The following is a 111,027-nucleotide window of genomic DNA, read 5'->3' as shown; positions in this document are numbered from 1 at the left end:
GCGACCGCCAGGCGGCCGCTGGCGATCTCGGCGCGGGCATGGATCTCCCGTACCAGCGCGATACCCTGGCCGGCCTCGGCGGCGCGAACCAGCAGCAGGTCGTCGGCGAAAGCCGGACCTCTCTCGCTGCGCGGGTCGTCCTCCACCCCCATCGCCCGCAGCCACAGGCGCCAGTCATTGCGCTCCGACTCCTGCAACAGCGGGTAGGCCAGGCAATCGATCGCTTCGCGGATCTCAGGGCCTTCCGCCAGCAGGCGCGGGCTGGCCACCGGGATCAGCGGCGGGGCCATCAGCGCCTGCACGTCGAGTCCGGGGTAGTCGCCGAGCCCGTGGCGGATGGCGACGTCGATTCGTTCCCGGCGCAGGTCGGCGAGCAGTGCCGTAGCCTCCACGCGGACTTCCACCTGCGGGTGCGACGCGCTGAATTGACCGAGGCGCGGCACCAGCCATGTGGCGGCGAAGGAGGGCTCGGTGCTGACCGTGAGGGTCTGGCGGGCATTGATCGCCTCCAGCTGGGCAAGGCTCGCGGTGATCTGCTCGAAGGCCTGGCGGAGGCCGGGATAGACCTGCTCGCCCTCCGGCGTCAGGCGCATGCCATGGCTGAAGCGCTGGAACAGGACGACGCCGGTGCGCGCCTGCAGAGCCCTGAGCTGCTGGCTTACCGCGCCGGGAGTGACGCCCATGGCCGCGGCCGCGCGGGTGAGATTGCCATGGCGGGCGGTTTCGACGAAAGCGCGTAGCGCGAGGAGCGGGAGGACGGCACCCATGAATTCAGTTTTTCTATAAACAGGTTGTAGAAAGGATCGTTTTTCATCCGCCGACCTGGGCTTCAGCATGTGTGGCGAAACGAGAGACTTTAGCCTAGCTGCTTTCTTCGGTGTGCGGGAAGCGGCCGAGGCGGTTTCCCCGGTCGGCGCCGCCCCCATCGCCCAGGCGCCGGATAGTCCAGCGCTGCAAGGATACTTGCCATGCCTTCCCTCCAGCTCTACAGCGACAGTTCACCCAACGGATTCAAGATCACCATCGCCCTCGAGGAACTGGGGCTGCCCTACGCACTGCACCACGTTCGCATCGACCATGGCGAGCAACGCCGCCCGGAATTCCTGCGCCTGAATCCACATGGCCGGATACCGGTGCTGGTAGACCGGGCCGCCGGCATCACCCTGTTCGAGTCGGCGGCGATCCTGCAGTACCTGGCGGAGACCAGCGGGCGGTTGCTTCCCGACGCCCCCCGGGAACGCTGGGAGGCCCTGACCTGGCTGACTTTCCATGCTTCCAGCATGGGCCCCATCCTCGGCCAGCGCGTGCATTTCGAGATCTTCGCCGAAGAGCGGTACCCGCCGGCCATCGAACGCTATCGGCGGCTCTCCGAGGAGGTTTTCGCCACCCTCGACCAGCGCCTGGCCGGACGGCCCTGGCTGGCCGGTGAGCAATACTCCATCGCCGATATCGCCACCTTCGGCTGGACCCATACGGCGCGGATCGTCGACTTCGACTTCAGCCATTATCGCCACCTGGACAACTGGCACCGGCGCATGGCCCTGCGGCCTGCGGTGCAGCGCGGGATCCTCCTGCCGGAACCGGCGGTGGGTCCATGAGCGCCCTGCTGCAAGGCGCCTCGGCGCCGGCCTTCGTCGGGCACCCTGGCTATCGGCGCATGTTCGCCGCAGACGCGCTGACCCTGGGCCTGTTCCTGCCGTTGCGTTTCTACCAGGGCGACATGCGGGTGCTGCTGGGCCAGGCGCGGTTGGTCGAAGAAATCGATCGACTGGGATTCGCCGCCGTCTGGGTACGCGACGTACCGCTGTTCGACCCACGCTTCGGCGATGCCGGACAAGTGTTCGACCCGTTCACCTACCTTGGCTATCTGGCCGCGCGGACCCGCCGTATCGCCCTGGCCACCGGCAGCGCGGTGCTTGCCCTGCGCCAACCGGTCGACCTGGCCAAGGCCGCGGCGAGCGTCGACCGGTTGTCCGGCGGACGCCTGGTGCTGGGCCTCGCCTCCGGCGACCGGCCGGTGGAGTTCCCCGCCTACGGGTTGGAGCATGCGCAGCGCGGCGAGCGGTTCGCCCAGGGCCTGGACTACCTGCGCCAACTGCTGCACGGCTGCCGGCACGTCGCCTCGCCGCTCGGTACGCTGGACGACGCCGAACTGTTGCCGCGTCCGCCGGCCGGCGCCATCCCGCTGGTCGTCACCGGCTCCGCGCGGCAGCCGGCGGACTGGCTGGCACGCCAGGCGGATGGCTGGCTGACCTATCCGGAGTCGACTGTCGATGCGTCCGGACCACGTCGCCTGGCCCGGAAGATCCGCGCCTGGAGGATGTCCATCGCGGACGGCGGGTTCCGCCCGCACATGACCAACGAATGGCTGGACCTGGTGGACGACCCGGCGTATCCGCGTACGCCGTTGCACGGCGGCTACGTCCTGCGCACCGGGCGCAACGGCCTGATCGAGCTGCTCGGCGAATGGCGCGCGGCGGGCGTCAACCATGCCGCCCTGGGCATCCAGTTCGCCGCCAGGCCGGCAGCGGAAGTCATCCAGGAACTGGCCGAGGAGGTGCTGCCGTTGTTCCCGTCCCACCCGGGCGTGCAGCCGGCGAGCATGGACTGGTAGCTGACCGATTCGGTCAACCGAGCCTGAGCGCTCGCGTCATTGAGGGCGCCGGCCGGCGCCGCCTACCCTGCGGAACCACTGACCGCAGGGAGTCCCCGTACATGCAACGGCAGATCTTCGAGACCGAACACAACCTGTTCCGCGATGCCTTCCGCGCCTTTCTCGACAAAGAGGTGGTACCGCACCAGGATGCCTGGGAAGAGGCCGGGGTGGTCGACCGCGCTGTCTGGAGGAAGGCGGGGGAGATGGGCTTCCTGCTGCCCTGGGCGGACGAGGAGTACGGTGGCGCCGGGCTCAAGGACTTCCGCTACGAGCAGATCATGTGCGAGGAGCTGGCGCGGATCAACGAGCCGGGCTTCATGATCCCGCTGCACTCGGCGTTGTGCGGGCCGTACATCGCCGAATACGGTAGCGCCGAGCAGAAGGCCCGCCTGTTGCCGGGGATCGTCCGTGGCGAGACCATCCTCGCCGTGGCCATGACCGAGCCGTCCGCCGGCTCCGACCTGGCCGGCATGCGCAGCACCGCGGTGGACAAGGGCGACCACTGGCTGCTCAACGGCTCCAAGGTGTTCATCTCCAACGGCCTGCTGGCCGACCTGGTGATCGTCGCGGCGAAGACCGATCCGGCGAACAAGCACGCCATGGGCCTGTTCCTGGTGGAGCGCGGCATGCAAGGCTTCGAGCGCGGGCGCAACCTGAAGAAGCTCGGCATGAAGAGCCAGGACACCGCCGAGCTGTTCTTCAACAATGTGCGGGTGCCGAAGGAAAACCTGCTGGGCGACGCCAAGGGCGGCTTCTTCTACCTGATGAACATGCTCGCCCAGGAGCGCCTGACCAACGCCTGCGGCGCGGTGGCCGGGGCCGAGGCGGCGTTGCAGGCGACCATCGACTACGTGAAGGAGCGCCAGGCCTTCGGCCGGCCGGTGGCGCACTTCCAGAACACCCGCTTCAAGCTCGCCGAAATGCGTACCCAGATCGACGTGGCGCAGGTCTTCACCGACCGCTGCGTGATGGACCACAACCAGAAGAAGCTGTCCCCCGAGGTCGCCGCCGAAGCCAAGCTGTTCACCACCGAGCTGCTGGGCAAGGTGGTCGACGAAGGCGTGCAACTGCATGGCGGCTGGGGCTACATGTGGGAGTATCCGATCTGCAGGATGTACGCCAACGCCCGCATCCAGCGGATCTTCGCCGGTACCTCGGAGATCATGAAAGAGATCATCAGCCGCGGCATGAAGCTCTGACGCCACGGCCATGTCGCGCCGCGCGGCGGGTGGATAGGCTGCTCGGCAGGCGATCCCGACCAATGCCCGGCGACCCAGAGGAGGGAGCATGAAAGGCCCGTTGTCATCGTTGAAAGTGCTGGATTTCTCGACCCTGTTGCCGGGGCCGTTCGCCTCGCTGCTGCTGGCCGACATGGGGGCGGACGTGCTGCGCGTGGAGTCGCCCGGGCGCATGGACCTGGTGCGGGTGCTGCCGCCGCACGTCGACGGCACCTCGGCCAGCCATGCCTACCTGAACCGCAACAAGCGTTCCATCGGCCTCGACCTGAAGCGGCAGGGCGCGCGCGAGGTGGTGCTGGAGCTGGTACGCGAATACGACATCGTCCTCGAACAGTTCCGTCCGGGGGTGATGGACAAGCTCGGCGTCGGCTACGAGGCGCTGAAGGCGGCGAACCCGCGGCTGATCTACGTGGCCATCACCGGCTACGGCCAGACCGGGCCGTACCGCGAGCGCGCCGGGCATGACATCAACTACCTGGCGCTGGCCGGCGTCGCCAGCTACACCGGGCGCCGCGAGCGTGGCCCGTTGCCGCTGGGGGTGCAACTGGCGGACCTCGCCGGCGGTTCGTTGCATGGCGTGATGGGCCTGCTGGCGGCGGTCATCCACCGGCAGCAGACCGGCGAGGGGCAGTTCGTCGACATCAGCATGACCGACTGCGCCTTCAGCCTGAACGGCATGGCCGGTGCAGGCTATCTCGCGGCCGGGGTCGAGCCGGAGATGGAGGCGCTGGCGCTGAACGGCGGCAGCTTCTACGACTACTACCGCACCCGCGATGGCCGCTGGTTCTCGGTGGGCAGCCTGGAACCGCAGTTCATGCAGCAGTTCTGCGCCGCCATCGGCCGCCCGGAACTGGCCGCCCGCGGCCTGTCGCCGAAGCCGGAAGAGCAGCGGGCGCTGAAGCGCGAGATCGAGATGGAGTTCGAGAAACGCGACTTCGCCGAATGGCAGGCGGTGTTCGCCGCCCTGGATGCCTGCGTGGAGCCGCTGCTGCCGCTCTCCGAGGCGCTGGAACACCCGCAGTTGCAGGCGCGCGGGCTGGTCGCCCGGGTGCCGCTGGCGGACGGCGGCAGCCAGGCGCAGATGGCCTGTCCGATCAAGTTTTCCGCCGGCCTGCCGGCGCCTCGCCACATCGGCGCGGCGCTCGGCGCCGACACCGTGGCGGTGCTCGAAGGCCTGGGCTACTCCGCCGAACGGATCGCCGAGCTGAAGGCGGCCGGGGCCATCGCCTGAATCACTCGCGGAGCACTTCGCCGGTGAACACCAGGGTCGCCTTGCAGCGCCGGCAGTAGTAGCGGCGCCCCTTGGCCACCAGGGTGTGGCGTTGCGGGGAGAACGGGAAGTCGTTGTGCTCCGGGCAATGGCAGCGGTACAGGTAGCGGGTGGTGGCGCGGCGCTTGACCGCGTAGGTGTGGCAGCGGTCCGGCGGCAGGCCGTAGATGCCGCGCATGATCAACTGCCACTCCTCGCCGTGGGGGCGGATGCGCGGGCCGAACAACTGGTGCGCGATCAGGTGCGCGACTTCGTGGGCCACGGTCTGTTCCAGGAAGTGCTCGCGGTTCTCGCGGTACAGCTGGGGATTGAAGCGCAGCAGGTTCTCGTCGAGATGGGCGACCCCGGCTTTCTGGCCGCGCAGGCGGAAGCTGACGGTCGGGCGGGGGAAGCTGCGTTGGAAGAAGTGTTCGGCCTGCCGATAGCAGGCCTCGACGCGGGCGTTGAGGTGTTCGGGCATTCGGGAAGACTCCAGCAGCGGGCGATTATGCCGGAGACAGGAGGGCGGGCGCAGGCGTCGGGACGACCGCTCGTCCGGGGTGCAGGATCAGGCAAGCGCGGCGGCGGGCAAGAAAAAACCGGGCGGCGGTTGCCCGCGGCCCGGTCGTACGATGCGTTCGCTGGACGTCAGCTGGTGTATTCCGGGCCGACCCCGCTGCCCCAGAGGATCACCGACAGGGCGATCATCGCCACCAGCACCACCAGGCCCACCGCCAGCACCGAGCTGGAGAACAGGAAGCCTTCGTCCTTGTGGATGTTCATGAAGGTGGGAATCCCCACGTAGAGCAAGTAGACCGTGTAGCTGATCGCCGCCACCCCGACGATCATTCCCAGCCAGAGGTGCGGATACAGCGCCGCCAGCCCGGCGATGAACAGCGGCGTGGCGTTGTAGGCGGCGAACACGATGCACTGGGTCAGGCTCGGGTTGGCGTCGTAGGTCCGCGCCATCCAGTGGATGAACGCGCCCATCACCGCCACCCCGGCGAGCATCGCCAGGTAGGTGAGGACCGTCATCTGCAACGCGCTGGCCTGGGTCAACTTGACCGGATCGCCGCCGCCGACCACCCAGCCGACCTGGGTCGTGCCGATATAGGCGGAAATCGCCGGAATGGCAGCCAGGATCAGGATGTGGGTCAGGTACATGTGGCTGATGCTTTCTTCTTCGCCACGGATTTCCTGCCATTCCTGATCGGGATGGGTGAAGAGCCCCCATACATGATGGATCATGCCGTTTCCTCCTCGTTCTTATGTGGTCGCCCCCCAGCGAAGCGCCGGGCGCGCATGGACAGCGCCACCCGGTGCTCGGCCGACCTATGCGACCTTATGTCGCAGTATAGGAACGGCCCGAGCCCGCGTCGCTCGCGGGTTTAGAGCAAATCGAAGCTTCACGGCCGGCTGTAATAGCGTTGCAGTATTTCCATCGCCTTGTTGATCGATTGCAGGCGCGCAGTGCTGCCGCCGCGGTCGGGATGGTGCTGGCTGACCAGTTGCCGGTAGCGCAGCTTGATGGCGGGATAGTCGACCGCGCCCTCCAGCTCGAACAGGGCGAGGGCGGCAGCCTTCTCCTCGCTGCCCTGCATGCGCGTCCAGAAACTCTGCAGCAGCCGCTCGACGTCGGCCTCGCTGGTCTCCCCCAGGTGACGCAGGTCGAGGTAGTAGTCGCGCAGCGGATCGCCCTGTTCCAGCGCCTGCGTGCCATCCACGTAAGGATGCAGGCGCAGGCTCAGCGGGCTGATCTCCAGGTGCGCCTCGCGCTCGGCCCAGAGGTGGTCGCGCAGGTGGTAGAGCGCGTTGAACAGGAGGAAATGGGTGCGGAACAGCACCAGCTTGTCGGCCAGTTCGCGATGGGGGATATGCGTCGAATGGCGGGCCTTCAGCAGCTGGATCAACTGGTATTCGGAAAGCCCCTCGGGATGCTCGCGCAGCAGGCAGAGGATCTGCCCGGCGAGGTCGAGGCGGTGGTCGAGGTCGGGAGTCATGGGACAAGACTAGCATCGGGCGTCGGGAGGGGCTGGGGTCGGCGTCGCTTTGTGCGTAAAATAGCCAGCTTTTCTCCTCGAACACCCGGATTCCAGAGCACCATGGGCACCCTTTCGGTCAATCAGAACAAACTGCAGAAGCGCCTGCGCCGCCTGGCCGGCGAGGCCATCACCGACTTCAACATGATCGAGGATGGCGACAAGGTCATGGTCTGCCTGTCCGGCGGCAAGGACAGCTACACCATGCTCGACATCCTGCTCTACCTGCAGAAGGTCGCGCCGATCCGCTTCGAGATCGTCGCGGTGAACATGGACCAGAAGCAGCCCGGTTTTCCCGAGCACGTCCTGCCGGAGTACCTGAAGTCGATCGGCGTGGAGTACCACATCGTCGAGAAGGACACCTACTCGGTGGTCAAGGAGAAGATCCCGGAAGGCAAGACCACCTGCTCGCTGTGCTCGCGCCTGCGCCGTGGCACGCTGTACACCTTCGCCGACGAGATCGGCGCGACCAAGATGGCCCTCGGTCACCATCGCGACGACATCCTCGAGACCTTCTTCCTCAACATGTTCTACGGCGGCACCCTGAAGGCCATGCCGCCGAAGCTGCTGGCCGACGACGGGCGCAACGTGGTGATCCGGCCGCTGGCCTATTGCAGCGAGAAGGACATCGAGGCCTATTCCCAGCTCAAGGAGTTCCCGATCATCCCCTGCAACCTCTGCGGTTCGCAGGAGAACCTGCAGCGCCAGGTGGTCAAGGAAATGCTGTTGGAATGGGAACGCAAATCGCCGGGGCGTACCGAGATCATGTTCCGCGCCCTGCAGAACGTGGTGCCGTCGCAACTGGCCGACCGCAACCTGTTCGACTTCGCCAACCTGCGCATCGACGAGAACGCCACGCCGCGCTTCCTCGACGTGATGAACCTCTGAGCCGCGCCGCGGGTCAGTTCTTCTCTCCGGTCTGCAAGGATTCCCGATGCGCGACTACGCCTGGATGTACGAATACTGCCTGAACCGCTTCGGCTCCAGGGAGGCGCTGGAAGCGCGCCTGCCGCAGCCGAAGAGCGCCGCCGAGCTGCGCGCGGTGGGTGACGACCGCTACCTGTCGCTGATCAGCCTGCGGATCTTCCGCGCCGGCCTCAAGCACAGCCTGGTGGACGCCAAGTGGCCAGCCTTCGAGGAAGTGTTCTTCGGCTTCGATCCGCAGAAGGTCGTGCTCATGAGCGCCGAGCATCTCGAGCGGCTGATGCAGGACGCCCGCCTGATCCGCCACCTGGGCAAGCTCAAGAGCGTGCCGCGCAATGCGCAGATGGTGCTCGACCTGGCCCGCGAGCATGGCAGCTTCGGCAACTTCCTCGCGGATTGGCCGGAAACCGACATCGTCGGCCTGTGGAAGCTGCTGTCCAAGCGCGGCAACCAGCTCGGCGGCTTGTCGGCGCCGCGTTTCCTGCGGATGGCCGGCAAGGACACCTTCATTCCCAGCGACGACATGGTCGCCGCGCTGAAGGCCCAGGAAATCATCGACAAGCCGCCCACCAGCCTCAAGGACCTAGCGGCCGTCCAGGGAGCCTTCAACCAGTGGCGCGAGGAGAGCGGCCGGCCGCTGTGCCAGCTGTCGGTGATGCTGGCACATACGGTCAATCATTGAGCTAGAGGCTCAGCCGACCGCTGCCGATCATCCACAGCGCCGCCAGCGCGAGGACCAGCACCAGCGCCGCGACGCTGCCTTCGGCGCGATTGCCGAACGCCGGCAGGCCGCGCTGGCGACGGGCATGCAGGAAGAAGCCCAGGCCTGGCGCGTAGAGGATCATCGACAGCAGCAGGTATTTCAGCCCGGCGGCGTAGATCAGCCAGACCCCGTAGAGCGTCCCCAACAGCGCCAGCGCCAGCATCGCGCCCGAGTGTGGGCGGCGCGCCACCAGCTTCAGGCAGAAGCCGGCGCAGAGCAGGTAGGGGATCAGCGCCATCGAGGTGGCCAACTGGATCAGCGCGTTGTAGCCCGAGGCGTTGAGGAAGGCCACCAGCAGCAGCGCAGAGATCAGCGTGCTGGTCAGCCACAGTGCCGGCGCCGGGGTTTCCACCGTATTGGTGCGGCCGAACAGTGCCGGCGCGGTGTGCGTTGGGCCACGGCTGGCCAGGTAGAGCATTTCCACCGCGAGCATGGTCCAGGCCAGCAGCGCGCCGCCGACCGAGACGATCAGCCCGACGTTGATCAGCGTGGCGCCCCAGGGGCCCACCGCCGCGGCCATCACCTGGGCCATCGAGGGGTTCTTCATCTGCGCCAGTTCGTGCTGCGGCACCACGCCCAGCGACAGCACCGAGACGCAGACCAGCAACAGCAGGGTGACCACGAAGCCGAGCAGGGTTGCGCGGCTGACATCGGCCGCGTGCCGCGCGTGGCTGGCATAGACCGTGGCGCTCTCGATGCCGAGGAATACCCAGACGGTGTAGAGCATGGTGGTTTCCACCTGGCGGGTGACGCTGCCCAGGGCCGGGCTGCCCCAGAAGTCCAGGTGAAAGGTCTCGATGCGGAAGGCCAGGGCTACGCAGAGGATGAACAGGGCGATCGGCACCACCTTGGCGAGGGTCACGATGGCGTTGGTCATCGCCGCGTTGTGCACGCCGTGGAGGACGAAGGCATGCATCAGCCAGAGCACCGTCAATTCGCCGAGCAGCGCCGGCCAGGTGGTTCCGTCGCCGAAGAAGGCCAGCGCGCCGAACGAGCCGAGGGCGCTGAACAGCACCACCAGGTAGCCGGCGTTGCCGACCCAGGCGGAAATCCAGTAGCCCCAGGCGGCATTGAACCCCAGGTATTCGCCGAAGCCTTCGCGGGCGTAGCCGTAGACGCCGTCGTCCAGTTCGGGGCGGGTGGTCGACAGCCACTGGAATATCCGCGTCAGGGTCAGCATGCCGACGAAGGTGATCGCCCAGGCGATCAGGATCGCGCCGGCGCCTGCGCCTTCGGCCATGTTCTGCGGCAGGCTGAAGATGCCGCTGCCGATGATGCCGCCCACCACCAGCGCGGTCAGCGCCGGCAGCCCCAGTTTTCCCTTGTCCGAATCGGCCATGTGGCACCTCCGAAACTGCATCCGGTATGTCGCGCCCGGCGCAGGCGGAGCCTGCGCCGGGGTGCGACGGCGGGAGGCGGCGGGTCGGTCCGCCGCGGCATGGTTCAGAAGCGCAGCGACATGCAACTGACGCCGCCGTCGATCTTGCGATATTCGGAGGTGTCCACCTCGATCACCCGGTAGCCGAGGCGGGCGATCTTCTCGCGGGTCCGGGGATAGCCGGCGGGCATGATCACCCTTTCGTTGACCCAGATGCAGTTGGCGGCGTAGGACTCCTCTTCGGGGATCTCGATGATGTTGAAGTCCTGGAACTCCGGCTTGCTGACGAACTCGCCGGCGGCCAGCAGGTTGTTGTGTTCCAGGTAGGCGAGCCCGGTCTTCAGGTGCAGGACCTTTTCCAGGCGCACCACCGAGCCGCTGAGGCCATGTTTCTCCAGGATCGCGATCATCTGCCGGGCGCCCTCGGCGTTGGTGCGGGCCGATTCGCCGATGTAGAAGTGGTCGCCGACCATCATGATGTCGCCGGCTTCCACCGTGCCGGGTGCCTCGATGCGCTCGACCTTGCCCGGATAGAAGCGCTGCACGGTTTCCTCGATGATCTCGGTCTCGCCGCGCCGCGATTCGGCGCCGGGGCGGGTGATGATGGCGCAGCGCGAGGTGCAGAGCACCGGGTCCTCGACGAACACCGAGTCGGGGAAGCGTTCGTCCGGCGGCAGCAGGGTGATGTCCACGTCGCAGGTCTGCAAGGCGCGGATGTAGGCGTTGTGCTGCTCCAGGGCCTTGGCGTAGTCCGGCTTGCCGAGGTGGCTGGAGGTCAGGCCGTCGACCAGGCTGCGGGCGGGCGTGCGAGCGATGATGTGCTTGAACATGACGATTTTCCTCGTGTGGGGACGACGAGGTCGTTGCAAGCCACGCGCCAGCCAACGCCCGGGAATTGCCTTGGAAATCCTTGATAAATCGGAGGATTTTCCTGGTTTTCCGAGGGCTTGGTTGATCCACGCCAAGGATGCTCGGTCGCGCTGCGTCGAAGATGGGACAACTGACGAGATTTCGACATCCGGGAAACCGAGGGGGAGAGCATGGCGCTTGTCGAGGAGCCGACGATTTCCACGCGAAGCGGTGAACTGGCCTGGTTGGTGGACTGCCTGGCGCCGATTTTCGACGGCCTGCGGCAACCGGTCACGGTGGTCGACCCCTCCGGTCGCTTCGTCTACTACAACCGTGCCAGCGGCCTGCTCGATGGTCTCGACCCGCAGCGGGCGTTGGGTATGCACCTGTTGCAGAGCGCTCCCTGGCTGGCGGCCGAGCAAAGCACGCTGTTGCGTTGCCTGGCCGAAGGGCGGCCGTCGATCGATACGCTGCAGGCCTACGTGGGGGCCGGCGGCGAGCTGTTGCAGTATCGCCACCGGGCGATCCCGCTGCGCGGGCGCGACGGTTGCCTGCTCGGCGCGATGGAACTCGGCGAAGTCGTCGCCGAGACCGAAGAGGCCGCAGGCCTGGCGGATTGCCCGAACATCCTGAGCGTGGCGCCGAGCCTGCTGCGGCAGGTGCAGCGCCTGGACGTTTTCGCCGCCACCGACCTGCCGCTGCTGATCCATGGCGAGACCGGCACCGGCAAGGAACTGTTCGCCCGTCGCGCCCATGCCCTGAGCCCGCGACGCAGCGGTCCGATGATCAGCCTGAACTGCGCAGCGATTCCCGAGACGCTGCTGGAAAGTACCCTGTTCGGCACCACCCGCGGCGCTTTCACCGGCGCCGAGAACCGCAAGGGCATGTTCGCCCTGGCGCAGGGCGGCAGCTTGTTCCTCGACGAGATCAATTCCATGCCGATGGCCATGCAGAGCAAGCTGCTGCGGGTCCTGCAGGACGGCAGCTACCTGCCTCTGGGCAGCCTGAGCCCGCAGCGGGCCGATGTACGCCTGATCGCGGCGAGCAACCAGCCGCCGCGCCAGGCGATCGCCGAGGGACGCCTGCGCGAGGACCTGTACTACCGTCTGGACGTGGGCAGCCTGTGCATCCCGCCGCTGCGCGAGCGCCCCGGCGATGTGGAACTGCTGGCACGGGCGTTCGTCCGTCGCGATGCGCGCAGCCTCAACCCGCGTGTCACCGCTCTTGGCGAGCGGGCGCTGGCGCAGTTGCTGGCCTGCGACTGGCCGGGCAACGTCCGGCAACTGGAAAACGTGATCCGGCGCAGCCTGTTGCTGCACGGGGAGGGCGGCGCACTGCTGGATGAGGTGGCGTTCGCCGACGACGGCGCCGAGGCCGTGGGCGGCGAGGCCGCGCTCTCGATGAACAGCGCGGCGGTCGGAGGCCTGCGCGAGGCGCTGGCGCAACAGGAGCGCAACCTGATAGAAGACGCCTTGCGCCAGGCGCGCGGCAATCTCTCCCGGGCCGCCGCCCGGTTGCGGATTCCGCGCACGACCCTGCTCGGGCGCATGCGCCGGCTCGGCTTGCCGGCTTCCCTCGATCCGCCAGCCTGACAGGAGCCAACCATGGACAGCCACAGCCCGATCGCCACCGTCGCCCAGGCCCTGCGGCGCGCCGAACGCATCCTGGTCATCACCGGCGCCGGCCTCTCCGCGGACTCCGGTATGCCCACCTATCGCGGCCTCGGCGGTCTCTACAACGGTCGCACGGAAGAGGGCCTGCCGATCGAGGCGGCACTTTCCGGACCGATGCTGCGGCGCGATCCGGCGCTGTGCTGGAAGTACCTCGCGGAACTCGGCAAGGCTTGCCTGGCGGCCCGACCCAACGCCGGCCACGAAGCCATCGCCGAGTTGCAGAAGCACAAGCCGGAATGCTGGGTGCTGACCCAGAACATCGACGGCTTCCATCGCCAGGCCGGCTCGCCGGCCGAGCGGCTGATCGAGATCCATGGCGAACTGGCGCCGCTCTACTGCCAGTCCTGCGGTGCCGAGAGCGGCGGCCTGGAGGAGCATCTGCACGGCCAGTTGCCGCCGCGCTGCGCCGCTTGCGGTGGGGTGCTGCGGCCGCCGTTGGTGCTGTTCGAGGAAATGTTGCCGGAAGAGGCGATCGATACCCTGTACCGCGAATTGCGCAAAGGCTTCGATGCGGTGCTGGTGGTGGGAACCACCGCGAGCTTCCCCTATATCGTCGAACCGGTGCTGCGCACGCGGCAGGCGGGAGGCTTCACCGCGGAGGTGAATCCTGGCGTGACCGACCTCAGCGAGCGGGTCGATGTGAAAATGACAGGACGAGCCTTAGACATCATGCCGCAGGTGGTAAGTCACATTTATCGATAAAAAACTTGCATAGGATTGATCGAGAAGGCAAATTAGCCCGCTAGTAAAACTAATGAGACACGGTCGTGCCCATGCTTAAACGCTTAGCACCCCTCGTGCCCATGAGTTTCGTTCTGCTGCTGGCCGCTTGCGCCAGCCATTCGCCGGAGCCGCAGGTCGCCAAAGAGCCGACCGCAGCCAAGAGCAGCATCGACGTCGAACGCGACGCGATCGCTTGGCAGGATGTTGAGGACGAAGGGGCGGACAATTCATCGGCTGGTACGCCTGCGCTGGCGTCCAGCATCCTCGAGCGCGCTTTCGAACTGATCGGTACGCCGTACCGTTTCGGCGGTACGACGGCGAAAGGCTTCGATTGCAGCGGCTTCGTCGGCTACCTGTTCCGCGAGGAGGCCGGCATCAAGCTGCCGCGCTCCACCCGCGAACTCATCGATATGGACGTACCGCTGGTCTCCAAGGACGAGCTGCAGCCCGGCGACCTGCTGTTCTTCAACAACCGTGGCCGTGGCCGCGTCAGCCACGCCGGCATCTACATCGGCGATGGCCAGTTCATCCATTCCGCCAGCCGTCGCGGCGGCGGGGTGCGGGTGGACAGCCTGGACTCCAGCTACTGGAGCCTGAGCTACATGGAAGCCAAGCGGGTGCTCGAACCCGGCTACAAGGATGCCCTGACGAGCAAGCGCTAAACTTAAAGTTTTACTTTAAGTATTGCGTTTAACTCCTTGTCGTAGCAAAGTGGAAGCATTCCTCACCAGGAAGGCTTCCACTATGCATGCACTGGCCCGATTCTCGATCCTCGCCTTTGCTGCGCTGCTTACCGCCTGCGCCAGCAAAGCGCCGCCCCCCGCGCCCGCCAAACAGGTCGTATTCCGTCCGGCGACGAATTTCTCGCCCGCCGCCGACGATGTGCTGTTCCGTGCCCTCGGCCTGGTCGGCACGCCCTACCGCTGGGGCGGCAACACGCCCGATTCGGGCTTCGATTGCAGCGGCCTGATCAACTTCGTCTACCGCGACATGACCGGCATCAAGCTGCCGCGCTCGACCCGCGAGATGATTTCCATGCGCGCGCCCAGCGTGCCGGTGCAGGCCCTGCAGACCGGCGACCTGGTGTTCTTCGCCACCTCCGGTGGTCGCACCGTGAGCCATGCCGGCATCTACGTCGGCGAGGGTCGCTTCGTGCATGCGCCGCGCACCGGCGGCACGGTGCGCCTGGACAGCCTGCAGAACAGCTACTGGCAACGCGCGTACCTGGACGCCAAGCGCGTGCTGGTCGCGCCGTCGCCGTTGGCGCGGGTGCCCTGAGGCGGGGAGGTCCGGGCCGATGACCACCCGCACCCTCAACCTCGACGACAACCTCTACCGCTACCTGCTGGACGTTTCGCTGCGGGAAACCCCGCTGATGACCCGCCTGCGCGAGGAAACCGCGAAGCTGCCCAACGCACGCTGGCAGATCGCCCCCGAGCAGGGCCAGTTCATCGCCTTGCTGCTGACCCTGATCGGCGCGCGGCGGGCGCTGGAGGTCGGCACCTTCACCGGCTACAGCGCCCTGTGCATGGCTACCGCCCTTGGCGAGCAGGGGCGTCTTACCTGTTGCGACCTGCCCGGCGACTACCACCTGACTGCGCGCCGCTACTGGCGCGAAGCCGCTGTCGAGGAGCGCATCGAGCTACGCCTCGGGCCCGCCCTGGAAACCCTGCGTGCGTTGCTCGACGAAGGCCTGGCCGGGCAGTTCGACCTGGCCTTCATCGACGCCGACAAGGCCAACTACCCCGAATACCTGGAGGCCGCGCTGGCGCTGGTGCGCCAGGGTGGGCTGGTGCTTTTCGACAACGTGCTGTGGAGCGGCCGGGTGCTCGAAGCGCAGCCGAAGAGTGCGGATACCCGCGGCATCCAGCAGCTCAACCTGGCGCTGAAGAACGACGCGCGGGTGGACTACTCGCTGCTGCCGATCGGCGACGGGCTGAGCGTCTGTCGCAAGCGCTGAGCGAGGCTCAGCGCACGCCCCACGGCGGGCTGCCCAGGGCCTGCTGGAGAAACTGGACGAACAGCTTCACTTTCGGCGAGAGGGTTGCCGCTCGCGAATACATGGCGTAGATCAGGTCGTCCAGCGGCCGCTCCTGCGGCAGGGCCTCGACCAGCCGGCCGGCGGCCAGGTCCTCGGCGGCGATGAACAGCGGCAGCATCGCCAGGCCCAGGCCACGCACCGCGGCGTCGCGCATGGTCTGGCCGTTGTTGGTGTTGAAGCGTCCGCGCGGGGTGATCATCCGCGCCGGCTCGCCGGCCACCCGCGGCTCGAAGCTCCATAGCTGCGACGGGGTGTTGTGGCTGTAGCCGATGCAGGGATGGCAGAGGATGTCTTCGATACGTTGCAGCGGGCCGTGCCGTTCCAGGTATTCCGGGCTGCAACACACTACCCGGCGGCTGGTGCCCAGTTGGCGGGCGATCAGCGAGCTGTCCTGCAGGCGGGTGATGCGGATCGCCAGGTCGTAGCCTTCCTTCTCGAAGTCGACGATCCGGTCGTCCAGTTGCAGGACCACTTCCAGGCGCGGGTTGCGCGCCATGAATTCCATCACCAGCGGCCCCAGCCAGAGCGTGCCGAAGCTCATCGGCGCCATCACCCGCAATTCCCCGCACAGGTCGTTCTCGCGCAGGGCCACGCTTTCCGCGGCGTTGTTCAGGTCCTGCAGCGAGGCCTTGGCCGACTTGTAGAAGAAGCCGCCGGCCTCGGTCGGCTCGACGTTGCGCGTCGAGCGGTAGAGCAGGCGCACGCCGAGGTGGCGCTCCAGGTCGCTGACGCGTTTGCTGATCACGGACTTGGACAGGCTCATGCGTTCGGCGGCGGCGCTGATGCTGCCCAGCTCGACCACGTTGAGGAAGGCCTGTATGTCTTCAAGGCGCAGGCTCATGGCGAATCTCGAAACAATCGGGAGGCAGACTGTCGCATGCGGGAGAACTCCTGGTAAGGGGATGCGCGCGTCGCACGTACGGGAAAGACAATGGCAGGGCAAGCGTAGCGCGCCCGGGGAATGGCATTGTTCTCGTATCGAGAACACCGTTTTCGCATTTTACCGGGCGGTAAATCGCTGTCGCTGTCACTACTCTTGATGGGCGGCGTGCGCTCCCGAGACCGCCCATGCTTGCCTCCCAGGAGGCGCTTCGTTTCACACCGCGCGGCGACGGACGCCGCCCGAGACCGGAGAAACACCATGTCCTTCACCTACAAGCGACTCGACAAGAACGATGCGGCGGTGCTGTTCGTCGACCACCAGGCAGGCCTGCTCTCCCTGGTCCGCGATTTCAGCCCGGACGAGTTCAAGAACAACGTCCTGGCATTGGCCGACATCGCCAGGTTCTTCAACCTGCCGACCATCCTCACCACCAGCTTCGAGGATGGCCCCAACGGCCCGCTGGTGCCGGAACTCAAGGAAATGTTTCCGCAGGCCCCGTACATCGCCCGCCCCGGCAACATCAACGCCTGGGACAACGAGGACTTCGTCAAGGCAGTCAAGGCCACCGGCAAGAAGCAACTGATCATCGCCGGCGTGGTGACCGATGTCTGCGTAGCCTTCCCGACCCTCTCGGCACTGGAGGAGGGGTTTGACGTATTCGTCGTCACCGACGCCTCCGGCACCTTCAACCCGGTGGTGCGCGACGCCGCCTGGGCGCGCATGACCGCCGCCGGCGCGCAACTGATGAACTGGTTCAGCGTCGGCTGCGAACTGCACCGCGACTGGCGCAACGACATCGAAGGCTTCGGTGCCATCCTCGGCGGCCACCTGCCGGCGTACGCCAACCTGATCCAGAGCTTCGGCACGAAGAAGTAAGCCGGCTTCGCCGCTGTCCCGGACACAAGGCACTCCGACCATCGGGTGCCTTGTGTCGTTTTCCGTCCAGATGTTTTCATCGGAACGCCGCTTCGCCGGAACCCGAGGTTCCGGCACGCCCCCCATGCACAGGAGAAACCCCATGGCTACCCAGGTCGTCAACGCTTCCCTCGGCACCACCCCTTATCGCGTGACCCTCGGCGACGACAGCCACCAGTGGCTGAGCGACGTGCCGGCCGCCCTCGGCGGCGCCGACAGCGGTCCCTCGCCGCACGAGATCCTGCTCTCGGCGCTGGGCGCCTGCACGGCGATCACCGTGGCGATGTACGCGCAGCGCAAGGAGTGGCCGCTGGAGGGTATCGACGTGCAACTGAACATCGTCGAGGAACGCACCAAGCCGGAGCCCTTCACCCATATCCGCCGCGACATCCGCCTGGCCGGCGATCTCGACGCCGAGCAGCGCCAGCGTCTGCTGGAGATCGCCAATGCCTGCCCGATCCATCGTGTACTCTCCGGAGAGGTCAGCGTCAGCAGCCAGCTACGCGACTGAACCCGCACGCACAACGAGGAGCACGGCATGAGCGACGACATCAAGGTATTGGGCATTTCCGGCAGCCTGCGCAGCGGCTCCTACAACAGCGCGGCGCTGCAGGAGGCGATTGGCCTGGTCCCGCCGGGCATGAGCATCGAGCTGGCGGACATCTCCGGCATCCCGCTGTACAACGAGGACGTCTACGCCCTCGGCTTCCCGCCCGCGGTGGAACGCTTCCGCGAGCAGATCCGCGCGGCGGACGCGCTGCTGTTCGCCACCCCGGAATACAACTATTCGATGGCCGGGGTGCTGAAGAATGCCATCGACTGGGCCTCGCGGCCGCCGGAGCAGCCGTTCTCCGGCAAGCCGGCGGCGATCCTCGGTGCCAGTGCCGGGCGTTTCGGCACCGCGCGGGCGCAGTATCACTTGCGCCAGACGCTGGTGTTCCTCGACGTTCATCCGCTGAACAAGCCGGAAGTGATGATCTCCAGCGCGCAGAACGCCTTCGACGCCCAGGGCCGGCTGCTCGACGACAAGGCGCGCGAGCTGATCCAGCAGCAGTTGCAGGCCCTGCAGCTATGGGTGCGCCGCCTGCGCGGTTGAATGCCTCGTCACCGGAGAGCCTGAACATGAGCAATACCGAAGAGCGTTGCGACCTGTCCTCCTCGCGGGACTGTCCGGAGCGCCGCGAACACCTGCTGCAACGGGTCACCGCGCGTGCCGCGGAAATCGGCGGCGGGATCACCGTCAGTCGGCTGATGCCGTCGCGCCAGCGGCGGATGATCGGTGCCTGGTGCTTCCTCGACCATGCCGGTCCCGCCGAATTCGAACCTGGCGGCGGACTGGCCGTGGGCCCGCACCCGCACATCGGCCTGCAGACCTTTACCTGGATGATCCAGGGCGAGGCGTTGCACCGCGACAGCCTGGGCAACGTCCAGGTGATCCGCCCCGGCCAGGTCAACCTGATGACCGCCGGTCATGGCATCGCCCACACCGAGGAGTCGCTGCCCGACGAGCGCCACGCCCACGCCGCGCAGTTGTGGATCGCGCTGCCCTACGAGCAGCGCGACATCGCCCCGGCCTTCGACCATCATCCCGACCTGCCGCGCTGGCAGGAGCAGGGGGTCACCTTCACCCTGCTGGCCGGTGCGCTGGCCGGGCGACAGGCGCCGTGCCGGCTCTACTCGCCGCTGCTCGGTGCCGACCTGGCCTGCCACGACGCCTCGACCCTGCAACTGACGCTCGACCCGCACTTCGAGTACGGCCTGCTGCCGCTGGAAGGCGGGTTGGAAGTGGGCGGCGAGCATTTCGCGGTGAACGAACTGGCCTACCTGGGCGACGGCCGCGACGGCCTGCAACTGCAACTCGACCCTGGCGCGCGGGTGCTGTTGCTGGGTGGCGCACCGTTCGGTGCGGAGATCTTCATGTGGTGGAACTTCGTCGGCCACAGCAAGGGCGAGATCGCCCGGGCGCAGAAGGCCTGGGAGGAGGGGGATGCCCGCTTCGGCCGGCTCGACGCCCTGGAAGGGCCGCGCTTGAGCGCTCCGCCGATTCCCTGGAAGATCGACGCCGAGTGAGGTCGATGTGCCGCCGGGTGCCCCGGCGGCGTCCTCGAATGCCTGTCGGCGATCGTTGTGGACCTGCGGCCTGGCGATTCGCCGGCAGCGGGAAAACTTTCTGCACCCATCGCCGGTCAGAACTCGCCTATCGCATGCACCGAACAGGAAGTGAGCCACATGCAATTCGAACACCTGGTCCAGGTCAACGACCGGACACTTGTCGACCTGCCGGTCCTCGACCGGCTGCAACTCTGGGAAGGCCTGGTCTGCCGTGCGCGCGAGCCACAGTATTTCGTCGTCGGCCTGGAGCGTTTCGAGATCCTCGTCGATGACGGCGACCGCCTGCACCGGCGCCTGTACCTGCCGGGTCTGGTGGTCGAGGACGAAGTCGTGCTGAAGGCGCCGGACAGTGCCCACTACAGTATCAAGCCGAGCGCCGAGGTGGCCGGCGGCAGCCTCGACATGACCATCGAGGAGCCGGAACCCGGCTCGCTGTTCGTGCGTTTCGCCTACTGCACCCGCTACCTGCAGCCGCTGGGCGACGAACTACCCTACGACGCCTTCGTCAAGCAGGCCTATATCGCCATGGATGTGGAGACCATCGCCACCATCCGCGACCGGTTCGGCGCCAGCGCCGCCAGCGGGAGTTGAGCGTGGAACACGGAAGCAGTTTTCTCCAGTCCGGCGTGGTCTTCCTGATCGCGGCGGTGTTCATGGTGCCGCTGGCCAAGCGTCTGCAACTGGGCGCGGTGCTCGGCTACCTGCTGGCCGGCGTGCTGATCGGTCCCAGCGTGCTGGGCCTGGTGGACAACCCGGAAAGCGTCGCGCAGATCTCCGAGATGGGCGTGGTATTGCTGCTGTTCATCATCGGCCTGGAGCTGTCGCCGCGGCGCCTGTGGGTGATGCGCAAGTCGGTGTTCGGCGTCGGCCTGCTGCAGGTGCTGCTGACCGGCCTGGTGATCGGCACCGTGGCCCTGGTCGGCTTCGACCAGCCGGTGAACAGCGCGGTGGTGCTCGGCCTGGGCCTGGCGCTGTCGTCCACCGCCTTCGGCCTGCAGATCCTCGCCGAGCGCAAGGAACTGACCCAGCCCCATGGCCGCCTGGCCTTCGCCATCCTGCTGTTCCAGGACATCGCGGCGATCCCGCTGATCGCCATGATCCCGCTGCTCAGCGGTGCGCACAGCGACGCCGGCGGCAGCGAACTGACCCAGACCCTCAAGGTGGTCGGCAGCATCGCCGCGGTGGTGGTCGGTGGCCGCTACCTGCTGCGCCCGGTGTTCCGCATCGTCGCCCAGACCAAGCTGCAGGACATGTCCACCGCCACCGCGCTGCTGGTGGTGATGGGCACCGCGCTGCTGATGGAGCTGGCCGGCGTGTCCATGGCCCTCGGTGCCTTCCTCGCCGGCCTGCTGCTGGCCGACTCGGAGTACCGCCACGAACTGGAGGCGCAGATCGAGCCGTTCAAGGGCCTGTTGCTCGGCCTGTTCTTCATCAGCGTGGGGATGAGCGCGGACATCAGCCTGCTGCTCAAGTCGCCGTGGATGGTGCTCGGCCTGACCGTGCTGCTGATCGCCCTGAAGGCGCCGGTGCTGTACTTCGTCGGACGCATTTCCGGCGGCCTCGACAAGGCCTCGGCGCTGCGCCTGGGCGTGGTCCTGGCGGCCGGCGGCGAGTTCGCCTTCGTCGTGTTCAAGATGGCCCGCGACCAGGGCCTGTTCCAGAACGACCTGCACAACCTGCTGGTGCTTTCCATCACCCTGTCGATGGCCCTGACCCCGTTGCTGGTACTCGGCCTCGCGCGCCTGCTGGCGAAGGAGCCGGAGGCGACGAAGCCGCCGCCGGAAATGGAACGCATCGACAACGACGACACCCCGCGCGTGGTGATCGCCGGGGTCGGCCGCATGGGCCAGATCGTCGCTCGCGTGCTGCGCGCCCAGCGCGTGCCGTTCATCGCCCTGGACACCTCGGTGGAGACCATCGAGCTGACCCGTACCCTCGGCGCGATCCCGATCTTCTACGGCGACCCGATGCGCCCGGAGATCCTTCGCGCGGCCCAGGTAGAGAAGGCCGAGTTCTTCGTCATCGCCACCGATGACCCGGAGACCAACATCGAGACGGCCAAGCGCGTGCGCAAGCTGTATCCGCACCTGAAGATCATCGCTCGCGCGCGTAACCGCCAGCACGTCCACCTGTTGCTCGACGCCGGGGTCGAGCCGGTGCGCGAGACCTTCTTCTCCAGCCTGGAGATGAGCCGCATGGTGCTCTGCGGCCTGGGTCTGAGCGAGGAACAGGCGGACGCGCGGATCCGTCGTTTCCGCCGGCACGACGAAGAGGTCCTGGCCTCCCAGCACCTGTTCTACAACGACCGCGACGCGCTGATCAAAAGCGCTCGCGAGGCGCGGGTCGAGCTGGAGACGCTGTTCCAGACCGACCAGTTGGAAGACCGTGGCGCGGTAGCGGCGGAGACCCCGGAGAAACCTTCCCGCGCCTCCTAGCGCCCGACCCATGCCGGTACGCCGGCATGGGTGATTCCCACGCCTGGGTCCATACTTTGCGGATATCGCAGTACGAAGGTTGGGATACCCGCGCGGCATCCCCTCTGTAGGGTGGAGGGCATCAGCCCAGCAGACGGCTGGACGCTTCCGCCGATCGAGGAACCTTATGCCTGTCGAACACCTGGACGTACTCATCGTCGGCGCCGGATTGTCCGGCGTCGGCGCCGCCTACCACCTGATGAAGCATTGCCCCGGCAAGAGCTTCGCCCTGCTCGAAGGGCGCGCGGCGATGGGCGGTACCTGGGACCTGTTCCGCTACCCCGGCATCCGTTCCGACTCGGACATGTTCACCCTCGGCTACAACTTCAAGCCATGGAGCGATCCTAAGGCCATCGCCGACGGTCCGTCGATCCGCCGCTACATCGAGGAGACCGCACGGGAGAACGGCATCGACCGGAAGATCCGCTACCGCCACCGGGTGCTCAGGGCCGACTGGGATTCCGCCAATGCGCGCTGGAACCTCGACGTGCAGCGCGGCGACGAGCCCGAGCCGCTGCGCATGACCGCGCAGTTCCTGCTGATGTGCACCGGCTACTACCGCTACGAGGCCGGCTATACCCCGGAATTCGTCGGTCGCGAGGACTTCGCCGGGCAGGTCGTCCATCCGCAGCTGTGGCCCGAGGACCTCGACTACAGCGGCAAGAAGGTGGTGGTGATCGGTAGCGGCGCGACCGCCGTGACCCTGGTGCCGTCGCTGACCGACAAGGCCGCCCACGTCACCATGTTGCAGCGCTCGCCATCCTACGTGATCACCCTGCCGCAGAAGGACGCGATCTCCAATTTCCTCCGCCGCTTCCTTCCGGAAACCTGGATCTACCGCCAGGCGCGGGCGCGCAACGTGGCCATGCAGATGGTCTTCTTCATGCTCGCCAGGACCTTCCCCGGCCTGGTCCGCAAGGCCCTGCTCAAGCTGGCCAGCCTGCAACTGGGCAAACGCTTCGACATGCGTCACTTCAGCCCGCGCTACAAGCCGTGGGACGAGCGGGTCTGCGCGGTGCCGGACGGCGACCTGTTCAAGGTGCTGCGCAAGGGCAAGGCGTCGGTGGTCACCGAGCACATCGACCGCTTCGTCGAGCGGGGCATTCGCCTGAAGACCGGCGAGGTGCTGGAGGCGGACATCATCGTCACCGCCACCGGCCTCGACCTGGTGATGTTCGGCGGCGCCGAGCTGGCGGTCGACGGCAAGCCGTTCCAGGTCAACCAGAGCATGGGCTATCGCGGCATCATGCTGCGCGACCTGCCGAACCTGGCGGCGGTGGTCGGCTATACCAACGCCAGCTGGACGCTCAAGGCGGACCTCTCCAGCGAATACTTCTGCCGCCTGATCAATCACATGGATGCCACCGGCATGCGCCAGGTGACCGCCCGCGACAGCACCGGCGACGTGCGCGAGGAGCCCTTCCTCAACCTCGACTCCGGCTACATCCAGCGCGCCGCCGAGCGCATGCCCAAGCAGGGCGACCGGATGCCCTGGAAGCTTTACCAGAACTACGTCCTCGACCTGGCGCTGCTGCGCTACGGCAAGGTCGAGGACGGCTACCTGGTGTTCTCCTCGCCGGCGCCGCAGCGGCAAGCCGGCGGCGCGGCGGTGCAGGCCCTGGGCTGAACCCGGTGGGCGTCGCTCAGGCGTTCGCCACGACCTGCCCGTAGGCCTTGCGCCAGGCGTCCAGGCCGCCGGCCAGCGCCCAGGTGCGGGTGAAGCCGGAGGCGTTGAGGCGCTGGGCGAGCATCGCGGCGGAAAGTTCGTGGGGACAGGCGCAATAGATGACGATGCTGGCGTCCCTGAGGTCGCCGGGGAGGTCCTTCAGCGACACGTTCAGCTCCACCGGGATGGCTCCCGGAATGCCGCTCGGCTCGTCTTCGTGATGGGCGCGGACATCGAGGATCACCGGCAATTGCCCCTGTTCGCGAAGGTTTTCCAGTTCCTCCACGCTGATTCGCGGAATCCGCCGGCTGCGCGACAGCAGGCGCTGGCGCTGCCAGAGCTTCCAGGCGATGAAGGCGGCGAAGGCGCCGGCGATCAGCAGCGCGCCGATGGCCGCGTAGTCGCTGAGCAGGGCCAGCAGGTGGTCTACCGCATCGCTGAAGATCACCCCCAGCAGCAGCGCGGAACCGGCCCAGAGTGCCGAGCCGGCGGCGTCGTAGGCGAGGAAGCGGCGCAGGTGGGTGCGGGTCATGCCGGCCAGGGTGGTGGACAACGCACTGGCGCCGGGCAGGAACTTCGACATCAGCAGCGCCCTCGGACCGACCCGCAGGTACATGTTCTGGCTCTGGCGGATGCAACTGTCCTGGGACAGCGAGACCTTGCAGATGCTGCGCAGGAGGAAGCCGCCGTAGCGGCGTCCGGCCAGGTACCAGGCGACGTCCGCCAGCAGGCAGGCGAGCACCACCACCAGCAGGACCACGCCCAGCGGCGCGCCGACGCCCTGCATGGCCAGCGCGCCGGCGACGATCAGCGCCGGGTAGGCGGGAATCGGCAGCCCGGCCTGCTCGCAGAGCACGTTGAGGAACAGCAGGAGCAGCCCGTGGTTCTCCAGCAGGGGTTGCAGTTCACGCATGGCGGAGCCTCTCGAATTCTTCTGCGGGTAGTGTGAGCGCGAAGCGTGAAGCTGGGAAGAACCCAGTCGGCAGGGCCGGAGGCGTTGCGGCGGATAACGCCGCTGCGTCGAGAGAGGCTGGGGCGCAACGAAAGCAGCCCCTCGCCCGTGGGGGCGGGGGGCTGTCGGGTCAGGCCACTTCCACCAGCAGCACTTCGCTGTCTTCCAGGGCGGTGACCTTCAGGGTCGGTTCGTCGCGTACCGCCAGGCCATCGCGGGCCTCGGCGCGCACGCCGTTGACCTCGATGCTGCCGGTGGCCGGCACCAGGTAGGCGCGGCGACCGTTTTCCAGGGCGTACTCGGCGCTCTGGCCGGCCTTCAGGGTCACCGCGGCGACCTCGGCGTCGGCGCGGATGTGCAGCGCTTCGCTGTCCTGCTCGTCGCCGCTGGCGAGAGTGACGAAACGACCGTCGCGCTCGGCCTTCGGGAACGGTTTGGAGCCCCAGCGCGGTTGGTCGCCGCGGCGGTCCGGGATGATCCAGATCTGGAAGATCCGGGTGGTCTCGGCTTCCAGGTTGTACTCCGAATGGACGATGCCGGTACCGGCGCTCATCACCTGCACGTCGCCGGCCTCGGTGCGGCCCTTGTTGCCCAGGCTGTCCTGGTGGGTGATCGCGCCTTCGCGGACATAGGTAATGATCTCCATGTCGCGGTGCGGGTGCGGCGGGAAGCCGCTGCCGGCGGCGATCTCGTCATCGTTCCAGACCCGCAGGCGGCCCCAGTCCTCGCGCTCCGGGTCATAGTAGTCGGCGAAGGAAAAATGATGACGCGCGTTCAGCCAGCCGTGGTTGGCATGGCCCAGACGGTCGAAGGGACGACGTTCGATCATGATCGGATCTCCATTGGGCCCGTCGCCGCTCGTTTGCGCGAGGGGGGCGGGCGGTTGATGGGGTCATCATCCGTCAGATCATTGCGATAAAAAAGCGCGTATTTTTGGCTTTATCTATCTAATTATTAGATTCGATAAGGGCGCGAAGGAAGCGCGGGTCCGCCAGTGCGGCGAGGTGCCCGCCCGGGTATTCCCGCACTCGCGCGTCCAGGCGGTGGGCGAAGGTACGTTGCAGCGGCGGCGGGCTGAGCCGGTCGGCGGCCGCCACAACGTAGGTGACCGGGCAGGCTGGACGAACCTGCCGCGGCGAGTCGATCAGCAATTGCGCGGGTTCGCTGGCGCTGGTCGGCACCTCGGCGCCGAGCAGTTCGAGGAAGCCGGCGCGGTCTTCCAGGCGGACCCGCCCTCCAAGCGGGTCGAGGCGGCATAGCCCGAGGAGATTGTCCTGGCCGCTGTCCTGGTAGCTTTCCAGCGCGCCGCCGCCCTCGCTGACCAGCGCGCTGAACAGGTACAGGTGCGCGGCGCGCTCGCCCAGGCGGGCCGCCAGGCATTGCGCCAGGTAGCCGCCGAAGCTGTGGCCGCAGAGTATCACCCGCTCCTCGCCGGCCAGCGTGGCGGCGGCCTGGTCCAGCCAATGCGCCAGGTCGCATCCGGGCGCGTCGCGCAGATGGTCGCAGCTTCGCCAGCCGGCGCCTTCCACGGACCAGGCGGAGCGGCGCAGGAAAAATCCCGAGACCAGCAGCGCGCCGCTCATCCGCCGGCCCGCTCGGCCTGGCGCAGGCCGACCGCGCCGACCTGCAGCAGCATGATCACCCCGCACAGCGCGGCCAGGCCGAGGTACAGCGCCTGGCTGCCGGCATGGTCGAGCATGATCCCGCCGTACAGCGGTGCCAGCGCGGTGCCGAGGCTGTAGAGATTGGCCGCGCCGAAATAGCTGCCGCGCAAGTCGTCGGGGGTCAGTTGGTCGACCTCCACGCTGAAGGTCGGGAACACGATCAGTTCGCCGAGGCTGAGCACCACCGTGGCCAGCGCCAGGCCGGCGAACAGGGTCACCGGGGTCCAGGCGAAGCCTAGCTGGGCCAGGAGCATGAGCAGCATGCCGAGCATCAGGCGGCCGCCGGTGCCGGTGTTTTCCAGCAGGCGGAGGAGGGGAAACTGGGCGACCACTATGGTCAGCGCGTTGATGGTAACCAGCAGGGCGATGCTGTTGACCACGTCGGGCAGACCGCTGCGGGTGAGGTACTGCACGAGGGTCGAATCGAAGGTGGCGTAGATCAGCGCGGCCAGCATGTTGCACAGCAACAGCAGGGTGAAGGCGCGATGCCGGGCCATGCTCAGGCAGGCTTCGAGGAACCCCGTCGAGGATCGCGGGGCAAGGCTGCGCCGCTTAAGTTCGAGGTGGTGCAGCAGGCGCCAGAGCAGCAGGCCGTAGCAGAAGTAGACCAGCGCGGTGACCAGGAAGGTGCCGGCCTGGGCGGCGACGCCGAGAGTCAGGCCGATCAGCGGGCCGAGGGCGGCGCCGAGGTTGATCAGGAAGTACCGGCAGTAGAGCGCCAGTTCCCGCGAGCGGCGATCCTCGACGCGGTCGCCGATCAGCGCCTTGCAACTGGATTCGAGCAGGGCGCAGCCGATGCTCACCCCGGAGATCGCCAGTCCGTAGGACAGCGGCTGGCCGCTGAAGCCCAGCAACACGAAGGAAAGCCCGCTGAGGCTGGTGCCGAAGAAGATCAGGCGCTTGCGCCCGAAACGGTCCGACAGCCAGCCGGTGTAGATGCCGCTGAGCGCGCCGCAGACGGTCGCCAGCGCCAGCAGCAGGCCGATGGCGCTGGCGGACAGCCGGAACTCGCGCCACAGCAGCAATGCCAGGAACGGCCAGACCATGAAGTAGGCGCCGCGGGTCAGCAGCGTACCGACGAGCATCACGTGGATTTCCGTCGGCAGGGCGCGGAAGCGTTGCACGCTGAAGGTGTTGTCGCTCACGGGCGGGGCTCCTGGGCGAGGGGACGGATGCCGCCGCGCAGGCTGCCGGCGGCTACCTGGTGGAACAGCGGCAGGAAGCTTTCCGGCAGTTCGCGGGTGAACTCGCTGCTCAGCCAGCAGCGCAGCAGGCAGCGGCGCTGCCGCTCGTCGTCGCTGAACTCGGTGCGCGCGTGCAGGGTGGTGTGGTTGTTCACCAGCACCAGCATGCCCTTGCTGAAGTCCAGTTCGGCATAGCCGTCGGCGCGTTCGATCGCCTCGTCCAGGCCGTCGAGCATGCTTCGCACCTGCGGGGCGAGGCTTAGCCCGTGGCGCGTCACCGATTCGTTGAACTTGCGGATATAGCGCAAGACGAAGGTCCGCGGGGTTTCCGTGAGCAGCGGCACCAGCGCGTAGTCGGCGTCGCCTTCGTCGCGCAGGTCGTGGGGGATCGGCTGGCCGAGCAGGGGCAGCCAGGCCGGATTGGCGGCTTCCAGGGTGGCGAGGACGTCGGCCGAGGAACGGATGCGGAAGGCGCCGCCCCGGCGTGCCGGCGACCAGCAGGCGAGCACCGTGAGGTCGGCGCGATCGGAGTGGAAGGCCAGTTCCTGGCTGGTCAGGTGGCCGCGCTGCGGCGCGTCGCGGGCGTCGCGCAGGCCGAGGTCGCGCACTTCCTTGAGGTACTCGCCATTGCGGTTGATCGCCACGGTGCGTCCCAGCCATTGGCAGAATGCGCGGAACACCCGCTGGAATTCGTCCTCGGCGAGTCCGCGCAGCAGCGCGGAATCGTGCAGCAGCACGCCGCTTCCATGCTCCAGTTCGTGATGCAGGCGCTGGCGCAGGAGAGCCTCCGCGCTATCCGCGGGACGCCGCTCCAGCAGGCGCGCGAACAGCGTTTCCAGGCCGGCGGCGAAAGCGGCCGAAGCGCAGAACACCGCGTTGCCCCGCCAGGGCGCGGGGCGACGATGGATGGTTGTCATAGCGAGGCTCCGTATTCCTGCTGCCAGAGCGACAGGGTGGTCAGGGTGAACAACTGGTCGCCGGGCAGCGCCGCGACGCTCGGTGCATCCAGGCCTTCCAGGCCGAGGTCGTGGAGCGCCGGCAGGCGTTCGGCGAGGTGCCGGCGCATTTCCCCGAGGGCCTGCGGCCAACGTTCGAACGGCAGGCGGAAATGCCGTTTCGGCTGCGCCTGCCAGCGTTTCTCGCGCTGCTCCAGGAGCGCCACCAGCGGTGCCTTGGCGGTGTCGCCGACGATCCGCTGGAGGCGCCCGGCGCGCTGCGCCAGGGCGCCATGCAGGTAGGGGGTGCGCGCTTCGATGGTGCGCGACATCAGCAGATGGTCGGCGCGGCGCAGCAGCGGCTCCAGCGAGTAGTGCAGGTCGAACTGGCCGATCGCCGCCTCGAGGCCCTGGCCGAGGGCCTCGTGGGCGAGTTCCTCGATCCGCTCGGCGACCCGTCGGCCCGCCGGTTCCGCCAGCAGCGCGGCCTTGCGCCGGTACTCGCCGAACCAGGCGGCGGCGAAGCGCCGCGGTTCCGGTGCGTCGCGCCGGCGCCAGAGTTCGAGATGGCGCGGGTAGCCCCAGAACAGTTCGTCGGCGCCTTCGCCGAGAAGCACGCAGTGATAGCCCTGCTCGCCGATACCGTCGGCCAGGCGCTGGTACATCAGCAGGCTGGACATCCGTGTCGCCCCGCCGAAGTTGCCGACCGCGCGACGCAGCAGCGGCATGAAGGCTTCCTGGCGCAGCTCGAAGCGTTGCAGCCGAGGGTGTGGCAGCAGGCTTTCCTCGTCGCCTTCCAGGCACAGGTGAAAGCGTTGCAACTGCGGGTCCAGGTAGCTGCCGAGCAGGTTGGAATCGACCCCGCCGCTGACCAGCAGGGCGCAGGGGCGGAAGGTCTGGCGGCAGCGTTCGAGGGTTTCGCCGAGCTGCTCGTCGAGGCTGTCCACCTCGCTGGCCGGGGTGGTGGCCAGCCGCTGGCGCTGGCAGAGGCGCGGACGCTCCTGGGAGAGATCGAAGCGCAACACCTCGCCGGGCAGCAGCAGACGGACCTGCTGGAACAGGGTCTGGCCTTCCAGCGGCACGCCGGCGGCGACCACCTGGGCGATCGCCTCGGCGTCGGCGCGGGCGCCGCCGAGCAGGTGCAGCAGCGCCCGCGGCTCGGAGGCGAAGGCCAGCAGGCCGCGCTCGGGCTGGTAGCTGTAGTACAGCGGCTTGATGCCGAACTCGTCGCGCAGCAGGGTCAATTGCCGGGTCTGCGGGTCCCAGCTGGCGAGGGCGTACATGCCGTCCGGCAGTACCCCGCGCTGCAAGCCGTCGAGCAGCAGGCGGATCTCGCCATGGATTTCGCAGCCGGCCTGGTAGACCTCGCCGTTGTAGGCGACCCGCCGCTGGCCCTCCTGCGGCGGCAGCGGTACCGCCGCGGCGCCGGACATCGGCAGGCGGGTCATGCCGATGGCGCCGTTCGGCAGGGCCGCGATGCCCTCACCGAACGGGCCGCGATGGGCCAGCAGGCGTAGCGCTCCGGCGAAGCGCGAGACACTGAAACCGGTGCCGACGTAACCGAGGATGCCGCACATCACGAGGCTTCCCGTTGCAGCAGGGCGGCGAGCGCACGGCGGTCGTGCTTGCCGGCGCCGTTCAGCGGCAGGGCCTGGTGCGACAGCACCACGCGCTGTGGCGCGCGGAGGGTGCCGAGCTGCTGCTGGAGCCAGGGCAGGAAGGCGAACTCGACCTGCGGCGCGGTGTGGATCACGGCGACATAGTCTTCGCCATAGAGCGGGCAGTCGACCTTCAGGCAGCAGACGTCGATCACCTCGTCCAGGCCGTTGAGCGCCCGTTCGCATTCATTCAGGTGGAACAGGTTGCCGCCCTTGTTGATGGTGCCGTCGCAACGGCCGAGGACGTGCACGCAGCGGTCCTCGTCGAAGTAGGCGAGGTCCTGGGTGTTCAGCCAGCCGTCCTCAAGCACCTGGGCGGTCAGGTCGGGGCGGTTGACGTAGCCGGAGAACAGGCTCGGCGTGCGCACCCACAGGCGCCCGCGTTCGCCGCTGCCCTCCAGCGGGCGGCCGTCGGGGTCGGTCAGCTTGAGTTCCAGGCCGACGGCAGGTCCCACCGAGTTGTCGAACGCATCGCCGCGACGCTTGCCGAAGAGGAAGGCGAAGCCGCACTCGCTGAGGCCGTAGATGTTCGCCAGCGCCGCGTAGTCGCGCTGGAAGGCCGCCTGCAGGTCGGCGTCCAGGCGCGCCGAGCCGGCGACGCAGAGCAGGCGCTGCAACGGCAAGCGGCGCGGCGGCGGGGAGCCTTCCTTGACCATGTGGTTGACCACCGGCGGCACCAGGTAGAGGAAACTGATGCCGAAGCGTTCCACGCATTCCCAGAAGCCTTCGCTGTCGGCCCAGCAGTGCAGCGGCAGGAGCACCGCGCTGCCGCCGTACAGCAGCGGGAAGAGGAAATTGATGCCGAGGATGCCCAGGCCGCTGATCCGGTAGAAGCAACCGGAGCGCGTGTGCTCGCCGATGCCCAGGCAGTCGCGGCCGATGCGGTAGGCATGGAGCATGGCCTGCTGGCTGAGTTCGATGCCTTTCGGCTGGCCGGTGGTGCCCGAGGTGAACAGGATCATGTGGCTGTGCGCGGCGCGGTCGAGCCGGCGCGTCGCGCTGCGCTCGAAGTCCAGCGCCAGGCGCAGCCCGGCCAGCGCGCCCTCGAGCGGATGTTCGCTGGCCAGCGCGTCCAGGCGCATCTCGTCGACGATGGCCTGCTTCGCGGCCTCCCCCCACTCGGGATCGATCAGCACCAGATGCTTGCCCGCGCGCATGACCGCATAGATCAGGCAGAGGTTGCGGTAGCTGTTGTCGAGCAGCACGCCGACACTGCGGCAGGCATGCGCGGCGATCTGCTCGGCGAGGGCATCGACCTGGCGGTCGGCGTCGCCCCAGGTGTATTCCAGCGGTCGCTCCGGCTCGCGGGCGTCGATCAGGAACGGCCGCCGCGGGTCGGCGCTGCCGAGATGGCGGAGGGTGCTGTCGAGCGATACGGGTACGGGGAGGCTGCTCATGCCGGCTCCTCAGCGATTCAGCGCGGTGAAGGCGTGGATGTCGAAGTTCACCGCCACCTGCGGCGCGCTCTCGATCTCGCGCACCGCGGCGATGAAGCGGTCGGCGTAGTCTTCGCCGCCTTCCTGCTCGATGTAGCGGGTCACGTAGCTGGTGGAGAGGAAGAACAGCGCGACCTCCTCCGGGCTGAGGAAGATGATGTTGGCGAACACTTCGCGGCGGCAGTCGCGCAGGTGCGGGCAACTGCCCATGATCTCCAGGGTGTCGTCATAGCGGGTCAGGCGCGGATCACGGTGTTTGGCCCACTTGTTCACCAGTTCGTGCTCGATGAAGTCGCGCAGCGGCCCGTAGGCGATCGGGAAGTCGTACTTGTAGGCGCAGAACAGCCCGCCGGGGGTCAGCCAGTCGGCCATGCGCGTCAGCACCTGCTTGCGGTCCATCCAGTAGAAGGAGGTGGCGCTGGTGACCAGGTCGAAGCGGCGTTGCGGCGCGAAGGTTTCCGCCGGCGACACGCTGAAGCGGATCTCCGGGTAGTTCTCGCGGGCCTTGGCGATCAGCGCCTCGCCCAGGTCGCTGCCTTCCACGTAGCGGAACCAGGGTTGCAGGCGGACGGTCGAGACGCCGTTGCCGCAGCCGATGTCCAGCGCCGCTTCGCGTGCCGGGGCGCGTTCGGCGAGGTTGCGGTAGAGCGAATCCGGATAGGCGATCTTGCCGCGGACCACGTTGTAGGCGTCTGCGTGCTTGTCGAACTGCTTCATTGGGTAATCTCCAGTAGGCTCTCGTGGTAATCGCCCTTGTGGACGAAATTGATGTAGGTGCCGCTGCCGCCGAGGTAGCGGTAGCTGTGCTCGACGCCAGCGGGGATGAACACGCTGGCCGGGCTCTGCAAACGGCGCAGCTGGCCGCCGAGCAGGACTTCCACCTCCAGGCCGCGGTAGTCCTCGTCGCTGCCGAGGAACAGGAACACCGAGTCGCAGTTGTGTACGTGGCTGTCGACGTGGCCCGGCCCGCCGTCGCCGACGTCGTGGAACTGGCGGGCGATGAAGTAGAACGGCGAGCCGTCGAGCAGGCGCCGGTCGAGCATGACGAAGCGCTTGCCGGGGCCGTGGCGGTGGTACTTCAGTTCGCTGGCGGACTTCTCGAAAGGCGTGAGGAACAGGGATTGGCGGTGCATCGGCGTGTAGCGTTGCAGCGAGACGCGGCCGTTGATCAGTTCCGGATCGAAGGCGCTGTAGGCGTCCTGGTTTTCCTGCATGGCCAACTGGTGCAGGCGGGCGACATGGACGAAGGCGTTCTCGCCGACCACCGGGTGCATCGGTGAACGCTTGATCCGGCTGTGCGCCTCGACCAGCTCGGAGACCGCGAGGACGTTCTTCAGGTTGAAGCGGTCGGCGGCGAACTTGGTGTGCAGCAGGGTCAGCAACTGGAAGGTGTCGGTGATCCCGGCGCGTTCGCCGATCCCGTTGCAGCTCGCCGAGTGCCACTGGACCCCGGCCTGGATCGCCGCCAGGGTATTGCCCAGGGCCAGGCCGCGGTCGTTGTGCACGTGGTACTCGAAGACCACGTCGGGGAACTCGTGACGCAGCAGCGAGAGCACGTCGAAGGTCTCGTCCGGCAGCAGGATGCCGACGCTGTCGGCGAAGCAGATGCGATCGGCGCCGGCGTCGCGCGCGGTGGCGATCATGCTGACCAGGTCGCTGACCGAGGTGCGCGCGGCGTCTTCCACCGTGGCCCGGACCCGCAGGCCGCGTTCGCGGGCGTAGCGGATCGCGTCGTGGAACAGTTCGAGCACCTCCTCGCGGCTCATGCCCTTGAACTTGGTTTCCAGCGAGATCGCGTTGATCGAGGCGAACAGCCCGACCCACTGCGCACCGGTTTCCAGCACCGCGTCGATATCCTCCCGGCGCGCCCGGGCGTGGGCCAGCACCGGCGTGGAAACCGCCGCCACCACGGCGCGTACCCGCTCGCGTTCGTCCGCGGAAATCCGCGGGTGGCCGCACTCGATCATATCCACCCCCAGCGCCGCGATTTCCCGTGCCAGCTGGACCGACTGCGCGCTGTCGAAGCTGCACTGGCGGGCCTGGCACCCCTCGCGCAGGGTGCAGTCGATGACCCGGATCATCGTCTCGCTCCCGCGTCCGAGGCCGACAGCGTCGCCAGCCGCGGCTCCCTGATGAAGTCGTGGATCTTCGGCGCATGGCCGAACTGGCGGGAGAAACGGGCGAGGAAGGTGACCATCTTCAGCGAGTAGTCGCACAGCTGCGGAAGATAGTGGTCGAGGTTGTCCTCGGTGATTGCCTCGTCCGGGAACACGCTTTTCAGGTTGGAAGCGATCCAGGTTTTCATGCTGTCCTCTCGATTCAGTTGGTGGAATTCGTCGTCGTCGACGAAGACGATCGGCATGCCGATGCGCAGCTGGCCGCTGCGGTTGTTGTGGCTGCCATGTGCGGTGCGGGCGGGCCAGACCAGGACGTCGCCGGCGTCCAGCTCGGCATCCACCAGTTGCTCGCGGGAAATGCCGTTGGCCTGGAGGTCGATGCACTTGAACATCGGGTAGGCGAGGTCGAACTCGTGGGGGAAGATCGTGCGGTCGTCGGGGTAATAGAACATCCCACCGTTGTCGTTCCGCGACGGGGTCAGGGCGACCCAGAAGGTCTGCGCGCTTTCGTAGCGCTTCTCCCATAGCGCGATGTCCTGGTGCAGCGGGATGTAGGACTCGTCGGCGTGGCGCTTGATGAACGCCGCGTGGCGCAGCAGGCGCGGCTTGCGCAGATGGTCGCGGACCAGCGCGTCGAGCCCGGAGCGGGCGAACCAGTCGTCCCAGAAGAGCGGGTCGTGGCGGTGCAGGTTGCGCACCTTCTTCGCCTCGCGGCGCTCGTCGTCGGCGATGTCGAATTCCGGTTCCAGCGCCGGGTCCGGCCGCTGCGCCGCGGCGAGGATCCAGTCCAGCGCCTGTTGGCGCAATTGCGGGGATACCACCTGCCGATAGTGTTTCATTGGATGGACTCCTTGCTGACGGTGTGGACGATGAAATCGATCACCGCCGGGTCCTGCAGGGCCAGGTGGTGCGGACGCTCGCAGGGGAAGGTGTCGAGCCGCTCGATCAGGTCGCACCAGCGTTCGGCGGCCGGGTCGCGGCCGGCGTCGTCCCGGCAGCGCACCCAGCTGGCGCGGGCGAGGCGATGGCGGGGCTGCCAGCGGCCGAACAGCTCGACATTGCGCAGCAGGACCTCTTCGCGCAGTTCGCCAAGCTCGCTCATCAGGGCGATCCATTCGCGCATCTCGGCGCTCAGCCAGCGCTGGTATTGCTCGCTCGGCGGCATTCGCCGCAGGGCCGGCCAGGGCAGGTGGCTGTCGATCATCAGCAGGCGGCTGGCCGGCAACTGGCGGGCCATCTCGTAGCCGACCAGGCCGCCGAAGGAATAGCCGATCAGCCAGTCCGGTTCTTCCGCCAGGCCGTCGAGTACCTGGCTGGCGAGGGCTTCGATGCTGGCGTAGGCATCCAGCCGGTGGTAGTCGACCAGCCGGCAGTCCATTGCGCCGAGGCGTGCCAGCAGCCCGCGGAAGCAGCTCGGGTGGCCGATGAAGTCAGGCAGCAGGATCAGCATGGGCGTAGCGCCTCGGCCATGGCCGCCGCCAGCGCCAGGGTCCGTTCGCGGCCGAAGCGGCTGGCCAGGCTGGCGTCCCAGCCGCCGTCGTCGCGCCGGACCAGGGTCAGGGTCAGCGGCAGGCGGCTCTTCAGTGTCGGCCGGTGGATGAACCCGGCGCTGCGGAATGGCTGGTCGATGACATTGATCATCACCTGGGCGTCGGCATAGCGCAGCCCGGCCCGTTCGGCGATGGCCTCCGCCGGCAGCAGGCTGTGCTCGAAGGCCTCGAGCCTGTGTCGTTCGAAGGTGTCCTCGGCGGTCGCGGCGTCCAGCAACAGCGGCACCAGGTTCAGCCAGCAACCGGAAACCGCCGTGCCTCGGCGACTGCGCAGGCTGACCGGGGTCAGCGCCAGGACCTTGCCGGTGGCGCCCTGGCTGGCCAGGGCGAGAGCCAGGGCGCAGGCGAGCCGGGTCAGCAGGGCGGCTTCGCCGCCTCCTGGCGTGGCGGCCAAGCGGAAATCCTCGCAATGGCTGGCGCGCTCCGCCCAGGGCAGGCTCGCCAGTTCGCGGAACGCCTCGCCGCGCTCGCTCCAGTAGTCTTCCAGCCTGGTCCTGCGCTCGCGCAGCTGGCGCTCCAGGCGCCATTGCTGCTGGAGGAAGCCGAACTCGGGGGCCGCCGCTTCGGTCGTGGGGTCGGCGTTGAGCACGGCCAGGCGGGCCAGCAGCACGCTGGCGAAGTCGGCGTCGGCGACCAGGTGATGCAGCCAGACGCCCCAGCGCGCACGTCCTCCGCAGCGCCCGTGGAACAGTCGCAGCAGGCCGCGCTCGAACAGGGAATGCGGGCGTTGCAGCAGCGCTGCGATGAGCGCGTTTTCGTCGGCGAAGGGGCCGACTTCCAGCGCCGGGCTCTCCTCGGGCCGCCCGTGGACGACCAGTTCGAAACCTTCCGCGCCGCTGTCCACCTGGCTGTCGAGCAACGGGAACTCTTCGCGCAGGCGCCGTCCCAGGCGCGTCAGGTCGGATGCCGGCACCTCGGCCGGAGCCAGGTAGCAGAGGCCGAAGCGGGTCAGGTCGGCGCCGAGCAGCTCGCTGAAGACCATCCCGCAGGACCAGGGCGACAGGTCGACGCGCAAGGACTGCGCGGCCTCATCCGGCATCGGTTGGTGCCGCAGGCGGTCGCGCTCGGAGGGGGACAGGCGGTGCCAATCGCCGACCACCACCAGGTGCTCGCGGAACCAGTGGTAGCGCACCTCCGCGGAGAGACCGACGTTCATGCCGCGCTCCTCGACAGCACCAGCGGCTGCTCCGGCGTCGCCGCCCGTTCCAGCAGACGCTCCGGCGCCAAGCCGTGGCTGCGCAGGAGACGGCTGAACTGGTCGAGGCGCGAGTTTGCCTGCAAGTCGGCGAGTCCCAGGTTTGCTCCCGCACCCGCCGATTGACAGAGGGCGACCAGTTGCAGGGCGAGCAACGAGTTGCCGCCGCAGAGGAAGAAATCCTGGTCGGCGGCGCCGACCTCGCAACCCAGCAATTCGCTCCACAGCTGCGCGCAGCCGCGTTGGTCGGGATCGAGCGCGCTGGCGCAGCGCTCCAGCGGTTCTTCCAGGCGGCGCAGCAGGGCGGCGCGGTCCAGCTTGCCGTGCGCCGTCAAGGGCAAGGCCTCGACCCGGACGCAGGCATGCGGGCGCTGCCAGGTGGGCAGTTGGCGGAGCAGGGCCTGCGGGCTGGCGTCGGCTTTTCCCGTCCAGGCGCAGAGCAGTTGCTTGATGCCGTTGCGCTCGCGGACCAGCAGGGCGCAGTCGAGGATGCCTGGCTGGCGGCGGAAGCGCTGTTCCAGGGCGGGGAGGTCGAGGCGATAGCCGTTCAGCTTGACCTGGCCATCGCCGCGGCCGATGAAGCGCAGCCGGCCCTGCTCGTCGTAGCGAGCGCGGTCGCCGGTACGGTAGGCACGCAGGAGGCGGCCGCGATAGGGCAACTCGACGAAGCTGGCGCGGGTGCGCGCCGCATCGTTCCGATAACCCTGCGCCAGGCCGGCGCCGAAGGCGACGATCTCCCCGGCCCGGTCGGGCTCGGCGATCTCCTGTCCGTGCTCGTCGAGCAGGAGCACCGCGGTGCCGGCGATGGCCTTGCCGATGGGGATGTCGTCTTCCTCGAGGTCGTCGTCGGTGACGACATGGCAGCAGGTGAAGGTGGTGTTCTCCGTCGGTCCGTAGCCATTCACCAAGTGCAGTCGCGGATGCCGCAGCAGCGCCCGGCGCACGTGCGGCACCGAGAGGATGTCGCCGCCGGTGAGCAACTGGCGAAGGCCGCCGAGACAGTCCGGGTCGAGGTCCACCAGGGTGTTGAACAGCGAGGCGGTGAGCCAGGCGCTGTCGGCTCCGCGCTCGCCGATCAACTGGCGCAGCACGCCCGGGTCGAGGGGGCCGAGGTCGTTCAGCACGCAGCAGCCGCCGTTGAGCAGCGCGCCCCAGATCTCCAGGGTCGCCGCATCGAAGGACAGCGGCGAGTTCACCAGGAAGCGCATCTGCGGAGCGAACGCGAGGAACGACTGGCCCAGGCACAGACGGGTAATGCCGGCGTGGGTGCAGGCGATGGCTTTCGGGCGGCCGGTGGTGCCCGAGGAGAAGTTGATGTAGGCGATCTGGTCCGCCGCGAAGCATGGCCGGGCGACCGAGGCTGGAGCGGCAGGCAGGTGCCTGACCGGGACGCAGGGAAGACCGTTGGCGGGCGTCGGCGTGGTCGAGCAGTCGAGGATCAGGCGGCAGTCGACCTGCCGGCACAACTCTGCATTCCAGGCCGCCGGTTGTTTCAGGTCTATATATAAGTAGTGATGGCCGGATAATAGTATGGCGAGCAGGCAGGTAATGCTTTCCCGAGAATATTCGCCGTACACTCCAAGACAAACTCCCGGCTGCGGATAATGCTCGAGAAGATAGTCGGAAAGTTGTTCGGCGCTATGCAGGAGTTGCCGATAGTCGACACTTCCGAAACGGTCCCTGATGGCTTCGCGATGGGGATGAAGCGCTGCCATTTCGCTGAAGCGGGCCACCACCGTTGGGTGCGCGTACAGGTCGAGCAGGGAGTTCTGGGACATTCTGGCAATCGCCTTTTTTTGAAAAAATGAGTCCATCTGCCGGCTTCTTCGGCTAAATGAAGGGTTTTTGGTTTTTCGTAAGGGCGGCGGCCGAGTCTTCCCGGGAACTGCCAGTCGTCCGCCGCCCACCGGCTCGCTCACGCGAGCGGCAAGCGTCGAGGCGCCTTGCCCGGAAAAAACGTTATGGAAATACGGAGTGCCGTCGACTCAAGGGCAGTCAACTGCTGCCATGCAGACTTATCGTCAGGAAAGAGAGAAAAGCGATGAGAATGGATTCACGGTCACGCATTGCACTTCCACCTTGCGTTGGATTTCCGAAGTGTTTCGCTGTGTGTGTTTTTATATGTTTCGTGGGTATTTAAAATAAGATACAAGTTTCCCCTCACAACTATGAGAATTGGTAGTTGGCGAAAGGGCGCCATGAGGGGCGTCGAAGCGTGCCGGCTGATGGCTTTTTGCCGAGGCAGGCGGCCGCGGCTACGCCTGCCGGGGGCAGCACGGACAAGTGGTGTCGGGGGGCCTGGCCGCTGCGGCGAGGCGCGGAGGTCCGGCTGGCGCGGCGATCATCACAGAAGATTCTGCGGCGTCATTCATCGTTTGAATGGTTGCTGCCGCAAGCGCGCCCGGCGCCGTCGATGCTGGTCGGCGGTGTCGGGCGCTCGCTGGCGTTGCGTTGGCCAGCCGTCCCGGCCGGGTGCGTAGGCACCGGCCGGAGGTTTTCAGGAGGCGGGCAGCGGCGCACCCTTGGGCCATAGCAGCCAGAGCCGGCCCGGCTGCTTCATGTGTCCGGCGAGTTCGCCGGCGGCGTCGCCGGTGCCCCAGAACAGATCGGCGCGGACCTCGCCGACGATGGCCCCGCCGGTATCCTGGGCCGCCACCGGACGGACCACCGCGCTGCCGTCGTCAGGGCGGGTGGTGGACAGCCACATCAGGCTGCCCAGCGGAATCACCTTGCGGTCGATGGCCACGCTGTAGCCGTCGGTCAGCGGTACGTTCAGCGAGCCGCGCGGACCTTCGTCGCTGTCCGGGCGCAGGCTGAAGAACACGAAGCTGGGATTGCTCGCCAGCAGCTCGGAGACCCGCTGCGGATTGGCCTCGGCCCAGTCGCGGATGCGCTTCATGCTGATCTCTTCCTTCGGCACCAGGCCCTGCTCGACCAGCCAGCGGCCGACCGGCTTGTACGGGTGGCCATTCTGGTCGCCGTAGCCGATGCGCAGTTGCCGGCCGTCTTCCAGCTGGATGCGCCCGGAACCCTGGATCTGCAGGAACTGCAGGTCCATCGGGTCGCCCAGCCAGGCGAGCACCGGCGCGCTGGAGCCGTTGTCGCGGATCGTCGCGGCGTCGTCGTAGGGTTTCAGCACCCGGCCTTCCAGGCGTCCGCGCAGGCGCTTGCCCTTGAGTTCCGGGTAGACGCTTTCCAGCGCGACCACCACCAGGTCGTCCGGTACGCCGTAGACCGGCACCGGGGTTTTTTCGCCCTGGCTCAGGCTGCCGTGGTAGACCGGTTCGTAGTAGCCGGTGATCAGGCCCTGGTCGCCGTTGCTGGAGGAACGCAGGCTATAGACCTGCATCCGCTCCTGGAGGAACGCGCGCACCGCCGTCGGATCGGCGGCGACCGTCGTGGCGCTCGCACAGGGCTCGCCCCATACCGGGTCCTTGGCCAGCCGCGCGCAGGCCGAGCGCCAGGCATTGAAGCCGGCGAGCAGGTCGGCGTCGCTGGTGGCCGGCAGGGCGTCCCAGGGCACGCTGTTGTAGGTGGTGACTTCGGCGGGTTTGGGCGGGGGCTCTTTCTTGCCGTCGTCGCATGCGGTCAGCAGGGCGGCGAAAGGGAGCGCGCAGAGCAGCAGGCGGCGCCAGGGATGGAACGGAAACTTCACGCCAAGGACTTCCTGGTGGTGGATCGAAGCCCGCTAGCTTGGGCAAAGCGCGACGGTGCGTCAAACTGCGGCGACGACCGAAGCGTATCGCCGCGTTACACCGAGGCGGCGATGAGTTCGCGCAGCCAGCGATGGGCCGGATCGCGGTGCGAGCGCTCGTGCCAGAGCATGGCCAGGTCGTAGCCGGGCACCTCCAGGGGCGCCTCGACCACCCGCAACCTGTCGCGCTCGCGTACCAGTCGCGACGGCAGCAGCGCCACCAGGTCGGTGCTTTCCAGCACCGCGCGGAGGAACAGGAAGTGCGGCACCGACAACGCCACCCGGCGTTCCGCGCCGAGTTCGGCGAGCGCCTGGTCGGTGGGACCTAGGAAGCCGCCGCCGTCGGGCGAGACGATCGCCTGCTCGAGGCGGCAGAACTGCTTCAGCGTCGGTCGCCGACGCAGCCCCGGATGCCCGGCGCGCCCGGCCAGCACATAGCGCTCGCTGAACAGCCGGCGACAGCGCAGTCCCGGCGGCGCTTCTTCGAGGGTGTGGAAGGCCAGGTCGATCTCGCCGCGTTCCGCCTGCCTGACGATTCGCGTCGGCGCCAGCTCCAGCACCGCCAGGCGGCTGCCCGGCGCCTGGCGGCGAAGACTGGCGAGGATCGGCAGGAGGATCGCCGACTCGGCGTAGTCGGTGGCGGCGACGCGCCAGGTATGCCGTGACTGCGTCGGATCGAACGGCGCGGCCGGCGCCACCGCCTGCTCCAGGGCTTCCAGGGCCAGGCGTAACGGCTCGCGCAGCTCCTCCGCCCGCGCCGTCGGGCGCATCCCGCGCGGGCCGGGAAGCAGCAAGGGATCGTCGAAGATCGCCCGCAGCTTGGCCAGGTGCACGCTCACCGAGGGTTGGGAAAAATTCAGGCGTTCCGCCGCGCGCGTCACATTGTGTTCGGTGAGCAGCACGTCGAGGGTCACCAGCAGGTTCAGGTCCAGTCGCCGGAGATTAATCATCAATATACCTGGAATTTCGGATATTCATTTCAACTATAATCCGGCGATGGCCGATCCTGCGCCCACCTTTTGCCGGAGATCCGCCATGAACGTACTCATCGTCTATGCCCATCCCGAGCCGCGCTCCCTCAACGGTGCGCTCAAGGACTTCGCGGTCGCCCGCCTCGAGGCGGCCGGCCATGCGGTGCAGGTTTCGGACCTCTACGCGATGGGCTGGAAGGCCGTGCTCGATGCCGGCGACAGCCTCGAGCGCGAGGCCAGCGAACGCTTCGATCCTTCCGCAACTTCCCTGCGCGCCTTCGAGAACGGTTGGCAGAGCGTCGACATCGCCGGTGAGCAGGACAAGCTGCGCTGGGCCGATACGCTGATCCTGCAATTCCCGCTCTGGTGGTTCAGCATGCCGGCGATCCTCAAGGGTTGGATCGATCGCGTCTATGCCTGCGGCTTCGCCTACGGGGTCGGCGAACATTCCGACAGCCACTGGGGCGACCGCTACGGCGAGGGCCGGATGCAGGGCAAGCGGGCGATGCTGGTAGTCACCGCCGGCGGCTGGGAGTCGCACTACGCCGCGCGCGGTATCAACGGACCGATGGACGACCTGCTGTTCCCCATCCACCACGGCATCCTGCATTACCCCGGCTTCGAGGTATTGCCGCCGTTCGTCGTCTATCGCAGCGGCCGGATCGACGCGGAGCGTTTCGCCGCGCTGAGCGAGCAGTTGGGCCGGCGCCTCGATGACCTGCAGCGCGCTGCGCCGATCCCCTTCCGCCGGCAGAACGGCGGCGACTACCTGATCCCGGCGCTGACCCTGCGCGACGAACTTGCCCCGCAGCGGGCCGGTTTCGCCATGCACCTGGCCGAATGACCTGGGGTCAGGCCTCCAGCGGCTGCGCCTGGGCGGCCCCCTGCGCGCCGCGTGCGGCGAAGAGCTGGCTGCCGATGTGCAGGGCCTGGTCCAGATGCCGGATCGGATCGGCGGTCTCCGACTCCAGCAACAGTTCGGAACGGACCACCCGTGCGCCGCAGTAATCGAAGATGCCATGGTCGATCTGGGTGCGCATCGCCCCGGCGTAGCCGTGCCGCTCGAAGGTGCCGGCATCGGCGCCGCCGACACCGACCAGCACCACGCGCAGGCGCTGCAGCTTTTTCCGCAGGTCGCCGCCGATGCTGTAGTCGAAGGCCCAGCCATTGGAGAACACGCGATCGATCCAGCCCTTGAGCAGGGCCGGCATCGACCACCAGTAGATCGGGTAGACCAGCACCAGGGTATCGGCGCGATCGATGCGCGCCTGCTCGGCGAGGACGTCGGCGGGAGGCGACGCCTGGCCGCGATGCACGGCGTGGTCGGCCAGGCCGAAGCGCGGCTCGAAGCCTTCCGCCGCCAGGTCGGCGGTTTCCGCGGAATGACCGGCGCGGACCACGCCTTCGGCGATGCGCGCGGCGAGGGCGTGGGTGAGAGAGCGGGGATGATGATGAGCGACGACGATCAGGGCATGCATGGGCGAATTCCTCCGGGAATTGCGGGAAGGGGGGCAAGTCGATAGTCTGGGTAAAACCTACCTTCTGTAGGTTACCTTTAGTAAGTTACTTTTAGTAGGTTATCTATGTCAATGCACTCCCCAGACGACCCGTCGCCACGCCGCCGCCTGTCCCGCGACGAGCGCCAGCGCCAGTTGCTCGAGGTGGCCTGGCGGCTGGTCCGCGAAGAAGGTACCGAGGCGCTGACCCTCGGACGCCTGGCCGAGCAGGCCGGGGTGACCAAGCCGGTGGTCTATGACCACTTCGGCACCCGCGCCGGCCTGCTGGCGGCGCTCTACCAGGATTACGACCTGCGCCAGACGGCGCTGATGGAGGCTGCCCTGGAAGCGAGCGAGGCGACCCTGGAGGGGCGCGCCGACGTCATCGCCCGCGCCTATGTCGACTGCGTGATGCAACAAGGCCGGGAGATTCCCGGGGTGGTCGCGGCCCTCGCCAGCTCGCCGGAGCTGGAGCGGATCAAGCGCGACTACGAGGTTCTCTTCATGGACAAGTGCCGCGCCGTGCTGGAGCCCTTCGCCGGCGGCGGACGGCTGACCGTCGCCGCTCTGCGCGCAATGATCGGCGCCGCCGAAGCGCTGTCGCACGCGGCCGCCACCGAAGAGATCGCCCCGGAAGAGGCGCGGCGGGAACTGTACGAGGCGATCGTGGCGATGGTCGCGCGGAGTCGTCGGTGAAGGAACCGCGTGCCCTGGAGGAATATCGCCGGGCGATAGTGGCGGCCTGTCCGGAACTGGCGGACGCCACTTTCGCCATCCTGGCCTCGGGCTGGCATTCCACGGCGGTGGAGGTCGGAGGGCGCTGGGTGTTCAAGTTTCCGCGCGGCGCGGAGGCCGAGGCGGCGCTGCTGCGCGAGGCCGCCGTGCTACGCCTGGTGCGTCCGGCGGTGAGCCTGCCGGTGCCGGCGCCGCAGGTGTTTGCGGGACCGCCGCTGTTTTCCCGCCACGAGAAACTGCCTGGCGGTTACCTCCTGGGCGAGGACTACCGGCGCCTGGACGAACCCGCACGGCAGGCGGTCGGCGATGCGTTGGGGCGCTTCTACGCCGAGCTGCATCGACTGCCACCGGCGCGCATGCGGGCGGTTGGAGCCTTGCCGGTGCGTCCCTGGGAGTCGCCCGCGGCGATGCGCAGGCGCGCCTTGCCGCTGCTGCCTGCGGCCTGGCGCGAACGCGCGGAACGCTTGGTGCGGGAATATGCCAAGCTGCCTGCCGATCCGCTGGGTTCGATCTTCGGCTTCTTCGACGGCCATGGCTGGAACATGGCATTCGATAGCGAGGCCGGGCGGCTGAACGGTGTGTACGACTTCGCCGACGCGGGCATCGGTCCGCTGTACCAGGAATTCATCTATTCGGCGTTCATCGATGCCGACCTCACCGAGCGCATCGTCGCCGCCTACGAGCGCTTCAGCGGTCGGCGCCTGGAGCGTCGGCGGATCGCCTTGCTGACGGCGGCGCATCGGTTGTCGGAGCTGGCCGAGCTGGCCGACGAGCCGCGCCATCTGCCGGAGATGCTCGCCGGCGCCCTCGACGGCCTGGCCCTGGCGGAGGCGCAGGGCCTGGCCTGATGAGGGGACGCGCGGTTGTGCTGGGCAGGACGGATATGACCGCGTGCGGACATCCGCCGCGAAGTACCGCTACCGCTCAGAGATAGGCTTGCGCGCGGCGCCGCGAGCGCGGCATGCGGTTCTTCCCGGACAATTCGTTGAGACGCGCCTGCCAGGCCTTGCGGGCGGCATCGCGGTCCTGGCGCTGCGCGGCGGCGAGCCTGGCCTCGGCTTTCGGCCGCGGCGCGGCCTTGTCGATCACTGGCGCAGCGGCGGTGGGGGTGACAGGGGCACTGGCCGGAGCGGCGTTTTCCTGGGCCTGGGCGAAGGCGTTGGTGCGCCGGCAGGTCTTGCAACTGACCTGGCCGACGTCGCTCGAGCCGTTCACGTTGCTGTCGCCGCGCCCGCAGGCTGCCTGGCCGGATTCGCTCAAGAAGTGCGTAACCATCTGATCCTCCTGGAGAAAAAAGGGCGGCATTATTCCCAGAAGTGTCTTCGAGTGCCAGCCTCGGGGGAGAACAGCTGACGAACTGCAAGACCTTTCCGTCGACCTTCGTTCAGTCGGCTGGCCGCCGCATGCTGTCGCGCACGTAGCGGGCCGGGGGGCTGCCGAGCGCCTTGCGGAACATGCCGATGAACGAGCTGACCGACTCGTAGCCGAGGATCTCGGCGGTGCGTTGCACCGAAACGCCGGCGGACAGTTGCTGCAGGGCGATGATGATCTGCAATTGCTGGCGCCACTGGCCGAAGGTCATGCCGGTCTCCCGGCGCACCATCCGCGCCAGGGACCGCTCGCTCATCGCCACTCGCCTGGCCCATTCGGCCATGCTGGCGCGGTCGCCGGGGGCGCGGGTCAGTTCGTCGGCGATGCGGCGTAGGCCGCGGTTGTCCGGCAGCGGCAGGTAGAGCTGTTCGGTCGGCGCCTGTTCCAGGAGTTCCAGCAGCACCCCGGCGAGACGTGCGAGCGGGCCGTCGTGCGGATAGTCCTGCGGTTGCGCGCTCAGGTGCAGGATCAGTTCGAGGACCAGCGGCGACAGGGCCAGGGTGCAGCAGTCGCTCGGCAGGCGTGCCGCCCCCGGCTCGACGAAGAGGAAGCAGACCTTGCCGTTGGTGGTGACCCGGTTGCTATGGGCGATGCCGCCGGGAATCCACACACCGAACCCGGCCGGCACCATCCACAGGCCATCGGGCACCGTGCAGGTGATGCCGCCGCGGCAGGCCACCACCAGCTGGCCCTTGCGATGCCGGTGCACCGGCACTTCGGTGTCGTTGTGCCGGGCCTCCAGCTGCAGGGCCAGGGCCGGCTGGCCGAGCGCGTCGGGATCGAAGCGTTGGGCGAGGTAGGTCTGCGGTTCACGGCTCACGGCAGGTCCTGTGGTTGTCCGAATTCGATTATTTTCTGGCTGAGTAGTCGATATTTGCAAATCGCCACGACCCGTAGCCTGTGCTCCTCAACCCGACAGGAGCGGCCGACCGCTCCGCGCCCTCGATACCCTGGTGCCCTGCATGCTGAGCGAAGTCTCCGTTTCCGGCCTCTACGTGCCGCCATTGTTCCTCTACCTGTGCCTGGCGATGCCGCTCTACCTGCTGCTGGAGCGCCTCGCCTGGCGCTGGCTGGAATGCGCCTGGCATCCCGGCCTGCTGCGTTTCTTCCTGTCGTTCATCGTGCTGTCCGTGCTGGTGCTGAAGTTCTGAGCCGAGGTCCCCATGTCCATCGTTCGTCTTTCCAAGGTGGCTGCGACCTTCGCCTGCGGCCTGCTCGCCCTGTGCCTGGCGTTGCAGTTGTGGCAAGCCTACGTGCTGGCGCCCTGGACCCGCGACGGGCGGGTCAGCGCGCAGGTGATCCGCATCGCGCCGGAAGTCTCCGGCAGCGTCGAGGCGGTGTTCGTCGCAGATAACCAGCGGGTGGCCCGCGGCGATCCGCTGTACCGCATCGATCCGCGCAGCTATCGCCTGGCCGTGCGCCAGCGCGAGGCGGAGCTGGAGCAGGCGCGGGAAACCCTGCGCCAACGTGACGAGCAATGGCGCCGACGCATGCAGTTGGCCGGCGCGGTTTCGCGCGAGGAGGTCGCCAACGCCGGACGCGCCCTGCGTATCGCCCGCGCCCGCGCCGAGGCCGCCGGGGCGGCGCTCGACCAGGCGCGGCTGGACCTGCGGCGCAGCGAGTTGCGCTCGCCGGTGGACGGCTATGTGACGCAGTTGCGCGTGCAGCCCGGCGATTACGCGGCGGCGGGCCGGACCAACATCTTCATCGTCGATCGGCGAAGCTTCTGGGTCACCGGCTATTTCGAGGAAACCAAGCTGCGCAATGTACAGGTCGGCGCGCCGGCGACGATCAAGCTGATGGGGTTCGATCCGCTGCTCGACGGCCATGTCGCGAGCATCGGTCGCGGTGTCGCCGACCTCAACGAAAGCCGTGCCGACAGCGGCCTGCCGCAGGTCAGCCCGAACTTCAGCTGGATACGCCTGGCGCAGCGCGTGCCGGTGCGCATCGAACTCGACCGGGTACCGGCGGGCGTGGTGCTTGCCGCCGGCATGACCGGCAGTGTCGAGGTGCTGCAGGCGGGGACCGCGCGGCACTGGCGGCTGACCCGCTGGTTGCAGGAGTACCTTTGATGGCGGCGTCGGCGTCCGGCGGGCGCGATTGGTACGCGGCGTTGCCGTTGCCCTGGCGGACCGACAGCCTGGGCTACGTGCTGCGCAGCATCGGCGCTGCCGCTCTGGCGCTCGGCCTGGGGCTCTACCTGCAACTGGATTCGCCGTTTTCCGCCGCGTCCACTGTGCTGTTGCTGATCAATCCGGTGCAGGGAGCGGTGGTCGGCAAGGGCTGGTGGCGCGCCGTGGGTACCCTGGTCGGCACGCTCGCTGCCTTCGTCCTGACCGCGCTGTTCGCCCAGAAGATGCTGCTGTTCGTCGTCGCCCTGGGTTTCTGGCTGGGTCTCTGCGTCGGCGTCATGAGCCTGGTCCGGCACTTCTACGCCACCGCCGCGGTGGTCGCCGGCTACACCGTGTGCCTGGCGCTGGGATCGGCCATGGTCGAGCCCGAGGCGGCCTTCGAGCACATCGTCACCCGCGCCTCGGCGGTAATCGTCGGGGTCTGCTGCCTGAGCCTGGTGACCGTGCTCTTCAGCCGCAGGACCGTGTCCGGGCGGGTGCGCCAGCGTCTCGTCTCGCTCTGCGCGGCGACGCTGGCGCTGGTCGCTGCGCGGCATGCCGGTGCGGCTGACGGGGAACTGGAGCGCCGTCGCCGGACGCTGGCCGGCGAGGTCTACGCGGTAGACGACCTGCTGGGCGTCGGTCGCGCCGAGTCGCGGGCGCTGAGCGCTGCGCTCCCGGCGATCCGCGGTGGCCTGGCGGCGCTGTTTTCCACGCTGATGGAGTTCCGCTTCGCCGGCGAGACGCATTGGGCCCGGCGCTTGGCGGAGCGTGGACTGGCGCTGCCGATGGCCGACGACCTGTGCCTGCTGGGCGGCCAACTGGAGCGCGGCGAGCTCGACTTCGCCGGCGCCGCGCGACGGCTCGCGAGCTTGCGCGGTCGCCTGGCGGCGATTCGGCGCGGACTTCCGACAGACCAAGCGGATGCCTGTCGCGAAGGGCTGTTCATGGAGCGTCTCGACGAGCAACTGGATGACCTGCAGGCCGCCCTGCGGGGGTTCGCCCGGCTCGACGGCCGGGCCCGCGCCGACGTCCGCCCAGCGGCTTTCCATCGACATTACCGCGAGGCCTTGCGCAACGGCGCGCGAGCCTGGCTGGCGATGCTGGTCGGCGGCGCCCTGTGGTTCCTCAGCGGGTGGGACCAGGGGCCGACCCTGCTGGCGGTGCTCGGCCCCTACTGCACGCTGCTGGCAGCCTCGCCCTTTCCCGCCGAGGGCACGCGCAATTTCATTCGCGGCACGCTCTACGCGATACCTGCCGCATTGCTCTGCAAATTCCTTCTGCTACCGCTGATCAACGGTTTTCCATTGCTGCTGCTGTGCCTCGCCTTCTTCTGGTCGTTCGGTATCCAGGCCACCACAGTGCCCAGGCGGGCGTTGCAGGGAATCGCCTACCTGATCGCCTTCAACACCCTGGTCGCCACCGGCAATCTCGCCCGCTTCGATTTCGGCGACTTCGCCAACCAGTCCTGCGTCTGGGTGCTGGCGCTCTGCATCAGCCTGCTGGTCTACCGTCTGCTGCCGAAGGACCTGGAACGGCATTCGGCTTCGCTGCTCGACCATCTGCGCCGCGAGACCCTCGCCTTGCTGCGTCGTCGCGCCGGTTTCGACGCGCATGCCTGGCAGGCCCGCCAGCAGCATCGCATCGCCCAGCTGGGCGCGCTGCATGGCATGGAACATCCGCGCAGCGCGCTGGCCCTGCGCCTGGGCTTCGTATCCCTGCAACTCGGCCGCGAGTCGCGGCGCCTGTGGCGCGCCCTGGCCGGGCTCGACCCGGCCGCCGCGGAGGCGCGGTGGATCGAGCGCGCACTGCGAGCCATCGCCGTCCGCCATCGCGATCCGCCGCTCGCCGCGCGGCACGCACGCCGTGCCGGCGCCCGCCTGGCGGCCGCCGGCGAGTGGCGCCTGGCCGCGATCCTCACCGACCTCGCCTGGTTGCTCCGGGCCTATTCGCAAAGCGTCTCGTCCGACGGGGCGCAGCATGGAGAAAAGACCTCATGAAAACCTCGTTCTTGCTGGCCTTGCTGCTGTCCTGCTGGTCCCAGGTCCAGGCGGCGGACGACGACGGGCAAGAGTTGCCGCCGATCGAGCGCTACGACTACGGCATGCCGCTGGACATCGAGCGGGTGCTTTCCGTCACGCCGGTGCCGGCCACCTGTGGCGTGGTGCCGCTGGTGATGCTCTACCGCGACAGCGCCGGACGCCTACATCGCTTGCAGTACCGAGGCCTTGGCGCGAGCTGTTCGCGGCACTGAGAAGCGGGCGCAGGCGCTGTCTCAGCGCGCCGCGCCTTCGATGATCGCCAGGACGTCGCCGATGGCGTGCTCCAGGTAGTCGCCCGCCTTGTACGCCGCAAGCGCCTGCGGACCGCCGTCGAGCACCGCCTGCGGCCGTTCGACGAAGCGTCCGAGCAGGTTGAACTCCTCGTCCAGCACCAGTACCAGCGGAATCGGGATTCGCTCCAGCGCCAGGCGCTGGCGCAGGTCGTCCTCGGCGCGGCCCTTGGAAATGATCGCCAGCTCGATGTTCGGTTGCAGGCGCTGCGCGAAGTCCAGCGCGGCCAGGTTGATCTGGCAGTCCGGGCACCACATTTCCCCGGCGACCAGCAGGCGATAGCGCCGTTCGATGCGTTGCAGGCGTTCCGTCAGCGCGCTCGGCAGCCCGTTGCTTTCCAGCTTCTGCCGGAACCGCGCGACCGCGCCCTGTTCCGTGGCCAGGCCATGGCCGACGAAGGCGGCGAAGTCTTCTCCGATATCGAACAGTTCCGCGTAAGAGGCCATGCTGGTTTCGCTCCTGTACTTGGGGAGGGATGGCGCGGCGGATACGCCAGGTAGTCGCGCCACGCCGGGGCGGCCAGGGTAGCGCGCTCGCCGCGTCGCGGCGAGCGCCGGCGTGCTTCGCCGGGACTGGTCGTTAGCATGGCGCGGCTGGTAAAAAGACAGCGCCCCCACTGCCCGCCAAGGCCCGCCCGATGCTGATCGACCTGCCTTCCACCCGTCCGGTCTTCGCCTATGCCCAGGATTATCTCCACGGCGAGCGCGTCGAGCTGCACCGGCATTCGCGCGCGCAATTGATCCATGCGCTCAGCGGGGTGGTCACGGTCGGCACCGCCGAGGGCACCTGGGTGGTGCCGCCGGGACGCGGTGTCTGGTTGCCGGCCGGTATCGAGCATGCCCTGCGTTTCGCCGGCCAGGTGCGCATGCGCACCTTGTTCATCGCCCCGCAGGCGCGCCACGACCTACCGCGGGACTGCCGGGTGGTGGACGTGCCGCCGTTGCTGCGGCAATTGATCGTCGCGGCGATGCGGATCGCCCCGGACTACCCGCCGGGTGGCCGCGACGAGCGGGTGATGGAGCTGATCCTCGATGAACTGCGGGTGCTGCCGATCCTCGCCCTGCACGTGCCACAGCCGGTCGATCCGCGACTGGCGGCGCTGTGCCGCAGCCTGCGCGCCGAGCCGGCCGCCGACTGGAGCCTGGGCGATGCCGCGCGTCGCCTGGGCGTCAGCCCGCGGACCCTGACCCGCGCCTTCCAGCGCGAAACCGGTCTCAGCTTCGTCCAGTGGCTGCGGCGCATGCGCCTGCTCGCCAGCCTCGATGCGCTGGCGGCAGGGCACTCGATCCTCGAGGTCGCACTGGACCTCGGCTACGACAGCCAGAGCGCCTTCAGCGCCATGTTTCGCCGGACCCTGGGCGTTTCGCCGAGCCTCTATTTCGGCCGCGGCGCCGCCTACGGGGTGGCCGAGGGCGACTGAGTTCAGTCCTTCTGGCGCAGCATCAGCGAGGCCAGGGCGCAGGCCAGGAGCGCCACGCAGGAAAGGTAGAAGGCGTCGGAGTAGGCCATCAGGTAGGCCTGCTGGCGCACCCCGTGGTCGAGCAGGGCCAGCGCCTGCTGCTGCTCCGGCAGTTGTATCCGCACCTGGCCACCGCCCAGGCGCTGCTGCAGGGCGCCGTCGAAGATCGTCAGGGTCTCGCCGATCCGCTCGGAGTGGAAGCGCTCGCGCAGCGAGACCAGTTGCGTCAGCAGCGCGGTGCCGATCGCGCCGCCGAGGTTGCGCAGCATCGAGATCAGCGCCGAGGCCGAGCCGGCCTGGGCCTTGTCCAGGCCCTTCACCGCCAGTACCGAGAGCGCGACCATGATCAGCGGCTGGCCGATGCCGCGCACGACGATGGAGGGGATGATCACGTTGCGTCCCGCGTCGGCGTTCAGGTGCGCGCCCATCCAGCAGCCCAGGGCCATGATCGCGAAGCCGCCGGCCACCAGCAGCTTGGGGTTCAGCCAGCGCATCAGGCGCGGCAGCAGCGGCGCCAGGAGCAGTTGCACGAGGCCGTAGAGGATCAGGCTGTCGCCGATCTGCCGGGCGTTGAAACCCTGCAACTGGGACAGGTAGTTGGGCACCAGGAACACCAGGCCGAAGGTCGCCGCGCCGAACACCGCCATCGCCAGGCTGGACACGCCGAAGTTGTAGCTGCCCAGCAGGCGCAGGTTGATGAACGGCCGCGCGCCCCACAGTTGGCGCTGTACGAAGAGCAGCAGGGCGAGCACGGCGAGGACGGCGAAGGTGCGGATGAAGCCGGACTCGAACCAGTCGCGGCGGCCACCTTCCTCCAGCACGATCTGCAGCGCGCCGAGGCCGGCGACCATCGCGCCGATGCCGAGACAGTCGGCCTGGCGCAGGCGTTCGCGGTCGCCGTCGCGGGGGCGGATCGACCAGGCCACCGCGGCCAGCAGGGCGATCCCCGGCAACAGTTGCAGGAGAAAGATCCAGCGCCAGGAATAGGCATCCGCCAGCCAGCCGCCGATCGACGGGCCGGCGGCCTGGGCCACACTGTTGGAAAGGCTGAACAGCGCCATGCCGAGGGGTATCCGGCTGGACGGCAGCTCGGTGAGGATCAGTTGCATCGACAGCGGGATCAGCACCGCCCCCGAAGCCCCCTGGATCACCCGGATCAGGATCAGCGTCGACAGGTTCGGCGCCAGCGCGCAGCTCAGCGAACTGAGCAGGAACACCAGCGAGCCGAGGAGCATCACCCGGCGCAAGGAGAACACTTCCACCAGCCAGGCGGTAAGCGGGATCATACTGATTTCCGCGACCAGATAGGCGGTGGAGATCCACGAGCCCTCCTCGAAGGTGGCTCCCAGCGCGCCTTCTATCTCCGGCAGCGCCGCGCTGGTGACGTGCACGTTCATGCCGGCCATGAAGCAGCCGAACAGGCCGCCGGTGACGGCGACCCAGGCACGCAGCGATACCTTGTCGTCAGCGCTCATCGGCGGAGGCTCCGTCCGGTTCGCGAGTGTCCACGGTGGCGATCACCGACATCCCCGGAAGCAGCCGGCCCCGCTCGGCGGCGTCGGCGTCCAGGCGGATACGCACCGGGAAGCGCTGGACGATCTTGGTGAAGTTGCCGGTGGCGTTGTCCGGCGGCAGCAGCGCGAATACCGCGCCGGAGGCCGGCGCCACGCTGTCGACGCGGCCGCGCCAGCGGCGGCCGAACGTGTCCACCTCCAGCTCTACCGGTTGCCCGGGGCGGATGCGTTCGAGCTGGGTCTCCTTGTAGTTGGCCACCACGTAGGCCTGCTCCAGCGGCACCACCGCCAGCAGCGGCAGCCCCGGCGTGACGTACTGGCGCAGGCGCACCTTGCGCTGGCCGACGCGGCCGGCGAATGGGGCGCGGATTTCGGTATCGTCCAGGGCGTGGCGCGCCAGTTCGCGCGCCGCCGCGGCTTCCTGCAGCTCCGCCTGGCGCTGGGCGAGCGCCGCCTCCGCCTCGCGTCGCCGGCTCTTCAGTACGTCCCTGGCGGCGCGCTGGCGGCCTTCCTCGGCGCTTGCCCGCCGCGCCGCCGCCCGCGCTCGCTGGTGCGCCGCGTCGGCGTTCTCCAGGCGCTGGCGACTGGTGGCATGCTCGTCGGCCAATTGCCGGTAGCGTCGCCAGTCGGTCTCGGCGCGGCGCCATTCGGCTCGCGCCGCTTCGCCATCGGCGCGGGCGCGGCTGATCGTCTGCGCCTGCTCCAGCAGTTGCCGATCGAGGGTCTCCAGCTTCGCGCGCTGGGCTTCCAGCGCCGCCTGCGCCGCCGCTTCGCGGGCCTCGGCGGCGCGCAGGCGCTGGCGGAAGTCGCGCGGGTCCAGGCGCAGCAGCAGGTCGCCGGCCTGGACGTCGGCGTCGTCGGCCACCAGCACCTCGGCGACGTAGCCGGAGACCTGCGCGCTGACCGCCACCCAGTCGGCGCGTACATAGGCATCGTCGGTGCCCTCCAGGAAGCGTCCGCTGCTCCACCACCAGGCCAGCAGGGCGGCGAGCGCGATGGCGCCGGCGAGGCCGCTCAGCAGCCAGGTTCGGCGCCGGCGCGTGGCTGCTGGCATGGTTTCGCCAGTGGTGTGTTCGATGGGTTCCCTGATTGCCTGGTTCATTGTCCGTTTTCCTGGTGGGAGGGGCTGGGAGCGGCTTGCCAGCCGCCGCCGAGAGCCCGGAACAGTTCGACCTGGCGCTCGGCGACGCGCATCTCGGCGTCGACCAGGCGCGCCCGGTCGGCGACCAGGCTGCGTTGGCTGTCGAGCAGCTCGAGGGCATCGAGGGCGCCGGCGCGATAGTTGCTGCGCGCCAACCGGTAGGCGTGGCGCTGCTCGTCGAGGGCACGCTGGAGGTCGGCACGCCGCTGGCGCTCGCCGGCATACAGCGCCAGGGCACGCTCGACCTCGCGCAGGGCGCCGAGCACCGCTCCGTCGAAGCGCGCCAGGGCGGCGTCGCGCTCTGCCGCTGCGCTGTCCAGGCGGCCTCGCGCGCTTTCCCGGTTGGGGAAGCGCCAGCTCAGCAGCGGGCCGGCCGCGTAGGCCAGCGCGCCGCTGGCGCCGAGGCCGGCGAGGGTCACTGCGGAGGTTTCGGCGCCGACGGCGAAGCTGATGCGCGGGTACAGCTCGGCTTTGGCCAGCGCGCGCCGGGCGTCGGCGGCGGCGAGCCGGCGCTCGGCCGCGCGGACGTCCGGGCGGCGCGCCAGCAGGCTCCAGCCGTCGCCGGTGGGCAGGGCACGGCGCAGTTGCGGTATGCCGGCGCAGGTCGCGGCAGGAGCGTCCAACTGGCGCGGCGAGCGCCCGCTGAGCAGCGCCAGTTCGTAGAGTGCCGCGCGCCGCCGCGCCTCGAGCATCGGCAGCGCGGCGCGGGTCCGCTCGCGCAAGGCCAGCAGCCGGCGTCGCTGCAGCTCGCTGGAAAGGCCGGCGGCGAGCTGGCGTTCGCTCAGCGCCAGGCTCGCGTCGAGTAGACCGACCGATCGGCGTTGTACCTCTGCCCGTCGCGCCAGGGCGCAGGCGCGGACGTAGGCGAGGGTGGTCTGGCTGGCCACGCTGACCCTGAGCAGGTCGCGCGCCGCTTGCGCCGCTTCGGCATCCGCCTTCGCCGCGGCGATGCGGGCGCGGACTTCGCCCCACAGGTCCAACTGGTAGGACAGGTCGAGGCGGGCGGTGTGTTTCCACTGGCTGCGCAGGTCCTCGTCGGTGGCTTCGGCGAGGGTCTGGTCGTCGCCGTCGCGCCCATACTGGTAGCCATAGCCGACCTCGGTCCGTGGCCAGCGTTCGCCCTGTGCGCCGCGCAGATGACCGAGGAGCGCGCGGGCATGGGCATCGGCTGCGGCCAGGTCGCGGTTGTGGCGCAGCGCGGCGGCCACCAGGTGGTTCAGCCCAGGGTCCTGGTAGAGCGTCCACCACTGGGCGGGCAGCGCGTCGCCGCGGGTTCCCGCCACCCTCGACAGGCCAGGGTCGAGGCTTTCCGCGCGTGGCGCGGGTTGGTTGCGGTTCGCGCAGCCCAGCGCGGTGGAGATCCCCAGCGCCAGCGCCACGCAACGCAGATGACTGGCAAGCGGCATTGCCCTGCTCCCGTGTCTGAAAGAGCGGGGAACGGTAAGGCAGGCGCAGGCGGCCTGCGCCGGCAAAAGCGCCAGTCATCGTCGCGAAATGGACAGTCGGCGGATTTTTCAGCGTTGTCGCATCAGGTACGGGCCGCAGCCCAGGGCCAGCAGCCCGGCCGGGATGGCCAGCAGGGAGATGCGGGCGATCTGCCGGGAGTAGCGGTTCACCCCGGCAAAGCTGTCGGCCTTGGTGGCGGTCTCCCGGCGAAACCCCGGTCGCGGCTTTCGGCGCGGCTGCGTTCGAGAAGGAACTCCACGGCGACCACGCCCAGCCAGAATGCGACGGCGAACAGGCGAAGGGACAACGGCAACGGGTGCATGGCGCGCGCTCGCTGGTCTTTCAGGCGTTCTCCGGATGCCGTCTCAGCCAGCGCAGGGCGTCGTCCCACAGCGCCTCTGCACCGGCGCGGAAGTAGCCCATGTGTCCGAGCGGTCCACCGTCGGGTCGCAGGTCGAGGGTTTCCAGCGGTGCGTTGCGGTAGGCCTCGACGAAGGCGTCCCGCGAGCGCGGCGGTGCCCAGGGATCGTCCAGGGCGGTGGCGAACAGACAGGGCGTGCGCACTGCGGCGTAGCGCTGGTGGAGGTGGCGCATCGCCGGGTCGTCGAAATAGTAGCGGGGATGGCGGCACCAGCGCTTCCAGTCGCGGTAGACCCCCAGCGGCAGGTCGTCGCCCATGCCCAGCAGGCTCCAGGCCATGTAGCCTTTCCAGGCCACCAGCGGCGGCAGCACCAGGGTCCACAGCAGGCGCACCTTGAGCGCTTCGCGGCGCGACATCCAGCCGCTCCAGCCGGCGCCGCTGCCGAAGCTGTAGCAGGCGGCGAGCCGCCCATGGTCGGGCAGCAGGCCGATGGCGTGGCCGCCGAAGGAGTGGCCGGCCCAGTACAGCGGCCGCTCCTCCCGGCCGAGCAGCTCGACGGCGGCGGCGAGGTCCCGGTAGGCCCAGTCCAGGTAGGACATGGCGAAGCCCTTCAGGCTTGCCGGCGCGGATTCGCCGATGCCGCGATAGTCCAGGGTGAGTACGTCGAAGCCCTGGCGCGCGGCGTGTTCGGCGAAACGCCGGTAGAAGCGCTGGGCGACGCCCGTCGCGCCGGCCACCAGCAGGTTGCCATGGGCGTGGCCCGGCGCGTGGTAGCGGTAGGCGGACAGCGGATAGCCGTCGGTCGCGGGCAGGGCCAGGCGTTCCATCCGCACCGGCGCTGCGGAATGTTGAGTCAACGAAGTCATGTCGGTTTCCGCAGGAGAGATGGAGCGGAGCGACCGGGGGTCGACCCGCAGGGGAGCTAGCGGCCTTTGAACGCCGGCGCGCGCTTTTGCACCATCGCCAGCACGCCCTCGCGGACGTCCTCGCTGCCGATCAACGCGGCCAGCGACTCGTTGACCCGCGACAGCGCCGCATCGTCCCCCTCGTCGCGCCCCTGGAACGCCGATTGCAGCGCGGCGCGCACCGCCAGCGGCGCGGCCCGGGCGATCCGCTCGGCGTATTCGAGGGCCCGTGCCAGTTCCTCGCCGGGTTCCACCACCTCGGTGAGCAGGCGCATGCGCAGGGCTTCGTCGGCATCGAACTCATCGCCGGTGAGGATGTAGCGCATGGCGTCGGTCCAGCCCGCCGCGCGCGGGAAGCGCACGGTGGATCCGCCCAGCGGCGGGATGCCGCGTAGCACCTCCAGATGGGCGAAGCGCGTGCCGCGCGCGGCCACCGCGATGTCGGCATTGAGCATTAGCTCTATCCCGGCGGTCCAGCAGGTGCCTTGCACCGCGACCACCAGCGGCTTGCTCCGACGCGGCTGGACCACGCCCCAGGGATCGACGCCGCCGTCCGGATAGCGGAAACCGCTGGCGGCGAGCTTCGGTGCCAGTTCCATCAGGTCGAGCCCGGCGGTGAAGTGCTCGCCATGGGCGAAGAGCACGGCACAGCGGGATTCCTCGCTGCGCTCGTATTCACCCATGGCCAGCGCCAGGTCCGCCAGCATTGCGCTGTCGAAGGCGTTGCGCTTGCCCACGCGGTCCAGGCCGATGAGAAACAGATGACCGCGCTGCTCTCGGGTGACGCGGCCCGGGCCGCTGTTGGCTTCGCTCATGATGCCTCTCTCCTGTGCTTGGGTTGGTGGAGCGGAAACTTCTTCTAGTTACCTACCGAACATTCGGTTTGTAAAAACTAAACAAACATTCGGTAACCGTCAAATTGAGGCGCCAAGGCTTATGGCATAGAATCAACGCCTTTGATCGAGAGCAGGAACCTTCCGTGCGTCCGTTGAAAATCTCCCGCGACGAGCTTCTCCAGCGCTGCGCCGGCACCTTCCGTCGCTACGGCTACCACGGCACCACCATGGAAATGCTGTCCAGCGCCTGCGGCTTGACCAAGGCCTCGTTCTACCACCACTACCCGAACAAGGAAGCCTTGCTCCGCGACGTTCTCGAATGGACCCACCAGCGGCTCGCCGAGACGCTCTTCAGCATCGCCTACGACCCGCTGCTGACGCCCCGCGAGCGCCTGGAAAAACTCGGCCGTAAGGCCGCCCGGTTGTTCCAGGACGACAGCATCGGCTGCCTGATGGGCGTGGTCGCGGTCGACGCCAGCTATGGTCGCAGCGAGCTGATGGCGCCGATCCGCAGTTTCCTCGACGACTGGGCGCAAGCCTTCGCCCAGCTCTACCGCCCGGCCTTCGACGAGGCGCAGGCGCTGGAGCGCGGCCGGCAACTGGTGGCCGATTTCGAAGGCGCCATCCTGCTGGCGCGCATCTATGGCGAGCCGGGCTATATCGATGGCGTCACCCGGCGAGCGCTGGAGCAACTGGCGGGCTAGCCTGCGCCCGCCTTCAACCTGAACGAAGCGTTTCGCCAGGTGGTCGGAACAACAGGTCCCCGTTCCGGAAGCCGAGTCCATGCCGCTGCGCCGTGCCGTTTTCGCCATCCTTTTCGCGTCCCTGGGCAGTCCTTTGGTAGCCGCCGAAACACCCCTGCGCCTGGAGCGCCTGGAGCGCTGCGGCGATCTCCTGGCCAGCGAGCGGCAGGAGTGGTGCCTGCGCGTGCGCGGCCTGGGCTCCGGCCTGCCGCGCCTGTTGCTGGACGGCCGCGAACTGCCGACCACCGCCCTGTGGCGCGAGGGCGACGGCCTGCAGCTCCGCCTGGACCGCCGTGGCCACGCCAGCGGTCCGCTTTGGCTGGAGCAGGGCGGGCGCAGCAGCAATCCGGTATGGCTGACCCTGAACGGCAGTCATGTGCTCGCCGCCGGTCCCGACGAGGTGGCGAAGAACATGGATGGCCTGACCACCTACGTCGACCTGGTCAGCCTGTTGATCGAGGAGAACCACGACGGTCGCCGGGAGGCCGAACGCCTGGCCGATAAATATGGCGCGCGGGTGGTCGGCGCGATCCCGCCGTTGAACCTCTACCAGTTGCGCCTGCCGGCGCGCGACCTCGTCCAGCGCGACGCGCTGGTCCTCCGCATCGGCAGCGAGACCAGCGTGGACGCCGTGGTGGTGGAGGAGTCCGCGCCGGAGAAGGGCGAGGAAACCGAGGCGGCGCGCCGGCCCGTGGACAAGCCGGACAGCGACTCCGACGAGTGGGCGGCCAATCGTTTCATGGACGCGGTGAACTATTACCAGCGTCGGGTCCGCGCCCGCCAGGCGCCGCTGGAGACCCGCCCGGTGCGCATCGGGGTGATCGAGCGCGACGTCGATTTCGACGCTCCCGACTTCGCCGACTACCTCGGCCCCTGCAAGGCGCCCGCACCGCGTACCTGCCTCTACGCGCGCGATGCCGAACGTCCCGACAACCACGGTTCGACGGTCGCCGGCATCCTCGCCGCGCGCTGGGACCAGGGCGGCAACAGTGGTTTCCTGCGTGGGTTGGACCGCGCCAGCCAGGGTTTCGAAGTGATCGTCGAGCGCAATTCGGATGCTGGCATCACGGCCAACGTCGCCGCCTCGGTGAACCTGGTGGAGGATGGCGTGCGGGTGCTCAACTGGAGCTGGGGCATCCACCGCGTCGGCGCTCGCGACGTCGATGGCGACGAGGTGGATTCGCTGGTGCGCTCGGGGATCGCCATGAGCGGCTACGAGGAGTTGCTCGAGGAGTTCTTCCTCTGGCTGCGCAAGGAGCATCCGGACGTGCTGGTGGTCAACTCCGCCGGCAACGGCTCGTCCTACTCCGGTACCGACGAATACCGCCTGCCGTCCTCCTTCGTTACCGAGCAGTTGCTGGTGGTGGGCGGCCACCAGCGCAGCGAGCGCCAAGGCCTGGCGGTGGACGACCCGGCCTACGCGGTCAAGCGCAGCACCTCGAACGTCGACATGCGGGTGGATGTCACCGCCGCCGCCTGTACCCATGCCTCGACCCTGGAGCGGGACGCGCGGGGCGAGGTGCACTGCGGCACCTCCTATGCCACGCCGATGGTCGCCGGCACGGTCGCCGCCATGCTTTCCCTCAACCCGCGGCTGCGACCCGAGGAGATCCGCATGCTGCTCCGGCGCAGCGCCATGACCATCGGCGGCGACTACGATTTCGAGCCGGCCGATGCCGAGGACCTCACCGCACCGATCCTGCCCTCGGAGCGCGGCTACCGCCTGGACCACCGCGACGTCGGCCGCTCGGCGCGGCTGGACATGCAGAAAGCCCTGGACCTGGCGGTGAAGAGCCGCGAGCGCGTGCGCTGAGGCGTTCCGCCGGCCCGGGGCCTCACGGCGAGGCTTCCAGCAGCCGGGCGAGGCGTTCGGCGAGTTCGTTGTGGCGGAACGGCTTGGTCAACACCTCGAAGCCGTTGAGTTGCTCGGGCCTGAGGTTGGCGTAGCCGGTGATGACCAGCACCGGCAATTGCGGGAAGTGCTGGCGCAGTTCCTCGGCAAGCTGCACGCCGGTCTTGTCGGCCATGAGATGGTCGGTGACCAGCAGGTCGGGCGCCAGGCCGCGCTCGACCTCGCCCAGGGCTTCCTCCGCCGACGCCGCCTCGCTGACCTGGTAGCCGAGATCGCCGAGCAGCAGCGCGGTGGTGTAGCGCACCATCCTGTCGTTGTCGACCAGCAGCACGTGGGTCGGCCGCAACGCCTCCGGTGCGTCCGGGCAGCTTTCTGCGGTGGATTGCGTCTGCTCCGCGGTGATCGGCAGCCAGATGCTCACCCGGGTCCCCTTGCCGATCTCCGAGTGGATGCCCAGGCCGCCGCCGGACTGGGCGACCAGGCCCTGGACCATCGACAGGCCGAGGCCGGTGCCCTTGCCCACGCCCTTGGTGGAAAAGAACGGCTCCATGCAGCGGGCCAGCACCTCGGCGGGCATGCCTCCGCCGTTGTCGGCGACTTCCAGGCACACGTAGCGGCCGGCGCCGAGACCGTCCACCGCGCCGTCGATCACCAGGTCGGTCCGCGCGCCTATTTCCAGGCGGCCGCCTTCGCCCATGGCGTCGCGGGCGTTCACCGCGAGGTTGAGGATGGCCAGTTCGAACTGGTGCGGATCCACCACCACCGCCGGCAGGCGTTCCGGGATCTCGATGCGGACCTCGATGGTCGGGCCGAGCGAGCGCTCGATCAGGTCGTGCATGCCTTCGACCAGCTCGCGCAGGGCCACCGCCTGCGGCTTGAGGGTTTGCCGGCGGGCGAAGGTGAGCAGGCGACCGACGAGGTTCCGCGCCCGTTCGGCGGACTGTAGCGCGCCGTCGATGAGGTCGGTGGAGCGGGCGTCGTCGAGCCGCCGGCGGATCAGTTCCAGCGAGGCCATGATCGGCGTCAGCAGGTTGTTGAAGTCATGGGCGATGCCGCCGGTCAACTGGCCGACCATCTCCATCTTGCGTGCCTCGTGAAGCTGCGCCAGGGCGCTTTCGCGCTGGGCGAGCATGGTCGCGACACGTTCTTCCAGGCTTTCGTTGAGTTCGCGCAGCTCGTTCTCGGCGCGTACCCGCGCGCTGATGTCCATGCACACGCAGAGCAGGCCGCTGGCGGCATGCTGCTCGTCCACCAGCGGCGTGACCTGGTTCTGCACCCACACCGTATCGCCGTCGGGGCGAACGTAGCGGCCGCTCATCTCGAACGCCGCGCCGGTCGCTCCGCCTGGCGCCGCGGGGAGGGCGAAGTCGGCGGGGTCGAGGATGTCCTGCATGCGCAGGCCGAGCAGGGTCTCGCGCGAACGGCCGGCGATCTCGCAGTAGCGATCGTTGACCCGGGTGAAGCGCCAGTTCCGGTCGCATACCGCGATGCCCGCGCTGGCCTGGTCGAACATCGCCGCCAGTTGCGCGGAACTGGTGCGCAGCGCCAGCTCCGCGCGGGCATGGGTGAGCGAGGTCCAGGCCAGCTTGGCGGCTTCCTCCGCCAGGCGGCGCGAATCTTCGCCGAGCGCCTGCGGATGGGCGAAGTGGATCGCCAGCAGCGCCTCCAGCCGGCCGTGGCGCAGCACCGGGACGTGCAGCGTGGCGCCCAGCCCCAGGCGCGCGCGGCTCGCCGCCTCGTCGAGACTCATGCCGCGCTCCCCGGCGAGGTCTTCCCGCGCCACGCTGCGTCCGGCATGCAGTTCGCCGGACAGGGTGGCGCCGAACGCCAGGTAGCGATGCCGACCGACCGCCGAGCGGCCGTCGTGGAGATAGTCGCGATGAACCTGGAAGGTCATGCCGTCGCCGTTGTCCTCGCCGAAGAATATCCGCGACGCGCCCAGCTCCTCGCCGAGCCGGCGCAGGGCGGTGGCTTCGATTTCCAGGGGATCGGCCAGGGACGGCAGGGTCTGGCCCAGTTCCAGGAGGAACGCCTGGCGGCGTTCAAAACGCACCCGCTCGGTGGTCTCGGTGACGATGCACAGCACGCCGCCGACGGAACCGTCGGTTTCCCGCACCGCCGAATAGGACACGTCGAAATAGACCGTCTCGCCGCGCCCGTGGCGTTCGATGTAGAAGGGCCGATCCTTTGCCGCGAAGGTCTCGCCGGTCTCGTACACACCGCGCAGCAGCGGTTCGAGGTCATCCCACAGCTCCCGCCAGTTCTCTATCGCCGGCCGGCCGAGGGCGCGCGGATGCTTGTCGCCGATGCTCGGCGCGTAGGCATCGTTGTACAGGGCGACGAATTCCGCGCCCCAGAACAGCACGATCTGCGCCTTGGCCGGCAGCAGCGTGGCCATCGTCGTCTTCAGGCTCGCCGACCAGGCGTCCGGCGGGCCGAGGGGCGAACTGGCCGCGTCGAGGCTGAGCAACAGTTTCCCGACCGCTCCTCCGTTGGCCAGGAAGGCCGGTGGATGGTCGAGGGTGTTCGGGTCCGGTTCGATGGTGAAAGGCTGTGCCATGTCTGCGGAGTCTTGCTCGGTTCCGGTTGAGGTGGTGGGTCGTATGGAACATAGGAGGGCGGTGGGTGCGCTTGCGTTCAATCCGGCTGGGCGGGATGGCGCACCGGGGCGCTCCAGACGCTCGGCGCGTTGCCAGGCGGAGTCTGGCGATGATTTCGTACGCGGTGCCCGAGACCGCGATGGAGACTTGGCGTAGGGGCGAACGACGCCACCGGCGTCATTCGCCATGGCCGGGTCAACCGGAACGTCGAGCGGCTACCAGGCGCTGCTGCAGGCGCGTCAGGAAGGCCACTTCGAAGGCGGTCTTCTGCATCGGTGTGGGCAGGCTGTCGCGGCCGAAGGCGAAGGCGGTCCAGAGCTGGCCTTCGATCTGATCGGCAAGCCAGTTCTCGGCCTGGCGGACGCCCTTGTCGATGGCGGGCTGGGCGGGAACCGGCCAGAGCAGGGAGAGACCGGGTTGCCGGTCGGCGGGGGGAATCTCGACCATCAGGTCCTTGTAGCGTTCGATGATTGCGTCGACGTGGGTCTTTTCCTTTTCATCCTTCGTCATGCTGGGTACTCCGTTTCTGAGAGTCACATGACCTGCCGCCTTCGCTGTCAATCGATGGAGGCAGGATCGCGCAGGGTTGACAGACCGGGAAACGGAACCGGCAGACCACGAGGGTCTCCCCACGCGATCCGCCATGAAGGCCCGCAGTTGGAAAACTGCGGTCGAGCCGATGCCTGCAAAAGCATTCGCTGCTTTCGCATGCACCGCTCGGCGCATCGCGCCGTCTCTTCGGGCTGTCAAACCCGGTCACGGATTTGGCCGTGACGGGCGCAGGATAGGGGCAGGCAAGGCGGGGAGCAAGGGCGGGAACGGGTGACGGCAGAGGCTATCGGCAGGCAAGGCGTTGGCTGAAGCGATTCATTGAAATAACCCGGCCTTGGAGCGCGCCGTTAATCATCGTTTACCAGGAGAAAACAATCCGCCTGGACTGTTCGATTCAATATTTTGTGATGCGCTTCACGTAATAAGAGTATTCCTTATGAGCCACGCAAAAGTGTCATTCGCTTCTTCGAAGAGGGCGCTGCCGAAGTTGCACGCTAGTTGGGCACGCCGCGAGGGCGGCTCGGCACTTTGGTGCATAAGGATATAACCCTTTCTTCATTTCTGATTTTCGTCAGAGTTCGTACCGGGGCGACCGTCCGTCATTCGATATTAATTAAAAGCGTCAATAATCCGTTTAGGAATCAGGGGCTTGGAAATCCACCTGGCAGAACTGACAGGTCGGTATGCCCAACCAAAGTATTGAACTGATTTAAGTGGTGGTACAAATTTGCCTTTCCCATGTTAGTCCTACTTAACAGGCGAAGCGGTGGAGAGCGCTCTGTTGCGGGCTGCTCGGGATTAAATGGGTTTCGCCCTCGGGGGCTCCTGTCTTCCAATAAAAACAAGTTGTCGCCAGGCCTGATGAACTTTCAGGTACCCGCGTTCCGTTTTCTCGCGGAACTCACTGACTGCGCTTAACCGCGTGACCGGTTCGGTCGGTAAACAGCGACCTGCGCCGGAAACGCGATAACCGAGACAACTCAATCGAGGAACAGAAGATGGGATTATTCAATGCAGCCGCGAACCTGTTCGGTCAGGTCTACGAGCGTGCGACGCAGGTGGCCGCCACCGCCGTCACGGCGGTGGCGGACGTGGCCAGGACATTGGTGGGCTCCACCGTCGACGCCGTGGAGCAGCAGGTGCACGAAGCGCTTACATCGGTGCATGACGCCGTTGCCAGCGTGGAGCAGGCGCTGGAGGGTACGGTCGGCGCGGTGGCCGGCACGCTCGGCGAGATCGCCGGCGACGCCCTCGACACCGTAGGCTCCGCGGTCGGCACGCTGGGCGGGCTGGCCGGCAACTCGCTGGCGATCGCCGACGACTTGTTGCACGGGCGCGTCGAGCCGGAGGATTACCTGAAGCTGGTCGGTGACCTGGGGCAGGGCGTCGGTGCCACCGTCGGCCATGCCTGGGAATTCGGCAGCGACAGCCTGAAGGCCGCCAACGATCTCTACCACGCCGCCTACCAGGGTGGCTCGCTAAGCCTCGGCAATAGCGACGGCCTGCTCGGGGTCAATGTGATCGGCTCGCTGCTCGGCGGCAATCACGACCAGGGCGTGATTCCCGATAGCCGCGGCATCCTCGGCCCGCTGCCGATCAACGTCTCCTTCACCGAGCAAGGCCTGACCTTCGGCGGCGAGACGCCGCTGACTCCGCTGGTCACCGCAGCCCTGGCGCTGAATCCGATCACCGCGCCGCTGGTGCCGGTGCTGGCGCCGCTCAACCTCGGCGGCCTGGGAGTGGTCGGCTCGGTCGACAAGGAAGGCTTCAGCGCCAAGTTCTACGGTATCGCCGGACCCAGCTACAACCTCGGCGTGGCCAATCTCGGCGGCACCCTGGAGCTGGGTAGCTACAACGAGGTCAAGCTGCTGAGCTGGAACGAGGTGACCCTCAAGGACCTGCCCATCGTCGGCGGCATCCTCGGCTACGTGCCGGTGGTCAAGGACATCGGTGTCTCGCTGCCGACGCTGGACCTGCACTTCGACAGCAAGCTGTATGCGCAAACGATTGCCGGTGTCGATGTCGCCGGGGTCGGGCCGAAGGGCCAGATCGAGCTGGTGCATGACCTCGACAATGACCTGTCGATCGTCGCCGGTATCGCCGGGGATACCGCGCACAGCGCACTGGACGGGGCCGGCAAGGTGCTCGCGGCGCTGCTCGGCCACGGCGGCGAAGCGGCGCCGCCGACAATCCAGCTGATCGGCGCCGACCCGGCGCCGGAGCATCAGGCCCTGGCCGCCTGACGGCGAGGGAACGCCCGGCACAGGGAGGTGCCATCCGGGCTCATTCGGGATTCCAGCGGCAGTCGTGGCAGAAGTGAGCGCGCTCGATGGCAAGGCTCGGTTCCAGCGTTACCAACGAAATCAAACAGGCCCTGGCGGCCAGCCGCGGCGCATTGCGCAGCGTGGCGGCGTTCTCCGGGGTGATCAACCTGCTGATGCTGGTGCCCTCGCTGTACATGCTGCAGGTGTACGACCGCGTGCTGTCCTCGGCCAACGAAGTCACCCTGTTGATGCTGACCCTGATGGCGCTTGGCGTGTTCGTCTTCATGGGCGCGCTGGAGGCGCTGCGCAGCTTCGTCCTGGTGCGGGTCAGCGAACGCTTCGACGGCCAGTTGCACGGGCGGATCTACGCCGCCGCCTTCGAACGCAACCTGCGCGCCGGCGGCCAGGAGGCCAGCCAGGCGCTGCACGACCTGACCACCCTGCGCCAGTTCATCACCGGCCAGGCGCTGTTCGCCTTCTTCGACGCACCCTGGTTCCCGGTCTACCTGCTGGTGATCTTCCTCTTCGACCCCTGGCTCGGCCTGCTCTCGCTGGTCGGCGCGCTGGCCCTGATGGCCCTCGCCTGGTTCAACGAACGCGCCACCCGTGCGCCGCTGGCCAAGGCCGGCGAGTTGTCGATCAAGTCCGGCCAACTGGCCAGCAACAACCTGCGCAACGCCGAGGTGATCGAGGCGATGGGCATGCTCGGCAGCATGCGCGGGCGCTGGGAACGGCTGCACCAGGCGTTCCTCGACCAGCAGAGCCTGGCCAGCGAGCGCGCGGCGCGGATCAACGCGCTGAGCAAATACCTGCGCATCGCCCTGCAATCCCTGGTGCTCGGCCTCGGCGCCTGGCTGGCGGTGGAGGGACGCATCACCCCGGGGATGATGATCGCCGGCTCGATCCTGATGGGCCGTGCGCTGGGGCCCATCGACCAACTGATCGGCGTGTGGAAGCAGTGGGGCGCGGCGCGCGATGCCTATCGCCGGCTGAGCGGCCTGCTCGACGAATTCCCCGCCCGCGAGCGGCGCATGGAATTGCCCGAGCCGCGTGGCCACCTGCTGCTGGAATCGCTGGACGCGGCGCCGCCCGGCAGCGAGGCGCGCACCCTGCGTGGTCTGACCCTGGCGATCCCGGCCGGCTCGGTGGTCGGCGTGATCGGTCCGTCCGGCTCCGGCAAGTCGAGCCTGGCGCGGGTAGTGCTGGGCATCTGGCCGACCCTGCACGGCAGCGTGCGCCTGGACGGCGCCGAGATCCGCCAGTACGAGCGCGAGACCCTCGGCCCGCGCATCGGCTACCTGCCGCAGGACATCGAACTGTTCGCCGGCACGGTGGCGGAAAACATCGCCCGCTTCGGCGAGGTGCAGGCCGACAAGGTGGTGGAGGCGGCGCGCCTGGCCGGGGTCCATGAACTGGTCCTGCGCCTGCCGCAGGGCTACGACACCGTGCTCGGCGTCGGCGGCGCCGGGCTTTCCGGCGGCCAGCGCCAGCGCATCGCCCTGGCCCGGGCGTTGTACGGCGCGCCGACCCTGGTGGTGCTCGACGAACCCAACTCGAACCTCGACGACAGCGGCGAGCAGGCGCTGCTGGCGGCGATCCAGGCGCTTAAGGCGCGTAGCTGCACGGTGCTGCTGATCACCCACCGGGCCGGCGTGCTGGGTTGCGCCGACCGCCTGCTGGCGCTGAACGCCGGCCAGTTGCACCTGTACGGCGAGCGCGACCAGGTGCTCGCCGCCTTGAACAACCAGCGCGCCGCGTCGGCGTCGCAGCAGCGCGCGGACTACCGGGTGGCCGGCTACGGCGCGCCGCAGGTGGTGGCCGCGCCGCGCCAGGGAGGTGTGGAATGACCCGCACGGTGAAACGCGACGAGAACGCCTATGCGCGACTGGGCTGGCTGCTGGTCCTGTTCGGCTTCGGCGGCGCGCTGCTCTGGGCCGCCTTCGCGCCGCTCGACCAGGGCGTGGCGGTGCCGGCCACGGTGATCATCTCCGGCCAGCGCAAGTCGGTGCAGCATCCGCTGGGCGGGGTGGTCAAGCACATCCTGGTGCGCGACGGCCAGCATGTGGAGGCGGGCGAGCCGCTGATCCGCATGGAACCGACCCAGGCCCGGGCCAACGTCGATTCGCTGCTCAACCGGTACGCCAACGCGCGGCTCAACCAGGCGCGCCTGCAGGCCGAATACGACGGCCGGCGGACCCTGGAGATGCCCGCGGGGCTGGCCGAGCAGGCCCCGCTGCCGACCCTCGGCGAGCGCCTGGAGTTGCAGCGGCAGTTGCTGCACAGCCGCCAGACCGCGCTGGCCAACGAACTCTCCGCATTGCGGGCGAACATCGAGGGGCTGCGCGCCCAGCTCGAAGGGTTGCGCCAGACCGAGGGCAACCAGCGCCTGCAACAACGCCTGTTGAACAGCCAGTTGAGCGGTGCGCGCGACCTCGCCGAGGAAGGCTACATGCCGCGCAACCAGTTGCTCGAACAGGAGCGCCAACTGGCCGAGGTGAACGCCCGGCTATCGGAGAGCAGCGGTCGCTTCGGGCAGATCCGCCAGAGCATCGCCGAGGCGCAGATGCGCATCGCCCAACGCGAGGAGGAGTACCGCAAGGAAGTCAACGGGCAACTGGCGGAAACCCAGGTCAATGCGCGGACGCTCTGGGAGGAGCTGTCCTCGGCGCGCTACGAACTGCGCCACGCCGAGATCCGCGCGCCGGTCAGCGGCTACGTGGCCGGCTTGAAGGTGTTCACCGATGGCGGGGTGATCGGCCCCGGCGAATTGCTGATGTACATCGTGCCCAACAGCGACAGCCTGGAAGTGGAGGGCCAGCTCGCGGTGAACCTGGTCGACCGGATCCACAGCGGGCTGCCGGTGGAGATGCTGTTCACCGCCTTCAACCAGAGCAAGACCCCGCGGGTCACCGGCGAGGTGACCATGGTCAGCGCCGACCGCCTGCTCGACGAGCAGAACAAGCAGCCCTACTACGCGCTGCGCGCCCAGGTCGACGCGGCCGCGATGGGTAAGCTGAAGGGCCTGCAGATCCGCCCGGGGATGGCGGTGCAGGTGTTCGTCCGCACCGGCGAGCGCTCGCTGCTCAATTACCTGTTCAAGCCCCTGTTCGACCGCGCCCACGTGGCGCTGGCGGAGAACTGACCGATGACCATGCGCCGCCTGATGACCTGGCTGTTCGGCGCCTTCCTGTTGCTGCTGCGCGAGGACGCCTTCGCCCTCGGCCTGCTGGACGGCTATCACCTGGCCCTGGAGAACGACCCGCAGTTCCAGGCCGCGATCCAGGAGCACGAGGCCGGCAGGCAATACCGTGCGCTCGGCCGCGCGGCGCTGCTGCCGCGCCTGGTGTACAGCTACAACCGTGGGCGCAGCTGGTCCGATGTGACCCAGACCACCACCCGCGGCGATTTCAAGGAAGACCGCGACTACGACAGCTACGTCTCCACCCTCAGCCTGCAACAGCCGTTGTTCGACTACGAGGCCTTCAGCCGCTACCGCAAGGGCGTGGCCCAGGCGCTGCTGTCCGACGAGCGCTTCCGCAGCCAGAGCCAGGAACTGCTGGTCCGGGTCCTGGAAGCCTATACCGGCGCGCTGCTGGCCCAGGACCAGATCGAACTGGCGCGGGCGCAGAAACGCTCCTACCGCGAGCAGTTCCAGCTCAACCAGCGCCAGTTCGAGCGCGGCAACGGCACCCGCACCGACACCCTGGAGACCCAGGCCCGCTTCAACCTGGCCCAGGCCCAGGAAATCGAGGCGCGGGACAGCCAGGATGCCGCCCTGCGCGAGCTGGAGCGGCTGGTCGGGGCGCCGCTGGAGATCGCCGACCTGGCGCCGCTCGGCGAACGCTTCCAGGTGCGCCCGCTGAGCCCCGCCAGCTACACCGCCTGGCGCGACCTGGCGCTGGCCGAGAATCCCGAGCTGGCCTCGCTGCGCCACGCGGTGGACGTGGCCCGCTACGAGGTCGAGCAGAACCGCGCCGACTTCCTGCCGCGCCTGGGCCTGTACGCCAGCACCGGCAAGTCCAAGTCCGGTTCGGAGAACACCTACAACCAGCGCTACGAGACCGACAGCGTCGGCATCCAGTTGAGCGTTCCGCTGTTCTCCGGCGGCGAGACCCTGGCGGCGACGCGCCAGGCCACGCATCGCATGGAGAAGAGCCATTACGACCTGGACGACAAGGTCCGCGAGACCCTCAACCAGGTGCGCAAGATGTACAACCAGAGCAGCAGCAGCGCGGCGAAGATCCGCGCCTACGAGATGACCGTGGATTCGGCGCGGACGCTGGTGATGGCCACGCGCAAGAGCATCGCCGCCGGGGTGCGGGTCAACCTCGACCTGCTGAACGCCGAGCAGGCGCTGTACAGCGCGATGAACGAGCTGTCCAAGGCCAAGTACGACTACCTCACGGCCTGGGCACGCCTGCGTTTCTACGCCGGGGTGCTGGACGAAGCCGACCTGGAACTGGTGGCGGCGAACTTCGTTTCCGGCGAGACGCCGGCGCGCCGCCGCGACTGCGCGACGACGGATTGCCCGGCGCCGCTGCACACCCTGTCGAAGACCGATACGGAGGAAAACCGGGGCGCGCTCAATTGAGACCGCGAAGGACGTGCAGGCAATTGTTCGCCTGGCGTGAAGTCGATGTCCCGGGCGGGTCGACAGAGGTCGAACAATACGCACGGAATTGTTTTTCCAATAAGGCGCTATTTATATGAAACGGTTTTTATAATATTCCAGTGTCTTCGGTAGTTTATCTTTCCTGCATGATTTCATATATGCGGAATTCGTTCGTGCATATGCTTTAAGTGCAGCTTAATTTTTTTCATGAAACCTGTGGACATTGGAAAATAAGCTGTGTCAGTTTGGACTTCGGCCTGATCTGGCCGATAACTGCAATTATCCATCCGATAATTGTATCCGAGTTATTTCCTTTACAACTTAAAGGGATATGACAATGTCCAGCAATTCTCTTGCATTGAAAGGTCGTAGCGATGCGTATACCCAGGTAGACAACTTCCTGCATGCCTATGCGCGGGGCGGGGACGAATTGGTCAATGGCCATCCGTCCTATACCGTCGACCAGGCGGCGGAGCAGATCCTCCGCGAACAGGCGTCGTGGCAGAAAGCGCCGGGCGACTCGGTGCTGACCCTGTCCTATTCGTTCCTGACCAAGCCGAACGACTTCTTCAATACGCCGTGGAAGTATGTCAGCGATATCTACTCGCTGGGCAAGTTCAGCGCCTTCTCCGCGCAGCAGCAGGCCCAGGCCAAGTTGTCGCTGCAATCCTGGTCGGACGTCACCAATATCCACTTCGTCGACGCGGGCCAGGGCGATCAGGGCGACCTGACCTTCGGCAACTTCAGCAGTAGTGTCGGCGGTGCGGCGTTCGCCTTCCTGCCGGATGTACCGGATGCGCTCAAGGGGCAATCCTGGTACCTGATCAACAGCAGCTACAGCGCCAACGTCAATCCGGCCAACGGCAACTACGGACGCCAGACCCTGACCCACGAGATCGGCCATACCCTGGGCCTGAGCCACCCCGGCGACTACAACGCCGGCGAGGGCGATCCCACCTACGCCGACGCTACCTACGCCGAGGACACCCGCGCCTATTCGGTGATGAGCTACTGGGAAGAGCAGAACACCGGCCAGGACTTCAAGGGCGCCTATTCCTCGGCACCGCTGCTGGACGACATCGCGGCGATCCAGAAGCTCTACGGGGCCAACCTGACCACCCGCACCGGCGACACGGTGTACGGCTTCAACTCCAACACCGAGCGCGACTTCTACAGCGCCACCTCGTCCAGTTCCAAGCTGGTGTTCTCGGTGTGGGACGCCGGCGGCAACGACACCCTGGACTTCTCCGGCTTCAGCCAGAACCAGAAGATCAACCTCAACGAGAAGGCGCTGTCCGATGTCGGCGGGTTGAAGGGTAACGTGTCGATCGCTGCCGGGGTCACCGTGGAAAACGCCATCGGCGGCTCGGGTAGCGACCTGTTGATCGGCAACGACGTGGCCAACGTGCTCAAGGGCGGCGCCGGCAACGACATCCTCTACGGCGGCCTCGGCGCGGACCAGCTGTGGGGCGGCGCGGGAGCCGACACCTTCGTCTACGGCGATATCGCCGAGTCCTCCGCGGCGGCGCCGGATACCCTGCGCGACTTCGTCAGCGGCCAGGACAAGATCGACCTGTCCGGGCTGGACGCCTTCGTCAACGGCGGGCTGGTGCTGCAATACGTCGACGCCTTCGCCGGCCAGGCCGGCCAGGCGATCCTGTCCTACGACGCGGCGAGCAAGGCCGGCAGCCTGGCGATCGACTTCAGCGGGGACGCCCATGCCGATTTCGCGATCAATCTGATCGGCCAGGCGACCCAGGCCGACATCGTCGTCTGACGCGCTGAAGCGGGCGCGGTTCGGTGCGGCGGTACGAACCGCGGCCCTTCGGCCGGCCGGGCACTGTTCGAATTGATAGGTGTCTTCCACAGGAGCGAAGTTGTGAACTGTGGCGCGCCCGTGGGCCGGCGGCCCGGCGGACGAACGGAGGCCCGCGGCGCCTGGCGCGCGCTGGCGTTCGAAGCGAGGATGGCGGGCGGCGTTCGCCGCGTTCTCCGATGTTCCAGGCTTGAAGGAGATCTCTCGATGTCGGCAAGCGCGAAGCTCTCCAGGATGGTTTGCTTGCTCTGCGGTTTTTTCAGCACAGGTATCAGTATGGCCAGCAGTCTGATTCTTCTCAGCGCTTCCGATCTCGCCGGGCAATGGACCCTGCAGCAGGACGAGGCGCCCGCGATCTGCCACCTGGAGCTGCGCGACAGCGAAGTGGCGGAAGCCAGTGGCTACGACCTGGGCGGCGATACCGCCTGCCTCACGCGCTGGCTGCCCAGCGAGCCGCGCGCCTGGAGGCCTACCCCGGCCGGGATCGCGCTGCTCGAACGCGGCGGCCTGACCCTGATGCTCCTCGGTCGCCAGGGCGAGGGCGACTACCGGGTGCAGAAGGGCGACGGCGGGCAGTTGGTGCTGCGCCGCGCGACGCCCTAGCTCGCCTGCGGGTCAGACCACGAAGCGACCGATCATGCCCTTGAGGTCGTTGGCCAGGCGCGACAGCTCGTGGCTGGCGCCGCGGGTCTGCTCGGCGCCCTGGGTGGTCTGCACGGCAACGTCGCGGATGTTCACCAGGTTGCGATCGACCTCGCGGGCGACGTGGGCCTGCTCCTCCGCAGCGCTGGCGATCACCAGGGTGCGCTCGTTGATCCGCGTGGCGTGCTCGGCGATCTCGCCCAGGGCGTGGTCGGCGGCCTCGGCCTCGTCGAGCATCTGCCGGGCGCGCTGGTCGTTCTCGCGCATCGCGGACACCGCGGTGTCGGTGCCCTCGCGGACGCTGGCGATCATGCCTTCGATCTCATGGGTCGATTGCTGGGTGCGGTGGGCGAGGGCGCGCACCTCGTCGGCGACCACCGCGAATCCGCGGCCCTGCTCGCCGGCGCGGGCGGCCTCGATGGCGGCATTGAGGGCGAGGAGGTTGGTCTGCTCGGCGATGGCGCGGATCACGTCGAGAACCTTGCCGATGTCCTGCGCCTGGCTGGCCAGGCCTTCCACCAGGCGCGCGGTCTGGCCGATCTCGGCGTTCATCTGGCGGATCGAGCGGACGGTCTGTCCGACCCGTGCGCGGCCGTTGCCGGCGGCCCGTTCCGAGAGACTGGAGGCCTCGGCGGTGGAGCTGGCGTTGCGCGCGACCTCCTCGACCGCCGCGCTCATTTCGTTGACCGCGGTGGCGGCCATCTCGATCTCATCGTTCTGCCGGGCCAGCGACCGGTTGCCTTCCTCGGTCACCGCGTTCAGTTGCTCGGCAGCGGCGGCCAGCAGCGCGGCGGAATCGCCGATCTGCTCGATGGTGTCGTGCAGGCTGGCCTGCATGCTGCGCATGGCCTTCATCAGTTGCGCCGGCTCGTCGTCGCCGTCGCTGGCGATCTCGCCGGTCAGGTCGCGGGCCGCGATGCGGTCGGCGCAGGACACCGCCTGGCGGATCGGCACGACGATGCTGCGGGTCAGCAGCCAGGCGATCGTCACGCTGGCCGCCAGGGCCACCAGCAGCACCGCGAGGATCGCGGTGGAGGCCCGGGAGTAGACATCGGCGGCTTCGGCGGTGGAGGCGCGGGCGGCCTCGCGGTCGAGGGCGATGAGTTGCTTCAGGGTCCGCTGCACCTGCTCGTAGCGCTGCAACTGGGCCCCGCCCATCAGCACGCTGGCTTCGTCGGTACGGTTGTCACGGGACAGCGCGAGCAGGGCGGCGTGTCCTTCGAGGTATTCCTGCTGGCGCTGGACGAACTGGTCGAGCAACGCGCGCTCCTCGTCCAGGACCAGCAAGGGGCGGTATTCCCTTTCCACCCTGGCGAGGGTAGCGATGACCTCGTCCATCCGTTGTTCCTGCTGGCGCATGCGCGTGGCGTCGTGCAGCAGCACGTGGTTCATCTCGCCGAGGCGCAGTTCGCTCATCAGGCCGCTGAGCTGGGCCGAGGCTTCGACGCTGGGCAGCCAGACCTCGCCGATATCCTTGGCGGCGCGGTTCAGCGAACCCATGCGGTTGTGCGCGAAGAGGCCGAGCGCCACCAGCAGCGAGGCGAGGATGGCGAAGCCGATGACGGCGCGTGGGGTGATGGCGATACGACGAAGAAGCATGGGGTGGTCTCCGACCGGGCTGTGGGAAGGTGCTTGGCCCTGTAGCGGGGCGCGGAGGGGTTTCTTGAGGGGCTGCGGGGCTATTTGGAATTGCCCTACATGATTGCTAGGAATTTTCTGTAAGTTTTCGATGTGCTCGAGCCGGTTGTGCCGTTTTCGGCATGCTCCGGGTCGATTGAGGTCAAGAGAAGGCTGTCGCGGCAGGCCACCCTAGGGATTGGTTGAACAAGGAGAAGCCCGTGATCCGAATGACGCTGGACGAGGTCCGCGAGCTGGCCGTGCGCATCCTGCGCCGGCACGCTTTCAGCGAAGCCCATGTACAGGCGGTGGCCGATACCCTGGTGGCGGGGGAGCGTGACGAATGCGCGTCCCACGGTATCTGGCGGTTGCTCGGCTGCATCGCCACCCTGAAGGCCGGCAAGGTATCCGCCGACGCCGAGCCGGAACTGCACGACATCGCTCCCGGCCTGCTGCGGGTCGACGCCCATGGCGGGTTCTCCCAGTGCGCATTCCGGCTGGGGCTGCCGCATCTGCTGGAGAAGGCCCGCAGCCAGGGCATCGCGGCGATGGCGGTGAACCGCTGTGTGCATTTCTCCGCGCTATGGGTTGAGGTCGAGGCACTCACCGAGGCGGGCCTGGTGGCCCTGGCGACCACGCCGAGTCATGCCTGGGTGGCGCCGGCGGGCGGACGCAAGCCGATCTTCGGCACCAACCCGATCGCCTTTGGCTGGCCGCGTCCGGACGGCCCGCCGTTCGTCTTCGACTTCGCCACCAGCGCCGTGGCGCGTGGCGAGATCCAGTTGCACGAACGCGCCGGCAAGCCGATCCCGCTGGGCTGGGGGGTGGACGAGCAGGGTGAGCCGACCACCGATGCCAGCGCCGCGTTGCGAGGCGCCATGCTCACTTTCGGCGGGCACAAGGGCTCGGCCCTGGCGGCGATGGTCGAACTGCTCGCCGGTCCGCTGATCGGCGACCTGACCAGTGCCGAGTCGCTGGCCTACGACGAGGGCAGCCGTTCTTCTCCCTACGGTGGCGAACTGCTGATCGCCATCGATCCGCGGCGCATGCTCGGCGCCTCGGCGGAGGAGCACCTGGCGCGCGCCGAGACGCTGTTCGAAGGCATCGTCGAACAGGGCGCGCGCTTGCCCTCGCAGCGACGCTTCGAAGCGCGCGAACGCAGCGCCAGGGACGGTGTGACGATTCCCGAGGCGTTGCACCGGGAGCTGCTGGCGTTGCTGGAGTGAGCGCAAGGCGAGGGGCCGACCGGACAGCGTGGCGCAACGAGGACGACTGCGTAGGGCGGATAGCGCCAACGGCGCTATCCGCCATCCAGGCTCCCAGGCGTGCTCAATCCAGCGCCTCGCGCGTGCTCCGGCCATCGACCAGGCGCAGCAGGCCCAGCGGGTTGGCGTTCTTCAGGGCGTCCGGGAGCAGGCTGTCGGGGTAGTCCTGGTAGCACAGCGGGCGCAGGAAACGCTCGATGGCCAGGGTTCCCACCGAGGTGCCGCGAGCGTCGGAGGTGGCCGGGTAGGGGCCGCCGTGGACCATGGCGTCGCACACCTCGACGCCGGTCGGATAGCCGTTGAATAGCAGGCGCCCGGCCTTGCGTTCGAGCAGCGGGACCAGCCCGGCGAACGCCGCGAGGTCGTCCGCTTCGCCGATCAGGGTCGCCGACAACTGGCCGTGCAGGTTGTCCAGCGCGCGGGCAAGCTGTTCCTCGTCGGCCGCCTCGACGACCACGGTGGCCGGGCCGAACACCTCTTCCTGGAGCAGTTCGTCGCCTTCCAGCAACAGGCCCACGTCGGCCTTGAACAACTGCGGATGGGCCTGCCGCCCTTCCTGTGGCGCGCCGGCCAGGCGCCGGATGCCGGGGTGGCGCTCCAGGCGTTGCAGTCCTTCGACATAGCTGCGCAAGGTGCCGGCGTTGAGCATGCTCTGTGCCGGCCTGGCGGCCAGTGCCTCGCCCAGGGCCGCGACGAAGGCGTCGAAGCCGGGGGAGCGCAGGCCAAGCACCAGGCCCGGCTTGGTGCAGAACTGGCCGCAGCCGAGCGTCACCGAGGCGGCCAGCTCCTCCGCCACCTGCCGGCCGCGCCGGCGCAGGGCTTCGGGGAGCACCACCAGCGGATTGATGCTGCTCATCTCGGCGAACACCGGGATCGGCTGCGGCCGCGCCGCTGCCAGGTCGCACAGTGCGCGCCCGCCCTTGAGCGAACCGGTGAAGCCGACCGCGCGGATGGCCGGATGGCGCACCAGCGCCTCGCCGACGCCGCTGCCGTAGACCATGTTGAATACCCCGTCCGGCATGCCGCTGTCGGCCGCCGCCTGGAGGATCGCGTCGGCCACGCATTCGGCTGTGGCCATGTGTCCGCCGTGGGCCTTGACCACCACCGGGCAGCCGGCGGCCAGGGCGGCGGCGCTGTCGCCGCCGGCGGTGGAAAAGGCCAGCGGGAAGTTGCTGGCACCGAACACCGCCACCGGGCCGAGACCGATTCGCCACTGGCGCAGGTCGGGGCGCGGCGGGGTACGCCCGGGTTGTCCGCGATCGATGCGCGCGCCGTGGAAGTCGCCACGCCGCAGGACTTCGGCGAACAGCCGCAACTGGTTGGCGGTACGTGTCCGTTCGCCCTCGATACGTGCGGCGGGCAGCGCGGTCTCGCGACGGACCAGGGCGACGAAGTCGTCGCCCAGGGCGTCGAGGCGCGAGGCGATCGCCTCGAGGAATCCGGCGCGGCGCGTGGCGGACAGTTGCCGGTAGTGTGGATAGGCGCGTTCGGCGGCGCGGGCGGCGGCGTCGACCTCCGCCTCGGTGGCCTGGACGAAGGCGTAGGGCAGCGCTTCGCCGCTGTCGGCGTCGAGGCTGCGCAGGGTGAGGTTGCCGGCGGCGCTGCGAGCGCCGCCAACGTAGTTGTGACCGAGGATGCTGGGCATGGGGCCTCCCTGGGGACGGTGGACGGAATGCTCTGCCGCTGGCCCTCGCCGGCCGCTCCCCGGGGAGCGAGGCGGCGAGGGCGGGGCGTCGGCTACAAGCCGACGTCCGGCAGCGCCGGCCGGCTGGCCAGGGCCTTGGCCATGATCCGCTCGACGTGCTCGCGATCGGCGCCGCGCAGGGCCAGGCGCGGTGGACGGGTGAGGGCGCTGCCGCGACCGGCGAGTTGCTCGCAGAGCTTGATGCACTGCACCAGGTCGGGACGGGCGTCGAGATGGAGGATCGGCATCAGCCACTCGTAGATCGGCATCGCCTCGGCGAAGCGCCCGGCCCTGGCCAGGCGGAAGATGGTCTCGCCTTCCTTCGGAAACACGTTGGACATTCCCGAGATCCAGCCCTGGGCACCCACCGCCACGCTTTCCAGGACCACGTCGTCGAGCCCGGCGAAGAGGATGAAGCGCTCGCCCACCTGGTTGCGTACGTCGATGAAGCGGCGGGTGTCGCCGGAGCTGTCCTTGAAGCAGACGATGTTCTCGCAGTCGGCCAGGGAAACCAGGATGTCCGGGGTGACGTCGTTCCGGTAGATCGGCGGGTTGTTGTAGACCATCACCGGCAGGTCGGTGCCGCTGGCCACGCTGCGGAAATGCTCGGCGGTCTCGTGCGGCTTGGAGGAATAGACCAGCGCCGGCATCACCATGATGCCGTCGACGCCGACCCGCTCCACCGCCTTGGCCACCTTCGCCGCGCCGGCGCTGGTGAACTCGGCGATCCCGCAGATCACCGGCACGCGGCCGCCGGAGGCATCCTTGGCGACCTCGGTGACGGCCATCTTCTCCTCGATGGTCAGCGAGGTGTTCTCGCCGACGCTGCCGCATACCACCAGCCCGGACACGCCGTCGCGCACCAGGTTGGAGATGACCGTGTGGGTTTCCTCCAGGTTCACCGAGAAATCGGCGTTGAATTGGGTGGTGACCGCGGGGAATACGCCGCTCCAGTTGACGTGCTTGCTCATGGTTTCTCCTTTTTTCGTATTTCGTATACGAATTCAATCGGACCGCTGCGGTCCGAGTCACAGGGCGACGGCAGCGTTCGCCGTCGTGGGCGATCCGGTACGCGCCGGATCGGTTTCCGCCCGGCCGCTGCCTGCGGTCGGGCGGGGTGGTCAGCAGTGGCCGCCGGGCCAGGTGTCGGACAGCCGATAGCCTTGCGGCCAGGGATCGTCCGGGTCGAGCAGGTACTGGTGGATGCCGGTGATCCAGGCCCGCCCGGACAGGCACGGGAGGATCGCCGAACGGCCGCCGAGTTCGGTCAGCGACTCGATGTGGCAGTGGAATTCCGAACCGATGATGGAGCGCCCGACGAAGCGTTCGCCGACCCGCAGCTGGCCTTTCGCCTGGAGCACCGCCATCCGCGCCGAGCAGCCGGTGCCGCAGGGCGAGCGGTCGATCTTGCCGGGGCGGATGACCACCGCGTTGCTCGCGCCGAGGACACCGTCGCGGCGCTCCGGCGGCGCGGCCAACTGGCAGAAGGACAGATGGTCCCAGTCCGGGTTGGTCGGGTGGCGGAAGCCCAGTTGTTCGTTGGCCGCGTGGGTGATCTTCAAGCCGGTGGCGACCAGCTCGGCGGCCTCGTCGGCGCGCAGGGCGAAGCCCAGGCGCCGGGCGTCGGCGATGACGAAGCTGTCGCCGCCGTAGGCGGTGTCGACCTGCAGCGAGCCGAGGCCCTCGACTTCGATCCAGGCGTCGAGGCGGTCGGCGAACGACGGCACGTTGCGGATTTCCACCCGCTCGGCCTTGCCGTCGCGGCATTCCGCGCGGGCCTCGATCAGCCCGCCCGGCGCTTCCAGCAGCAGCCGGGTCAGCGGTTCGCGCATCGGCAGGATGCCGCTGTCGAGCAGTACGGTGGCCACGCACAGCGAATTGGAACCGGACATCGGCGGGGTGTCGGCCGGCTCCATGATGATCCAGCCCATCTGCGCGCGCGGGTCCTTGGCCGGCACCAGCAGATTGGCGTGGCGGAACACTCCGCCGCGCGGTTCGTTGAGGACGAAGTTGCGCAGGTCCTGGTCTCTGGCGATCCAGCGCGACTGTTCCCAGAGGGTGGCGCCGGGCGGCGCGGCGACGCCGCCGACGATCACGTCGCCGACCTCGCCTTCGGCATGGCAACTGACGATGTGGACGATCCGCTGCGAACGCATGGCTATCTCCTGTGCGGGGGCGGGCTCAGAGCACCGAGCGGAGGAATTCCACCGTCTCCGGCCGCTGCGGGTTGCCGATCACCTGGTCGGGGGTGCCGATCTCGTGGACCAGGCCATTGCGGAAGAACGCCACCCGGTCGGACACGTCGCGGGCGAAGCGGATCTCGTGGGTGACCAGGACCATGGTCATGCCTTCCTCGGCGAGCAGGCGCATGGTGTCCAGCACCTCGCCGACCAACTGCGGGTCGAGCGCCGAGGTGGCTTCGTCGAACAGCATGTAGTCCGGCGACATCGCCAGCGCCCGGGCGATCGCCATGCGCTGTTGCTGGCCGCCGGAAAGGCGCTGGGGGAAGACCTTGAGCTTGTCGCCGAGACCGACGTGGGTGAGTTGCTTCAGCGCCATCGCCTCGGCTTCGGCGCGGCTCTTGCCGAGCACCTTGCGCGGCGCGAGCATGACGTTTTCCAGCACGGTCAGGTGGGGGAAGGCGTTCCACTGCTGGAAGACGATGCCGATCTTCCGCCGCAGGCGGTTGAGGTCGGTACCGCGGGCATGCACGTCGATGCCGTCGACGCGGATGCTGCCGCGCTGGATCGGCTCCAGGCCGTTGATGCACATCAGCAGGGTCGACTTGCCGGAACCGGAGCCGCCGATGATCGACAGCACCTCGCCCTTGTCCACCCTCAGGTCGACGCCCTTGACCACCTCGAACTGGCCGTAGGCCTTGTGCACGCCGCTGATCTCGATCATTGCTGCCATCTCCGTTCCAGCCGGGCGCCGAGTCGCGCGACCACCCAGCTCATGAGGTAATAGACGAGCCCCGCGATGCAGAGCACGAAGAGCGGTTCCTGGATGCGCGTGACGATGGTCTGCGAGGCGCGCAGCAGTTCGACGATGCCGATCCAGAGCACCAGCGAGGTGTCCTTCATCACCGACAGGGTCAGGTTGACCCAACCGGGGAAGGCCACCCGGGCGGCCATCGGCAGGACGATGTGGAACAGGTCCTGGCGATAGCTCAGGCCCAGCGAACGCGCCGCCCGGCGCACGCTCGGCGGTACCGAGAGGACGCCGCCGCGGACCACCTCGGCGCAGTAGGCGGCGGCGTACACGCCGAGCACCAGGCAGGCCACGGCGAAGGCGCTCCAGTCGAGGCCGAGGATGCTCTTGAAGGAATTGAGCAGGACGAACTGGATCAGCAGCGGCACGCTGCGGAATACGTCGAGCAGCGCCGCCAGCGGCAGGCTGGCGCGTGGCAGCAGGGCGCGGAGCAGGCCGAAGACGACACCCAGCAGGGTGCCGATCAGCATCGCCATGGCGGTGATGGCGAGGGTGGTCCAGGCGCCTTGCAGGAGCAACAGCAGGTCGTTGGCGGTGAGGCTGGTGGTGAACACGGCATTCCCCTCAGTAACGGAACAGGCGCCAGCCCAGCAGGCGGGCGGCCAGCACCAGCAGCTTGGCCATGGCGAAGTAGAGGACGGCGGCCAGGGCGAAGTATTCGAAGGTGCGGAAGGTCTTGACGTTGAGTGCCTGGGTGACGCCGGTGAGGTCGTCGGTCAGGCCCACCACCACGCCGAGGGAGGTCATCAGCATGGCCCAGACCAACTGGTTGGTCAGCGGGTAGAACACCACCCGCAGCAGCTGCGGGATCACCACCAGGCGATAGGCCTGCGGCGCGCTCATGCCCAGCGAGCGGGCCGCCCGCAACTGGGTCTCGGGCACCGCCTGGAGGCCGCCGCGGAAGGTCTCGGCGAGGTAGCCGGCGTTGTTGAAGGTGACCCCGGCGAGCAGGGCGAACCAGGAACTGACGTGCAGGCCGAAGGAGCCCAGGCCGAAGTAGAGGATGTAGATCTGGAACAGCGCCGGGGTATTCCGCGCGATGGAGATCCAGGCTCCGGCGGCGGCGCGCAGCGGGCGGTTGCCGCCGAGCCGGGCGAAGGCCAGGAGCAGGGCGATGAGGATGCCGAAGAGCATCGACAGCGCGGTGACCTGGAGCGTCACCAGGCTGCCGGCGAGCATCTCCGGCAGGGCGTTGAACGCCGAGCGCCAGTGGAAGGTGTAGTCGAACATCAGCAGTCCTCGCTCAACCAGGCGGGCAGCCCGGCGGGGGCCCGCCCGCCGACGGCGGCCTCGACGCAGCCGGCGAGGCCGGCGAAGCGCACCTGGCGGCCGACCAGTCCGGGGGCGTAGTGGGCATACTTGGCGGAGTTGGTCATCAGGGTGCGCGCGCCCGGCGGCACCAGCGGTTCGTCGAGCATGCACCAGCAGGTGTCGGTGACCAGCCGCGCGCCGAACGCCTGCAGCGTCGCCAGGTGCCCGGCCGCTTCGGCCTGGGCGACGACCTCCCGGCTGCTGGTGATCACCAGCGCTACCTCCGGGTCTGCGGCGGCCGTGGCAGAGCGCGGCGAGCTGGGTGAATTCGCTGGCGGAGAAGTGCGGGTTGCCCAGCGCCACCAGGTCGATCCGCGTCTCGCCGGCGCTGTCCAGCTCGCGCCAGGCGTCGCGCAGGCGCTCGCGTCCGACCCGCAGGGTCCGCCGCGGCGCGCGGCCGCCGAAGGCGCTGGCCAGGTCAGGGGCTTCCGGGGTGACGCCGATGACGTGGAACATCGGCACCGAGGAACTGGTGCCCAGCGCCGCGCCGAAGGCCTTGAGCGCGTCGTGGTCCGGCTGCCGCTGCCGCAGGCCGTCGATCGCCGGGATCTGTCCGTCGCAGAGCAGGCCGCAGAGGTAGCCGAGGGTCGGGTAGAAGGCATCGTCGACGCTGCCGAGGTCTTCCACTTCGATCAGTACCCGCGCCTGGCGCTGCTCGTCGAGGTGACAGCCGGCCAGCGGCGCGCGACCGGTGAGGGCGCAGCAGATATCCATGAAGTCGGCGTACTTGTTGGTGCGTGCGCCGAGCACGCTGTTGGCGAAGAGCACCGCGTTGGACTCGGCCCAGACGATCTGTTCGCCGGCCCGCGCGCTGTCGTCGAGCAGGTAGGGCGCGCAGGTGAAGCTGGGCTGCGCGCCCATGTCGAGATAGGCCCGGGCCAGGGCCGCGGCTGGCTCGCCGAGGGCGGCGGGTACGCCCTGTTCGCGCCAACGGCGCTGGTCCACGGAGATGGCGTTGAGGGTGGTCGGTACCCGCACCCGGGCACCGAGGTCGCGCAGGGTCTCGGCGAAACGCAGGCCGGCCGGGCCGGTGTAGATGCAAGCGTCGATGTGCGCGCGCTGGATGTCGATCAGCCGTTGCGCGCCCTGCAACGCCGCCATGCGCAGGACGATGCGCATCGCCAGGCGTGCGGCTTCGCCGTGTTCGCCGGCGAGCAGGGCCTGGTCGAAGGCGTCCAGTCGCGGGCCGGCATCGGTCGCCAGCGCTTCGGCGGGTCGGGCCTCCAGCGGCGGCGGGGCATCGCGGTGGAGTTCCAGGCGTCCGTCGGCCAGGCGCGCCCAGGGATAGGCGGCGAGTTCGTCGAAGCGCTCGCCGAGACAGGCGATGGGTAGCGAGCGGCCGAACAGTTCCTCGGCGACGATCGCGCCGAGGGCGAGGATTTCGTCCGGTTCGCGCAGGAGGATCGCCGCCGGCGCACGTCCGCCGAGGATCAGTTCCAGCAGTACGCTGCTGCCGGTACAGGAGCCGCGCCCACCGGGAATCGCCAGCAGCCTGCCGTGTAGATGGCGGCCGCTGAGCGGGTGGTGACGGTCGATCACTTCCGCGCTGCGCGGGTCGACGCCGCCCCAGAAGCTCAGGCCGGTCGGTGCGTACAGCAGTTCGCCGGACGCGCTGCCGGCGACCAGGGTACGGGGAACGATGAGGTGTGCGTGCTTCATCGGCGCATCCAGGACGGGGGGAAACGGCGTGGCCCGGCGGCGGACCGCGCCCTCGGCTTCAGCGGTAGACCGCGCTGGTGGTCAGCTCCGGCGCCGTGCCGCCGACCCATTTCTGCGCCAGCTCGGCGTAGCGGCCGGTGCGCACCTGCTGGTTGATGAACAGGTTCAGGTAGTTGAGCAGGCCGTATTCGTTGCGCTTGGCGCCGAGGGCCACGTAGTCGATGTCATAGGGCGCGTCGCCGGCGATCTTCAGGCCCTTGTACTTGCCCGACTTGATCCACGAGGCGGCGACGGTGGAAGAGACGACCGTGGCGTCGATATGCCCCTGGCTGATCGCCAGGGCGGTGTCGGCCTCGGACTGGTAGGCGCGGAAGCTGCCCTTGGCGTCGCCCCAGGCCTTGCTGTCCTTCTCCAGGGCCAGCGCCTCGAAGGTGCCGGCGGTGCCGCCGACCGGGCGGCCCTTGAGGTCCTCGTAGCTGGCGATGCCGGTGTCCTCGCGGGTCAGTACCACCTTGACGAAGGCGAAGTAGGGGATGCTCATGCCGATGGTCTTGGCCCGCTCCAGGGTGTCCGAGGTGGATGCGACGATCACGTCGGCGCGACCCGACACCAGCGCCGGGATGCGGTCGGGAAAGGGCGTCTCGACGATCTCCGCCTTGACGTCCAGGGCCTTCGCCAGGTCGTTGCAGTAATCGACGTCGAAGCCCACCGGGTTGTTCTGTGCATCGCGCGAGCCCATCGGCGGAAAGTCCAGGGTGACGGCGCAGCGCAGCTTGCCGGACTCGATGATGTCGTCGAGCTTGTCGGCCTGGGCGAGACCGGCGAGGGAACAGCCCAGGGCAGCGGTGAGGGCTAGGGCAAGGGTCTTCTTGGTATTCATGGGGGCCTCTGGCGATGCGGTTGAGTGGGAGGGCGGCAAATCCCGTATTTGTGATTTCGTATACGATATTTTTAAGTGAGCAATGGCTGTGCCAGAACCTCGTCCGACGGCGATAAAAAACCTTTCGCTGGAGCGCGACCGCTTTGGCTGGCGCGTCGCTGTGCCAGGCCGCGCCGGACTGCGCCCCGCTCGGGCGCGGCCGGCGGTGTTACAAAAGGGAGCAGGATTGCTACCGCCGCCCCGTGGCGGGGCGAGGCGTTACGCTTTTCGGGGCTAGCGATGGGTCTCGCGGTACTGGCTCGGCGAGAGTCCGGTGAGCGCCTTGAACTGGCGGCTGAAGGCGCTGTGGTCGGTGTAGCCGCAGCGCAGGGCGATCTCGGTGATCGGCGCGTCGCCGGCGAGCAGTTGCGAGGCGGCGCCGAGCCGCGCCTTGTGGATCATCTGCCGTGGGGTGAGCTGGAAGATGCGTTTGCAGTGACGTTCCAGTTGCGCCACCGAGAGCCCGGCGATGGCAGTGAGATCGGCGAGGCTGAGCGGCTGGTCGTAGTGCTCGCGGATATGCGCATCCACCGCCGCCAGCCGGCCGTAGGCCGGGTGCGCCGACTGCGCCGCCGGCAGGTCGTGGGAGATGCCGGCCATGCCGATGATCGCCCCGTCGGCATCGCGCAGCGCCTGCTTGTGGGTCAGGCACCAGCCCGGCTGGCGACCGGGATAGAGGTGCAGCTCCAACTGGTTCTCCAGCGTCGCGCCGCCGCGCAGCACGCGCCGATCCTGCTCGGCATAGAGCGGACCGAGGCTGGAAGGGAAGACCTCGTCGGCGCTGCGGCCGAGCAGTTCGGCCTTGTCCTTCACGCCGCAGCGGCGTGCCAGGGTGCGGTTGACCAGGACGTAGCGGGCGCGCTCGTCCTTGACGAAGAACACCACGCCGGGCATGGCGTCGAGCAGCGCCTCGACCTGGCGCAGGCTGGCCAGCAGGCTGGCGAGGTCGGCGGGGGGCGGGGCGGCGAGCAGGTCGTGCATCGGGGCGAAGGCCTGGCTGGGGGACCGCGCCAGCATACGGGGCGCCGGCGGCCGGGAACAGGGCCCGGCCGCGCGCCTCAGTTGCCCGGCGAGTCGCAGCGCAATGGCACCGTGCGCACGCGGCGCAGGTAGAAGAGGCAGGTGGCGCCGAGCAGCAGCGTCATCAGGACGAACTCGACGGCCAGGGTCGTCTGCGTCGCTTCCAGGTAGTCGCCATGGCGCTCCAGCCTGTGCGCGAACACCGCGCCGAGCAGCGCCGAGCCGAGGCCGAGGGAGGCCTGCTGGACGGTGGCGAGCATGGCGCTGCCGGCGCCGGCCTGGGCGGCCGGCACCTCCGAGAGGCCGATGCGGAAGAAGCTGCTGACGATGAACGCCTGGCCGAAGCCGATCACCAGGGTCGCCGGCGCCAGGTTGAGGATGCCCGGCTGCGGCCAGACCCGTTGCAGGGTCAGCATCAGGCCGAGCAGGCCGCACATCTGGATGACGCAGCCGAGCAGCAGCAGGCGTACCGGGCCGATCCGCGCCGCCACCCGGGCGGTGAGCAGCGCCGAGACGAAGTAGGAGGCGCCGAGGGCGATGAAGGCATTGCCGGCCTGTACCGGCGAGAGACCGGCGCCGGCCTGCAGGGCCAGGGCGAGGGCGAACATGAAGCCGCTCCAGCAGGCGAAGAACAGGATCGCCAGCAACAGGCCGAAGCGGATGCTCGGCAGGCGCAGCAGCGACGGCGGCAGCAACGGCCAGGCCTGGCGGCGTTCCTGGCGCAGCTCGGTGTGCCACAGCCAGGCCAGCAGCGGCACCGCCGCCGCCAGCAGCAGGGCGCAGGGCCAGGACCAGTGCAGCGATGGGCCGAGAGCCAGCGGCAGCAGCAGGCAGAGGATCAGCGCGGCGAGCAGCAGGGTGCCCGGCGCGTCGACGCGGGCGGCATGCTCGGCGCGGGTCTCCGGTACCCAGCGGCGGCTGCAAAGGAGAATGCCGAGGCAGATCGGCAGGTTGATCAGGAACACGCTGCGCCAGCCGAGGCCGCCGATGTCGGCGGAGACCAGGAAGCCGCCGAGCACCTGGCCGACGACGAAGGCCAGGCCGCCGATGGCGCCGTAGGCGGCCAGCGCGCGGGAATGCGCGTGGCCGCTGAGGCTGACATGCAGGGTGGCGAGAATCTGCGGCACGACCAGCGCCGCGCCGACGCCCTGCAGGGCGCGCGCCACCAACAGCAGCCAGACCGAACCGGCCAGCCCGCAAAGCAACGAGGCGACGGCGAACAGGGCGACGCCGAGATCGAACAGGCGGCGACGGCCGTAGTTGTCGCCAAGCCGGCCGCCCATCGCCAGGCACACGGCGAAGGCCACGCCGTAGACGGCGACGATCAGTTCCAGTTCGGTTTCGCTGGCGCCGAGGGAATGGGCGAGGGCGTCGAGGGCGACGTTGACGATGGAGAAATCGATCATCGGCAACAGTTGCCCCGCCAGCAGGATGCAGAGCCCGGCGAGGCCGAGCCGCGACGACGAGACGGCGCTGGGCATGGGCGGAGTCCTTGTGCGGAAGGGAGTGGGCTGGCAGCATGCGCTTCTGGCTAACCCGGTACCAGTTCTTGCTTATCCTGGTATTAGCGCTACCCGTCTGCCCTCCGGAGGACTTCGCCATGCCCCTCGACGCCCCTGCCAGCCACGCTGCGGAAAGCCCCGCGCAGCCGTCCCGCGCCGAACAGCTGGGGGCCTTCCTGCGCCGCCGGCGGGAAAGCATCGAGCCGCAGCGGGTCGGCATTTCCCGCCTCGGCCGCCGACGCACGCCGGGCCTGCGTCGCGAGGAGGTGGCGCAGCTCGCCGGGGTCGGCGTGACCTGGTACACCTGGCTGGAGCAGGGCCGCGCGGTACGCGCTTCGGAGCAGGTGATCGGAGCCATCGCCCGGGCCCTGCTGTGCAACGAGACGGAAACCCACCACCTGTTCAACCTCGCCGGGCTGGCCGCGCCGACCTCGGCGCGGCGGGCGGTCTGCGAGAAGCCCTCGGCCGCCACCCAGGCCATCCTCGATGCCCTCGACCCGTTGCCGGCCATGGTGCAGAACGCCCGTTTCGACATCCGCGGCTACAACCGCGCCTATTGCCGGCTGGTGGGCATCGACCTGGCGGAGATCCCCGAGGAAGACCGCAACTGCATCTACCTGGCGCTGACCCACGAGCGCTGGCGCTACTGCATGGCCAACCGCGAGGAGGCGTTGCCGCGGATGGTCGGCTTCTTCCGCGCGGCAATGGTCGAGCGCATGGGCGATCCGCTGTGGGAGCGGCAGTTGCAGCGCTGCCTGGAGGCTTCGGCGGAGTTCCGCGAGATCTGGCGGCGCAACGAGGTGATGGGTATCGAAAACCAGCTCAAGCGCTTCCGTCATGCGCGCTGCGGCGAATTCGAACTGCAGCAGACCAACTGGTGGTCGGCGCCGAAGAACGGCGATCGCCTGCTGGTCTTCGTCCCCCTCGACGACCACGCCCGCGACTGCCTGGAGCAACTGTGAGTCGGCGCCCTGTTCCGTAGCCAGCGCCTGCTCGTCCTGCTGCAGATTCTGCGCCGGCACCGTTACCCGGTGGCCGGGCATGTGCTCGCCGGCGAACTGGGGATCAGCCTGCGCACCCTCTACCGCGATATCGCCACCCTGCGACAGCAGGGCGCGCACATCGAGGGCGGCGCCGGCGCCAGGCGTTGCTGCGCGAGTGGCGTGAACGGGAAAGCATCGCCGCGCAGTGAGCGACTGCTGCCGGAAACTGACAGACGGCCACCGCCTGCGGGTCTAGCGCCCGGCGCTGTAGCGGCTCAGAGCCGGAACTCCTCGGCGATCAGTTCGCCGAGGCGCTCCAGCGCCGGCGGCCGCTCTCCCGGGGCGAAGGCCAGGCGAATGCGGTGGGCGGGCAGTTCGGCGAAGCCCTCCGCCGGCCCCAGCACGCGCATCGTCGGGCCGACCCGCGCACGGTCGATCACGCCGATCGCCAGGCCGCCTTCGATGGCCGCTTCCAGCGCCGTCGCGCCGGGACTGCTGACCACCGTGCGCCAGCGCCGGCCCGTCGCGCCGAGGGCTTCCAGCAGCGCCTGCCGATAGGGACAACCCTGGCCGTGCAGGGCCAGCGGCAGCGGGCGTTGCGGATCGATCCGCAGGCCGTGGCCGGCGACCCACACCGGCTGGGTGCCGCCGATCTCGCGGGAGTGCCCGTCGTACGGGGTTTCGTCTTGCGCTTGCACCAGCAGGGCGAGGTCCAGCTGGCCGCGCCGCAGGCGTCCGGCCAGCCTGCCGCTGGCGTCGGTGAGCACCTCCAGCTCCAGCGCCGGCAGTTCCGCGCTGAGGCGCGGCAGGAGACGGCCGAGCAGCTTGCCGGCGTATTCCTCGGAAATGCCGAAGCGCACCCGCAGCGGCTCTTCCCGTCTGCGCAACCCGGCGAGCACGCGGTCGTGGGTCTCCAGCAGCTCTGCAGTCTGGCGCTGGAACCGCTGCCCCAGCGGGGTCAGCCGCACCGACTGGTTGTCGCGCTCGAACAGCCGGCCGCCGGCCAGTTCCTCCAGGCGCCGGACGTGGGTGCTCACCGCCGAGGGGCTGCGGTTGAGGTGGCTGGCCGCGGCGAGAAAGCGGCCGAAGCGCAGGATGGCATGGAAGGTACGCAGCAGCTCGATATCCAGGTTGGCGCTCATGGTTCCGATTTCCTGCATGACTGGTGCAGATAGTTTCGTTTGATAGTAGCGGCGGAGGCCGCCTAGCCTCGACTCGAACCTGACCGACGGAGGCGAGCGATGCGCGCGACCACCTGCACCCCGCGAGCGATGCCCGGGGCGACCCGCCTGCTGGCCGTGCAACTGGGCATGGTACTGGCCTGGAGTTCCGGCTTCGTCGGCTACCGCTATGCCATGGAACAGGCGCCGGTGTTCCTCACCAGCTTCTGGCGCTTCGCCGTTTGCCTGGCGCTGCTGCTGCCCTTCGCCTGGGCCGGGCTGCGCCGGTTGTCGGCGCGCCAGTGGCGGCGCCAGGCGCTGATCGGGGCGTTGGCCTACGCGGGCTACATCGCGCCGATCGCCAAGGCCATCGAACTCGGCGTCTCGCCGGGCGTGGCGGCGCTGATGGCCGACCTGTTGCCGCTGCTGGTGGCCTTGCTGGCGCTGGTCCTGCCGGGGCAGCGAACGCGGCCGGGGCAGTGGCCGGGGATCGCCCTGGGCGTCGCCGGGGTGCTCTGGGCCGGGCATGCGGCGCTGGCGCTGGGGCGGGCGCCGGGCTGGGCCTACGGCCTGCCGCTGCTGGGCATGCTGGCGCTGGCCCTGGCCACCCTGTTGCAGAAGCGCTGGGACGATGCGCCGGGATCGCTGGCCGTGGTGCTGTTCGTGCAGATCGGCGCCGCGCTGCCGGCGTTCGCCGGCCTGGCGCTGGCGGAGGGTAGCCTGCGGCCGCCGCTGTCCGGCGGATTCCTGTTCGGGCTCGCCTGGCTGGTGCTGCTGCCCACCTTCGGCGGCTACGGCCTGTACTGGCTGGGCCTGCGCCATCTTTCCGCACAGGGTGGCAGCGCGGCGCTGTACCTGAGCCCGGCGCTGACCCTGCTATGGGCGCACTGGATGTTCGCCGAGCCGCTGACACCCATGCTGCTGGGTGGTCTGCTGCTGTCGCTGGCCGGCCTCGGCTGGCTGTATCGCGCCGAGCGTCGCTAGCCGGCGTCGCCCTGCCAGCGGGCCAGGGTCTCCAGGCGCGCCGGGCTGAACGGCGGACGCGGCGCCGGAGGCGTCCAGCCGAACAGGAATTGCGCGGCGCTGCCGCATATCCGCCCCTGGCAGGCGCCCATGCCGCAACGGCTGTGCAGCTTGGCCTCGGTCCAGCCGGCATGCCCGGCCAGCGCGGCCAAGGGGACGTCTTCGCAACGGCAGACCAGGGTATCCGCCTCCGCCAGTTGACGCAGTTCGGCACGCAGGGCGAAGTGTCGCGCCAGGGTGTCGGCGAAGCCCTGCCAGCGTCGCCGTCGTGGCCACAGGCGGCGAGCCGCGTCGCGCTCGTCGACGGCGGCATGGCCGGCGATGGCGCCTTCCACCAGGGCCAGTTCGCTGCCGCCGAAGCCGGTGCATTCGCCGGCGGCGTAGTGGTCGGGCAGGCTGCCGGCCTGCCATTCGTCGACGGCGAGCGCCGGGCCGTCGAGGCGATAGCCGAGGGCCTGGCCGAGTTGCACGTTGGGCACCAGGCCGAAGCCGCAGGCCAGGCGTTCGCAGGCGATCTCGCGGACCCGACCGCCTTCGCGCAGGCGCACGGCTTCCAGGCGCTCCTCGCCGAGGGCGGCGAGCACGTAGCTGTCGGCGCGGTAGCTACGGGCGAACAGGCCGGCGGCCTGCCACAGCTTGCCGGGCCAGCGCGGGAGGCGTACGGCGAAGGCGGCCAGGGTTCTCGCCGGCGCCTGTTCGGCGACGCGCAGCAGGCGCGCCCCGCACTGGCTGGCGCTGGCGGCGCTGGCCAGCAGCAGCGGGCCGGAGCCAGCCACCACCAGGCGCTGGCCGGCCAGTGGCAGGCCGCCCTTGGCCAACGCCTGCAGGCCGCCGGCGCCGGTGACGCCGGGGAGGGTCCAGCCGGGAAAAGGCAGCAGCAGTTCGCGGGCGCCGGTGCAGAGGACCAGGCGTCGGTAGCCGACCTGCCAGCCACGTTGCGGGTCTTCCAGCAACAGGCGCCTGCCGGGACCGCAGGCGACCACCCGGGTCGCCGGGAAGTGCTCGACATTGGCCTGCCCGGCCAGGCGTTGGCGCATCTGATGGGCACGCGGCGGCAGGCTGGCACGCGAGCCGTCGCGCCAGATCTGTCCGCCGGCGGCCGGGTTGTCGTCGACCAGGGCGATGCGCGCGCCGCTCGGCGCGGCGGCCAGCGCTGCGGCCAGGCCGGCGGGGCCGGCACCGACGATCAGCAGGTCGTAGTCGGCGCTCATGCCTGGGTCTCCACGCGCATGCCGGATTGGCAGACGGTCTGGCAGGCCAGGCGTCGCCGACCGTCGATCAATACCCGGCATTCCTGGCACGCGCCCATGCCGCAGAACGGCGCGCGCCGCCCGCCGCCGACCGCGCTGCGGGAGCAGCCGTCGCCGCCGAGGGCGAGGGCGGCCGCCACGCTGGTGCCGACGGCGACCCGCAGCGGACGCCGGTCGATGAACAGTTCGATCATGGCCGGGCACTCCCGGAGCTGGAGAGGAAGCGTTGCGGCAGATAAGGCGTGGCATCCAGCGGCGGCGTTTCGCCGAGCAACTGGGCGGCGAGCAGGCGCGCGCTGCCCGGCGCGGTGGTCACGCCCAGGCCCTCGTGGCCGACCGCCAGCCACAGGCCCGGCTGCGCCGGGTGCTCGCCAAGCAGCGGCAGGCCGTCCGGAGTGGCAGCGCGGAAGCCGGTCCAGGCACGGATCGCATTGAGGCCGGCGAGCCCCGGCAGGTAGTCCAGGGCACGCCGCAGCATGCGCGCCAGCACCGGGCCTTCCACCTGCGGGTCGAGCGTGTCGAACTGCCGCGAGGAGCCGAGGAAGACCTGCCCGGTGGGGCGCGGCTGGGCGTTGAAGGCTACCGAGGTACCGCTGCTGGCGTGGGCGCTGCTGACATAGCCGAGTTCCACCAGTTGATGGCGGAGGGTGCCGGGATAGCGGTCGGTGATCAGCAGGTGGCCTTTCTTCGGGCGGATCGGCAGCTCCGCGCACAGCTCGCCGGCATGGATGCCGTTGGCCAGCACCAGCGCCTCGGCGCTCAGCCAGCGGCCGTCGGCCAGGCGCAGGCGGCTGCCGTCCACTTCGCTGACTTCGGCGTACAGCCGGCGCAGGCGCGGCCCGGCCTGGTCGAGCAGCCAGCGCGCGGCGTTGGGCGCGTAGAGGATGCCGTCGCCGGACACCTCCAGGGCGCCGGCCAGGCCCGGCCGCAGGGCCGGTTCGAGGGCGTACAGGCGCGCGGCGCCAAGCATCCGGCAGGCAACGCCGGCGGCTTGCAGCGCCTGGCGCTTGCGTTCGGCCTCGGCGAGTTCGCTGGCGTCGGCGGCCAGCCAGAGGGTGCCGCAATTGCGGTACGCGCAGTCTTCCGGCAGATCCGCCGCCCAGGCGCGCCAGGCCTGGATCGAGTAGTCGCTGAGGGCCAGTTCGGCCGGGTTGTCGTCCATCGCCACCAGATGGCCCATGCCCACCGCGGTGGCACCGCCGCGGCGGCTGTCCAGCACCAGTACGTCGAGGCCGCGACGCGCCAGTTCATGGGCGCAGGCGCTGCCGACGATGCCGGCGCCGACCACGATGACCTCGGCGTTCACCGGCGGATGCCCCAGGCGAACGGATCGTCGTCCGCCAGCAGCAGGGTGGCTTCCGCGCTGACGTGGGCGCGGCCGCGGATGGTCGGCACGATGCGCCCGCCGGGCTGGCCGTCGAGCCACTCGTAACGCCCCTCGAACTGGCTGCCGATCACGCTCGCCTGGCGCCAGGGCTGGCCGGGCAGCAGCTTGCCGTCGGCGGCCAGGCAGGCCAGCTTGGCGCTGGTGCCGGTGCCGCAGGGCGAGCGGTCGTAGGCCTTGCCGGGACAGAGCACGAAGTTGCGGCTGTCGGCGTGGGGATCGTCGGCGAACAGTTCGATGTGATCGATGGCGCCGCCGTCCTCGCCGCGGATGCCCTGGTCTTCCAGCGCCTGCTGGACGGCGACGGTGTAGGCGGTGAGGGCGTCGAGGTTGTCGCCGGCGATGCGCTGGCCGTGTCCGGCGACCAGGAAGAACCAGTTGCCGCCCCAGGCGATGTCGCCGCTGACCCGGCCGATGCCGGGCACTTCGACGCTGACCTGGCGACGGTAGCGGTAGGCCGGCACGTTGCGCACGCTGACCGAACCGTCCTCGTGGAGGGTCGCCTCGACCTCGCCGACCGGCGTCTCGATGCGGTGCACGCCGGGACCGATCCGCCCGAGGTGTGCCAGCGAGGCGACCAGGCCGATGGTGCCGTGGCCGCACATGCCGAGGTAGCCACTGTTGTTGAAGAAGATCACTCCGGCACAGGCTTCGGGATCGACCGGTGCGCAGAGCAGGGCGCCGACCAGTACGTCGCTGCCGCGCGGTTCGAGGATGCAGGCGGCGCGCCAGGCGTCGTGGCGCTCGCCGAGCAGGCGCCGGCGCTCGGCCATGTCGCCCTGGCCGAGATCGGGAAAGCCGCCGATGACCAGGCGGGTGGGCTCGCCGCCGGTATGCGAATCGATGATGCGGATGCGTTGCATGGTGGCCCTCGCCTGTGCCGGGGAATGCGCCACAGGGTGGCGTTTCGGCGGGACGGGGCGCTTGAGGGTTTTCGCTCAGGCGGATGACGAAAGCGGCATAGCCTGGATGGCCCGGCTCAGGTGCTGGCCGGGCGGTTCGGCAGGTGTTCGTAGAGGGTCCGGCAGACCCCGACGATATGTGCCTCGATCAGTGCCGCGGCCCGTTCGGCATCGCCGGCGCGACAGGCGGCGACGATCTCGCGGTGTTCCTGGTCGGCGCGCTGCTTGCCTTCGGACAGGCTCATCTGCATGCGCAGGTAGCGTTCCAGCTTGTCGTGGATGGAGCGGATCAGGTTGACCAGGAACGGCCGCTGCGCCGGTTCGTAGAGGCAGGCGTGCAGTTGCCAGTTGAGTTCGGCCCAGCGGCCGACGTTGTCTTCGCCGACGAAGTCGGCGCAGATCGCCTCGGCACGGGCGAAGGTGGTCTCGTCCATGTTCGGCACCGCCAGGCGGATCGCCTGCGCCTCGAGCAGCACCCGCACTTCGAACATCTGCGCCAGTTCCGGTTCGGAAATACGCGTCACCACCGCGCCCTTGTTGCGCTGGAACAGCACCAGGCCTTCCGCCTCCAGGCGCTTGAGGGCCTCGCGGACGGGAATCTTGCTGACATTGAAGAGTTGCGCGATGTCGTCCTGGCGGATCGGTTCGTCCTCGGCGAAATGCCCGGCGATGATCGCTTCGCGCAGGTGCTTGGCGATGATCTCGGAGGCCGAAGGGGCGATGCCCAGGTTAGGGGCGTTGAGCATGGAGAGAGGCAAGCGGGACAACCTGCATGGCGTTGGGAACGTGCGGGATATTGTATACGAACGCTTGGCGCGTGCCGCTGCCGGTTGGCGCCTTCTGCGCAGGCGTGTTGGTCGGCTCCAGTGGGCCTCCGTGGCGCATGTTTCGCAGGGCGAAACGCTCTTCCGGAAAGTTCGCGGGGAGGCTGGACAATAGAAAATTAGCTTGCTAATAATTCGCTCGCTCATGTATTTCGGGGCGTCCGCGATGGCCAAGCCTTCCTTCTTTTCCTCCGACCTGGTGCAGGTGCTGCTGTGCCCGCGTCTGCACGAACTGCAGTTCGCCGTGAAGGCCCTGCTGGCCGGCGGGTTGGCCCTGTACCTGGCCTTCAGCCTGGAGCTGGAGCAGCCGCAATGGGCATTGATGACGGTGTTCGTGGTCAGCCAGCCCTATAGCGGCATGGTCCTGGCCAAGGGCATGTTCCGCCTGATCGGCACCTGCGCCGGTGCGCTGGTGTCCATCGGCATGGTCGCGCTCTATGGCCAGGCATCGCTGCCCTTCCTCCTGCTGATGGCCCTCTGGCTGGCGTTCTGCACCGCCGGCGCGTCGCTGCTGCACAATCATGCGTCCTACGGTTTCGTCCTGGCCGGCTACACCGCGGCCATCGTCGCCCTGCCGGCCAGCGCCGATCCGGCGACGGTGTTCGACCAGGCGGTGGCCCGCTGCTCGGAGATCGGCCTGGGCATCCTCTGCGCGGCGCTGGTGAATGTGCTGCTCTGGCCGCGGCGCCTGGAACGCCAGTTGGCGAACCAGGGCAAGGCGGCCTGGGAGGCCGGCTTGCAGGCGGCCGCGGCGGAGCTGCGCGGCGCCGACGAACGCGGCGAGCTGCTCGCGGCGCTGGGGCGGATCGCCGCGGCGGACGCCCAGCGCGACCACGCCTGGTTCGAGGGCGCGCTCGGCCGCGCCCGTTCCCAGGCCTTGCGCGTGCTAGGCCTCGACCTGCTCGGCCTGCTGCGCGCGGCGCGCAAGGTGGCTCGCGAGCGGAGGCTGCTCGATCCGGCCAGCGCGCACGCCTTGCAGCCCTGGCTGGAAGAACTCGAGGCACTGTTGCGCGAGGGCCGCCAGGCCGAGTTCGAGGCCTGCCGGCAGCGCTTGCGCCTGGCGCTGGACGCGGCGCATGGACAGTTGCACCTGTGCCTGGTCTGCCTCGAACGCCTGCTCGGCGAGGCGAGGGCGGCCGGGCGCAGCGTCGAGGCGCTGGTCTATGGCGCGCCCACCCGCCAGGCGCCGGCCGCCATCGCCTGGCACCGGGACATCGAGCGCGGCGTGCTGTTCGGCCTGCGCAGCGCCCTGGCGTTCCTCTGCGTGGCCGCGTTCTGGCTGGCCAGCGCCTGGCCGAGCGGGTTGGGCGCGGTGTCGATCACCGGGGTGGTGCTGAGTCTCTTCGCCAGCCGCGACAACCCGGCCCAGGCCGGCCTGAACTTCCTTCGCGGGATCCTCCTGTCGATCCCGCTGGCCGGCTTCGTCGCACTGTTCTACCTGCCCGGCGTGGACGGCTTCCCGCTGCTCTGCCTGGGCCTGGGCGTACCGCTGTTCTTCGCCGCGCTGTGCGTGAACCGGGCGAGCCTGGCCGGGATCGCCTCGCCGTTCTGCATCTTCTTCGTGAAGAACGTCGCGCCGAGCAACAGCATGAGCTACGACCTCGCGCACTTCCTCAACAACGCCCTGTCGACGGTGCTCGGGGTGGCCTTCGCCGTGCTGGTGTTCAACCTGGTCAGCCTGCGGCCGGGCGAACGCCATTACCGGCGCATGCTGCAGGCCACCCTCGGCGACCTGGCGCGGCTCACCCTGCGCTCGCCGGCGCAGGCCGAGGCCTGGTTCGGCGGGCGCACCGCGGATCGCCTGATCCGCCTGGCGCAGCGCTACGACCGTTTGCCGGAGGGGCGCCGCCAGCCCTGGTCGGACGGCCTGATGGGACTCGACTTCGGCGACGAGCTGCTCTACCTGCGGCAGTGCCTGGAGGAGGTCCCGGCGTCCCTGGCGCAGGCCCGCGACCGCTACCTGCGGCGCCTGCGCCTGGCGCTGCAGGGCGATGGCCCGCGGGCTGAGCGTGAACACGCCCTCGACCCGCCGACCGCGCGCCTGCTCAAGGCCCTGGCCGCCAGCCCGCTGGCCGGCAGCGAACGCGGCGAGCTGGCCGGCGCCGCGCTGGTGCAGTTGCAGGCCACCTGGCGGCAGTGGTGCCGCAGCCATGCTCCGGCCGGGACGGCGCTGCGCGCGGACCCGCTCCCCGGAGCCGGGCGCTAGTTCTGCGGTGGCCGCCCACATTGACCGCGCAAGCCCCGAACCACTAAGCTGCGCGCCTTGCGACAGGTGCCCCGCAAGGGGTGAAACAGGGAAGCTGGTGCGTTCCGTCGGAACCAGGCCAGCGCTGCCCCCGCAACGGTAGGCGAATCAGACAGCCGCTCGATGACCACTGTGCTCCGGCATGGGAAGGCGCGGCTGGAAGCGTCCAGCGCTTCGCTCGCGAGCCCGGAGACCGGCCTGACGCACCCACGGCATCGCGGAGGGCGCTGTCGGACGTCTCCTGCCGTCGCTTCGTCCTCCGTCTGCCTCAACCCAGGTCGCGCGGGTGAGAGCGACGGAGCAGCGCAGAGCATGAACAGAGTTTTCCTGACCCCGGCAGCCGTGGCGCTGTGCGGCGCGTCTTCCCTGAGCCTGGCCGAACCGGTCAGCCTTGCCGACCAGGTGGTGACCGCCACCCGTACCGCCCAGACCGCTTCCCAGAGCCTGGCGGCAGTGAGCGTCATCGACCGCGAGGATATCGAGCGCAGCCAGGCGCGCAGCGTGCCGGAGCTGTTGCGCCAGGTACCCGGCGTGTCGCTGGCGAACAACGGCGGTTTCGGCAAGAACACCACGCTGTTCCTGCGCGGCACCGAGTCCGACCATGTGCTGGTGCTGATCGACGGCATCAAGGTCGGCTCGGCCAGCGCCGGCCTCACCGCGTTCCAGGACTTGCCGGTGGAGCTGATCGAGCGCATCGAGGTGGTCCGCGGGCCGCGTTCCAGCCTGTACGGCTCGGAGGCCATCGGCGGGGTGATCCAGATCTTCACCCGGCGCGGCGACGGCCAGGGCGCCAAGCCGTTCTTCTCCGCCGGCTACGGCACCCATCAGACCCTGGAGGGCAGCGCCGGGGTCAGCGGCGGCGCTGGCAACGGCTGGTACAGCCTCGGGGTGAGCAGCTTCGATACGGCGGGCATCAACGCCAAGCGCGCAGGCACCTCGAGCTACGAACCAGACCGCGATGGCTATCGCAACCTGTCCGGTAACCTGCGCGGCGGCTATCGCTTCGACAATGGCCTGGAACTCGACGGCACGCTGCTCAGGGCCAAGTCGCACAACGACTATGACCAGGTTTTCGGCAACTCCGGTTTCAATACCAACGCCGACGGCGAGCAGAACCTGGTCGGCGGCCGTGCCCGCTTCACTCCGCTCGATCCCTGGCTGGTGACCCTCCAGGCCGGGCGCAGCGAGGACAAGGCCGATGCCTATCAGGATGGCCGTTTCTACTCGCGCTTCGATACCCGTCGCGACAGCCTGTCCTGGCAGAACGACCTGACCCTGGCCGAAGGCCATGTGCTGACCCTCGGCTACGACTGGCAGAAGGACGAGATCAGCAGCAGCGAAGCCTTCAGCGTCGACTCGCGGCTGAACAAAGGCTGGTTCGCCCAGTACCTCGGCCGGTACGGTCGCCAGGATTGGCAACTGAGCCTGCGCCGTGACGACAACCAGCAGTTCGGCGTGCACGACACCGGCAGCGCCGCCTGGGGCTACGCGCTGAGCGACGCGCTGCGCTTCACCGTCAGCTACGGTACGGCATTCAAGGCGCCGACCTTCAACGAACTCTACTACCTCGACTACGGCAATCCCGACCTGGACGCCGAGACTTCGCGCAGCCTGGAGGTCGGCCTCAGCGGTACGCACGACTGGGGGCACTGGGCGGTGAATGCCTATCGTACGGACATCGACTCGCTGATCACCTATACAACCCGTCAGGGGCTTTATGTGCCGTTCAACATCGACGAAGCGCGCATCCGTGGCGTCGAACTGGTCCTCGGCAGCCAGTGGCTGGGCTGGGATTGGAACGCCAACGCGACCTTCCTCGACCCGCAAAACCGTTCCGGCGGCGTCAACGACGGCAACGAGCTGCCGCGCCGGGCGCGGCGGATGTTCAACCTGGAACTGGACCGGCGCTTCGAGCGTCTTTCGCTGGGCGCCAGCGTGCACGCCGAAGGCCGACGCTATGATGATCCGGCCAACAAGGTGCGCCTGGGCGGCTACGCCACCCTCGACCTGCGCAGCGAGTACCGGCTGAACGACGAATGGCGCCTGCAGGGCCGGATCGCCAACCTGTTCGGTGCCGACTACGAAACCGCGTATGGCTACAACCAGCCTGGCCAGGCGGTCTACCTCAGCGTGCGCTACCAGGCTCTGTGAGGCCGGGTATTTCGAATGAACGAGGCGACGGCGCGGCCGCGTCGCCGCAAGGAGTGATCGACGATGAACGAATCCCCCGAGAAGGACCAGCGCCACCGCGAGCGGATGGAGCGCAAGAAGGCCGTGGTCGACGAGAAGATCGCCCAGGCCCGCGACGAACGCGGCGTGCTCCTGGTGCATAGCGGCAACGGCAAGGGCAAGAGCAGCTCGGCCTTCGGCATGGTCGCGCGGGCCCTGGGCCATGGCATGAAGGTCGGTGTCGTGCAGTTCATCAAGGGCGCCGCCAGCACCGGCGAGGAAGCCTTCTTCCGGCGCTTCCCCGAGGAAGTCAGCTATCACGTGATGGGCGAGGGCTTCACCTGGGAGACCCAGGACCGCCAGCGCGACATCGCCAAGGCCGAGGCGGCCTGGAAGGTCGCCGCGCAATTGCTGGCCGACCCGGACGTTGGCCTGGTGGTGCTGGACGAACTGAACATCGCCCTCAAGCACGGCTACCTGGAACTGGACAGGGTCCTCGCCGACATCCAGGCGCGCCCGGCCATGCAGCATGTGGTGGTGACCGGCCGCGGCGCGCAGCCGGGGATGATCGAGGCCGCCGACACGGTGACCGAGATGAGCCTGGTCAAGCACGCGTTCAAGGCCGGGATCAAGGCGCAGAAAGGAGTGGAGTTCTGATGCCGGCGCCATGCGCGGAGACGCTTCGCCCATGACCCAGGCACGCTGTCCGGCCCTGCTGATCGCCGCCCCGGCCTCCGGCCAGGGCAAGACCACCGTCACCGCCGCTCTGGCCCGCCTGCATGCGCGCCAGGGGCGACGGGTGCGGGTGTTCAAGTGCGGACCGGACTTCCTCGACCCGATGATTCTCGCTCGCGCCTCCGGCGCGCCGGTCTACCAGCTCGACCTGTGGATGGTCGGCGAGGCCGAAGCGCGACGCCTGCTGGCGCGGGCCGCCGGCGAGGCCGACCTGATCCTCATCGAAGGGGTGATGGGCCTGTTCGATGGCAACCCCTCGGCGGCAGACCTGGCGCGGCGTTTCGGCGTGCCGGTGCTGGGAGTGATCAACGGCGCGGCGATGGCCCAGACCTTCGGCGCGCTGGCCTACGGCCTGGCGCATTTCCAGCCGGACCTGCCGTTTTCCGGAGTGCTCGGCAACCGCGTCGGCAGCCAGCGCCACAGCGACATCCTGCGCGATTGCCTGCCGCCCGGCATGCGCTGGTTCGGCGGTCTGCCGCGCTCGGCCGAATTCGAATTGCCGAGCCGCCACCTGGGCCTGGTCCAGGCCGAGGAACTGGCCGATCTCGATGTACGCCTGGACGCCGCCGCCGACGCCTTGCTGGCCAGCGCCGAGACCGACCTGCCGGAGCCGGTGACCTTCGAGGTGCCCGCTCCGGCGCCGCTGCAACGCAGCCTGGAAGGCGTGCGCATCGGCGTGGCCCGCGACGCCTCGTTCGCCTTCCTCTACCAGGCCAATCTCGACCTGCTGCGCGAACTCGGCGCCGAGCTGGCGTTCTTCTCGCCGCTGCAGGACCAGGCGTTGCCCGCCGTGGACAGCCTGTACCTGCCGGGCGGCTATCCCGAACTGCACCTGGGGCGCCTGCAGGGCAATCGCGCCATGGCCGAGGCGATCCGAGCCCACCATGCCGCCGGCAAGCCGCTGCTGGCCGAGTGCGGCGGCATGCTCTACCTGCTCGACTGCCTGGAAGACGCCGACGGCGAGCGCGGCGAACTGCTCGGCCTGCTGCCGGGCCGGGCGCGCCTGCAGAAGCGCCTGACCGCCCTGGCCTTGCAGGAGGTCGAGCTGCCGGAAGGGCGGCTGCGCGGGCATACCTTCCATCACTCGACCCTCGACTGCGCCGTCGAGCCTCTGGCCCTTGGCGTCTGCCCGAACGGCCGGAACACGGCGGAGGCGGTGTTCCGTCTTGGCCGGCTGACGGCTTCCTATATCCATTTCTACCTGCCTTCCAACCCGCAGGCCGCCGCTGCGTTGCTGGCGCCCGCGCGAGACGCCGACTGACATGTCCGATTCTTCCCACGCCTTCAGCGCCACGGAGCGCGCCGCCGTCTACCGGGCCATCGCCGAGCGCCGCGATATGCGCCACTTCAGCGGCGGCAGCGTGGCGCCGGAGCTGCTCGCGCGGCTGCTGGAGGCCGCACACCAGGCGCCCAGCGTTGGCCTGATGCAACCCTGGCGCTTCATCCGTATCACCGAGCCGGCGTTGCGGCGGGCCATCCACGGGCTGGTCGAGGAGGAACGCGGACGCACCGCCGAAGCCCTCGGCGAGCGCTCCGACGAGTTCATGCGGCTCAAGGTCGAGGGCGTGCTGGATTGCGCCGAACTGCTGGTCGCCGCCCTGATGGACGACCGCGAACGCCATGTGTTCGGTCGCCGGACCCTGCCGCAGATGGACCTGGCGTCGCTCGCCTGCGCGATCCAGAACCTCTGGCTGGCCAGTCGCGCCGAGGGCCTGGGGATGGGCTGGGTATCGCTGTTCGATCCGGCCGCGCTGGGCGAGTTGCTCGGCCTGCCGCCCGGCAGCGAGGCGGTGGCGGTGCTCTGCCTGGGCCCGGTGGCGGAGTTCTACCCGGCGCCGATGCTGGCGCTGGAGGGTTGGAGCGAACCGCGTCCGCTGGCCGAGCTGGTCTACCAGAACCGTTGGGGCGAGCGAGCATGAGCGCACTGCTGGGTATCCTCGGCGTGGTGCTGGATGCGCGCTTCGGCGAGCCGCAGGGCTGGCACCCGCTGGTCGCCTTCGGCCGCCTGGCCGACCGCCTGGAGCGCCGTTTCAACCGCTCGCGCCTGGCCGGCGAGGGCGATCCCGGGGTCGGCTGGCGCAGCCATGGGGTGACCGCCTGGGTCCTCGCGGTACTGCCGCTGACCCTGCTGGCCTGGGCGCTCGCTGAACTTCCCTACCTCGGCTGGCTGGTCCAGGCCCTGGCGCTGTACGCCGCGCTCGGCCTGCGCAGCCTCGGCGAGCACGCCGAACCGGTGGCGCTGGCCTTGCGCGCCGGCGACCTGGACGAGGCGCGGCGACGTGTCGGCTACCTGGTCAGCCGCGATACCCGCGAACTGGACCAGGCCGGGGTCGCCCGCGCGGCCACCGAGTCGGTACTGGAGAACGGCAGCGACGCGGTCTACGCCGCCCTGTTCTGGTTCGCCGTGGCCGGCGCGCCGGGGGTGGTGCTGTATCGCCTGAGCAATACCCTGGACGCGATGTGGGGCTACCGCAACGCGCGCTTCGAGCGCTTCGGCTGGGCCGCGGCGAAGATCGACGACATCCTCAACTACCTGCCGGCGCGGCTGGTGGCGCTGACCTACGCGCTGCTCGGCGACACCCGCCAGGCCCTGCGCTGCTGGCGCGAGCAGGCGCCGCAATGGGACAGCCCCAACGCCGGCCCGGTGATGGCCGCCGGCGCCGGTGCGCTGGGGGTTTCCCTGGGCGGCGCGGCGATCTACCACGGCGAGCTGCACCAGCGGCCGCTCCTCGGCAGCGGCCCGCAGCCGCAGGGCCGCGACATCTATCGGGCCCTGGCGCTGGTGCGCCAGGGCGTGCTGCTCTGGCTGCTGGTGCTGGCCGGACTCTGGGCCATGGGGTGGCTGCATGCTTGAACACGGAGGGCGGTTGCGCGAGGCGGCGCGCCGCTACGACATTCCGCTGGCGGACTGGCTGGACCTGTCCACCGGCATCGCGCCCTGGCCGTTTCCGCTGCCGGCGATCCCCGAGCAGGCCTGGACCCGCCTGCCGGAGAGCGACGACGGCCTGGAAGCCGCCGCCTGCCTCTACTACGGCGCCGAACGGGTATTGCCGCTGGCCGGCAGCCAGGCGGCGATCCAGGCCCTGCCAAGGTTGCGGCGGGGCGGGCGGGTCGGCGTCCTGTCGCCGTGCTACGCCGAGCACGCCCACGCCTGGCGCCAGGCCGGGCACCTGGTGCGGGAGATCGGCGAGGCCGAGGTCGAGCCCTATCTCGACAGCCTCGACGTGCTGCTGGTGGTCAACCCGAACAACCCCACCGGGCGGGTCTTCGAGCCCGCCGAGCTGCTGGCCTGGCATGCCCGCCTGCAACGTCGCGGCGGCTGGCTGCTGGTCGACGAGGCGTTCATGGACTGCACCCCGCAGTCGAGCCTGGCGGCCTGCAGCAACCGGCCCGGATTGATCGTGCTGCGCTCGTTCGGCAAGTTCTTCGGCCTGGCCGGCGCGCGGCTCGGCTTCGCCCTCGGCGAACGGCCGCTGTTGCAGGCGCTGGCCGAGCAGCTCGGCCCGTGGACGGTCAATGGCCCGGTGCGCCATGTGGCCCAGAGTGCCTTGCGCGACCGCCAGCAACAGCGCCAGCAGCGCGAGCGCCTGCTGGCCGCCAGCCAGCGCCTGGAGGAACTGCTGCGCCGCCACGGCTGGCCGCCGGCGGGCGGCAGCGCGCTGTTCCAGCGCCTGGTCGATCCACGCTGCGCGGCGTTGCACGACTACCTGGCGCGGCGCGGCATCCTCACCCGCCAATTCGAGCAGCCGGCCAGCCTGCGCCTCGGCCTGCCCGCCGACGAGGCCGCCTGGGCCCGGCTCGATGCCGCGCTGCTCGGCTTCAAGGAGCCTGCTCATGAGTGATCGCGGGCGGACCCTGATGGTCCAGGGCACCACCTCGGACGCCGGCAAGAGCACCCTGGTGACCGCGCTGTGCCGCTGGCTGGCCCGGCGCGGCGTCGCGGTGGTGCCGTTCAAGCCGCAGAACATGGCGCTGAACAGCGCGGTCACCGCCGACGGCGGCGAGATCGGCCGCGCCCAGGCGGTCCAGGCCCAGGCCTGCCGGCTGGCGCCGCACACCGACATGAACCCGGTGCTGCTCAAGCCGAACACCGACATCGGCGCCCAGGTGATCATCCATGGCCGCGCGGTGACCAGCATGGACGCCGCCGCCTACCACGACTACAAGCGCGTGGCGATGGAAGCGGTGCTGGCTTCCCATGGGCGGCTCGCCGCCGCCTACCGGGTGGTGATGGTGGAGGGCGCCGGCTCGCCGGCGGAGATCAACCTGCGCGCCAACGACATCGCCAACATGGGCTTCGCCGAAGCGGTGGATTGCCCGGTGATCCTGGTCGCCGATATCGACCGCGGCGGGGTCTTCGCCCACCTGGTCGGCACCCTGGAACTGCTCTCCGACTCGGAGCGGGAGCGGGTCAAGGGCTTCGTCATCAATCGCTTCCGCGGCGACATCGCCCTGCTGCAACCCGGCCTCGACTGGCTGGAGGCGCGCACCGGCAAGCCGGTGCTCGGCGTGCTGCCCTATGTCAGCGACCTGCACCTGGAGGCGGAGGACGCCATCGACACGCGCCAGGCGGCCAAGGTCGGGCCGCGCCTGAAGGTGGTGGTGCCGGTGCTGCCGAGGATCAGCAACCACACCGATTTCGATCCGCTGCGCCTGCACCCCCAGGTCGAGTTGAGCTTCGTCGGCCCCGGCCAGGCGCTGCCGTCGGCGGACCTGATCGTCCTGCCCGGCTCGAAGAGCGTGCGCGCCGACCTCGCGGCGCTGCGCGAGCGCGGCTGGGACGAGGCGATCCTCCGTCACCTGCGCTACGGCGGTCGCCTGCTGGGGATCTGCGGCGGCCTGCAGATGCTCGGCGAGCGCCTGCACGATCCGCTCGGCCTGGAAGGCGCGGCCGGCAGCAGCGCTGGCCTCGGCCTGCTGGCGTTGGAAACGACCCTTGAGGCGGACAAGCAATTGCGCAACGTACAGGGCCGCCTGAGCCTGGAGGATGCGCCGCTGTCGGGCTACGAGATCCATGCCGGAGTCACCCGTGGCGAAGCCCTGGCGCGGCCGGCGGTGGTGCTCGACGATGGCCGCGCGGATGGTGCCCGCAGCGTCGACGGGAACGTCATGGGCACCTACCTGCACGGCCTGTTCGAATCCACCGCGGCCTGTTCGGCGCTGCTGCGCTGGGCCGGCCTGCGCGAGGTCCAGGCGGTGGACTACCAGGCCTTGCGCGAACGCGACATCGAGCGGCTCGCCGACCTGGTCGAGCGCCACCTGGATACCGGGCGATTGCTCGCCCTCTGCGGAGAACCCCATGCGTGACCTGATCCTTGGCGGCGCCCGTTCCGGCAAGAGCCGCCTGGCCGAGCGCCTGGCCGCCGAGAGCGGGCTGGCGGTGAGCTACATCGCCACCGCCCAGGCCGGCGACGGCGAAATGGGCCGGCGCATCGCCGAGCACCGCGCGCGCCGCCCGGCCCACTGGCGAACCCTGGAGGAGCCTCTGGCGCTGGCGGCGACGCTGCGCAGCGAGGCCGAGGCCGGACGCTGCCTGCTGGTCGACTGCCTGACCCTGTGGCTGACCAACCTGCTGCTCTGCGACGATCCCCAGCGTCTCGACGGCGAGCGCGAGGCGCTGCTGGAATGTCTCGGCGAGCTGCCGGGACGGATCATCCTGGTCAGCAACGAAACCGGGCTCGGCGTGGTGCCGCTGGGCGAACTCAGCCGGCGCTACGTCGACGAGGCCGGCTGGCTGCACCAGGCCATCGCCGAACGCTGCGAACGGGTGACCTTCACCGTCGCCGGCCTGCCCATGCCGTTGAAAGGAGAACCGCTATGAGTCTGCAATGGTGGCGCGACACCTGCCGCGAGGCGGACCCGCAGATGCGCCGGCGCGCGGCCGAACGCCAGGACCGGTTGACCAAGCCGCGCGGCTCGCTGGGCCGCCTGGAGCAGGTGGCGATCGACCTGGCGGCGTTGCAGGGGCGCGAACGACCGAGCCTGGAGAGGCTCTGGGTGACGGTCTTTGCCGGCGACCACGGGGTAGTCGCCGAGGGCATCTCGGCCTATCCGCAGGCGGTCACCGGCGAGATGCTGCGCAACTTCGTCCGCGGCGGCGCGGCGATCAGCGTGCTGGCGCGCGAACTCGGCGCCGGCCTGGAGGTGGTCGACCTGGGCACCGCCGTCCCCCTGGAAGCCTTGCCCGGCGTGCGCCACCTGCGCCTGGCGGCGGGCACCGCGAACTTCGTCGAGGCCCCGGCGATGGGCGCCGAACAGTGCCTGCTGGCGCTCGAGGCCGGGCGCGAAAGCGTGCGCCGCGCCGAGCAGGCCGGCAGCCAGCTGTTCATCGGCGGCGAGATGGGCATCGGCAATACCACCGCGGCGGCGGCCATGGCCTGCGCGCTGCTGGATGCGCCGGCGAGCGCGCTGGTCGGGCCGGGAACCGGGCTGGACGCCAGCGGCGTGGCGCACAAGGCCGCGGTGATCGAGCGTGCCCTGGCCCTGCACGGCGCCCATCGCGCCGACCCCTTCGAAACCCTCCGCCGTCTCGGTGGCCTGGAGATCGCCGCGCTGGCCGGCGCCTACCTGGCCTGCGCGCAGAAAGGCATGGTCGCCCTGGTCGACGGCTACATCTGCAGCGTCGCGGCGCTCTGCGCGGTGCGCCTGAACCCGGCCTGCCGCGACTGGCTGCTGTTCGCCCACAGCGGTGCCGAGCCGGGCCATCGCCATGTGCTCGAAGCCCTGGCGGCGCAACCGCTGCTCGACCTCGGCCTGCGCCTGGGCGAGGGCAGCGGCGCGGCGCTGGCGGTGCCGCTGCTGCGCCAGGCCTGCGCGCTGCACGCGGGGATGGCGACCTTCGCCGAAGCGGCGGTCTCGGACCGCCCGGCATGAGCCTGCGCCTGGACCTCCTGCGGCATGGCGAAACCGAGTCCGGCGGCGGTTTCCGCGGCAGCCTCGACGACGCCTTGACCGCGCGTGGCTGGGCGCAGATGCGCACGGCGGTGGAAGGCGGACGCTGGGACCTGCTGGTCAGCTCGCCATTGCAACGTTGCCGCGCCTTCGCCGAGGAACTGGCGCAGCGCCAGGGGATCGAGCTGGAACTGGAAAACGATCTGCGCGAACTGCATTTCGGCGCTTGGGAGGGGCGCTCGGCGGCCGCCCTGATGGACTGCCACAGCGAGGCGCTCGGCCGCTTCTGGGCCGATCCCTACGCCTTTACCCCGCCGGGCGGCGAGCCGCTGTCCGAGTTCGAGGCGCGGGTGCTGGTCGCCCAGCGACGCCTGCGCCAGCGTCATGCCGGCCGTCGTGTGCTGCTGGTGACCCATGGCGGCGTCATCCGTCTGTTGCTCGCTCGCGCCCGTGGCCTGCCGCGCGAGCACTTGCTGCAGGTGGACGTCGGTCATGGCGCACTGTTCGGCCTGCGCGCCGGAGAGGGCGACGATCGCTGGCACGAGTGCCGGGAAGGGGAATAGCCATGCGCGAAGCCTTGTGCTCACTGCTGGTCGCCTTGCAGTTCCTCACCCGCCTGCCGGTGCGCCTGTCGGCGATGCCGACGCCGGAACAGTTCGGCCGCGCGGTGCTCTGCTATCCACTGGTCGGGGTGCTGATCGGCGTCGTGCTGTACGCCGCGGCGCGGTCGCTCGACGGTACGCCGCCGCTGTTGCAGGCAGCCTTGCTGCTGAGCCTGTGGGTGGCGCTGAGCGGCGCGCTGCACCTGGACGGCCTGGCCGACATGGCGGACGCCTGGGTCGGCGGGCTGGGCGACCGCGAGCGGACCCTGGCGATCATGAAGGACCCGCGCAGTGGCCCGGTGGCGGTGGTTGTCCTGGTACTGGTCCTGTTGTTGAAGTTCTCCGCCCTGGCGGCGCTGCTCGGCCAGGGCGAGGCCGGGTTGTTGCCGCTGGCCCCGTGGCTGGCGCGCAGCAGCCTGCCGCTGCTGTTCCTGACCACGCCCTACGCGCGCCCCGGCGGCCTCGGCCAGGCCATCGCCGAGCACCTGCCGGCGCGCAGCCTGCCGTGGGTGCTGGGGGTGAGTTTCGGCCTGGCCCTGGCCTTCGGCCTGGCCGGCCTGCTGGCGTTGCTGGTGACGCTGATGCTCTTCGCCTGGCTGCGCAGCCGTTTCCTCGCGCGCCTCGGCGGCACCACCGGGGACACCGCCGGCGCGCTGGTCGAACTTACCGAGTGTGCGGTGCTGGTGGCGCTGGCTCTGTAGCCGGACGCGGCTGGCGCAGGACCGCCATGGCGCTGAGGAAGAGCAGCGCGGCGGCGGCCAGTAGCACGGCGACGAAGGCCTGGTCGAAAGCCTGCCGGGCAAGCTCGACGAGCCGCGACGCGACCTCCGGCGCCAGGCCCTCGGCGACCAACAGGGCGTCGTCGAGGCTGTCGCGGACCCGCGCCGGCAGCTCGGCCGAGGGCAGCCTCAGCGACATCCCGTAGACGAAACTCATCAGGCTGCCGAGCAGGGTCACGCCGATCACCCCGCCCAATTCGTAGGACACGTCTTCGATGGCGGCCGCCATTCCGGAACTCTGTTCGTCCACGTTGAGCATCACCGCGGTGGAGGCGGCGGTCATCGCGCCGCCGAAGCCGACGCCGAGCAGCACCAGGCTGGCCAGTTGCGCTCCGGTGGCGGACTGGTAGGACAGGGCCAGGCCGAGCAATCCGGCGCTGCCGAGCAGCAGGGAGGCGCACATCACCCGGTTCTCGCCCCAGCGCGGCACCAGCCAGCCGGCCAGCGGCCCGACCACCAGCGAGGCCAGCGGGATCGGCAGGACGAACAGGCCGGCCTTCAGCGGCGTCAGGCCCTGCACCAGTTGCAGGTGCTGGCTGAACACCAGTTCCATGCCGACCAGCGCCATGGTCGCCACCAGGGCCACCGCGACGCCGCGGGCGAAGCGCCGGTTGCGGAACAGCGCGAAGTCGATCATCGGTTCGCGGGCGCGGCGCTGGCGGCGGACGAACAGGTACAGGCAGAGCATGCCGCCGAGCGCGGCGAGGACGGCCAGCCCGAAGTCCGGGGCGCGTGTGCTGAGTTCCTTGATCGCATACACCACCCCGACCAGGCCGAACATCACCTCCAGCGAGCCGAGGGGGTCCCATGGGCGCCGCGATTGGCCGCCGCAGGCCGGGATGGCCGGCAGCGCCAGCAACAAAGCGACGACCACCACCGGGACGTTGATGAGGAACACCGAGCCCCACCAGAAGAACTCCAGCAGCACGCCGCCGACCACCGGCCCCAGCGCCGCGCCGGCAGAGGCGACGGAGGCCCAGATGCCGATGGCCAGGGCGCGTTCGCGTTCGTCCTGGAAGACATGGCGGACGATCGACAGGGTCGCCGGCATCATCAGTGCCGCGCCCACCGCCAACCCGGCGCGGGCGGCGATCAGCGCCGCGGCGCTGGGGGCGAAGGCGGCGCACAGCGAGGCCAGGCCGAACAGCGGCAGGCCGGTGAGGAACAGCCGCTTGTGGCCAAGGCGGTCGCTGAGCAAGCCGGCGCCGGGCAGCAGGCCGGCGACCACCAGCGGATAGGCGTTGACGATCCAGAGTTTCTCCGCGGCCGTCGCGCCGAGGTCGTGGGTCAGGCGCGGCAGGGCCGTGTAGAGCACGGTCATGTCGATGATGATGAGGAACAGGGCGCTGGAGACGATGGCCAGGACCAGCCAGCGGTTCTGCCGGAACATGGGATAACCTCTGTGGCGAACGGTTCATCGCTCGCCGTGGATAACGGGAATTGCGCGCCACGGGCGGGCGCGTGAAAATATAAATACATACGTATGGATTTAAACTCAAGAGGTAGCCATGGGACGCCGACGAACGATCGACCGTGACCAGTTGCTCGATGCCGCCGAGGCGGTGATCGGCCGCGAAGGCGCGGCCGGCCTGACCATCGATGCGGTGGCGAAGGAAATGGGCATTACCAAGGGCGGCGTGCAGTACTGCTTCGGTACCAAGGATGCGCTGATCGACGCGATCTTCGAGCGCTGGGGCAAGGCCTACGACAGCCTGTTCGAAGCGGTGGCAGGGAAGCAGCCGACGCCACTGACGCGGGTTCGCGCACATGCCGAGGCGACCCAGCGTTCGGACGAGCTGTCCAGCAGCAAGGCGGCGGCGCTGATGGCGGCGCTGATCCAGACGCCCGAGCACCTGGAGGGCAGCAACCAGTGGTATCGCAGCCGGTTGGAAGGCCTGGACCTGTCCGCACCTGAGGGACGCCGTGCGCGCCTGGCGTTCCTGGCGGTGGAGGGCGCTTTCATGTTGCGCTACTTCCGCCTGATGGACATTGGCCAGGAGGAATGGGACTCGATGCTCGACGACGTTCGTGCGTTGTTGCTGACCCCGGCTGGCGCCAGCGGAGACTGAGGCTCCGCTGGCGCGCGCTGCGGGTGGTCGCCTCAGTCGAAGGCGAAGTGCTCGCTCTTCAGGTCCATGATCGAACCCGTCGGCTTCGCCATTGCCGCCGCGTGGCCCTTGGCGCGCGGAAGCAGGCGGGCGAAGTAGAACTCGCTGGTGGCGATCTTGGCCTTGTAGAAGTCCGCCGACTCGCTGCCGCCCTGGCGCAGTCGCCGGCGCGCAGCGGCTTCCTGGAGGGCCCAGGAATAGGCCAGCGTGGCGTAGCCGGAGAACATCAGGTAGTCGTGGCTGGCGGTGCTCACCAGATCGCGTTGCTTGCGCGCGGTGAGGGCAATGCGCAGGGTCAGCAGGTTCCATTGGGCGCAGAGCTTGAGCAGCACCAGGGCGCGGCCGCGCATGCGCGGCTCGTTCTTCAGCAGGTCGACGGCGAACCGGGCCACGCCCCTGGTGAAGTCGCGCACGGCCTTGCCCTGGGTCATCAGCAGGACCTTGCGGCCGAGCAGGTCGAGGGCCTGGATGCCGGTGGTGCCTTCGTAGAGGGTGGCGATCCGCGCGTCGCGGACGATCTGCTCCATGCCGTGTTCGCGGATATAGCCGTGGCCGCCGAACACCTGCATGCCGAGGTTGGCGCTTTCCAGGCCGAGTTCGGTCAGGCAGCCCTTGAGGATCGGCGTGAGGAAGCCGAGCTTGTCGTCCCAGCGTTCGTATTCGGCGTCGTCGTTGCTGAGGATGCCCTGGATCATCCGGTCGGCGTACTGGGTGGCCAGGTAGACCAGCGCCCGGCCGCCTTCGGCGATGGCTTTCTGGGTCAGCAGCATGCGCCGCACGTCACCGTGGTGCATCAGGCTGTCGGCGACCTGGTCGGGTTCCTTGGTCCCGGAGAGCGCGCGCATGGAACGGCGTTCGCGGGCGTAGGCGAGGGCGCCCTGGTAGGCCAGCTCGGCGGTGGCCACGCCTTGGATGGCGGTGCCGATGCGGGCGCTGTTCATGAAGGTGAACATGCATTCCAGGCCCTTGTTCGGCGGTCCGATGAGGAAGCCGGTGGCGCCGTCGAAGTTCATCACGCAGGTGGCCGAGGCCTTGATCCCCATCTTCTTCTCCAGCGCGCCGCAACTCACGCCGTTGCGCGGGCCGAGCGCGCCGCCTTCGCCGGGAAGGAACTTGGGCACGATGAACAGGGAAATGCCGCGGGTGCCCTTCGGTGCGTCCGGCAGGCGGGCGAGGACGATGTGGACGATGTTCTCGGTCAGGTCGTGTTCGCCGGAAGAGATGAATATCTTCGTCCCGCTGATGGCGTAGCTACCGTCGGGGTTGGCCTCGGCGCGGGTCTTCACCTGGCCGAGATCGGTGCCGCACTGCGGCTCGGTGAGGCACATGGTGCCGCCCCAGCGGCCCTCGGTGAGCGGAACCAGGTAGGTCTGCTTCTGTTCCTCGGTGCCGTGCTGCATCAGGGTGTTCATCGCGCCGAGGGAGAGGCCGGGATACATGGAGAACGGCCAGTTGGCGGTGCCCATCATCTCCTGCTTGAGCGCGCCGAGGCTCATCGGCAGGCCCTGGCCACCGTACTCCACCGGGTGCGAGAGGCCCTGCCAGCCGCCGGCGACATAGGCCTCGTAGGCTTCCTTGTAGCCCTTCGGCGTCCGTACTTCGCCGTTCTCCAGGTGGCAGCCTTCCTCGTCGCCGCTGTGGTAGAGCGGGGCGATCACTTCCTCGCAGAGCTTCGCGCATTCGCCGAGGATCGCATCGACCATGTCCGGCGTGGCTTCGGCTCCGTTGACCAGGTTGCGGTAATGCTCGGGGAAATCGAAGACTTCGTTGAGCAGGAAGCGCGTGTCGCGCAGCGGGGCTTTGTAAACGGGCATGGCTACCTCGGCGATGGATGGAGGGCGCCGGGTGCTCCCGGTCGCCGCTGACAGCGCGAGTTATAGGCCAGCGCCCGGCGTCCGGCCTTGGCAGGGGCAACAGACGGCGTTGGCAGTTCGGACAATCCGCTTGACCGTCGAGAAGTACGGGTATATACACGCATCCATGCTACCGACCCAATGCCTCTGTACCAAACTGCGTCGCGCCGCCCGCAGCGTTTCCCGCTTCTACGACGAGGCGCTGGCCGATACCGGCCTCAAGGTGGCGCAGTTTTCCCTGCTGCGGCACCTGCGGCGCCTGGACCGGCCGAGCATTTCCGAACTCGCCGAAGCCATGGGACTCGACCGCAGCACCCTCGGTCGCAACCTGCGGGTGCTGGAAGGCGACGGCCTGCTGCGCCTGACCGGTGGCGAGGACCAGCGCAACCGCCTGGTCGAGCTGACGCCTGCCGGGCTGGATGC

At 68.9% G+C, this 111,027-nt stretch carries 102 protein-coding genes, 2 pseudogenes and 1 riboswitch (2 of these 105 running past the window's edge); of the genes and pseudogenes, 52 read left to right on the top strand and 52 right to left on the bottom strand.

The features are described from left to right. Positions 1 to 767, bottom strand: the 5' portion of a protein-coding gene (locus JHD77_RS07205; protein WP_003109209.1) for a LysR substrate-binding domain-containing protein. Its footprint begins 124 nt before the window's first position; the window shows 767 of its 891 coding nt (coding positions 1-767); its start codon is at positions 765 to 767; its stop codon lies off the left edge, out of view. Positions 768 to 968: 201 nt separating this feature from the next. Between JHD77_RS07205 and JHD77_RS07200 the strand changes: the two genes are divergently transcribed. From JHD77_RS07200 to JHD77_RS07185, 4 genes are all read left to right on the top strand, one after another. Further along, positions 969 to 1,598, top strand: a complete 630-nt coding sequence (locus JHD77_RS07200; protein ID WP_017001463.1) for a glutathione S-transferase family protein — start codon at positions 969 to 971, stop codon at positions 1,596 to 1,598. Further along, the gene (locus JHD77_RS07195) at positions 1,595 to 2,614 is read left to right on the top strand and encodes an LLM class oxidoreductase (protein ID WP_003112461.1); all 1,020 of its coding nucleotides are present in this window, start codon (positions 1,595 to 1,597) and stop codon (positions 2,612 to 2,614) included. Before JHD77_RS07200 ends, JHD77_RS07195 begins: the two co-directional genes overlap by 4 nt. A 101-nt stretch (positions 2,615 to 2,715) precedes the next feature. Continuing rightward, entirely contained in the window at positions 2,716 to 3,855 is a 1,140-nt protein-coding gene (locus JHD77_RS07190) for an acyl-CoA dehydrogenase family protein (protein WP_003082447.1), read from the top strand. An 88-nt stretch (positions 3,856 to 3,943) separates the two neighbouring features. After that, the gene (locus tag JHD77_RS07185; RefSeq protein ID WP_003082450.1) at positions 3,944 to 5,125 is read left to right on the top strand and encodes a CaiB/BaiF CoA transferase family protein; all 1,182 of its coding nucleotides are present in this window, start codon (positions 3,944 to 3,946) and stop codon (positions 5,123 to 5,125) included. Between the two features lies 1 nt (position 5,126). On the opposite strand, the gene JHD77_RS07180 is transcribed toward JHD77_RS07185, so the two are convergent. The 3 genes from JHD77_RS07180 to JHD77_RS07170 form a co-directional block, all read right to left on the bottom strand. Continuing rightward, positions 5,127 to 5,624: a SprT family zinc-dependent metalloprotease gene (locus JHD77_RS07180; protein WP_003082453.1), complete on the bottom strand. Its 498-nt coding sequence runs from the start codon at positions 5,622 to 5,624 to the stop codon at positions 5,127 to 5,129. A gap of 167 nt (positions 5,625 to 5,791) precedes the next feature. After that, positions 5,792 to 6,391 carry a Yip1 family protein gene (locus JHD77_RS07175; RefSeq protein WP_003082455.1) on the bottom strand — a complete coding sequence of 200 codons (600 nt, stop codon included), beginning with the start codon at positions 6,389 to 6,391 and terminating at the stop codon, positions 5,792 to 5,794. A gap of 158 nt (positions 6,392 to 6,549) precedes the next feature. Further along, positions 6,550 to 7,143 carry a DNA-J related domain-containing protein gene (locus tag JHD77_RS07170; protein WP_003082458.1) on the bottom strand — a complete coding sequence of 198 codons (594 nt, stop codon included), beginning with the start codon at positions 7,141 to 7,143 and terminating at the stop codon, positions 6,550 to 6,552. 102 nt (positions 7,144 to 7,245) lie between these two features. Between JHD77_RS07170 and ttcA the strand changes: the two genes are divergently transcribed. Next, a complete protein-coding gene (gene ttcA / locus JHD77_RS07165; RefSeq protein ID WP_003082462.1) occupies positions 7,246 to 8,070 on the top strand; it encodes a tRNA 2-thiocytidine(32) synthetase TtcA in 825 nt (274 codons plus the stop codon). 46 nt (positions 8,071 to 8,116) lie between these two features. Beyond that, a complete protein-coding gene (locus JHD77_RS07160; RefSeq protein WP_003086605.1) occupies positions 8,117 to 8,788 on the top strand; it encodes a DNA-3-methyladenine glycosylase I in 672 nt (223 codons plus the stop codon). Position 8,789: 1 nt separating this feature from the next. On the opposite strand, the gene JHD77_RS07155 is transcribed toward JHD77_RS07160, so the two are convergent. After that, positions 8,790 to 10,208 carry a basic amino acid/polyamine antiporter gene (locus JHD77_RS07155; RefSeq protein WP_031755280.1) on the bottom strand — a complete coding sequence of 473 codons (1,419 nt, stop codon included), beginning with the start codon at positions 10,206 to 10,208 and terminating at the stop codon, positions 8,790 to 8,792. Between the two features lie 104 nt (positions 10,209 to 10,312). Beyond that, a complete protein-coding gene (gene ddaH, locus JHD77_RS07150) occupies positions 10,313 to 11,077 on the bottom strand; it encodes a dimethylargininase (RefSeq protein WP_003086612.1) in 765 nt (254 codons plus the stop codon). Between the two features lie 210 nt (positions 11,078 to 11,287). Between ddaH and ddaR the strand changes: the two genes are divergently transcribed. The 5 genes from ddaR to JHD77_RS07125 all read left to right on the top strand — a co-directional run bounded on the left by ddaR (position 11,288) and on the right by JHD77_RS07125 (position 15,452). Then, positions 11,288 to 12,688, top strand: a complete 1,401-nt coding sequence (gene ddaR, locus JHD77_RS07145; RefSeq protein WP_031755279.1) for a transcriptional regulator DdaR — start codon at positions 11,288 to 11,290, stop codon at positions 12,686 to 12,688. Positions 12,689 to 12,700: 12 nt separating this feature from the next. Next, on the top strand, positions 12,701 to 13,471 hold the full coding sequence (locus tag JHD77_RS07140) for an NAD-dependent deacylase (protein WP_031755278.1): 771 nt from the start codon (positions 12,701 to 12,703) through the stop codon (positions 13,469 to 13,471). A gap of 65 nt (positions 13,472 to 13,536) precedes the next feature. Continuing rightward, positions 13,537 to 14,154 (top strand): C40 family peptidase, encoded by a 618-nt coding sequence (locus JHD77_RS07135; RefSeq protein ID WP_003082470.1) that lies wholly within the window; start codon positions 13,537 to 13,539, stop codon positions 14,152 to 14,154. An 82-nt stretch (positions 14,155 to 14,236) separates the two neighbouring features. Next, a complete protein-coding gene (locus tag JHD77_RS07130; RefSeq protein WP_003082473.1) occupies positions 14,237 to 14,770 on the top strand; it encodes a C40 family peptidase in 534 nt (177 codons plus the stop codon). Between the two features lie 19 nt (positions 14,771 to 14,789). After that, positions 14,790 to 15,452 (top strand): O-methyltransferase, encoded by a 663-nt coding sequence (locus JHD77_RS07125; RefSeq protein ID WP_003086626.1) that lies wholly within the window; start codon positions 14,790 to 14,792, stop codon positions 15,450 to 15,452. A gap of 7 nt (positions 15,453 to 15,459) precedes the next feature. Here JHD77_RS07125 and JHD77_RS07120 read toward each other — a convergent pair whose 3' ends face one another. Beyond that, entirely contained in the window at positions 15,460 to 16,374 is a 915-nt protein-coding gene (locus JHD77_RS07120; protein ID WP_003082475.1) for a LysR family transcriptional regulator, read from the bottom strand. Positions 16,375 to 16,674: 300 nt separating this feature from the next. Here JHD77_RS07120 and ycaC point away from each other — a divergent pair, with 300 nt between their 5' ends. The 7 genes from ycaC (at position 16,675) to JHD77_RS07085 (ending at position 23,544) form a co-directional block, all read left to right on the top strand. Then, a complete protein-coding gene (gene ycaC, locus JHD77_RS07115) occupies positions 16,675 to 17,292 on the top strand; it encodes an isochorismate family cysteine hydrolase YcaC (protein WP_003082476.1) in 618 nt (205 codons plus the stop codon). 142 nt (positions 17,293 to 17,434) lie between these two features. Next, positions 17,435 to 17,842, top strand: a complete 408-nt coding sequence (locus JHD77_RS07110; protein ID WP_003082478.1) for an OsmC family protein — start codon at positions 17,435 to 17,437, stop codon at positions 17,840 to 17,842. Between the two features lie 27 nt (positions 17,843 to 17,869). Further along, positions 17,870 to 18,427: an NAD(P)H-dependent FMN reductase gene (locus tag JHD77_RS07105; RefSeq protein WP_003082483.1), complete on the top strand. Its 558-nt coding sequence runs from the start codon at positions 17,870 to 17,872 to the stop codon at positions 18,425 to 18,427. A 26-nt stretch (positions 18,428 to 18,453) separates the two neighbouring features. Continuing rightward, on the top strand, positions 18,454 to 19,401 hold the full coding sequence (locus JHD77_RS07100; protein WP_003145400.1) for a pirin family protein: 948 nt from the start codon (positions 18,454 to 18,456) through the stop codon (positions 19,399 to 19,401). Between the two features lie 159 nt (positions 19,402 to 19,560). Further along, positions 19,561 to 20,034 carry an SRPBCC family protein gene (locus JHD77_RS07095; RefSeq protein ID WP_003082488.1) on the top strand — a complete coding sequence of 158 codons (474 nt, stop codon included), beginning with the start codon at positions 19,561 to 19,563 and terminating at the stop codon, positions 20,032 to 20,034. A gap of 2 nt (positions 20,035 to 20,036) precedes the next feature. Continuing rightward, the gene (kefB, locus tag JHD77_RS07090; protein ID WP_003112454.1) at positions 20,037 to 21,878 is read left to right on the top strand and encodes a glutathione-regulated potassium-efflux system protein KefB; all 1,842 of its coding nucleotides are present in this window, start codon (positions 20,037 to 20,039) and stop codon (positions 21,876 to 21,878) included. A gap of 166 nt (positions 21,879 to 22,044) precedes the next feature. Next, positions 22,045 to 23,544: a flavin-containing monooxygenase gene (locus JHD77_RS07085; RefSeq protein ID WP_003082495.1), complete on the top strand. Its 1,500-nt coding sequence runs from the start codon at positions 22,045 to 22,047 to the stop codon at positions 23,542 to 23,544. A gap of 16 nt (positions 23,545 to 23,560) precedes the next feature. Here JHD77_RS07085 and JHD77_RS07080 read toward each other — a convergent pair whose 3' ends face one another. From JHD77_RS07080 to JHD77_RS07010, 15 genes are all read right to left on the bottom strand, one after another. Next, positions 23,561 to 24,496, bottom strand: coding sequence for a DedA family protein/thiosulfate sulfurtransferase GlpE (locus JHD77_RS07080; protein ID WP_003112452.1), 936 nt, complete (start codon positions 24,494 to 24,496; stop codon positions 23,561 to 23,563). Positions 24,497 to 24,665: 169 nt separating this feature from the next. Beyond that, on the bottom strand, positions 24,666 to 25,364 hold the full coding sequence (locus tag JHD77_RS07075) for a pirin family protein (RefSeq protein ID WP_003086661.1): 699 nt from the start codon (positions 25,362 to 25,364) through the stop codon (positions 24,666 to 24,668). A gap of 118 nt (positions 25,365 to 25,482) precedes the next feature. Then, a complete protein-coding gene (locus JHD77_RS07070; protein WP_003082501.1) occupies positions 25,483 to 26,118 on the bottom strand; it encodes an alpha/beta fold hydrolase in 636 nt (211 codons plus the stop codon). Continuing rightward, a complete protein-coding gene (locus JHD77_RS07065; RefSeq protein ID WP_003082502.1) occupies positions 26,115 to 27,344 on the bottom strand; it encodes an MDR family MFS transporter in 1,230 nt (409 codons plus the stop codon). Before JHD77_RS07065 ends, JHD77_RS07070 begins: the two co-directional genes overlap by 4 nt. Next, a complete protein-coding gene (locus JHD77_RS07060) occupies positions 27,341 to 28,300 on the bottom strand; it encodes a clavaminate synthase family protein (RefSeq protein ID WP_003082503.1) in 960 nt (319 codons plus the stop codon). Before JHD77_RS07060 ends, JHD77_RS07065 begins: the two co-directional genes overlap by 4 nt. Next, entirely contained in the window at positions 28,297 to 29,895 is a 1,599-nt protein-coding gene (locus JHD77_RS07055; RefSeq protein ID WP_031755275.1) for an asparagine synthetase B family protein, read from the bottom strand. The genes JHD77_RS07060 and JHD77_RS07055 overlap by 4 nt, the downstream gene beginning before the upstream one ends. Beyond that, positions 29,895 to 31,373 (bottom strand): ANL family adenylate-forming protein, encoded by a 1,479-nt coding sequence (locus JHD77_RS07050; protein WP_003159809.1) that lies wholly within the window; start codon positions 31,371 to 31,373, stop codon positions 29,895 to 29,897. Before JHD77_RS07050 ends, JHD77_RS07055 begins: the two co-directional genes overlap by 1 nt. Positions 31,374 to 31,382: 9 nt before the next feature. Then, on the bottom strand, positions 31,383 to 32,129 hold the full coding sequence (locus JHD77_RS07045; protein WP_003112447.1) for a class I SAM-dependent methyltransferase: 747 nt from the start codon (positions 32,127 to 32,129) through the stop codon (positions 31,383 to 31,385). After that, positions 32,126 to 33,493 (bottom strand): 2-isopropylmalate synthase, encoded by a 1,368-nt coding sequence (locus JHD77_RS07040; RefSeq protein WP_003082506.1) that lies wholly within the window; start codon positions 33,491 to 33,493, stop codon positions 32,126 to 32,128. The genes JHD77_RS07045 and JHD77_RS07040 overlap by 4 nt, the downstream gene beginning before the upstream one ends. Further along, positions 33,490 to 34,368, bottom strand: a complete 879-nt coding sequence (locus JHD77_RS07035; RefSeq protein WP_003116358.1) for a phytanoyl-CoA dioxygenase family protein — start codon at positions 34,366 to 34,368, stop codon at positions 33,490 to 33,492. The genes JHD77_RS07040 and JHD77_RS07035 overlap by 4 nt, the downstream gene beginning before the upstream one ends. Further along, entirely contained in the window at positions 34,365 to 34,979 is a 615-nt protein-coding gene (locus JHD77_RS07030) for an alpha/beta fold hydrolase (RefSeq protein ID WP_031755274.1), read from the bottom strand. Before JHD77_RS07030 ends, JHD77_RS07035 begins: the two co-directional genes overlap by 4 nt. Beyond that, positions 34,973 to 36,235 (bottom strand): hypothetical protein, encoded by a 1,263-nt coding sequence (locus tag JHD77_RS07025; RefSeq protein ID WP_012614370.1) that lies wholly within the window; start codon positions 36,233 to 36,235, stop codon positions 34,973 to 34,975. The genes JHD77_RS07030 and JHD77_RS07025 overlap by 7 nt, the downstream gene beginning before the upstream one ends. Further along, positions 36,232 to 38,052, bottom strand: a complete 1,821-nt coding sequence (locus JHD77_RS07020) for a non-ribosomal peptide synthetase (RefSeq protein ID WP_023122229.1) — start codon at positions 38,050 to 38,052, stop codon at positions 36,232 to 36,234. The genes JHD77_RS07025 and JHD77_RS07020 overlap by 4 nt, the downstream gene beginning before the upstream one ends. A gap of 719 nt (positions 38,053 to 38,771) precedes the next feature. After that, on the bottom strand, positions 38,772 to 39,929 hold the full coding sequence (gene mltA / locus JHD77_RS07015; RefSeq protein ID WP_003082509.1) for a murein transglycosylase A: 1,158 nt from the start codon (positions 39,927 to 39,929) through the stop codon (positions 38,772 to 38,774). A gap of 95 nt (positions 39,930 to 40,024) precedes the next feature. After that, positions 40,025 to 40,918, bottom strand: a complete 894-nt coding sequence (locus tag JHD77_RS07010) for a LysR family transcriptional regulator (RefSeq protein WP_003116363.1) — start codon at positions 40,916 to 40,918, stop codon at positions 40,025 to 40,027. Between the two features lie 85 nt (positions 40,919 to 41,003). Between JHD77_RS07010 and JHD77_RS07005 the strand changes: the two genes are divergently transcribed. Next, positions 41,004 to 41,783, top strand: a complete 780-nt coding sequence (locus tag JHD77_RS07005; protein WP_003112444.1) for an NAD(P)H-dependent oxidoreductase — start codon at positions 41,004 to 41,006, stop codon at positions 41,781 to 41,783. A gap of 7 nt (positions 41,784 to 41,790) precedes the next feature. Here the strand turns inward: JHD77_RS07005 and JHD77_RS07000 are convergent, their stop codons facing one another. Continuing rightward, a complete protein-coding gene (locus JHD77_RS07000; protein ID WP_003116364.1) occupies positions 41,791 to 42,417 on the bottom strand; it encodes an NAD(P)H-dependent oxidoreductase in 627 nt (208 codons plus the stop codon). 105 nt (positions 42,418 to 42,522) lie between these two features. Between JHD77_RS07000 and JHD77_RS06995 the strand changes: the two genes are divergently transcribed. Next, positions 42,523 to 43,131 (top strand): TetR/AcrR family transcriptional regulator, encoded by a 609-nt coding sequence (locus tag JHD77_RS06995; protein WP_003133652.1) that lies wholly within the window; start codon positions 42,523 to 42,525, stop codon positions 43,129 to 43,131. Positions 43,132 to 43,169: 38 nt separating this feature from the next. Then, entirely contained in the window at positions 43,170 to 44,018 is an 849-nt protein-coding gene (locus JHD77_RS06990; protein WP_074231251.1) for an aminoglycoside phosphotransferase family protein, read from the top strand. Between the two features lie 76 nt (positions 44,019 to 44,094). Here JHD77_RS06990 and JHD77_RS06985 read toward each other — a convergent pair whose 3' ends face one another. Together JHD77_RS06985 and JHD77_RS06980 are read right to left on the bottom strand one after the other, a co-directional pair. Continuing rightward, positions 44,095 to 44,445 carry a hypothetical protein gene (locus JHD77_RS06985; protein ID WP_003082515.1) on the bottom strand — a complete coding sequence of 117 codons (351 nt, stop codon included), beginning with the start codon at positions 44,443 to 44,445 and terminating at the stop codon, positions 44,095 to 44,097. 109 nt (positions 44,446 to 44,554) lie between these two features. After that, positions 44,555 to 45,361 (bottom strand): AraC family transcriptional regulator, encoded by an 807-nt coding sequence (locus tag JHD77_RS06980; protein WP_031755272.1) that lies wholly within the window; start codon positions 45,359 to 45,361, stop codon positions 44,555 to 44,557. A gap of 133 nt (positions 45,362 to 45,494) precedes the next feature. Between JHD77_RS06980 and JHD77_RS06975 the strand changes: the two genes are divergently transcribed. From JHD77_RS06975 to JHD77_RS06960, 4 genes are read left to right on the top strand one after another with little or no spacing between them, the layout of a single operon-like run. Beyond that, a complete protein-coding gene (locus JHD77_RS06975; RefSeq protein WP_003082517.1) occupies positions 45,495 to 45,692 on the top strand; it encodes a DUF1656 domain-containing protein in 198 nt (65 codons plus the stop codon). 12 nt (positions 45,693 to 45,704) lie between these two features. After that, positions 45,705 to 46,613: an efflux RND transporter periplasmic adaptor subunit gene (locus JHD77_RS06970; RefSeq protein WP_003112442.1), complete on the top strand. Its 909-nt coding sequence runs from the start codon at positions 45,705 to 45,707 to the stop codon at positions 46,611 to 46,613. After that, a complete protein-coding gene (locus JHD77_RS06965; RefSeq protein ID WP_191519248.1) occupies positions 46,613 to 48,652 on the top strand; it encodes an FUSC family protein in 2,040 nt (679 codons plus the stop codon). The genes JHD77_RS06970 and JHD77_RS06965 overlap by 1 nt, the downstream gene beginning before the upstream one ends. Further along, on the top strand, positions 48,649 to 48,906 hold the full coding sequence (locus JHD77_RS06960) for a DUF2790 domain-containing protein (RefSeq protein WP_031756629.1): 258 nt from the start codon (positions 48,649 to 48,651) through the stop codon (positions 48,904 to 48,906). The genes JHD77_RS06965 and JHD77_RS06960 overlap by 4 nt, the downstream gene beginning before the upstream one ends. A gap of 21 nt (positions 48,907 to 48,927) precedes the next feature. On the opposite strand, the gene JHD77_RS06955 is transcribed toward JHD77_RS06960, so the two are convergent. Continuing rightward, a complete protein-coding gene (locus JHD77_RS06955) occupies positions 48,928 to 49,431 on the bottom strand; it encodes a thioredoxin family protein (protein WP_003086710.1) in 504 nt (167 codons plus the stop codon). Between the two features lie 191 nt (positions 49,432 to 49,622). On the opposite strand from JHD77_RS06955, the gene JHD77_RS06950 reads away from it, so the two are divergent. After that, complete coding sequence (locus JHD77_RS06950; protein ID WP_003082522.1) at positions 49,623 to 50,405, top strand: AraC family transcriptional regulator; 783 nt, start codon at positions 49,623 to 49,625, stop codon at positions 50,403 to 50,405. 2 nt (positions 50,406 to 50,407) lie between these two features. Here the strand turns inward: JHD77_RS06950 and JHD77_RS06945 are convergent, their stop codons facing one another. From JHD77_RS06945 to JHD77_RS06925, 5 genes are all read right to left on the bottom strand, one after another. Then, positions 50,408 to 51,919: an MDR family MFS transporter gene (locus JHD77_RS06945; RefSeq protein WP_191519247.1), complete on the bottom strand. Its 1,512-nt coding sequence runs from the start codon at positions 51,917 to 51,919 to the stop codon at positions 50,408 to 50,410. Further along, complete coding sequence (locus tag JHD77_RS06940; protein ID WP_004348730.1) at positions 51,909 to 53,060, bottom strand: HlyD family secretion protein; 1,152 nt, start codon at positions 53,058 to 53,060, stop codon at positions 51,909 to 51,911. The genes JHD77_RS06945 and JHD77_RS06940 overlap by 11 nt, the downstream gene beginning before the upstream one ends. Then, positions 53,057 to 54,505, bottom strand: a complete 1,449-nt coding sequence (locus tag JHD77_RS06935) for an efflux transporter outer membrane subunit (RefSeq protein ID WP_033999078.1) — start codon at positions 54,503 to 54,505, stop codon at positions 53,057 to 53,059. The genes JHD77_RS06940 and JHD77_RS06935 overlap by 4 nt, the downstream gene beginning before the upstream one ends. A gap of 382 nt (positions 54,506 to 54,887) precedes the next feature. Continuing rightward, positions 54,888 to 55,772, bottom strand: a complete 885-nt coding sequence (locus JHD77_RS06930; RefSeq protein WP_023087648.1) for an alpha/beta hydrolase family protein — start codon at positions 55,770 to 55,772, stop codon at positions 54,888 to 54,890. 56 nt (positions 55,773 to 55,828) lie between these two features. Continuing rightward, the gene (locus JHD77_RS06925) at positions 55,829 to 56,626 is read right to left on the bottom strand and encodes a crotonase/enoyl-CoA hydratase family protein (protein ID WP_023084483.1); all 798 of its coding nucleotides are present in this window, start codon (positions 56,624 to 56,626) and stop codon (positions 55,829 to 55,831) included. 164 nt (positions 56,627 to 56,790) lie between these two features. Here JHD77_RS06925 and JHD77_RS06920 point away from each other — a divergent pair, with 164 nt between their 5' ends. Together JHD77_RS06920 and JHD77_RS06915 are read left to right on the top strand one after the other, a co-directional pair. Continuing rightward, entirely contained in the window at positions 56,791 to 57,351 is a 561-nt protein-coding gene (locus JHD77_RS06920) for a TetR/AcrR family transcriptional regulator (RefSeq protein ID WP_003086720.1), read from the top strand. 79 nt (positions 57,352 to 57,430) lie between these two features. Next, complete coding sequence (locus tag JHD77_RS06915; RefSeq protein WP_191519246.1) at positions 57,431 to 59,203, top strand: S8/S53 family peptidase; 1,773 nt, start codon at positions 57,431 to 57,433, stop codon at positions 59,201 to 59,203. A gap of 22 nt (positions 59,204 to 59,225) precedes the next feature. On the opposite strand, the gene JHD77_RS06910 is transcribed toward JHD77_RS06915, so the two are convergent. Then, the gene (locus tag JHD77_RS06910) at positions 59,226 to 61,802 is read right to left on the bottom strand and encodes a PAS domain-containing protein (protein ID WP_191519245.1); all 2,577 of its coding nucleotides are present in this window, start codon (positions 61,800 to 61,802) and stop codon (positions 59,226 to 59,228) included. A 235-nt stretch (positions 61,803 to 62,037) separates the two neighbouring features. Further along, on the bottom strand, positions 62,038 to 62,352 hold the full coding sequence (locus JHD77_RS06905) for a LasR-specific antiactivator QslA (RefSeq protein ID WP_003086723.1): 315 nt from the start codon (positions 62,350 to 62,352) through the stop codon (positions 62,038 to 62,040). Positions 62,353 to 63,392: 1,040 nt separating this feature from the next. Here JHD77_RS06905 and aprX point away from each other — a divergent pair. The 6 genes from aprX (at position 63,393) to aprI (ending at position 71,689) form a co-directional block, all read left to right on the top strand. Continuing rightward, positions 63,393 to 64,637 (top strand): type I secretion system-dependent protein AprX, encoded by a 1,245-nt coding sequence (aprX, locus tag JHD77_RS06900; protein ID WP_003082538.1) that lies wholly within the window; start codon positions 63,393 to 63,395, stop codon positions 64,635 to 64,637. Between the two features lie 86 nt (positions 64,638 to 64,723). Continuing rightward, the gene (gene aprD / locus JHD77_RS06895) at positions 64,724 to 66,505 is read left to right on the top strand and encodes an alkaline protease secretion ATP-binding protein AprD (RefSeq protein WP_003105063.1); all 1,782 of its coding nucleotides are present in this window, start codon (positions 64,724 to 64,726) and stop codon (positions 66,503 to 66,505) included. Further along, complete coding sequence (gene aprE / locus JHD77_RS06890; protein WP_003082540.1) at positions 66,502 to 67,800, top strand: alkaline protease secretion protein AprE; 1,299 nt, start codon at positions 66,502 to 66,504, stop codon at positions 67,798 to 67,800. Before aprD ends, aprE begins: the two co-directional genes overlap by 4 nt. A 3-nt stretch (positions 67,801 to 67,803) precedes the next feature. Continuing rightward, positions 67,804 to 69,249, top strand: a complete 1,446-nt coding sequence (aprF, locus tag JHD77_RS06885; RefSeq protein ID WP_012614361.1) for an alkaline protease secretion protein AprF — start codon at positions 67,804 to 67,806, stop codon at positions 69,247 to 69,249. A gap of 358 nt (positions 69,250 to 69,607) precedes the next feature. Next, positions 69,608 to 71,047, top strand: a complete 1,440-nt coding sequence (gene aprA, locus JHD77_RS06880; protein WP_023126363.1) for a serralysin family metalloprotease AprA — start codon at positions 69,608 to 69,610, stop codon at positions 71,045 to 71,047. A gap of 246 nt (positions 71,048 to 71,293) precedes the next feature. Beyond that, on the top strand, positions 71,294 to 71,689 hold the full coding sequence (aprI, locus tag JHD77_RS06875) for an alkaline proteinase inhibitor AprI (protein ID WP_003082543.1): 396 nt from the start codon (positions 71,294 to 71,296) through the stop codon (positions 71,687 to 71,689). A gap of 12 nt (positions 71,690 to 71,701) precedes the next feature. Here aprI and JHD77_RS06870 read toward each other — a convergent pair whose 3' ends face one another. Further along, positions 71,702 to 73,327, bottom strand: coding sequence for a methyl-accepting chemotaxis protein (locus JHD77_RS06870; protein WP_003082544.1), 1,626 nt, complete (start codon positions 73,325 to 73,327; stop codon positions 71,702 to 71,704). A gap of 239 nt (positions 73,328 to 73,566) precedes the next feature. On the opposite strand from JHD77_RS06870, the gene lhpD reads away from it, so the two are divergent. Next, the gene (gene lhpD, locus JHD77_RS06865; RefSeq protein WP_003082545.1) at positions 73,567 to 74,571 is read left to right on the top strand and encodes a bifunctional delta(1)-pyrroline-2-carboxylate/delta(1)-piperideine-2-carboxylate reductase; all 1,005 of its coding nucleotides are present in this window, start codon (positions 73,567 to 73,569) and stop codon (positions 74,569 to 74,571) included. Between the two features lie 103 nt (positions 74,572 to 74,674). Here the strand turns inward: lhpD and JHD77_RS06860 are convergent, their stop codons facing one another. The 10 genes and pseudogenes from JHD77_RS06860 to JHD77_RS06815 form a co-directional block, all read right to left on the bottom strand. Further along, the gene (locus JHD77_RS06860) at positions 74,675 to 76,255 is read right to left on the bottom strand and encodes an aldehyde dehydrogenase (NADP(+)) (protein ID WP_016263762.1); all 1,581 of its coding nucleotides are present in this window, start codon (positions 76,253 to 76,255) and stop codon (positions 74,675 to 74,677) included. Between the two features lie 92 nt (positions 76,256 to 76,347). After that, positions 76,348 to 77,265 (bottom strand): dihydrodipicolinate synthase family protein, encoded by a 918-nt coding sequence (locus tag JHD77_RS06855; protein ID WP_003105052.1) that lies wholly within the window; start codon positions 77,263 to 77,265, stop codon positions 76,348 to 76,350. A gap of 150 nt (positions 77,266 to 77,415) precedes the next feature. Continuing rightward, positions 77,416 to 78,450 carry a trans-3-hydroxy-L-proline dehydratase gene (locus tag JHD77_RS06850; RefSeq protein WP_014603149.1) on the bottom strand — a complete coding sequence of 345 codons (1,035 nt, stop codon included), beginning with the start codon at positions 78,448 to 78,450 and terminating at the stop codon, positions 77,416 to 77,418. A 25-nt stretch (positions 78,451 to 78,475) separates the two neighbouring features. Next, a complete protein-coding gene (locus tag JHD77_RS06845; protein WP_003086746.1) occupies positions 78,476 to 79,198 on the bottom strand; it encodes an amino acid ABC transporter ATP-binding protein in 723 nt (240 codons plus the stop codon). After that, a complete protein-coding gene (locus JHD77_RS06840; protein WP_023119677.1) occupies positions 79,195 to 79,839 on the bottom strand; it encodes an amino acid ABC transporter permease in 645 nt (214 codons plus the stop codon). Before JHD77_RS06840 ends, JHD77_RS06845 begins: the two co-directional genes overlap by 4 nt. A 10-nt stretch (positions 79,840 to 79,849) precedes the next feature. After that, the gene (locus JHD77_RS06835; protein ID WP_003082559.1) at positions 79,850 to 80,515 is read right to left on the bottom strand and encodes an amino acid ABC transporter permease; all 666 of its coding nucleotides are present in this window, start codon (positions 80,513 to 80,515) and stop codon (positions 79,850 to 79,852) included. Then, positions 80,515 to 82,255: pseudogene (gene lhpI / locus JHD77_RS06830) on the bottom strand (cis-3-hydroxy-L-proline dehydratase). Before lhpI ends, JHD77_RS06835 begins: the two are co-directional and overlap by 1 nt. A gap of 58 nt (positions 82,256 to 82,313) precedes the next feature. Beyond that, a complete protein-coding gene (locus JHD77_RS06825) occupies positions 82,314 to 83,135 on the bottom strand; it encodes an ABC transporter substrate-binding protein (protein ID WP_003082561.1) in 822 nt (273 codons plus the stop codon). A 273-nt stretch (positions 83,136 to 83,408) separates the two neighbouring features. Beyond that, complete coding sequence (locus tag JHD77_RS06820; protein ID WP_023110248.1) at positions 83,409 to 84,191, bottom strand: AraC family transcriptional regulator; 783 nt, start codon at positions 84,189 to 84,191, stop codon at positions 83,409 to 83,411. Positions 84,192 to 84,232: 41 nt separating this feature from the next. Next, entirely contained in the window at positions 84,233 to 85,675 is a 1,443-nt protein-coding gene (locus JHD77_RS06815; protein ID WP_191519244.1) for an MFS transporter, read from the bottom strand. A gap of 38 nt (positions 85,676 to 85,713) precedes the next feature. Here JHD77_RS06815 and JHD77_RS06810 point away from each other — a divergent pair, with 38 nt between their 5' ends. Both JHD77_RS06810 and JHD77_RS06805 read left to right on the top strand, forming a co-directional pair. Continuing rightward, the gene (locus tag JHD77_RS06810; RefSeq protein WP_023443510.1) at positions 85,714 to 86,658 is read left to right on the top strand and encodes a helix-turn-helix transcriptional regulator; all 945 of its coding nucleotides are present in this window, start codon (positions 85,714 to 85,716) and stop codon (positions 86,656 to 86,658) included. A gap of 9 nt (positions 86,659 to 86,667) precedes the next feature. Then, positions 86,668 to 86,817: pseudogene (locus JHD77_RS06805) on the top strand (HTH domain-containing protein); the annotation flags it as partial. 137 nt (positions 86,818 to 86,954) lie between these two features. On the opposite strand, the gene JHD77_RS06800 reads toward JHD77_RS06805, so the two are convergent. Continuing rightward, positions 86,955 to 87,821, bottom strand: coding sequence for a LysR family transcriptional regulator (locus JHD77_RS06800; RefSeq protein ID WP_105579121.1), 867 nt, complete (start codon positions 87,819 to 87,821; stop codon positions 86,955 to 86,957). A gap of 99 nt (positions 87,822 to 87,920) precedes the next feature. On the opposite strand from JHD77_RS06800, the gene JHD77_RS06795 reads away from it, so the two are divergent. Further along, on the top strand, positions 87,921 to 88,823 hold the full coding sequence (locus JHD77_RS06795; RefSeq protein ID WP_003114958.1) for a DMT family transporter: 903 nt from the start codon (positions 87,921 to 87,923) through the stop codon (positions 88,821 to 88,823). Here the strand turns inward: JHD77_RS06795 and JHD77_RS06790 are convergent. The 5 genes from JHD77_RS06790 to JHD77_RS06770 all read right to left on the bottom strand — a co-directional run bounded on the left by JHD77_RS06790 (position 88,820) and on the right by JHD77_RS06770 (position 93,144). Next, positions 88,820 to 90,073 carry an NAD(P)/FAD-dependent oxidoreductase gene (locus tag JHD77_RS06790; protein ID WP_023835662.1) on the bottom strand — a complete coding sequence of 418 codons (1,254 nt, stop codon included), beginning with the start codon at positions 90,071 to 90,073 and terminating at the stop codon, positions 88,820 to 88,822. The two genes, JHD77_RS06795 and JHD77_RS06790, sit on opposite strands and share 4 nt — an antisense overlap. Next, positions 90,070 to 90,306: a (2Fe-2S)-binding protein gene (locus JHD77_RS06785; protein WP_003114956.1), complete on the bottom strand. Its 237-nt coding sequence runs from the start codon at positions 90,304 to 90,306 to the stop codon at positions 90,070 to 90,072. Before JHD77_RS06785 ends, JHD77_RS06790 begins: the two co-directional genes overlap by 4 nt. Beyond that, the gene (gene lhpB, locus JHD77_RS06780) at positions 90,303 to 91,418 is read right to left on the bottom strand and encodes a D-hydroxyproline dehydrogenase subunit beta LhpB (RefSeq protein ID WP_009876113.1); all 1,116 of its coding nucleotides are present in this window, start codon (positions 91,416 to 91,418) and stop codon (positions 90,303 to 90,305) included. Before lhpB ends, JHD77_RS06785 begins: the two co-directional genes overlap by 4 nt. After that, positions 91,415 to 92,359, bottom strand: a complete 945-nt coding sequence (locus tag JHD77_RS06775) for a 4-hydroxyproline epimerase (RefSeq protein WP_003082577.1) — start codon at positions 92,357 to 92,359, stop codon at positions 91,415 to 91,417. The genes lhpB and JHD77_RS06775 overlap by 4 nt, the downstream gene beginning before the upstream one ends. 116 nt (positions 92,360 to 92,475) lie before the next feature. Then, entirely contained in the window at positions 92,476 to 93,144 is a 669-nt protein-coding gene (locus tag JHD77_RS06770; RefSeq protein ID WP_003086767.1) for a GntR family transcriptional regulator, read from the bottom strand. A gap of 244 nt (positions 93,145 to 93,388) precedes the next feature. Here JHD77_RS06770 and JHD77_RS06765 point away from each other — a divergent pair, with 244 nt between their 5' ends. The 12 genes from JHD77_RS06765 (at position 93,389) to JHD77_RS06710 (ending at position 106,565) form a co-directional block, all read left to right on the top strand. Then, complete coding sequence (locus JHD77_RS06765) at positions 93,389 to 95,428, top strand: FUSC family protein (RefSeq protein ID WP_191519243.1); 2,040 nt, start codon at positions 93,389 to 93,391, stop codon at positions 95,426 to 95,428. A 47-nt stretch (positions 95,429 to 95,475) separates the two neighbouring features. Then, positions 95,476 to 95,683, top strand: a riboswitch (cobalamin riboswitch). A gap of 96 nt (positions 95,684 to 95,779) precedes the next feature. Next, a complete protein-coding gene (gene btuB, locus JHD77_RS06760) occupies positions 95,780 to 97,618 on the top strand; it encodes a TonB-dependent vitamin B12 receptor (protein ID WP_031755362.1) in 1,839 nt (612 codons plus the stop codon). A 63-nt stretch (positions 97,619 to 97,681) separates the two neighbouring features. Beyond that, positions 97,682 to 98,293: a cob(I)yrinic acid a,c-diamide adenosyltransferase gene (gene cobO, locus JHD77_RS06755; RefSeq protein ID WP_003086769.1), complete on the top strand. Its 612-nt coding sequence runs from the start codon at positions 97,682 to 97,684 to the stop codon at positions 98,291 to 98,293. Positions 98,294 to 98,324: 31 nt separating this feature from the next. Next, positions 98,325 to 99,632 (top strand): cobyrinate a,c-diamide synthase, encoded by a 1,308-nt coding sequence (locus JHD77_RS06750; RefSeq protein WP_031755364.1) that lies wholly within the window; start codon positions 98,325 to 98,327, stop codon positions 99,630 to 99,632. Between the two features lies 1 nt (position 99,633). Then, the gene (gene bluB, locus JHD77_RS06745; protein ID WP_003082592.1) at positions 99,634 to 100,290 is read left to right on the top strand and encodes a 5,6-dimethylbenzimidazole synthase; all 657 of its coding nucleotides are present in this window, start codon (positions 99,634 to 99,636) and stop codon (positions 100,288 to 100,290) included. Continuing rightward, positions 100,287 to 101,225: an adenosylcobinamide-phosphate synthase CbiB gene (gene cbiB / locus JHD77_RS06740; protein WP_019371995.1), complete on the top strand. Its 939-nt coding sequence runs from the start codon at positions 100,287 to 100,289 to the stop codon at positions 101,223 to 101,225. Before bluB ends, cbiB begins: the two co-directional genes overlap by 4 nt. Next, the gene (gene cobD, locus JHD77_RS06735; RefSeq protein WP_003133501.1) at positions 101,218 to 102,213 is read left to right on the top strand and encodes a threonine-phosphate decarboxylase CobD; all 996 of its coding nucleotides are present in this window, start codon (positions 101,218 to 101,220) and stop codon (positions 102,211 to 102,213) included. The genes cbiB and cobD overlap by 8 nt, the downstream gene beginning before the upstream one ends. Further along, a complete protein-coding gene (locus JHD77_RS06730) occupies positions 102,206 to 103,678 on the top strand; it encodes a cobyric acid synthase (RefSeq protein ID WP_003112353.1) in 1,473 nt (490 codons plus the stop codon). The genes cobD and JHD77_RS06730 overlap by 8 nt, the downstream gene beginning before the upstream one ends. Beyond that, on the top strand, positions 103,671 to 104,192 hold the full coding sequence (gene cobU / locus JHD77_RS06725) for a bifunctional adenosylcobinamide kinase/adenosylcobinamide-phosphate guanylyltransferase (protein WP_003082599.1): 522 nt from the start codon (positions 103,671 to 103,673) through the stop codon (positions 104,190 to 104,192). Before JHD77_RS06730 ends, cobU begins: the two co-directional genes overlap by 8 nt. Beyond that, positions 104,189 to 105,244, top strand: coding sequence for a nicotinate-nucleotide--dimethylbenzimidazole phosphoribosyltransferase (gene cobT, locus JHD77_RS06720; RefSeq protein ID WP_031755366.1), 1,056 nt, complete (start codon positions 104,189 to 104,191; stop codon positions 105,242 to 105,244). The genes cobU and cobT overlap by 4 nt, the downstream gene beginning before the upstream one ends. Next, entirely contained in the window at positions 105,241 to 105,825 is a 585-nt protein-coding gene (gene cobC / locus JHD77_RS06715) for an alpha-ribazole phosphatase family protein (protein WP_016253685.1), read from the top strand. The genes cobT and cobC overlap by 4 nt, the downstream gene beginning before the upstream one ends. 2 nt (positions 105,826 to 105,827) lie before the next feature. Beyond that, entirely contained in the window at positions 105,828 to 106,565 is a 738-nt protein-coding gene (locus tag JHD77_RS06710; protein WP_016253684.1) for an adenosylcobinamide-GDP ribazoletransferase, read from the top strand. On the opposite strand, the gene JHD77_RS06705 is transcribed toward JHD77_RS06710, so the two are convergent. Continuing rightward, the gene (locus JHD77_RS06705) at positions 106,528 to 108,033 is read right to left on the bottom strand and encodes an MFS transporter (RefSeq protein ID WP_033999051.1); all 1,506 of its coding nucleotides are present in this window, start codon (positions 108,031 to 108,033) and stop codon (positions 106,528 to 106,530) included. The genes JHD77_RS06710 and JHD77_RS06705 overlap by 38 nt on opposite strands. A gap of 118 nt (positions 108,034 to 108,151) precedes the next feature. On the opposite strand from JHD77_RS06705, the gene JHD77_RS06700 reads away from it, so the two are divergent. Then, the gene (locus JHD77_RS06700; protein WP_003124996.1) at positions 108,152 to 108,712 is read left to right on the top strand and encodes a TetR/AcrR family transcriptional regulator; all 561 of its coding nucleotides are present in this window, start codon (positions 108,152 to 108,154) and stop codon (positions 108,710 to 108,712) included. A gap of 32 nt (positions 108,713 to 108,744) precedes the next feature. Here the strand turns inward: JHD77_RS06700 and JHD77_RS06695 are convergent, their stop codons facing one another. Then, the gene (locus JHD77_RS06695) at positions 108,745 to 110,565 is read right to left on the bottom strand and encodes an acyl-CoA dehydrogenase C-terminal domain-containing protein (RefSeq protein WP_003109278.1); all 1,821 of its coding nucleotides are present in this window, start codon (positions 110,563 to 110,565) and stop codon (positions 108,745 to 108,747) included. A 130-nt stretch (positions 110,566 to 110,695) separates the two neighbouring features. On the opposite strand from JHD77_RS06695, the gene JHD77_RS06690 reads away from it, so the two are divergent. After that, positions 110,696 to 111,027, top strand: the 5' portion of a protein-coding gene (locus tag JHD77_RS06690; protein WP_003123092.1) for a MarR family winged helix-turn-helix transcriptional regulator. 118 nt of this gene lie beyond the right edge of the window; 332 of the gene's 450 nt are visible here — the first part of the coding sequence; the start codon lies at positions 110,696 to 110,698; its stop codon lies off the right edge, out of view.

The sequence above is a fragment of the Pseudomonas sp. P20 genome, from assembly GCF_016463925.1.
GTDB classification, from domain to species: Bacteria; Pseudomonadota; Gammaproteobacteria; order Pseudomonadales; family Pseudomonadaceae; genus Pseudomonas; species Pseudomonas aeruginosa.
Note: the sequence above shows the minus strand (reverse complement) of the source record. Positions and strands in the feature narration are given on the sequence as shown.

What these genes read in the sequence shown, in the direction of transcription:
- JHD77_RS07170 (WP_003082458.1), bottom strand. Translation starts at nt 7,143, where the DNA reads ATGACTCCCGACCTCGACCACCGCCTCGACCTCGCCGGGCAGATCCTC.
- ycaC (WP_003082476.1), top strand. Translation starts at nt 16,675, where the DNA reads ATGTCCTTCACCTACAAGCGACTCGACAAGAACGATGCGGCGGTGCTG.
- JHD77_RS06810 (WP_023443510.1), top strand. Translation starts at nt 85,714, where the DNA reads ATGCGCTTCTGGCTAACCCGGTACCAGTTCTTGCTTATCCTGGTATTA.
- JHD77_RS06785 (WP_003114956.1), bottom strand. Translation starts at nt 90,306, where the DNA reads ATGATCGAACTGTTCATCGACCGGCGTCCGCTGCGGGTCGCCGTCGGC.
- JHD77_RS06970 (WP_003112442.1), top strand. Translation starts at nt 45,705, where the DNA reads ATGTCCATCGTTCGTCTTTCCAAGGTGGCTGCGACCTTCGCCTGCGGC.
- cobT (WP_031755366.1), top strand. Translation starts at nt 104,189, where the DNA reads ATGAGTCTGCAATGGTGGCGCGACACCTGCCGCGAGGCGGACCCGCAG.
- JHD77_RS07050 (WP_003159809.1), bottom strand. Translation starts at nt 31,373, where the DNA reads ATGAGCAGCCTCCCCGTACCCGTATCGCTCGACAGCACCCTCCGCCAT.
- cobO (WP_003086769.1), top strand. Translation starts at nt 97,682, where the DNA reads ATGAACGAATCCCCCGAGAAGGACCAGCGCCACCGCGAGCGGATGGAG.
- JHD77_RS06945 (WP_191519247.1), bottom strand. Translation starts at nt 51,919, where the DNA reads ATGAGCGCTGACGACAAGGTATCGCTGCGTGCCTGGGTCGCCGTCACC.
- JHD77_RS07155 (WP_031755280.1), bottom strand. Translation starts at nt 10,208, where the DNA reads ATGGCCGATTCGGACAAGGGAAAACTGGGGCTGCCGGCGCTGACCGCG.
- cobU (WP_003082599.1), top strand. Translation starts at nt 103,671, where the DNA reads ATGCGTGACCTGATCCTTGGCGGCGCCCGTTCCGGCAAGAGCCGCCTG.
- JHD77_RS06935 (WP_033999078.1), bottom strand. Translation starts at nt 54,505, where the DNA reads ATGCCGCTTGCCAGTCATCTGCGTTGCGTGGCGCTGGCGCTGGGGATC.
- JHD77_RS06860 (WP_016263762.1), bottom strand. Translation starts at nt 76,255, where the DNA reads ATGCCCAGCATCCTCGGTCACAACTACGTTGGCGGCGCTCGCAGCGCC.
- ddaR (WP_031755279.1), top strand. Translation starts at nt 11,288, where the DNA reads ATGGCGCTTGTCGAGGAGCCGACGATTTCCACGCGAAGCGGTGAACTG.
- JHD77_RS06950 (WP_003082522.1), top strand. Translation starts at nt 49,623, where the DNA reads ATGCTGATCGACCTGCCTTCCACCCGTCCGGTCTTCGCCTATGCCCAG.
- aprX (WP_003082538.1), top strand. Translation starts at nt 63,393, where the DNA reads ATGGGATTATTCAATGCAGCCGCGAACCTGTTCGGTCAGGTCTACGAG.
- JHD77_RS06870 (WP_003082544.1), bottom strand. Translation starts at nt 73,327, where the DNA reads ATGCTTCTTCGTCGTATCGCCATCACCCCACGCGCCGTCATCGGCTTC.
- JHD77_RS07030 (WP_031755274.1), bottom strand. Translation starts at nt 34,979, where the DNA reads ATGCTGATCCTGCTGCCTGACTTCATCGGCCACCCGAGCTGCTTCCGC.
- aprD (WP_003105063.1), top strand. Translation starts at nt 64,724, where the DNA reads ATGGCAAGGCTCGGTTCCAGCGTTACCAACGAAATCAAACAGGCCCTG.
- JHD77_RS07160 (WP_003086605.1), top strand. Translation starts at nt 8,117, where the DNA reads ATGCGCGACTACGCCTGGATGTACGAATACTGCCTGAACCGCTTCGGC.
- JHD77_RS07130 (WP_003082473.1), top strand. Translation starts at nt 14,237, where the DNA reads ATGCATGCACTGGCCCGATTCTCGATCCTCGCCTTTGCTGCGCTGCTT.
- JHD77_RS07025 (WP_012614370.1), bottom strand. Translation starts at nt 36,235, where the DNA reads ATGAACGTCGGTCTCTCCGCGGAGGTGCGCTACCACTGGTTCCGCGAG.
- JHD77_RS06775 (WP_003082577.1), bottom strand. Translation starts at nt 92,359, where the DNA reads ATGCAACGCATCCGCATCATCGATTCGCATACCGGCGGCGAGCCCACC.
- aprI (WP_003082543.1), top strand. Translation starts at nt 71,294, where the DNA reads ATGTCGGCAAGCGCGAAGCTCTCCAGGATGGTTTGCTTGCTCTGCGGT.
- cbiB (WP_019371995.1), top strand. Translation starts at nt 100,287, where the DNA reads ATGAGCGCACTGCTGGGTATCCTCGGCGTGGTGCTGGATGCGCGCTTC.
- JHD77_RS06795 (WP_003114958.1), top strand. Translation starts at nt 87,921, where the DNA reads ATGCGCGCGACCACCTGCACCCCGCGAGCGATGCCCGGGGCGACCCGC.
- ttcA (WP_003082462.1), top strand. Translation starts at nt 7,246, where the DNA reads ATGGGCACCCTTTCGGTCAATCAGAACAAACTGCAGAAGCGCCTGCGC.
- JHD77_RS07055 (WP_031755275.1), bottom strand. Translation starts at nt 29,895, where the DNA reads ATGTGCGGCATCCTCGGTTACGTCGGCACCGGTTTCAGTGTCTCGCGC.
- JHD77_RS07125 (WP_003086626.1), top strand. Translation starts at nt 14,790, where the DNA reads ATGACCACCCGCACCCTCAACCTCGACGACAACCTCTACCGCTACCTG.
- JHD77_RS07190 (WP_003082447.1), top strand. Translation starts at nt 2,716, where the DNA reads ATGCAACGGCAGATCTTCGAGACCGAACACAACCTGTTCCGCGATGCC.
- cobC (WP_016253685.1), top strand. Translation starts at nt 105,241, where the DNA reads ATGAGCCTGCGCCTGGACCTCCTGCGGCATGGCGAAACCGAGTCCGGC.
- JHD77_RS07070 (WP_003082501.1), bottom strand. Translation starts at nt 26,118, where the DNA reads ATGAGCGGCGCGCTGCTGGTCTCGGGATTTTTCCTGCGCCGCTCCGCC.
- aprF (WP_012614361.1), top strand. Translation starts at nt 67,804, where the DNA reads ATGACCATGCGCCGCCTGATGACCTGGCTGTTCGGCGCCTTCCTGTTG.
- JHD77_RS06995 (WP_003133652.1), top strand. Translation starts at nt 42,523, where the DNA reads ATGTCAATGCACTCCCCAGACGACCCGTCGCCACGCCGCCGCCTGTCC.
- JHD77_RS06815 (WP_191519244.1), bottom strand. Translation starts at nt 85,675, where the DNA reads ATGCCCAGCGCCGTCTCGTCGTCGCGGCTCGGCCTCGCCGGGCTCTGC.
- JHD77_RS06820 (WP_023110248.1), bottom strand. Translation starts at nt 84,191, where the DNA reads ATGCTGGCGCGGTCCCCCAGCCAGGCCTTCGCCCCGATGCACGACCTG.
- JHD77_RS06705 (WP_033999051.1), bottom strand. Translation starts at nt 108,033, where the DNA reads ATGTTCCGGCAGAACCGCTGGCTGGTCCTGGCCATCGTCTCCAGCGCC.
- JHD77_RS07000 (WP_003116364.1), bottom strand. Translation starts at nt 42,417, where the DNA reads ATGCATGCCCTGATCGTCGTCGCTCATCATCATCCCCGCTCTCTCACC.
- JHD77_RS07185 (WP_003082450.1), top strand. Translation starts at nt 3,944, where the DNA reads ATGAAAGGCCCGTTGTCATCGTTGAAAGTGCTGGATTTCTCGACCCTG.
- JHD77_RS07195 (WP_003112461.1), top strand. Translation starts at nt 1,595, where the DNA reads ATGAGCGCCCTGCTGCAAGGCGCCTCGGCGCCGGCCTTCGTCGGGCAC.
- btuB (WP_031755362.1), top strand. Translation starts at nt 95,780, where the DNA reads ATGAACAGAGTTTTCCTGACCCCGGCAGCCGTGGCGCTGTGCGGCGCG.
- JHD77_RS06790 (WP_023835662.1), bottom strand. Translation starts at nt 90,073, where the DNA reads ATGAGCGCCGACTACGACCTGCTGATCGTCGGTGCCGGCCCCGCCGGC.
- JHD77_RS07020 (WP_023122229.1), bottom strand. Translation starts at nt 38,052, where the DNA reads ATGTCCCAGAACTCCCTGCTCGACCTGTACGCGCACCCAACGGTGGTG.
- JHD77_RS07045 (WP_003112447.1), bottom strand. Translation starts at nt 32,129, where the DNA reads ATGAAGCAGTTCGACAAGCACGCAGACGCCTACAACGTGGTCCGCGGC.
- JHD77_RS06845 (WP_003086746.1), bottom strand. Translation starts at nt 79,198, where the DNA reads ATGATCGAGATCAGCGGCGTGCACAAGGCCTACGGCCAGTTCGAGGTG.
- JHD77_RS07005 (WP_003112444.1), top strand. Translation starts at nt 41,004, where the DNA reads ATGAACGTACTCATCGTCTATGCCCATCCCGAGCCGCGCTCCCTCAAC.
- JHD77_RS06700 (WP_003124996.1), top strand. Translation starts at nt 108,152, where the DNA reads ATGGGACGCCGACGAACGATCGACCGTGACCAGTTGCTCGATGCCGCC.
- JHD77_RS07075 (WP_003086661.1), bottom strand. Translation starts at nt 25,364, where the DNA reads ATGATCGAACGTCGTCCCTTCGACCGTCTGGGCCATGCCAACCACGGC.
- bluB (WP_003082592.1), top strand. Translation starts at nt 99,634, where the DNA reads ATGTCCGATTCTTCCCACGCCTTCAGCGCCACGGAGCGCGCCGCCGTC.
- JHD77_RS06800 (WP_105579121.1), bottom strand. Translation starts at nt 87,821, where the DNA reads ATGAGCGCCAACCTGGATATCGAGCTGCTGCGTACCTTCCATGCCATC.
- JHD77_RS07100 (WP_003145400.1), top strand. Translation starts at nt 18,454, where the DNA reads ATGAGCAATACCGAAGAGCGTTGCGACCTGTCCTCCTCGCGGGACTGT.
- JHD77_RS06770 (WP_003086767.1), bottom strand. Translation starts at nt 93,144, where the DNA reads ATGCTCAACGCCCCTAACCTGGGCATCGCCCCTTCGGCCTCCGAGATC.
- JHD77_RS06750 (WP_031755364.1), top strand. Translation starts at nt 98,325, where the DNA reads ATGACCCAGGCACGCTGTCCGGCCCTGCTGATCGCCGCCCCGGCCTCC.
- JHD77_RS06835 (WP_003082559.1), bottom strand. Translation starts at nt 80,515, where the DNA reads ATGTTCGACTACACCTTCCACTGGCGCTCGGCGTTCAACGCCCTGCCG.
- JHD77_RS07140 (WP_031755278.1), top strand. Translation starts at nt 12,701, where the DNA reads ATGGACAGCCACAGCCCGATCGCCACCGTCGCCCAGGCCCTGCGGCGC.
- JHD77_RS06695 (WP_003109278.1), bottom strand. Translation starts at nt 110,565, where the DNA reads ATGCCCGTTTACAAAGCCCCGCTGCGCGACACGCGCTTCCTGCTCAAC.
- ddaH (WP_003086612.1), bottom strand. Translation starts at nt 11,077, where the DNA reads ATGTTCAAGCACATCATCGCTCGCACGCCCGCCCGCAGCCTGGTCGAC.
- JHD77_RS06910 (WP_191519245.1), bottom strand. Translation starts at nt 61,802, where the DNA reads ATGGCACAGCCTTTCACCATCGAACCGGACCCGAACACCCTCGACCAT.
- JHD77_RS06960 (WP_031756629.1), top strand. Translation starts at nt 48,649, where the DNA reads ATGAAAACCTCGTTCTTGCTGGCCTTGCTGCTGTCCTGCTGGTCCCAG.
- JHD77_RS07060 (WP_003082503.1), bottom strand. Translation starts at nt 28,300, where the DNA reads ATGACAACCATCCATCGTCGCCCCGCGCCCTGGCGGGGCAACGCGGTG.
- JHD77_RS06905 (WP_003086723.1), bottom strand. Translation starts at nt 62,352, where the DNA reads ATGACGAAGGATGAAAAGGAAAAGACCCACGTCGACGCAATCATCGAA.
- JHD77_RS06710 (WP_016253684.1), top strand. Translation starts at nt 105,828, where the DNA reads ATGCGCGAAGCCTTGTGCTCACTGCTGGTCGCCTTGCAGTTCCTCACC.
- aprE (WP_003082540.1), top strand. Translation starts at nt 66,502, where the DNA reads ATGACCCGCACGGTGAAACGCGACGAGAACGCCTATGCGCGACTGGGC.
- JHD77_RS06915 (WP_191519246.1), top strand. Translation starts at nt 57,431, where the DNA reads ATGCCGCTGCGCCGTGCCGTTTTCGCCATCCTTTTCGCGTCCCTGGGC.
- JHD77_RS07080 (WP_003112452.1), bottom strand. Translation starts at nt 24,496, where the DNA reads ATGCGTGAACTGCAACCCCTGCTGGAGAACCACGGGCTGCTCCTGCTG.
- JHD77_RS06940 (WP_004348730.1), bottom strand. Translation starts at nt 53,060, where the DNA reads ATGAACCAGGCAATCAGGGAACCCATCGAACACACCACTGGCGAAACC.
- JHD77_RS07120 (WP_003082475.1), bottom strand. Translation starts at nt 16,374, where the DNA reads ATGAGCCTGCGCCTTGAAGACATACAGGCCTTCCTCAACGTGGTCGAG.
- JHD77_RS07095 (WP_003082488.1), top strand. Translation starts at nt 19,561, where the DNA reads ATGCAATTCGAACACCTGGTCCAGGTCAACGACCGGACACTTGTCGAC.
- JHD77_RS06765 (WP_191519243.1), top strand. Translation starts at nt 93,389, where the DNA reads ATGGCCAAGCCTTCCTTCTTTTCCTCCGACCTGGTGCAGGTGCTGCTG.
- aprA (WP_023126363.1), top strand. Translation starts at nt 69,608, where the DNA reads ATGTCCAGCAATTCTCTTGCATTGAAAGGTCGTAGCGATGCGTATACC.
- JHD77_RS07175 (WP_003082455.1), bottom strand. Translation starts at nt 6,391, where the DNA reads ATGATCCATCATGTATGGGGGCTCTTCACCCATCCCGATCAGGAATGG.
- JHD77_RS07035 (WP_003116358.1), bottom strand. Translation starts at nt 34,368, where the DNA reads ATGAAACACTATCGGCAGGTGGTATCCCCGCAATTGCGCCAACAGGCG.
- cobD (WP_003133501.1), top strand. Translation starts at nt 101,218, where the DNA reads ATGCTTGAACACGGAGGGCGGTTGCGCGAGGCGGCGCGCCGCTACGAC.
- JHD77_RS07180 (WP_003082453.1), bottom strand. Translation starts at nt 5,624, where the DNA reads ATGCCCGAACACCTCAACGCCCGCGTCGAGGCCTGCTATCGGCAGGCC.
- JHD77_RS06850 (WP_014603149.1), bottom strand. Translation starts at nt 78,450, where the DNA reads ATGCGTTCGCAGCGGATCGTCCACATCGTCAGTTGCCATGCCGAAGGC.
- JHD77_RS06965 (WP_191519248.1), top strand. Translation starts at nt 46,613, where the DNA reads ATGGCGGCGTCGGCGTCCGGCGGGCGCGATTGGTACGCGGCGTTGCCG.
- JHD77_RS06955 (WP_003086710.1), bottom strand. Translation starts at nt 49,431, where the DNA reads ATGGCCTCTTACGCGGAACTGTTCGATATCGGAGAAGACTTCGCCGCC.
- JHD77_RS06985 (WP_003082515.1), bottom strand. Translation starts at nt 44,445, where the DNA reads ATGGTTACGCACTTCTTGAGCGAATCCGGCCAGGCAGCCTGCGGGCGC.
- JHD77_RS07110 (WP_003082478.1), top strand. Translation starts at nt 17,435, where the DNA reads ATGGCTACCCAGGTCGTCAACGCTTCCCTCGGCACCACCCCTTATCGC.
- JHD77_RS06825 (WP_003082561.1), bottom strand. Translation starts at nt 83,135, where the DNA reads ATGAATACCAAGAAGACCCTTGCCCTAGCCCTCACCGCTGCCCTGGGC.
- JHD77_RS06930 (WP_023087648.1), bottom strand. Translation starts at nt 55,772, where the DNA reads ATGACTTCGTTGACTCAACATTCCGCAGCGCCGGTGCGGATGGAACGC.
- JHD77_RS07200 (WP_017001463.1), top strand. Translation starts at nt 969, where the DNA reads ATGCCTTCCCTCCAGCTCTACAGCGACAGTTCACCCAACGGATTCAAG.
- JHD77_RS07010 (WP_003116363.1), bottom strand. Translation starts at nt 40,918, where the DNA reads ATGATTAATCTCCGGCGACTGGACCTGAACCTGCTGGTGACCCTCGAC.
- JHD77_RS07105 (WP_003082483.1), top strand. Translation starts at nt 17,870, where the DNA reads ATGAGCGACGACATCAAGGTATTGGGCATTTCCGGCAGCCTGCGCAGC.
- JHD77_RS06730 (WP_003112353.1), top strand. Translation starts at nt 102,206, where the DNA reads ATGAGTGATCGCGGGCGGACCCTGATGGTCCAGGGCACCACCTCGGAC.
- JHD77_RS07040 (WP_003082506.1), bottom strand. Translation starts at nt 33,493, where the DNA reads ATGATCCGGGTCATCGACTGCACCCTGCGCGAGGGGTGCCAGGCCCGC.
- JHD77_RS06855 (WP_003105052.1), bottom strand. Translation starts at nt 77,265, where the DNA reads ATGAGCAAGCACGTCAACTGGAGCGGCGTATTCCCCGCGGTCACCACC.
- JHD77_RS07085 (WP_003082495.1), top strand. Translation starts at nt 22,045, where the DNA reads ATGCCTGTCGAACACCTGGACGTACTCATCGTCGGCGCCGGATTGTCC.
- JHD77_RS06925 (WP_023084483.1), bottom strand. Translation starts at nt 56,626, where the DNA reads ATGAGCGAAGCCAACAGCGGCCCGGGCCGCGTCACCCGAGAGCAGCGC.